The sequence below is a fragment of the Streptomyces sp. HUAS 15-9 genome (assembly GCF_025642155.1).
GTDB lineage: Bacteria > Actinomycetota > Actinomycetes > Streptomycetales > Streptomycetaceae > Streptomyces.
In genome coordinates this window covers 8,974,711-9,090,053 of record NZ_CP106798.1, presented here as the reverse complement: position 1 = coordinate 9,090,053, position 115,343 = coordinate 8,974,711, and the positions used below count along the sequence as shown (strand labels likewise).

Here is a 115,343-nt window from a genome sequence, read left to right as displayed (position 1 = left end):
CGCTTCAGGTGGCGGCGCGGGGGTCAGAGCCCGCTCCATACGGAGGTCAACGAGGCCTCACCACGTAGGACACCGGCTTAAAGGTGTGGGTTATGTCGGGGCGCCAACGCGGTCCGCGCCAGATCGCGTAGCCAGACGTGTGCGGGGTCGGTGTCGTAGCGCTGATGCCATGACAGGTACACCACGGCCGGCGGCAGTTCGAACGGCAGCGGGAGCAGGGTCAGACCGAGAACCGTGGCCGCTGAACGCGTCGTCGATTCGGGGGCTGTGACGAGGAGGTCGGAGCCGCGCACGAACTCGAACGCGGCCCCTTCGGTGGGCGCGGTCGCCACTACCCGTCGGGTGAGGCCGAGCCGCGTGAGAGCGTCGTCGAGGGCGTTGCCGAGCCTTCCGCGCCGCGAGACGGTGATGTGCTCGGCCGCGGCGTACCGCGCGGCGGTGACAGCCTTGACTCGGGTGAGCGGGTGCCCCCGCCGCACGACGATGACGTGCTGGGTCTCAGCCACCCGATCGGCGCGAAAGTCGGGCGCGGTCGGGCGGTTCGCGTTCGCCTCCAGGTCGACCTCGCCGCGACGCAGCTCGGGGGTGTCGATGCTCGATTCCGCGATGAAGCGCAAACGCACGCCCGGCGCCTGCTTGCATACGGCCGCGAGAAGCGCGGGGCCACTGAGGGCGACGAGTGAATCGTGCCAGCGGAGTGTGAAGGTGCGCTCGAGCGTCGTGAGGTCGAGTTCGCGGCTCGGTGCCAGCACGCCCTGGACCTGCTGCAGCAGCTCGTGCACCTGTTCCCGGACGGCGATCGCGTACGGCGTCGGGGTCATCGTGCGCCCGGTACGCACCAGGATCTGATCCCCCGTCGTGCGCCGGATCCGGCCGAGGCTTCGACTCATCGCGGGGGCGGTGACGTGCAGGCGCTCAGCAGCTCCGGCCACGCTGCCTTCCTCCAGGAGCGCATCGAGCGCGGCAAGCAGGTTCAAATCCAATTGCATGCGAGTAATCCTAGGCGTGCCTGACATGCATTTGAAGTTAATTACGGGGCTGCATACCGTTGAGGCGAAAGCGCAAGAAGTAACGCGCAGTTCGACCCTCGACCGGCCTCATCACCCCTTCTCAGACGGGAGCACCACCATGTACGAAACGCTTCAGACCACTGACGTCGCCGCCTCCGACGCCGACCTGCTCAGCCAGACTGCGAACGCCGTGCGCGCAGCCGGTTCGGCGCTGCGCGAGCGCTTCGGCGAGGTGGTCCGCTACCAGACCCGCGAAGAGCTGATGCGCGCGCTCGCCGCCAACGACGACACGGCCCTCGACATCCTGCGCCCCCGCCTCACGCGCCTGCGCCCGGACGCCGGCTGGGTGGAGGACGAACTGGACGGCGGGGCGCTGCCGCCCGGCGAATGGTGGGTCGTGGATCCGGCCGAGGGCAACGTCAACCATCTGCACGCCCTGCCGGAGTGGGCGGTGACCGCCACCCTCGTGCGTGAGAACCAGCCGGTGCTCACCGTGGTCCACCTGCCGTTGACCGGCGAGACCTACACCGCGCTCACCGGCGCGGGCGCCCACCTCGACGGCCGGCCGCTGCACGTCTCCCAGACCGCGGACCTCGGCCTGAGCATCGTGGCCACCAGCCAGGCCCGGCCGGACGAGGACGAGAAGGTCGTGCGGCGCGTCGGCTCCTCGATCACCGCGATGCTTTTCGACGCGCTCGTCGTCCGCACCGCCGTGCCCGCGACCCTGCACCTGCTGAACGTGGCCGCCGGCCGGATCGACGCCTTCTGGCAGTTCGCCGGCGCCCGCGCGGATCTGCTGCCCGGGGCGCTGCTCGTCACCGAGGCCGGCGGACAGATCTCCGACGCCGAGGGCCGCCCCTGGACCCCGCAGGGCGAGAGCTTCCTGGCCGCCGCGCCCGGCGTCCACGCCGAGGCCGTCGCCACGCTCTCACGCTGACCGCGCACCACAACCTGCACGCACGGAAGGACCAGATCAACATTGAACACGATCGCAGTTCTCGGAAACGGCCGCGTCGGCGGCAACCTGGCCACTGCCCTCATCCGGGCAGGGCATGAGGTGACCGTGGCGGACCGCGCGCCAGGCGCCGCCGCCGACGCTGCCCGGACAGCCCAGATCGTCATCAACGCCACCCCGGGTGCCGGCTCGCTGGACCGGCTCGTCGCCCTGCGCGAAGAACTCCGGGACAAGATCCTCGTCGACGTCTCCAACGCCACCACCGACGGACCGGACGGACTGCCCGCCGACCTGATCTACCCCGGCTCAAGCCTCGCCGAGCAACTCCAGGAAGCGCTCCCCGAAACGCGCGTCGTCAAGACACTCAACACCATGCTCTTCCCGGTGATGACCGCGCCAGCCGCTCTCACCCGGACGCCGACCGCGTTCCTCTCCGGCGAGGACCCGCAGGCCAAGCAGACCGTCCGTGAACTGCTCACCGACCTCGGCTGGCAAAAGGAGTGGATCACTGATCTCGGCGGGATCCAGACCGCCCGCGCCACGGAGGCCGCGATCCTGTTCGTACCGCACGTGATTCGGTCCAGCGGATTCGCGCCGTTCGCGATCTCAATCGCCCGCTGATCCGTACACAGTGCACCGCCCCCGGCGGGCCCACATCCAGAACGGATACGACAGCGCAGCCAGGGCCGGCGATTCAGCGCCGGGCGGCGACCCGTGGCCACCCTTCCCGGGGCTCTGGGCCTCGCACCGAGGAATCGGCCCATCTCGCGGCGGACACGCTTGCGCAGCTGGTCGCGAATCTGCCCGCCGATACCCGCAGCGGCCGCCGACACCAGCCTCACACTCGCCGATCCAAATGCGCGTGCGTGTGCATGGCTCCGGCGCTGGCGCTGGCGCTGGCGCCGGACGGCATCACCCTGCCGCTGAAGTAATGACCTTCATCGATGGTCAGGCTGCCTGGCCGTATCCGTCCGCGCCGGGGCCGTCGCCGCGCAGCGGGCTGAAGTCGACGTCCAGGTGCGGGTCGTGTCCGCAGGCCAGACGCGTGAGGAGATCCACTGAGCAGGTGTGGGGTCACCCTCGAGAAGGAGGTGGCCGCTTTCAAGGCTCTGTCCGCGGTTCCGTGATCGACCAGCTGAGGAGTTCTTGATTAGTCGAAGGCCACGACCAGTCGAACAGCGTCATCACCGAAACGATCCGCCAGAGCTTCCATTACGGCAAACACGTGTGGCCAGTGGGACCTGGGCCCCAGGATGGAACCAGCCGTCAACGACTCGTACCGGCAAAGCAGGTCTCCGCGGTTCCACTCGACGTAGTGGTCGCCTTCTTCCAGTTCGTGTGGGCGTGGACCCACCGCGGTAACCAGCTCCGGGGACCATTCAGCCGGAACAAGTTGCTGATGCAGAGTCGAGGGCTTCGCCAGGGATGACCAAGTGAGCCGGCCAATGTAGTGCTCCGGAGCAGTTGCTGGATCCAGTCCGGCGATCTCAGCCCAGCTGACCCAGGTGGCCCCTGTCAGGTGGCCGTCTGCCACCCAAGGCTGCAGGCGCTCGCGTAGCCCGCTCGACAAGTCGTCGGGCAAACCACGCTCCGCGGCCAGGGGCGGGTAGCCCGCGTGGTTGCGCACGCCGAAGAGGCATCCGAAGGACGCGTAGTCGGTCTCGTCGTACAAGGGCCAGAGATCCATTGCGCCGACCCACGGCTCGCCCTCGTAGTAGTCCGTGCCGACGCCCGGATGGCGAAACTCGATACCGCCGTGGATGTCCGTACTCACGGCGCCTGACAGTACAAGTGCTCGGAGCCACGGTCTTCTGCATTTCAGTGCCCACAGCTCGTCCGTTGCGTTCCGCAGACAGGGGCTGCCTCACTGCCTCACCATGCACTCTCGTCAGCCACTCAGCGAGAACGGCGCGCCGCGCCTGGCTCAGCAGCGGCAGGACCCCGTCGAAGTCCGCATGATCCTTGGGCCGTGCCGCCTTCGCCTTGAACAACAACACCAGCTCCGGCACCAGATAGGGGATGCCGTCTGCAGTCCGCTCGATGATCGCGTCGTACGGCAGCCGCAGGCTCTCGTCCCGCCGACAGATCCATGTCCCGCCGCCGTGAGCAGCATCCTTACAGCCGTTACGCCGTCCGGCGCGCTTCGCCGTCCGTCCATAAACCACTCCAGCAGGAGCAGGACTCCGACAACGACGAGCAACAACGGGAGAAGGACAATCCACAAGGTCGACACGCGGGCCATTGCACCGCAAGGCTCCCGCGGCACGAAAGCCCCCACCCGCGCCCCACGGCATAGTGGCCGAAGCGGGGGGCTCTTGAAAGAGCAGCCCTAGTAGGGCTTGGTCATCTTGCTATCGGTGCGGGTATGTCGCGGCGGCAGGTGGGGCAGGCGCCGGTCCAGAGGGCGAGGAGTGTCTGCAGTTCACGGACGATCTGGTAGAGACTCAGACCGCCGCTGTGTCTTTTGGGGCGCGAGCCATGCGCCTGAGGGTGCAGAAGGCATGGGCGGCGGAGACGAGGGTGACATGGTGGTGCCAGCCGCCCCAGGTGCGGCCTTCGAAGTGGGCAAGTCCCAGGGCCTGTTTCATCTCCCGGTAGTCGTGCTCGATGCGCCAGCGCAGCTTGGTCAGCCGCACCAGGGTGGCCAGTGGCATGCCGGAGGGCAGGCTGGACAGCCAGAACTGCACCGGCTCGCTCTCGGTGGCGGGCCATTCGGCCAGCAGCCAGCGTTCAGGCAGCTCGGGAGCGTCCGTGGTCTTGCGTAGGCCCCGTCCGGCGGGCCGGACCCTGAGGGCGACGAACCGCGAGTACATGCGCTTGAAGCCGTTTCGGCCCGTGCCCGGCCGGGAGCCTACCCGCCAGGAAACCGGCCGTGCAGCCGCCCGGCCTACCGCGATGACCAGGTCTTTCACCGTCTGCGCAGGGTCGGGGTACTGCGCTTTCGGTGGTAAGGCCGGTGCCCGCGTAGGGGGCTGGACGGGCCGGGCGTCGGCCGGATGGGCGGTGTGGCGGCAGGAGATCCCGACCGCATAGGGCAGGCTGCGTTCCTCCAGCCCCAGACGGAAGGCGGCGGCATCGCCGTATCCGGCATCCGCCACGACCAAGGGGACATCGACGCCCCACGACCGGGTTTCGTCGATCATGTCCAGGGCCAGCTGCCGCTTCTCCACATGCCCCACCTGGGCGGGGATGCCGCAACGGCCGCGGCGGGCGACCTTGGCCGCATCCGCCTGTCCAGAGGCCGGATCCCATGAAGCGGGCACGAACAGCCGCCAGTTCACTGCGGCCGAGGCCTGCTCACGGGCCAGGTGCAGCGACACTCCCACCTGGCAGTTGGTGACCTTGCCCGCGGTGCCGGTGTACTGCCGCGACACACACGCAGACGCGTCCCCGTCCTTGAGGAAGCCGGTGTCGTCAACGATCAGCGCCTCCGGACCGATCGCCTCGTGCATCCTCCAGGCCAGCCGGGCCCGCACATGCGCCGGATCCCACGGGCTGGAGGTGATGAAGTGCGCCAGCGCCTGCCGGTTGCCGTCCTCGCCGAGGCGGGCTGCCATCGGCTCCACCGACTTACGCCGCCCGTCCAGCAGCAGCCCTCGCACATACGCCTGTCCCCACCGCCGCTGGTCCGCACGGAAGAACCCGTCGAACAACTCCGCCGCGAACGCCTCCAGGTCCCCCCGGGCCTCGGTCATCTCCTCAGGTGTCACACCACGACAACGCCACCCACGAGGCAACAGACACGCCACTCAGGAGTGAAGATGACCAAGCCCTACTAGAGCGCTGCCGAGCAACCGGTGCCCGAAGGTGCGATGTGCGCCAGCGCTGACGAGGCAAGCGTCAGTACGGAACGGATGCGATGCAGTTCGGGCCAGCCATGGCCTCCAGCGGCGTGTCACCCATGAGCATCAGGCCACCGGGCCGGGATGGGCCGCGGCGGGCGGCTGCGGTGAGGCTCCGGGGGCGATGACCGTTCCCTCCTGAAGATCATCGGGGCGCTGATCCAGGTACCCCTCGGGACACCGACACCCGTGCTGGACCGAAGAAAGAAAAGGGGAGAGTGGATAGAAATGCAACAATATATTAATGTTTGTCCGATATCGCCGATCTGGCGGCCGCCAGGCGAAAGGCGAGAGGGCTAGACGCCTGCGGAGGCTTCGTCCTCCCTGCAGGCCAGTGAGGGCTTCGCATGGTTGACCCCATGGACGAGCATCAATCAGATTCCGGTGGCAGTGCCGGTGTGCACAGTCAGCCACTGGTCGGACACCCGGGGGTGTTTCGGGACCTCCTCCCCATGGCGGTTTGGGCCAACGATCAGGATGGGCGTGTGTGGCAGTGGGCGCTGGCTGCAGAGAATCTGCTGGGCTGGCAGGCCAAGGACATGCTCGGCCAGGACGGGTTTCCCCTGCTGGTTCCGGAACCCAACCGAGAACTGGCGCGCGAGCTGGTTGCACGGACCCGCGCCGGAGAGACGGTGGTGGGGGCGTATCCGGTGCGGCATCAGGACGGGCATCTGGTCGAGATGGAGATGTGGATTTCTCCGATCCCCAATCCCCATGGGGGGCCTGGCACGTTGGTGATCGCCGCCGAGACCTCTGCCGTGAAGCGGATGCGGGACTCGCTGGCCGCCCTCGAAGGCCTGTTCAGCCAGTCCCCGATCGGCCTGGCACTTTTTGACTGCGAGCTGCGTTACGTGCGGGTCAACAATGCGCTCGCCGCCATGAACGGCGTGCCCGCGACCGCGCATGTGGGCAAGCAGATCAGCGAGATAGTGCCCGGCATCGATCACGCGGCAGCGGAAGCCTCCATGCGGCAGGTGCTCACGACCGGACGCGCCGTGGTCGACCTCCGCACCGGCCGCACCGCGGCCAGCCCCGACCAGGACCGGATCTGGTCGTGTTCCTATGCCCCGTTGACCGACAGTGACGGCGAGCCACTGGGTGTGATTGCTTCGGTCATCGACATCACCAAGGGGCAGGCCGACCATGTGCGGGCCGAGCGGGCCCGCCAGAGGTTCGCGTTGTTGGCTGAAGCCGGCGAGCGCATCGGCACCACCCTGGATCTTCGGCAGGCGGCTGAAGGGCTGGCGCAGATGCTCGTGCCCCAGCTCGCCGACACCGCTGAGGTACTCCTGCTGGAGGGCGTGCTGGCCCCCGACGACGTCGGTGTGTCCACACACGGACTGCTGCACTGCCTGGCCGTGGCAGGGCTCGGTTCTGCCGCCCCGGCGCAACAGTCCGCACCGGAAGTCACCTACCGCGTCCCTCCCGATTCGGTGTACACATCCTCTCTCGCCAAGCGGCGCCCCCGCACAGTCCCTCTGCCCCTGCCGACGCTCAGGGCCGTGCCGGCCGACCCGCACTGTGGCCTGTTCGCCGCCAGCACGCCGGGCTGGGCGCGCGTCGTCCCCCTGGATGCCCGGGGAAAGGTGCTGGGCCTGGTGATCGTCACCCGCACCCGCAGTGAACCGTTCGACGAACAGGACACCGTGCTCATCGACGAGCTGGTCGACCGGGCCGCTTTGAACATCGACAACGCCCGCCTGTATGCCAGCCGCCGCGAAGCGGCCCTCACCCTGCAACGCAGTCTCATCAAGCCGCTGCCCACCGTGCCGGGGCTCGAGCTGGCCAGCGGCTACCTGCCTGCCAGCAGCGACAACGAAGTGGGCGGCGACTGGCTCGACGTACTCACACTTCCCGACGGCCGGACCGGCCTGATCATCGGTGACGTCATGGGCCATGGCATCAGAGCCGCAGCGGTCATGGGCCAACTGCGCGTCATGGCCCGCACTCTGGCCTGTCAGAACGTGCCACCGGACCGCCTGCTGCAGCACCTGGACAGCACCGTCGCCGACCTCGGCGACTACGAACTGGCGACATGCGCCTACGCCGTCTACGACCCCGCCACATCCAGCTGCCTGATCACCCGGGCAGGCCACCCTCCACCCGCCCTGGCCGACCCCCACGGCACGGTCAGGTTCCTCGACACCCCCTGCGGCGCCCCACTCGGCGCCTGCCCGGACGATCCCTACGACACCGAGCAGGTCCCCCTGCCGCCGGGCACCCTGCTCGCCCTCTACACCGACGGACTGATCGAGAGCCACGACACCGACCTGGAGCAGGGCCTCAACCAGCTCGCCCACGCTCTGTGCACACCAGACCGCACGCTGGAGAAGACCCGCGACCATCTCCTCGCCCACCTGCTCCCTACACCCGCACAAGACGACGTCGCCGTCCTCCTCGCACGGCCCCGCTAGCACGCCGAGGCAACTGCACGGGCGGGCAGACGTCCGGGGCGGGTAAGCGCTCTTGTGTAAGTCCTCGAGTTGCACCAGGCGCTGATCCGGTCTTCGAAGACGCCGTGGCCAGTGCCGCCACCGTCACCGATGGCTGCCGGTAGCGAGGCATCGGCCGACGGCCGACGGCACAAGCTGCCACGTGGCCAGTTCGTCCAGGGCGTCCAGCGCCAGCGGCCACTTCTCCCGGTGCCCGACGCCCTTCGGCACGCCGGTCCGCCGGCACCGGACAGCGTCATCCACCCGCTCCAGGGGCGGGAACAGCCGCGTGAGCCTCACGTCCCAGCACGGTGAGGGCGTGGCCGTCCTGGGTTTGGTTCACCAGACGCGCAACGATCAGCTCGACGAGGCGTTGGCGCAGCACGGTGGGGACATGTTGCCGCAGCGTCCACGGAGGGCGCGGAAGCACAGGGTGCCTTCGTGGAGTTCCCATACCACTCACAGGCTCCCACGCCGTCGGCCGGGACAGCACCAAGCCCAGGTATTTGGGGGCACTGCCTCCGCCTCCTGCGCGCCCCCTTTGGTCAGGTGCGCGTCAGTCGTCGCGCACGCCCGCCGCAGGACTCATGGCGGGTGCAATCGCGCAGGCCGTGGCCGCACGCGGACAACCGGGGGCGATGCGGATTGCGATGTCTGCGCCGAGCTGCAAGGGCCCTCGTGTCCCACGACAATGCCCGGTGACCCCGGCCGACCCGTTGCGTCCGGGCTGGTGCGTCGTGGACGGACCCGTCACCGCCTGCCCGCCCTGGCTGCCACCCGACCGGGCCACGGGCGAGCCGGTCCGCCGCCCCTGCCTTCGGACCGGGCACGACGCGCCTGACTCGACCGGCACGGCCGTCGCGCACCATCAGCGAGCGGCGTCCTCGGATTGAGGCACAAGCACGATTTTTCCCGTCGCCGCCGAGCGCTCGAGGAGCTCGTGCGCTCGGCGGGCGTCCGACAGCGGCAGGCGCTCGGCCACGACCGGGTGGATCTCGCCACGACGAAGCAGTTGGAGCAGCGCGTGGAAGTCCTCCCGGAACCAGTCCGGGTAGCGGGGTCCGCCACCCACGGGGAGCGCTCGGCGACGACCCACGGGAAGCTCCTCGCCGACACCGACGAGCTCGTAGCCAGGCGTGAACGGCGGCTTCGGGACACCGAGATACGAGCCGGCGCGCAGCAGGGCGTCGGTGAACGAGACACCGGCGGCCAGGACCCTGACGCACACCTCGCCCCGCCCCGGTCGGGGATCGTCGTCCTCCACGACCCTGAGTACCTCGGGGCCGCCAAAATGGTCGACGACGACACGTCTCACCCCTTCAGGCTAGGCGCGCCGCCCCGGCCGCACATCCGGTCAATCCGGCGGTCTCTCCACCTGCCTGGTCGGGGCTTCCGACACCGCAAGGTGCACAGGCCCCATGTCCCGGATGCGGACGGGCCGGTGCTCACCGTGCGGCGGTCAAGCACAGCAAGCGGATACCGCCACGGAGCGAATAGCCCATGCGTTTTCGCTCGCTGGGCGGCTCATCTCGGCGCAGGGGCGCGTGGGACACTCGGCCTGCTCGCGGCCTGGCAGGCCGAGCGGGTTCACAGTGGTACCGCTTGAGGTACATCGCGATCTTCTCAGGCCCGAAGCGGTAGTTCTCCCGCAGATAGATGATCTTCCCGACCACCTTCAACTGGGTGGCTGCCGTACGCAGCGCGGACGAAGGCCGGGACCGCTTCTACATCGCCGCCAGAGCCAGCCTGACCGTGGGGCGGGCAGCGGAGCACGCTTCAAGCCGGATCGGCGCAGCGGCTCCCGGCTATTGCGTGACCGCGTGGGTTCGCCCGGCCGGTGGCCATAGCGCTTGGATGCGCGGCACCGGAGCAGATCAAGCAACTCTCCGCCATCGGCATGCGCTCGACGTAGACGGACGGGCGGCCATCCCGGAGAGCTGTGACACCGTCAACCGTTGAACCGTCACCCAACTGGCCTTACTGGAACAGGTCTGGTCACGCCAGGGTACATGGAGTTTCAGTCACCTTCTTCGAGAGTGAGCTGTCGGTGGTGAAAGTCGAAGTGCTGGGTCGGATAGCGGTAGATGTCCGCGAGCGTCATGAAGTCACGGAAGAACGGATCCCACCGGACGGGATAGTGCATGCCACGGGCCAGGTCAGCCTCGGATTCCGCTGCGAGTCGGCGACTGAGGGAACGGACGACCCGGTCGAACATGGCAGCCATCCAGCGAGGCCCGCAGACCTTCACCGCTCCGACCGGACCCAGGTAGTTGATGAAGTGGAACGGCACGGTGGCGGCATCCAGCAGGCGAGCGAACGCCCTGCCAACGCCGCCGGGAAGCCATCCGAAGACGCGCACCAGGACCAGCAGTACGCGGACCAGCATGTAGCCGAAGAGCATGTGCCAGAGCAGCTGCTCGTTGGTCCACCGGGTTCCGCGAGTTGGTTTGCCCAGGTCCGCTTCACCGGCCGTCTCCAGCAGACGATGGAAGGTCTGCCGGGCGCGCTCGTAGTCCTCGTACACGGCGTGCCGGTCCATCGAATGCGCGCTCGCCATGGCCTGTTGCTCCCGCTCGACACTGTGAGGCTGTGATGATGCCCCCGCCACAGGGCCGGGACAACAGCCGAAGCTGTCGTCGAAGGATGCCAGCCACTTGTCCAGAACCTTGGGGTGTCGCGTTCAGGGGCGGTGGAGACGAAGACCGCGCTGGTCTTGTCCCGGACTTGCCTGGGTTGCTCGTGCCGTGCTGGCTCTGTACCGTCGCGCCGGCGTGAAGTCCGGCAGGCTGTGCAAAACGGGCGCAGGTCACGATCGACTCCCCCGGTCAACGGCTGTCGGCTCACCGCTTGAGGATTACTGGCTGTCGGCTGGTTCTCGCATCTCGACGAAGCGGCCGTGCCAGGTGTGGTACCAGACGTCCCCGGTCCGGTCGTTGACCGAGAGCATGCCGACGGTCTTCCCGTTGCGCTGGGTGTGCAGGGTGTAGTAGCCGGGGAAGTCCTCGGGCTCGGCAGCGCGCAGGCCCGGCCGGTGTTCTTCGAGCCAGCGGTTGGCGATCCCCGAGGCCTGCTCCGGGCCGATCGTCGCCGCCCTGCTGTCGGCGCGGGCCGACATCATGCCGTAGGCGGTGTTCCACATCATGGCGGGACCGAACTCCAGGTGGACGGTTCCGCTGCGGGGATCGATGAGCACCTCGGTGGCGCCTTTGCCGGAGGCGTCGAGGAGTTCGGCGTAGTAGCCGTTGGTGAACCGCATCACCTCACCGACGTGCAGGCCCCATCGGTCCCCGAAGCGGTCTGCCGCGCGGCCGGCGTCCGTCAGGCTGCGCACCGGACCGTCACGGGACGCGATTCCCGTCATCGGCCCGTGGCGGGACGGCCCGCCGGAGGGGCCCGAGACCCACACGAGGGAGGCGATGAGGGCGGCGAGCGCGGCGACCAGCACCGTCAGTGGCACCCAGCGCCCCCGCAGCCAGGTCACTGCGGCCTCGCACGGTGAGCGGCCAACTGCTGCCGCGCCTCGGCATAGGTGTCCGCGTCAATCTCGCCGGAGGCGAAGCGGCGGTCGAGGATCTCCTCCGGGGTCTCCCGCTGCGGCCACCTGTGCTCGGGGCCGTCCCCATGGCCGGCCGGATGGTGGGTGAGGCGTATGACCGCCCACACGACGAGACCGATCAGGACGATCCATAGAAGCGGCATGAACATCATCCAGGCCCAGCCGCCGTCCCAGTACATCATTCTCCCCACCTCCGAAGGGCTCGAACTCTGGGGAGTCCCGTATGTATCCACACTGATCCGGACCCTTTTGCGGCACAAGGGCCGTTCGGTCCCGCCTGTGGGTCGCTCGGGCCCGTCGGTCATCGTGTGCTGCGGGACTCAGCGCATGGTCAGGACTGTGTTGCGTACCGCCACCAGAAAGCCAGAAAGGCCGGAGGCGGCGGTGAGTTCGGCGAGGGCCCAGACCGCGGCTGAGACCGTAGGCGTCGACGACGGCTCCGGCGAGCAGCGCGCCGACGTGAGGCCGCGGTCGCTTAGACGAGAGGGGAGCATGAGCTTCACCGGGCGCGCGTCGGCGATCACGTCCCTTGATCAGTACCGCCCGCCGCCATCGCGGCGCGAGCGGCACGCCCTCGCCTCCGAACGGCCCGGCGGTGCCTGGCACGGCGATGGTCACCGCCGTGGTCCGCAGTCGGGAGCCGATTGCGATCAGACCCTCGGGCGGGGATGCGCGGCACGGGCATGCGGGTCGGCGATCGCCTGCTTGTAGAGGCTGTGGGCCCATACCTGCAGGCCGAGCGATGCCTCGATGTACTCACGTGCGGCGGCCACACCTTCACCGGCATGTTCTTTGAGGGCCATGGCGTGTACGAGCCTTGCATCCACCTGCTCACGGACTATCCCGCACAGCAGTTCGGTCAGCTCGTCCGCGGAGCCGGCATCGAGAGCGCGTTCGACAGCCGGGATCACCGGCCCGACGTCCATCCCGGCCGGTTTCAGTCCTGTAAAGGGCGCACCTTCCCCGGCACGGTGCACGCGGACAACCGTCTCGAAGAACCAGCGGTCGGCCACTTCCCCGGCCGTCGGGCCGAGCGCCCGCGCCTCGTCGGCGAGGCCGAATGCCTCGCGCACTTCCTGCTCTCCTTCCTCGGAGACGTAGGGCAGGATGTAGGTGACATCTCCCTTCTGCAAGGCCGCACGTGCAGCCTTCACAACGGGACCGTCGAGGGAGTCACAATGCGGTGGCATGACCGGTCACCTCTTCCGAGTCTCACCTCCAGCATCGCACCCGAGCCGGAGCCGGGCAGCGTGATCATGATGTGCCTACCGGTTCGCGCTGAGCTGTGCCGAGTATGTGCGTGGCGGCGGGCGAGGGCAGTCGGCTGTCGGGGAAGGAGAATTTCTCCATCTCGATGAGACGGAACCCGGCTGCGGCGATCGCGGACTGGGTGTCGCGGCCGACGTGGCAGCCGCCCACCAGCAGGGGCCAGACGGTCGCGTCCAGGACCCGCTGTACGCGCCGCATCGCCGGCGATTCGGCACGTACGTGCTCGAAGAAGCGGAGCTTTCCGCCTGGCCGCAGCACCCGGTGGAGTTCGGCGAGCGCGGCGCGCGGGTCGGCGACCGAGCACAGCGTCAGACAGACGACGGCCGCGTCGAACGAGGCGTCCTCGGCAGGAAGTTGCTCGGCCCGGCCGCCCACCACGTGAACGGTGACGGCAGCGGAGCGGGCGCGGTGGACGGCCAACTCGCGCAGGTGGGGCTCGGGTTCCACCGCAAGAAGCCGGGTCACTGTGCCGGGGTAGTGGGGGAAATTCAGGCCGTTGCCCGCACCGATCTCGATGACCTCGCCGGACAGGCCGGTCAGCAGGCGCTTGCGGTGTTCCGTGACGCCCGCCTTCGCCAGGGCTGGACCGGCGACCTTGGCGTAAAAGCGGGCGAAGACCGGGCGCGACCGGATGGGTGGCCTCATCTGCTGGGACATGACTTGTCACCGACTCGTCTCTACGGGGCTCACAGCGTCGTGGGCAGGGCCTGGGCTCGGCGCGTGGGCTGGCCACTTGGTGTCAGCCCACGGTGAGGGTGCCCTTCATGGTCGGGTGGATGGTGCAGATGTAGGAGTAGCTTCCGGGGGCGGACGGCGCGGTGAAGGTGGCGGTCACGTCGCCTGCGATGCTGCCGGTGTCGAACGCCTTGTCCCCGGTGGCGGTCACGGTGTGCGAGGCGGAGTCGCGGTTGACGACGGTGACCTTCGTTCCGGGGCGTACGTGAAGGTTCGCCGGGCTGAAGGCGAAGTTCTCGATCACGATGCGCGCCGCGGCAGGAGCGGCACTGGTCGCGGCGGGCGGGGTGCTGGTGGTGGCCGGGCCCTTGCCGTTACCACCATTCGAGCAGCTGACCAGGGCGAGCAGCGTGCAGGCAGAGGCTGTCCCCAGGGCGACGGCGGTGCGGGCCCGGTGCGGTCGGGGGAAGGTCATCGGGGGTGGCCTTTCGGACGGGGACCGGACGGTCGGGCTCGGCCGGTGTCCGGCGGTTGCATTCAGGTTCGCCGTCTGTGGCGGTGCTTGGGTGGCTCGTACCGCTGTCTGCCTCGCCTGCTCACCCGCAGGGGTGTGAGGTCGTGTGTCCGGCGGTAGGGGTTACCCGGGGGTGGTGGCCGGGCGCCGGAAGAGGATGGCCGCGGCGAGGGTGAGCCCGGTCAGCCAGGCGAGGGCGATGAGCAGGGAGCCGGTTTCGTCGAAGCCGGGGGTGAGGGCGGCGTCGATCAGGATGCGTCCGGAGCCGTATCCGGGCAGCGCGTGTGCCCAGTCGGCCGGGGACGAGCGAAGCATCGGGCTCTGCTCGATGCCCAGGTCCAGGAAGGGGACGAGGAAGGCGATCAGGACGCCGCCGACGCGTCCGAACAGCGGGCCGAGCAGAACGCCGATGAGGCCGTAGGTGAGGGCGATGAGGACACAGGCGGCGATGTAGCGCGGCCAGTTACGGGCGTCGAAGACGGTGGCCGTGACCGCGAGTGAGGCGGCGGTGGCAACCAACGCCCCCAAAGCGACGACGGCCAGCCGGGAGGCGAGCAGGACTGCGGGACGGAAACCCGCCAGGGACAGGCGCCGGTCGCCCGAGCGGGCGTCCAGGATGGTGAACAGGCCGGCCAGGGCGGCGAGAGAGCCGATGGCGATGGGAGCCATGGTGCCGCCGTGGATGTCGGGCAGCCACGCCTGCTGGGCGAACGTACGCCCGTTCTCGCGCACCGTCAGGGCGGTGTTCTCGTCCGGAGTGGTGGCCACCGCGAGCAGGACGAAGACGACAGGGACGGCGATCAGGAGCACCCACAGCACCCGGTTGCGTCCCGCCTCGCGCAGTCCCATCCGCACCCCGGCGGCCAACTGGTTCCTCAGCGAGCCGGGGCGGGCGCGGCGGTGTGCGTGACGTGTGCGGGTGGTGGCGGTGATCACTGTCCACGCCGCGGCCAGAGCGGCGGTGGTCCAGGTGAGGGCCCAGCCGAGATCGCCGAGGTGTCCGCCGTGGCCGGACGGCAGGTCCACCATCCACAGGGTCACGAAGTGGGTGGGCAGCACGCGGGTCAGGGGCCGGTCGGCGGCACCGAGGACGGGACCGAAGAAGACGTCCAGGATCCACACGAACAGCACCAGCACAGTGCCGTTGACCGGGTTCGCGGCCAGTGCGCCGATCAGTGCGCCGATCGCCAGGTAGATCACCGCGTACATCACCGTCCCGGCCACCGCCCGGGCCGGTTGGTCCCCGAGCCCCGTGCGCGCGGCGAGCGCCACCAGGGCCGCAGTGGCGGCCAGCAGCGCAAGAGTCAGGCCCGTGGCCATGCGAGCGGCAACCAGCCGGGCCGCTGCCAGACCGGCCAGGACTAGGCGCCGGTCGGCGGCTCGGGCGCCGCGCAGCTGGAAATACATGGCGATGGCGGCGATGAACCCGGCCGCCCAACCTGCAGTGGCGGTCTGCACCGCAGGTCCGCCGGGGCCACCGAGCAGGTCGGCGGTGTCGGCCAGAGGGCGGGAGGCGACTACGACGAACACCACCGGCACCAGTACGAGCACCAGCAGATTCACCGGGGTGCGTGCCGCATCCGTGAGGAAGCGCCGGGCGAGCAAGCCGGTCATTGTGGCACCGCCCGTCCGTCCCGCAGCTGGATGATGCGGTCGAAGCGTTCCTCATCGGTGACGAAGTGGCTGATGATCAGCACCGACCGGCCCGCCCGGCGGCGCTGGGCCACCAGGTCCCAGAACTTCAGATACGTGTCGAAGTCGAAGCCCGCGTACGGTTCGTCCAGCAGCAGCACCTCGGGGTCGGCCAGCAGCGCCAGGCCAAGGTTCAGCTTCGACAGCGTGCCGCCGGACAGCCGGTCGGCGCGGGCGGTGGCGTAGCGTTCGAAGCCCAGCTGGGTGTAGATGCGGGCGCGGGAGTCACGCTCGGTCTGCTCGTCCAGGCCGTAGGCGCGGCCGAACAGCTCGAAGTGTTCGTCGCAGGTGAGGCGTTCGTAGACGACGGGCTCCTGTGGGCAGTAGCCGATCCGCCCGCTGCGGGAGACGGTGCCGCTGTCGGCGGCCAGGTCCCCGACCAGGATCTTCATCAGGGTGCTCTTGCCGGAGCCGTTCTCGCCGACCAGGCCGACGACCTCACCCCCGGCCAGTTCCAGATCCACGCCGCGCAGCACCGGGGTGCGACGCCGGGTCGGCCACACGCCGCGCCCGTATGCCTTGGCCACCCCGGCGGCCGCCAGTACGACGCCCGGGGAGACTTCGGGAGCGGCTGCGCCAACAGCTGCGGAGATGGTCTGCGCCCGCAACGGCTGAGCTGCGTCGGGAGTCATGACATCCTCCGGGCCTTGCCCGCTGCCCGGTTGGGGATGTCGCGCAGGGTGTCGGCGACGGCCCAGGTCAGGGTGGCGGCGATAGTGATGGTGCCCCACAAGCCCCAGGCCGCCGTCGGCACGTCCTCGACCAGGAGCGCGGGCAGGGCGAGCACACCGGCGATCGGCAGGGCCAGGGTGGCACGCGGGGAAGGGCCGCCCTGGCGGTGCACCCGGGCGGCGCAGACGGCGACGGTCACGAGGCCGACGGCGATCAGGATCCAGGTCAGCGCCGTCATCACGCTCGCCTCCGTGTGGCGGGCTGCTTTGGTACGCGGACGTTTCCGGGAGCCCGGCCGTGCGGGGGTGTGCGGTGGCGCAGCTTCGGCCAGAACGCGGGGGTGCGCTCCGCGTAGGCGGTCCACTGTTCGCCGAACCGGGCAGCGACTTCGCGTTCTTCGTTGCGGGCGAGGTGCAGGTACACGTAGACCAGGACCGGGAACATGATCAGAGTCGGGATGGTCGGCCACTGCAGCAGGAACCCGATCATGATGAGGAGGAAGCCGTCGTACTGCGGGTGCCGCACCCACGCGTAGGGGCCGGTGGTGGCCAGTTCGTCGTGCTGGGCGGCTTCATGCAGGTGTTTCCAGGCGGCGGCGATCAGCCAGAACCCGGTGCCGATGGCGACGTAACTGGCCAGGTGGAAAGGGCTCAGGTGCGGATCGCCGGACCAGCCGGTCAGGTCGTTCCACAGGTGGCCGCCGGCGTGGGTGTCCTTCAGCAGTGGGAACCGGGAGCCGAGCCAGCTGCCCAGCAGGTAGACGGTCAGAGGGATGCCGTACATCTCGGTGAACAGGGCGACCAGGAAGGCGCTGTAGGCGCCCATCGCGCGCCAGTCCCGCTTCGTTTTCGGGTGGAAGAAGCTGGCGGCGAACACCACGAAGAGCAGGGTGTTGAGGACCACGAGAGGCCACAGGTCGTATGCCGCGTCAGCCATGACGTCCTCCCGCGGCGTTGGCCGGTCCGGTGATGGTGCGCCGCTGTCCACGTGCGAGGCGGCTCATGCGTCGCTGGTAGGTGGCCGCGCCGACGCGGTGATGAAGGCGCAGGCCCACCAGCCGCCGTTCGGCTTCCTCCAGCGCGGTGCGCCGTCCACGCAGGCGGGCCGGCGGCGGGCGGCGGGGTTCGTCGGGGGTGATCAGGCGGGCGATGTCGTAGGCGATGCCCGCCAGGATCAGCGCCCCGGCCGGCGATGCGATCACGGCGGCCATGGCACTCACCCTCTGCCCGGGCCGGGCAGGTCAGGCCCGCCCGGGCCCGGTGTGGTGGTCGTGCTTGTGCAGCGGGCCCTCGTGCCGGTCGTCACGGTGCTGATCGTGTCCGCTGTCCGTGCCCTGGCCGTGCATGCTGCGCATCATGAAGAACATCATCAGCGGGCAGGCAGCGACGAGGGCGAGCCAGACCAGGCTTTCCACGGACGCGCCGACGATCAGTGCGCCGACGACGACGATCGCGGCGGCGAGGGCGTACATGCCGTAGTTGCGCTTGTCGTTCATCACGCGCCTCCTTCAGCGGAGGGGCTGTGGGCCGCGACCGGGGCGGCCCGGTTTCAGTCTTGGTGAGAGGACCGTGTGCAGCGTGGTCAGGCGGCGCCGGTACTTCCTCGTCGATCTCCCCCGGGCCAGCCGCTCACGAAGGATGTCCTCGGGGGGCGGGGGTGCGGCAGAGGTGTGGGTGTGTTCGTGTGGGCTGTTGAGGGCGCAGGCGCAGGTACTTTCCTGTCTTCACCTGCATCGTCCCTCTGCGTGACGTGGCGGTCTGGGGCCGGACGGTCCAGGGCCGGTGGGCCGTTCAGCCCCTGCCTGGCAGGGGTAGCCGAGGAGCGGTTCGCAGAACGACCGACACCTTGCGCCGCACCCTGCGCCTGTGAAGGCTGCCGGACCAGTCAGAAATACCCCTGGGGGTGTGACTGCGACAGGTCGATGCGTGGCCGCACGCAGGACGGAGCCATCGTCTCCGGCGTGTCCTCCTGGGCAGTGGAATAGTGGGAGGGAAGAAGGGACCTGCTGAGGGAGGTCTTCGGTGCTGGTGCAACGGCTCGACACCGAGGCCGTGACGGCGCTCGTGAAGGACGCCACAGCCGCTCCGTCCATGTACAACGCGCAGCCGTGGCGGTTCCGGTTCCTTCGTGACGGCGGCGCGTTCCATCTGTGTGCGGATCTCACCCGTACGATGCCGCGCTCCGATCCGGACAACCGCGCACTGTGTCTGGGCTGTGGCGCTGCCCTGTTCAACCTGCGGGTCGCCGCCGTACACGCAGGTTGGGAGCCGGCCGTCGAACTGCTGCCGGATCCCGAAGATCCGTACCTGCTGGCAACGGTGCAGCTGACGGACCCGGTCCGCTCCGACCGTGGTCTGGCCGAGCTGTATCCCGCCGTCCACCGCCGGCACACCAGCCGTGAGCCGTTCACCGAGACGGAGGTACCCCCCGAGGTGCAGGCCGCTCTCCGCCACGGCGCGGAGCTGGAAGGAGCGCACCTGGTCTTCCCCGGGCCCTGGCATGTGCAGACGCTGCTGGAGCTGGTCCACGACGCCGAGGGGCACGATGCCGTCGATGCCGGACGCGCCGAGGAACTGGCCCGCTGGACCCGCATCGGAGCCGAGGACGCCGGTGCGGCCACGGACGGGATCCCGGAGTACGCGTTCGGGCCCCGCAAACGGGACGGCGAGGCTCCGGTACGCGATCTCGCAGGCCGCCGCCCCGTCTCCGGGCGCAGGATGGCCACATTCGAACGGACCCCTCAGCTGGCCCTGCTGGGCACGGCGGGCGACGGGATGGAGGACTGGCTGCGCGCGGGGCAGGCGATGGAACGCGTCCTGCTCCTGGCCACCGTGCACGGGCTGTCCACCTCTCTCACCTCCCACGCCCTGGAGTGGACCGATCTGCGCTGGCTCGCGCGCGACCCCACCACGGCCATCGGACATGTGCAGATGGTGCTGCGCCTCGGATACGGCCCCCCAGTCCGTGCGACCCCTCGCCGACCGGTGGAAGAAGTGCTCGACATCGCGTGAACGAGGACAGGTGACCACCCCGCGGTCCCCACGCGAAAGCCGTCACCGTCTGCCCGTCCGGCGCAGGCTCAGGAGGTCGTCTTCCCATCCCGGTGGCCGAGGCTGCGGCCGCCCTCCATGGGGGTGAACAAGCTGAGGGCGCGGCGGGTCAGTGACCGGGAATCCTCACGGGCCGTCCCATACTCGGCACGTGCTGGTCAAAGCGGTGCCACGTCCTCAGGAGCCATGGAGGGCGATCGCCGTGCGCAGGTACTCACCCGGCCCGCGGGTGCTGGTACGCGTCGCTGCCCGGACTCCTGCGGCGCTTCCGGTCGCGGCCCTCGTCCCGCTGCTCCTTCCGGGCGTGGCCCAAGCGCATGGCGGGGAGAGCGACGAGTCGGCGGTGCTGGTCGAGCAGGCCATCGCGCTGATCGCCAACGACGCCCACAAGGAGCAGGTGTCCGAGCGCATCGAAGACGCCCTGGAGGCCCCGCACAAGGAGGGCGTCGACCTGAACATCGTCCGCCAGGCCCTCGACGTGGTCGAGCGGCCGGGCCCCGAAGAAGCCTCCCTCCGGGAGGCCCACGGGCTGCTGCTGCGTTCACTGGACGGCAAGCTGCCGTCCGCTCCGAAAGCCGGGCACCTGGTCACGGGTACCGAGACCGGGACGAGCGTGGTGCTGGATGAATTCCGGCCGGCCCGCGGCATCGCCGATTCGGGCGATGCCGCCCTGTTCGCGCTGTCCCTCCTCGCCATCGCGGTCGGGCTGTGGCTGTCCGTCCGGCTGCGCCCCCGCTACAGCATCCGGGAACTGAAGCGCCGCACCGCCGCGGAAAAAGACGGGGAGGACAGGAAACGATGACGTCGGCCTCACCGACCCCGGCGCCCCGGGCCAGGGCGGCACCGGGCCACCGCGGGTGGTTCCATCGCGCCGTCGACGCGATCGACGAACGCATGGGCATCAAGGCGCTGACCTATCCGGTGCCCGAGCACGCGAACAACCTGGCGTGGAGCCTGGGCGGCATCACAGCGGTGGCCTTCGTGATCCTGCTGGTCACCGGAATCTACATCACGCAGTTCTACGCACCGATCCCGGAGGACGCGAACCAGTCCGTACGCGACCTGGTGACCGATGTGTGGCTGGGCGGCTTCACCCGTGGCCTGCACTTCTGGGCGGCGCAGGCGATGTTCGTCCTGGCCCTGCTCCACCTGCTGCGCGTGTTCTTCCACGCCTCGTACAAGAAACCCCGCGAGGGCAACTGGGTCGTCGGTGCGGCGATGTTCCTGCTCACGTTCCTCGCGGTGTTCACCGGCACGGTCCTGAAATGGGACCAGGAGGGGTACGAGGCCATGGTCCACAACCTTGAGGTGGCCGAACTCCTCGGCGGGGCCGGCATCTGGTTCACCGATGAACTGACCAGTCGGGTGTCCATCCTGCTGCGCCTGTTCAACGCCCATGTGGTGATCGTCCCCGGCCTGATCCTGCTGCTCTTCGTATGGCACGCCCTGCTGATCAAGCGGCACAGAATCTCCTCGCATCCCGAGATCCCGGCTTCCGCCCTCGAGCCGTCCGAGCCGTTCACCACCCACCTCAGGCGTGTGGCCGCCTTCGGGCTCGTCCTGCTCGGGGTGCTGTCGCTGCTGGGCGTGCTGCTGCCGCCCGTGGTCGGGCCCACCCCTGTCGAGGGTATCGAGATCACCCGCCCGCTGTGGATGTTCTGGTGGTTCTTCCCTATGGAGGAATGGTTCGGAGTCGCCTCCATCGCATGGGTCATCGCGGGCGTCTTCGGGCTGATCTTCCTCGTGCCGTTCCTGGACCGCAGCCCGAGACGGAGATGGCGCGAGCGCAAACTCGCCCTCGGAGCGGCCACCGTCCTGCTGCTGGCGCTCGCCGCGATCACCGTCAAGGTCTGGATCGCCAACCCGAAGGGCCACTGATGAGCGCCGCCGCCCCGAGGCGCGCCCGACGCTGGTTCTGGGCCCTCACCGCCACGGCGGTATGCGCGTCGGGCGTCCTGTACGAGGGGCTGCGCGCATCCCCGGGACCGGGCGCGGCTCTGCGCGTCCTGATCAGCGGACTCGTGCTGGCCGCATCCGCCGTCCAGGCGGCACGGATCTTTGCCGCGCTTGTCGGCCGCCCCCGCCCTTCACGATGACCTCGCACCCCGGGCAGCCACAGGGGAAGCGGGGGAGGAAAGCTGTGCCGCATACCGCGGACAACCGCGGATCACCACGGCCATGACCCCACGTCCGGCGAGCAGTGGCAATGCTGCACGGCGGCGAACCAGAGCAGAGTCAGGACCTCGCCTGCAGGACACTGATCACGCGCAGTTGGCCTCCCACTGGCCGGCGTCGACAGGATGGGCCCGAGGCAGTCACTTCCGATTCCCTGCGTCCACATCAACGTCCCAACTACCGCCCTCGCTCCTCGATCAGGCCGTCCGCTCCCCCGTTATGTTCTTCGCGGTCCTGCAAGAGGGCCGCTGGCCTCCGGGCCCGGCATGACTGTTCCCCCCTGTCGAACGGATGACCTGGGGGGTGGTGTCACCGGGCCCGAGGGGTGCCGTTGGAGACGCTGATGAGAGGTCCGACTACCGCCTGGCCTGGCGCAATGCCCGGCCGCTTGCAGGCGGCAGGTCTGCATAACGTGGATGCGCGCGTACGGCGCCGACTCCCCGGCCAGCACCGCACCGAAGCAGTTGGGAGCACGATGTTCGACATCGGCGATGTGGGCGTCTTCCTCGGCCTGGACGTCGGCAAGACCGCTCACCACGGCCACGGGCTCACCCCGGCCGACAAGAAGGTCTTCGACAAGCAGCTGCCCAACAGCGAGCCGAAGCTGCGGGCCGTCTTCGACAAACTGGCCGCCAAGTTCGGCACCGTGCTCGTCATCGTCGACCAGCCCGCCTCCATCGGCGCCCTCCCGCTCACCGTCGCCCGCGACGCCGCTGCAAGGTCGCCTACCTGCCCGGACTCGCGATGCGGCGGATCGCCGATCTCTACCCGGGCGAAGCGAAGACCGACGCGAAGGACGCCGCGGTCATCGCGGACGCCGCCCGCACCATGCCACACACCCTGCGCTCGCTCGAGCTCACCGACGAGATCACCGCCGAACTGACCGTGCTGGTCGGCTTCGACCAGGACCTCGCGGCTGAGGCCACCCGCACCAGTAACCGGATACGCGGCCTGCTCACCCAGTTCCACCCCTCGCTGGAACGCGTCCTCGGCCCCCGGCTGGACCACCCCGCCGCCACCTGGCTGCTGGAACGCTACGGATCCCCGGCTGCCCTGCGGAAAGCCGCCGCCGCAGGCTCATCGAAGTGATCCGGCCCAAGGCCCCTCGCATGGCCGCTCGCCTGATCGACGACATCTTCGACGCGCTCGACGAACAGACCGTCGTCGTTCCGGGGACCGGCACCCTCGACGTCGTCATCCCCTCCCTGGCCCGGTCCCTGGCCGCCGTCCACGAACAACGTCGGGCTCTGGAAGCCCAGATCAAAGCCCTGCTGGAGGACCACCCTCTTTCCCAGGTCCTGACCTAATGGGCAGCAGTTGGAGCCGGAGAAGCCTCGTCCTGACCCAGGTGGATGAACCCTGAAATCGAGAGTGGCTCGATGGTTCTGACTCCGATCGATGGCGGGAGGGACGGGTTGTACTCGTCGTGGGTTCCCGGGGCCAGGACCCCTTGAATGCAGAGTCGAGCCGCCGCTTCTCCCGCCGTCCCGGTCACGTTGCCGGACACCGGCGTCAGCACGATGCCCTCCGTTGATCCGGGCTTGAGCCCCTGAAAAAGACCGGCGGGTGCTGGCGCTCGTGGTCGGCAACGTGACCGATCACATGATCAGACCGTTGACGTTCATGGTCCGAGCCGCTCGCAGGGATCACCTCTGACCTGTTCAGGAGCCATCGAGCTCTTCTCAAGACTGAGGACCCTGCAGGTCGCTGGGGTCACGAACGGCTAATCGGATGACGGGCCATCGAGCCCTGCCATTAGGGAGACGCGTGCCCCGCACGGCTGTGACCAGCCAAAATACGCGACTCACCCGAGAGGACGTGAACCGTATTGAGCGTGTTCTGCGGCATCGACTGGGCCAGCGACCACCACGACGTCGTCCTGGTCGACAACGCCGGATCCTTACTGGACAAGGCCCGTATCGACGACAACGCCGACGGCCTGGCCCACCTCCTGCAGATGCTTACCGAGCACGGCGACAGCGCCGAAGCTCCCATTCCGGTGGCCATCGAGACCTCCCGCGGGCTGCTGGTCGCCTGCCTGCGCGCGACCGGCCGCCCCATCTACGCGATCAACCCGCTGGCCGCAGCACGCTACCGCGACCGGCATGCGGTCTCCCGCAAGAAGTCCGACCACCTCGACGCCGTGGTACTCGCGAACATCCTGCGCACCGACGCCGCCGCCCACCGCCAGCTGCCGGCCGACTCCGAGCTCGCCCAGGCAATCGCGGTCCTCGCCCGCGCTCAGCAGGACGCCGTGTGGGACCGCACCCAGGCCGCCAACAAGCTCACCTCGCACCTCCGCGCGTACTTCCCCGGCTTCCTCGCCTCCGTCGGCGTGCGCCGCGAGGGCGTCTGCCACCCCATCGCCCGCGTCCTGCTTGCGGCCGCCCCCACCCCGGCCAGGCCGCCCAGCTGACCCGCGCCCAGTTGCGGTCGTTGCTGAAGAAGGCCGGTCGCAAGAACACCATCGATGCAGAGGCAGAGCGTCTCCAGACCGCGCTGCGCGCCCCGCAGATGCGCCAGCTCCCGCTGGTCGAAGAGGCCATGGGCCGCCAGACCCTCGCCCTGCTGCGGCAGCTGGATGCCGCCTGCGCCAGCGCCGACGACCTCGCCGAGGCCGCGATGGAGTCTTTTAAGCAGCACCCGGACGCCGAGATCATCACCGGCTTCCCAGGGCTCAGCGCGCTCAGCGGCGCCCGGGTGTTCGCCGAGATCGGCGACGACCGATCCCGCTTCGCCGACGCGAAAAGCCTCAAGGCTTACGCCGGTTCGGCCCCGATCACCAGGGCCTCCGGCAAGAGCGTGGCCGTCCTTGCCCGCCGGGTCAAGAACCAGCGACTGGCCGGTGTCGGCTACGTGTGGGCCTTCGCCGCCATGGCCCACTCAGACGGCGCCAGAGCCCACTACGACCGCCGCCGCAAGGCCGGAGACCGCCACACCGCCGCTCAGCGCAACCTTTTCAACCGCATGCTCGGCTGCCTCCACCACTGCCTCACCCACCGCGTCCACTACAGCGAAACGGTGGCCTTCGCCGCCCCATCAGACACTCAACTAGCGGATGCCGCTTGACAGTTCTTCCGCATCGGATGTCTCGATGCCGGGGGTCGCGGTCAGGACCGCCGCAGTCCTGCTGGTCACCGTCGGCGACGGCACCAGCTTCCCCAGCGCCGCCCACCTCGCCTCCTACGCCGGACTCGCCCCCGCCACCAAATCGTCGGGAACCTCGATCCACGGCGAACACGCACCCAGAAGCGGAAACCGGCAGCTCAAACGGGCCATGTTCCTCTCGGCGTTCGCCGCCCTGCATGATCCCGCCTCCCGCACCTACTACGACAAATGCCGTGATCGGGGCAAGACCCACACCCAGGCCCTCCTCCGCCTCGCCCGCCACCGCATCAGCGTGCTCTTCGCGATGCTCCGCGACGGCACCTTCTACGAACCACGCAGCTCCGAAGCAGCCACCACATGACCACTCAGCCTTGACGAAGGACATAGAGGCACCCCCCGCCCCCCGTCACGCCCGGCCCCCTGCCCGGCCCCTGGGCGTCAGCTACCCGGTCGTGCACTCGGGCTCCGGGAGCTCTGGCTGAACCCCGGGACCCACGCTGCGCGCGAACCGGTCGACCGGATACCGTTTCGAGGTCGGTTCGGATGTCACCGCGACCCAGGCCCCGTCGGCATGACATTCACCATCACGTCGAAACAGCATCCGTAGCATGACTGAGCGCTTCAATTGGCGGGTTCACCATGCGCCGAGCTCACCTGGGTTCGGGGGCTGTCCCAATACTCCAGCTGTAGATCGCGACCTTCATGCCTGGGCCGCTTGGCGCTGATGGTGGATGGCCTGGGATCGAGCCTGGTTGCGACGTCGCCAATGGGACCAATCGATCCGGTGGGCCGTGCCGTGGACGGCCCAGCCTTCTCACCGGGCGGGGCAGGGTCAGTCAGCGGTCGAGGTCGATCGTGAAGCGCCTCGTGCCCGTACCGATCGTGTCGGCGTGGACCCAGCCACGGGCCCGGTCGAATGCCCCCGTGCCGCCGGTGATCGCGTTGTCGAACGAAGGGGGAGGGCCAGGGTTGAGAATACCGAAGACCATCCCCTGCACGGTGAGTTGGCCGCCCGGAAGGTTGTAGTTCACAACGCACTCCTCCGCTCCGCCGTTGTCGACCCGGGTGGTGGTGCAGGTGCCGCCGGTGTCGCCGACCTGGTTGCCGTGCTCGTCGAAGAGGTCCGAGCGGAAGACGGTCCGATCGCCCTGGGCGGGGCTGCCGCCGGGGTTGACGGGGAAGCGCGTCTGCTGCGCGAGATGGCCGATGAGTGTGATGACTCGGTCTCCGCCCTTGCCGGGGGCGAAATCGGTGTCCGTCGCGGCGGCCGCGACAGGGGCGCAGGCGAGAAGGGTGACCAGCGCGGTGGCCGTGCCGAGACAGGCTGCCCTGATGGGGCGCATCGTGTGGCTCCTGGGTTGATGTTCATGGATGGTCAGGTGCCGCATTCATAACCTCGGCTCTGCTGCCGCCCGGAACGTCCCGGCGCGACCCACCGTCAGATCCGACCAATCGGACCAACCCAGGACGAGAGACATCCGGCCGGCCGCGCACTACGAAGATCGCGATCTAAGGCCGGCAGCGGGGACAGCACGCCCACCACGACCCCGATGACGTGGAAGAGCAGCAGGATGAGCCTCGCCCAACCGCCGGACCGGGACGTGCACGACCACCTCGTCGGCCGAGGCACCGGTGACGCAGTACCGAAGAATGTCGAAGTGAAAGCCGTTGTCGGCCAGTAGAGTTGGCTGAGCTTCAACGATCGAGACACGGGGGTAGTGATGCTTGGTCAGTGGGAGACACTCGGCGAGGCAGGCGGCATCGAGGCGTACGTGCACCGCCCGGCGGGTGAGGTGCGGGGCGCCGTGGTGGTTTGCTCCGAGCTGTATGGAGTCAACGCCTACGTCCGCGGGACCTGCGCGGAGTTGGCGGCGGCCGGGTACGCTGCGCTGGCGCCCGACTACTACTGGCGCAATGCCCGCCGCACCGGACTCGGTTACTCCGCCGAGGAGCGCGAGGACGGCCTGGTGCTGATGCGCGCGCTGGACCGGGACGAGCTGGTGGCTGATGGATCCGCGGCGCTGGCGGCGGCGCGCGCCGAAGCCGGAAAGCGGGGCGTGGCGTTCCTCGGCCTGAGCATGGGCGGCCACATCGCGATGCGGACGGCGACAGAGCTGAGCTTCGAGTTGGCCGCGGTCTTCTACCCCGGGTGGCTGCTGAACAGCGGCTTCCCGCTGGTCGGTCCCGTGCCACCGCTGGAGACCAGCGAGCGGATCGCCGCCGGCGGCGCCTTCGTGCTGGGCTTTCGCGGCGAGCTGGACCACATCATTCCGGCCGAGGAGTGGGAACAGGCCGAACAGCAACTCACCAAGGCCCAGGTGCGGCACGAACTGGTGACCTACCCGGGTGCCCGCCACGGCTTCGCCTGCGCCGACCGCCCGGCCGACTACGACCCGCAGGCCGGCGCCGACGCCTGGCAGAAGGTGTACGCCGCGCTGGAGTCACACCTGTAGTCCCGCGCCATCACCAGGGGAACACTCCGGCTGGTGGTCACTCAAGGGCACAGTGCCACTGACACGGCTTTGTCACGCGGTTTCTCTCCCCCGGAACTGCGGACGCGATCATCGCTGGGCTCTGCCGAACACGTCAGTGGGGCAGACCCGCACCACCCACCAGGCGCTTACAGCCGGCGAACGAGATGTGGGCCGCCAACGAGTCAGGGCCCTCGGAGTGGACCTTGGACACGCTGGTCGCCGCGGCCCGGGACCTGGGCATCGAGGTAGCACCCGCCCCCGAGTACCCGCAACCGCCCCGCTACCAGCAGTTATACCCACCAAAAGCGGAATCCAGCACTAGTAGGGCTTGGTCATCTTCACTCCTGAGTGGCGTGTCTGTTGCCTCGTGGGTGGCGTTGTCGTGGTGTGACACCTGAGGAGATGACCGAGGCCCGGGGGGACCTGGAGGCGTTCGCGGCGGAGTTGTTCGACGGGTTCTTCCGTGCGGACCAGCGGCGGTGGGGACAGGCGTATGTGCGAGGGCTGCTGCTGGACGGGCGGCGTAAGTCGGTGGAGCCGATGGCAGCCCGCCTCGGCGAGGACGGCAACCGGCAGGCGCTGGCGCACTTCATCACCTCCAGCCCGTGGGATGCGGCCCATGTGCGGGCCCGGCTGGCCTGGAGGATGCACGAGGCGATCGGTCCGGAGGCGCTGATCGTTGACGACACCGGCTTCCTCAAGGACGGGGACGCGTCCGCGTGTGTGTCGCGGCAGTACACCGGCACCGCGGGCAAGGTCACCAACTGCCAGGTGGGAGTGTCGCTGCACCTGGCCCGTGAGCAGGCCTCGGCCGCAGTGAACTGGCGGCTGTTCGTGCCCGCTTCATGGGATCCGGCCTCTGGACAGGCGGATGCGGCCAAGGTCGCCCGCCGCGGCCGTTGCGGCATCCCCGCCCAGGTGGGGCATGTGGAGAAGTGGCAGCTGGCCCTGGACATGATCGACGAAACCCGGTCGTGGGGTATCGATGTCCCCTTGGTCGTGGCGGATGCCGGATACGGCGATGCCGCCGCCTTCCGTCTGGGGCTGGAGGAACGCAGCCTGCCCTATGCGGTCGGGATCTCCTGCCGCCACACCGCCCATCCGGCCGACGCCCGGCCCGTCCAGCCCCCCTACGCGGGCACGGGACGGCCGCCGAAAATGCGATACCCGGACCCGCCGCAGACCATGAAAGACCTGGTCATCGCGGCCGGCCGGGCGGCTGCACGGCCGGTTTCCTGGCGGGAAGGCTCCCGGCCGGGCACGGGCCGAACCGGCTTCAAGCGCATGTACTCGCGGTTCGTGGCCCTGCGCGTGCGACCCGCCGGACGCGGCGTCCGCACCGCGACCGACACTCCGGAGCTGCCCGAACGCTGGCTGCTGGCCGAATGGCCCGCCACCGAGAGCGAGCCGGTGCAGTTCTGGCTGTCCAGCCTGCCCTCCGGAATGCCACTGGCCACCCTGGTGCGGCTGACGAAGCTGCGCTGGCGCATCGAGCACGACTACCGGGAGATGAAACAGGCCCTGGGACTGGCCCACTTCGAGGGCCGCACCTGGGGCGGCTGGCACCACCATGTCACCCTCGTATCCGCCGCCCATGCCTTCTGCACCCTCAGGCGCATGGCTCGCGCCCCAAAAGACACAGCGGCGGCCTGAGCCTCTACCAGGTCGTCCGAGAACTGCAGACACTCCTCGCCCTCTGGGCCGGCGCCTGCCCCACCTGCCGCCGCGACATACCCACGCCGATAGCAAGATGACCAAGCCCTACTAGTCGGAGCCGTCCGAACCATCAGGACCGCCCGAGCCGTCGGGAGGCAGCGGCTGCTCGGTCCAGATGACCTTGCCGTCGGGTGTGTAGCGAGTACCCCATCGTTCCGCGAGCTGGGCCACGAGGAAGAGGCCGCGTCCGCCCTCGTCCGTCGTGCGGGCCCGCCGCAAGCGCGGGGATGTGCTGCTGCCGTCCGTCACCTCGCAGATCAGCGTGTGATCGCGGATCAGCCGCAGCCGGATGGGGGCACCGCCGTACCGGATGGCGTTGGTGACCAGCTCGCTGACGATCAGCTCGGTGGTGGGTGCCTGCTCGATGAGGTCCCACTTCTCCAGTTGCCCGGTGACCGCCGCGCGGACCCGCGGGACCTCGGCCGGGTCGGCCGACACGTCCCAGTGCGCCGTCCGTCCGGCGTCGAGAGCGCGCGTACGGGCGACGAGCAGCGCGATGTCATCGCTGGGACGGGCGGGGAGCAGGGCGTCCAGGACGGCCCGGCAGGTCTCCTCCGGAGAATCGGTGAACGGCCGGGGGGCGGCGAGCGTCCGGCGCAGCCGCCTGAGCCCGGTGTCGAGGTCCTGGCCGCGTTGCTCGATGAGTCCATCGGTGTAGAGCACGATCCGGCTGTCCTCGGGCACCTCGATCTCGTAGGGCTCGAAGGGCAGTCCGCCGAGACCCAGCGGCGGGCCGGTGGGTACGTCGACGAAGTCGACGGTGCCGTCGGGCAGCACGAGTGCGGGCGGGGGGTGGCCGGCGCAGGCGAACGTGCAGCGCCGGGACACCGGGTCGTACACCGCGTACAGGCAGGTGGCGCCGATGATCCCGTCGTTCCCGCCGCTGTCGGCGTCCAGGCGGCCGACCAGGTCGTCGAGGTGGGTGAGGAGTTCCTCGGGGGGCAGGTCGAGGGCGGAGAAGTTGTGTACGGCGATGCGAAGCCGACCCATGGTGGTGGCGGCATGGACGCCATGGCCGACGACGTCACCGACAACGAGAGCCACCCGGCTGCCGGACAGCGGGATGATGTCGAACCAGTCGCCGCCCACCGCGGCCTGCGCGGGCAGGTAGCGGTACGCGACCTCGACGGCGTTCTGAACGGGCAGACCCCGCGGGAGGAGGCTGTGCTGCACCGCCAGTGCCATGGTGTGCTCGCGGGTGAAGCGGCGGGCGTTGTCGATGCAGACCGCGGCCCGCGAGACCAGTTCGTCGGCCAGCCACAGGTCGTCGTCCTCGAAGGCGGCGAAGTTCTCGGCACGGTAGAAGCTGACCACACCGAGGGTGACTCCGCGGTCCCGCATCGGCACGGTGATCAGGGAATGGACTCCGGACGCGAGGACCTTCCGGCTGCGCCCCGGGTCGTTGGCCATCCAGTCGACGGCCCGGCTCAGATCCGGCTCCAGCACCGGATGCCCGGTCTCCAGGCAGCGCGCCTGCGGTGAGGCCGGGAGCCAGCTGACCTTCTCGCCGACGGCGTAGAGGCGCGAGCCCTCGCGTACCGCCCCGAGCGCCACCCGCCGCAGGCCCTCGCCGAGATCGGCGTGCTCCTCGCCACGCAGGACCGATTCGGGCAGGTCGACGGCGACGAAGTCGGCGAACCGCGGCACCACCGTCTCCACGAGCTCCTCTGCCGTACGGGTCACGTCGAGGGTCCGGCCGATGCTCACGCTGGCGTCGTACAGCAGTTCCAGCCGCTTGCGGGCGAGGAGGGCGAGCCGTCCGACTCCCGGCTCGCCCAGGAGCAACAGCCCCGCGTGTGTGTGGGGAACCGGCTCGCTCGGTGCGGCCGGAGCCGTGGGTGCGGCCGGGACTGTGGGGGCGGCGGCCGCGGCTCGCGCTCCGGTGGGATGAGGGGAAGCCGCGACCGCCGCCGACGGCGTCGGTGCCTCGGCCACCAGCGAGCCCGCGCCGGAACCCTCGGGTCCTGCGGGCATGGGTATACGGCACTGAGGGCCAGAGAGTACGGCGACTTCCACGGCGATCCCAGCCTCGCCGGAGGGCGCACACACCTCGCGGCACAGCAACACGGCGGTCCGGCCGCCGGACAGATTCACCTCGGTGGCCGTCTTGTACGGGGAGGCGATCAGCTCCTGCGCCTTCTCCCGAAGGACGGCCTGATCGATGGGGTCGATCAAGCCCGCGGCCGCCGGTCCCTCCGTAGGCCCACCGAGCGGTCCGGCGGGCGCTCCGGCGGCCCGCCGGGTGCGCAGGAACTCGGCCAGCAGTTCACGCTCACGCTGTGAGGCCTGTTCGAGCAGCCGCTGCTCGATCTCGCCGGCGGCCTGTTTCACGAGGGGCAGCAGCACGGGATCGGAATGCTTTCGGAAGCACGTGAGATCCAATACCCCTTCGACGCAGCCGCTGAGCGGATCACGGATGGGTGCGCCGGCACAGGCGAGCAGCCGCATACAGTCCGCAAAGTGCTCGCGGCCCAGAACATAGACCGGACGACGTTCGGCCAGCGCGGTACCGACGGCATTGGTGCCCGCGATGGACTCGGGGAAGCCGATGCCCTGGAAGATGTGCGCGGCGTCGAGGTACCTGTTCAGCTCCGCATCGCCGGCCCGGCGCGACAGCACATGCGCCTGGGCGTCCGTGAGGATCACGCTCACCGGTGGTCCGTCCAGCGCGACCGCCAGCCGGTCGAGGACCGGTGCCGCGGCGCTCAACAGCCGCCCGTCCGGGTCCATGTCCTGACGACGGCTGAGGAAGAGCCGGTCGGGGACGAGCCCCAGCGACCTGCACCGCTGCCAGGAGGCCAGGATCGGGGTCCTGACGGCTTCTCCCACGTCCTCGACCCGCTCACCCGCCAGAAACCGCTCGTAGGCGTCAAGGAGGCCGCGGCTCTCATCCCAGCCGACCGTCAACCGGATCACTCCTACCCGCATGTGGCATACGACATGTGGTCCAGTATGCAGGATTTTTCGAAATCAATAGATATAAGTAAATAAATTGTTTCATTCAACCTATTTTCTGCGCAGCCGTCGGGCGGGGCCACAGTTCCAGGACGGCGGAGTGTTCACTGATCTGCAGTGACGGTGACCATGGCGCATGATGGCGCCATTAGCGCAGGGCGACTCGGCCGCCGGACTACGGGACAGACGAGTTCCCGCTCGCCGATACGCTGCTGTCCGAATAGGCCCTGGTGGCGTCTGAAGACATCATGTCAAGGCTGGGGCAGCGCCACGGAGGCCTGCAGTCGCGCACCCCGCTGGTGAGCGGATGCCGACCGGCGAGCTCGGCCGGTCGCGGACCTCGCCGGGGCTGGCCCGATAGGCGGCCAGCAGCGCGCGGGCGTTCAGCTCGGGCCGGTTCCACGCCCCCCGGGCCCGCGCCATGTCGGTGCCCATGCTTGCCTTCCGCGCTCGACCCCGCGACCACGGCCCGCCTCATGCGCTCTCTGCGCACCGAGACCACCGAAACCCCGACATCGCCCCCGAACTCGCCGGCCTGTCCCCCCGCGAACGCGAAATCCTCGCCCTCATCGGCGACGGACTCACCAACCGCGGGATCGGCGAACAGCTCTACCTCTCGGAGAAGCCGTCAAGAAGCACATCTCCCGACTACTGGCCAAAGTCGGCGTCCAACGCCGCGTACAAGCCGCCGTACTCGCCACACACCTCGAACAACCCGAGAAGGGCGACCGACCCGCACGTCGACACACACCGCGCCGTGGGACCTCTTGCTGTTCTACCGTCCGCTCGGCCCCACGGCCCGACCGCGTAGGGCCGCATGCACGGCGCGCACGGCCAGCTCGGCGAGCAGCACCGTGGACGCGGTGCCCGGGTTCACTGGCCACTGCGTCGCATCGAGCGGCACGGTCCCGAAAACGCTGCGTGCCCAGGGCAGGTGGACGGCGGCGACCCGCACGGCCAGTACCCCGGCCAGGCACAGCCACAGCGTCCGGTTGCGCAGCTGGTCGCGTCCCAGCGGCGGGCCGTCGTCCGCGCGGGCGCCCAGCGAGTCGAACAGCTGGTACAGGACGAACATGGTGAACGCCATGGTCAGGGCGGTGTCCGCGCCGACACGCGGCCGGGCCAGGGCCAGCAGGGTGACGGTTCCTACGGCCATGACCGCGCCGGCCCGGCCGATGGCGGACAGCCTCCGGGCGTCCGCAATGCGCTCGCCCGGGTCGCGCGGCGGGTGCCGCAGGACGTCGTCGCGGGCGGGGTCGACGGCCAGGGCCATCGCGGGCGGACCATCCATGATGATGTTGATCCACAGCAGCTGGGCCGCCGTCAGCGGGGCGGGGAGCCCGGCGAGTGAGGCTCCCAACAGGGTGGGGATAGCACCAATGTTGGTGGCCAGCTGGAAGCGGACGAACTTGACGATGTTCGCGTAGACGGCACGGACGATCGTGGAGAAGTCGCCGTCGGTGAGGACCATGTCGGCGGCTTCCTTGGCCACGTCCGTGCCGGTGCGGCCCATGGCCACCCCGATGTGGGCGGCTCGCAGCGCCGCCGCGTCGTTCACGCCGTCGCCGGTCATGGCGACGATGTGCCCGCGGCTGTACAGCGCCCGCACGATCGCGACCTTGTCAGGGGGCCGTTCACGATGGTGCGCAGGGCCGAGCCGTCCGGGTCCCAGGGCGGCACGCCGGGCGGAACGTGCGCAGACGGCCACGCGAGGGCGTGCGCCAGCCGCAGTCCCGTTCCGCGTCGCTCGGCCTCAAGTGCCGTGGTATCCACCGCGACCAGCCTCGCCGCCGAACCGTCGACTCCCACCACAACCGGACCGTTGAGGGCAACCCTCCCGTCTGCGGCCTTCCGGGGTCCGGCCTCTCGGGCGAGGGCGGGCTCCGCTGCCCCCTCCGGCCCCGCTCCAACGGCCGCGGGTCCACGGCGACATCGCGCGGCGGGGACCGTGCCCGGCGCATCGGCCGGGCGGCCCCACCTCACCTTCGAAAGCCGGCGTGCGTCGGACGGCATCAGGCCGCAGTGGGCCATGCGGGCCTCAACTGCGCACCGTCAGGCCCTCCCCCGTTGGTCGTGCGACGTCCAGCCTGGAGGTGGGAGGCACTTGCGCGGCATCCGTCGCGCCGAGACCGGAGGTGCGCCATGGCCGGACCTGTCGTCGTCGGATTCGACGGCTCCCCCGCGAGCGTGACAGCAGCGTGGTGGGCGGCTGGCGAAGCCGTGCATCGCCACCTGCCCGTCCTCCTTCTGCATTCGTGGACCACCCAGCCGCTCGACGTGCCCATCGCGCAGGAAGCCTTCGGTAAGCAGTGCTATGGAGGACGGGTGCTGCAGCGGATGGAGGCCGAGCTGCTGCACCGTTACGGCGGACTCTCCCTGGTCACGGCAGTGGTCTCGGACCCCGCGTCGAAGGCCCTCGTGGACGCGGGTGACAGCGCGACGATGCTGGTGGTCGGTTCCCGTGGCCACGGGACGATGGCTGGCTTCCTGCTCGGCTCGGTCAGCCTGCACGTCCTGGGTCTGGCCCGGTGCCCCGCCGTGACCGTGCGGGCGGACGATCCCGCCGTGGAGGACGGCTGGGGTCACCCGGCAGCGGCCGACCGGCAGGAGATCGTCGTCGGCGTCCAGGAATCCGGGCCGGCCGCCGACCCGCTGCTTGAGTTCGCCTTCACCGCGGCCGACCTGCGCGGAGCCCGGGTGCGCGCGGTCCGGGCGCTGCCGCTGTCGTCGCTGGTGACGCATCCGCACGCCGGCCGTCCCAACGAGGGCTACGAGGCGGACGAACGCGCGCGGCTCACCGCCGCAGTCGCACCGTGGCAAGCGAAGTTCCCCGACGTCGACGTCGTGGACCACGTCGCCCGGGGTTCCGCGGCACAGATTCTCCTTGCGGCCTCCGCGCACAGCATGCTCACCATCGTGGGCCGACGCCGTCATCCCCCGCCGCTCACCGGGAAGCTCGGCTCCGTCGCGCACGCGGCCCTGCACCACGTGCCGTGCCCCGTCGCCGTCGTACCGCACGACTGAGCCGCACCGGCCGCCCGAGCGAGGCTTGTCATGAAACGTGTCACTGTCACCGCAGGGAAACAGCTGTGCCGGCTCTCCACGGCGCTGTTCGTGGCGCCGAGGCTCGAACCCGTCCTGCTGACCGTGACAGCGGCCGCACTCGTCGCGGGCGGCTCCGGCCTGCTCGCCGGCGCTCCGGGGCTCGCCGACCTGTGCTGGGATCTCGACACGGTCGCCGCCGTGGGCCCGACGGTCGGCAGGGTGCCGGCCGGCCTCCGGCGCTGCCACGCCGGCGTCGGCCTGATCGCGGTACTCGCGCTCGGCGGCACGCTGCTCGTGGGCGAGTACCTGGCCGGAGCACTCATCGCGCCGATGCTCGCCACCGGCCGCACCCTCGAGGCGGCAGCGCAGCGGCGCGCCTCCCGCGATCTGCGGGCCCTGCTGGAGCGCGCGCGCCGCACCGCACGGCTGCTCACCGACGCCGGGGTGCACACGGTGCCGTCGGCCGAATTCGCCGTCGGAGACCTCCTCGTCGCATGTCGGAGGAGCCCGGCGAGGGGTGCGGCCGGCACGGTGGCCGGGCGGCGGAGGCCCTCATCCACCGCTTCGCCGCGGAACACGACGGCCTGTGGGACGTCCTCGACGCCGTGCGCTACGCCGCAGACCGCCTGTCGGACGGAGCGGGTCCTCGGTCCCCCGCCGCGGTGGGCGAGGTGCACCGGCTGCTCACCGAGCGCCTGCTGCCGCACGAGTACGCCGAGGAACACCAGTGGTATCCCGCGCTCGCCCCGAGTCTCGGGGCCCCGAGGCGACCGCCACCATGAGCCGCACGCCCGCGGAGATCGAACGACTCGCCCGGCGCATCGCCACCCAGGTGACATTGGCCGGCCGCGACGGATCCCTGTCGCCGGAGCAGCTCGACGACCTGCGGGCCTGCCTGTACGGCCTGCACACCGTGTTGCGCCTGCACTTCACGCAGGAGGAGGAGAGCCACTTCTCCCTCGCACCCTGAGGGCCCCTGCGGACCACGCTCATCGAGGAGACGACATGACCGATCCCCCGCGAAACCCGGACACCGCACGGCCGGTCCTCGACTGCGCCCACCTCGTCCGGCGGTTCGGCGACCGCATCGCCGTCGACGACGTGAGCCTGCGGATCGCGCCGGGCGAGACGTACGGGCTACTCGGCCCCAACGGCGCCGGCAAGACGACCACGATCCGGATGGTCTGCGGGCTGTTGCACCCCGACGCCGGTACCGTGTGCGTGGCGGACCGTCCCGTGGGCACAGCGGCCGGGCCCGCCAAGCAGCTGATCGGCTTCGTCCCGCAGGACGTGGCGCTCTACCCGGACCTGAGCGTCCGCGAGAACCTCCGCTTCTTCGGCCGGCTGTACCGGCTGCCGCGCCGTCGGCTCGAGCGCCGCGTCGACGAGGTGCTGGACCTCATCGACCTGGTGGCCCGCGCGGGCGACCGCGTCGACTCGCTGTCGGGCGGCATGCGCCGACGCCTCAACATCGGTGCCGGCCTGGTGCACTCACCGACCCTGCTGGTGTTGGACGAGCCCACAGTGGGCGTCGACCCGCAGAGCCGGCACGCGATCCTCGAGAGCATCACCCGGTTCGGCGAGGAGGGCATGGCCGTTCTCTACACCACGCACTACATGGAGGAGGCCGAGCGCCTGTGCGACCGGGTCGGCATCATCGACCGCGGCCGCCTGGTCGCCGAGGGCAGCCCGCGCGAATTGGTACGGCTGGTGGCCGAGCGCGACCGGGTCCGGCTCACCGCCGTCGGGGGCCTGTCGGCGTACGCGGAGACCTGCCGTCGCCTCCCCCGTGTCGAGGGTGTCGCCCGCGGCGGTGACCACGGCGACGTGGTCGAGCTGGTCGTCAAGGACGCTCGGAGCCTGCTGCCGGACCTGCTCGACCTCGCCCACCAGCAGGCCGTCGACATCCGCAGCGTGGAGATCGACGAGCCCGACCTGGAGGCGGTCTTCCTCCACCTGACCGGCACCGCCCTGAGGGAGTGAGCCGTCGTGCGTGTCGTCCTCGCCATCGCCGCCAAGGACTTGCGGCAGCGGCTGCGCGACCGGTCCGCCTGGGTGATCGTGTTCCTGGCGCCGGTGCTGATCTCCGCTCTGATGGCCCTGGCGTTCAACAACAACGACGAGTTCCGCGCGAGCCTCGGCATCGTGGACCTGGACCGGGGTCCGGCCGCCGCCGGGCTCACCCAGGTGCTGAAGAGCCGGGAGCTTCGAGGCACGGTCCAGGTGCGGTCGTACGACGCCGAGGCCGCTGCCCGGCGGGCGGTGGACGCGGGCGACGTGCATGCCGCGATCGTCCTGCCGAAGGGGTTCACCGAGTCGCTGCACGGCGGCAGCGCCGCGCCGGTGCGGGTCCTGGACAGCGTCGACTACGGCCTGCAGGCGCAGCTCGCCCGGGCCGTCAGCGAGTCGTACGTCGCCCAGGTCAACGCCGACCGGCTGTCGGTCGTCACGGCCGTGTCCGCGGGCGCCCCGCAGAGCGGCATCCCTCGACTGGCCGCCAAGGCGGCCCTGTTGCGGCTGCCGGAACAGGTGCGGGCACAAGGGCTGCCCGACGACCCGCTGAAGGTGATCAGCTACTTCGGGCCCAGCATGGGCATGTTCTTCGTGCTGTTCACGGTCGGTTTCGGAGCGCGCGGCTACTTCATCGAACAGCAACAGGGCACCCTCGACCGGATCGCCGCGGCACCCGTGGGGCGGGGTGCGCTACTGATCGGCAAGTCGGTCTCGACGTTCGTCTACAGCCTGGCCGGTCTCGCCACCGTGACGCTGGTGTCGTGGCTCGCCTTCGACGCCACCTGGGCCGACCCGCTCGGGGTCGCGGCGCTCAGTGTGGCCATGGCGGTGTGCGTGGTGAGCCTGACCGCGCTGGTCATCGCGCTCGTGCGAACCGAACAGCAGGCCCAGGGGCTCTCCTCGATCCTGGTCTTCGCGCTCGTCCTGCTCGGCGGCAACTTCGTCTTCGCCTCCGGTACGACGCCGCTGATCCGCCGCCTCGCCCTGTTCACGCCCAACGGCTGGGCCCTGCGCGGGTTCACCGACCTGGGCACCGGCGTACGCGGCTGGGACGCCGTCGGCCCGCCGCTGCTCGGCATCGCCGCGTTCTCGGCGGCCGTGATCGCGGTGACGGCTCTGCTCCTTCGGCTGAGGAGGACGCCATGACCGCGCTGGCCGTGACGCGGGCCACCCTCGCGCGTGTGCTGCGCGACCGCACCGCGCTGTTCTTCATGGTGCTGCTCCCGGTCGCCATCATCGTCGTCATCGGCGTCACCGTCAGCGGCTTCGACGAGTTCCGGATCGGGCTCGTCCCGGCCTCTCAAGCGGGCCCGATCGCACGGGAGTTGACTGCGGACATCCAGGACGCGCCAGGGCTACGGACCCGCATCTACGACGCTGCGACCGACGCGCGCACCGCGCTGCGCCGGGCCGAGCTGGACGCGGTCGTCCTCGTTCCTTCCGGGCTCGACGCGGACGTACGGGCCGGACACTCCGTCACCGTGCGGATCCTGGTGGAGCCGTCGGGCAGTGCCGGGCACTCGGCCGTGACCTCGGTGTCGGCCGTGGTGGCCGAGCACGCGGCACGCCTGCAGGCCGCCCACTTCGCCCGAGACGAAACCGGCGGCTCCTTCGACGGCGCCCTCGCGCTCGCCCACAACGCGGAGCAAGCCTCGTCCCCCGTCGCCGTACGCGCCGAGACCGTCAACGGCCGGAGCGACTACCTGCCGCTGGGCTACGGCTACAGCACGCCGACCATGCTGGTGCTGTTCGTGTTCATCAACGCCCTGGCGGGCGGTGCGGCAATCGTGCAGACCCGCCGGACCGGTGTGTACACGCGGGCGCTCGCGGCACCGGTCGCCGCCCGCACCCTGGTGTTCGGGGAGACGGTCGCCTATCTGGCGCTGGCCGTCCTGCAGTCCCTGCTGATCATCGGCATCGGGGCGTTGGCCTTCGACGTCTCCTGGGGCGATCCGCTCGCCGCCGGGGTCCTGGTCGCCGTGTGGGCGCTGGTCGGTACCGGCGCCGGGGTGCTGGCCGGGGCCGTGTTCCGCACGCCGGAGCAGGTGCACGCGATCGGCCCGGCCCTCGGCATCGGGATGGGCATGCTGGGCGGCTGCATGTGGCCACTGGCCCTCGTTCCCGGCTGGCTGCGTGCGGCAGGTCACGCAGTGCCGCACGCCTGGGCCGTCGACGCGTGGACGACACTGCTGTCCCGGGACGGGGACCTGCCCTCGATCATGCGGGACCTGGCCGTCCTCGCAGGCTTCGCCGTGGTGCTCCTCACCTGCGCGTCGCTGGCCCTGCGGCACCGCCTGACCACCAGTCCCGGAGAGTGACCGACCGGCCCCCGCCTCGGGCCGGTCGGCCCGTGATGACGGCAACTTGCCTGCGGTGTACTGGAGTTGAGGACAAGTCTGCGCTGCTGCAGGAGAGGAGAACGACCATGATGACACCTCGTGCCGTCCGCCGTGTCGCGCTGGGCGGCGTGGTGCTGGCGCTCGCGGCGTCGGCGCCTGCGGCCGCGACCGGCGGCCGTACGGACGCCGGGGCCAGCGTCGCCGCGACGACCGCACCGGCCCGCAAGGGCAGTCCGCGCTCCGCCGTCGACCGGGTCGCCGATTTCTACGGCGCCTACGTCGACGTCCTGTACGACTCCGGTCGCAACGGGCTGGCCAACGCTCTGCGCGCCCATTACCTGACCGTCGGCCTGCGCGCGAACCTGGCGCGGTGGGAGAGCGCCCACCACAAGGACGGCGTACTGCGCGCCAAGGGCGCGCCGATCGCCTGGGAGGTCGTCTACAACGACAGCGGGACGGGGCACTGCTGGACCAGGGTCACGCTCACCTGGCAGGACTCCGGTGACCGGGTCCGGCGCACCCACCTGATGATCCAGTCCGACCTCGAGTCGCAGCTGATCTCCGGTATCCGCGCCGACGGTTGACACCGCGTCGGACGGGCCCGCCGAATCCTGTCGGCCACCGGAAGCACCGGCCGGCCCATCCCGAGTCGGGTGTGGTCGGTCCATGAGCGCGGTTGCCCCTCTACCCGGCGTTCAACGTGGTGACTGGCCCCAGCTCTTCGGATGATGCTCCGCTTCTCACGGTCCGGCCCGCTCCGCGCCCGCCCGCACGGCGTGGGCCGATCGGACCCGGAACCGTGCGCGACCCGGCTCGTGGTCCGGGGTCGATGTCCTCATGACGGCGCGTTCTGCCTCGGGCCGGGATTCATGGGTATCCGGGGTGCCGGACATCACCGGCATTCCGCGGATCAACCGGCAGGAGGCGGCGATCACGAGGCGGATACGGGAAACCCGTCGCCCCAGGACTCCGCGGCAGCCGGATCCCCCCGGGATCTGCGCACGCCTTCGGGCCGGCCCCACCAGAGCGGGTGCGTCGGTGGTCTCCAGGACGGCGCCTATGGGGCTGACGGCGGCTGTGGCGGGTGCGTCGCGGTGGGTGTCGACTCCTAAGACGCCGTCGATGTGTTCTGCGAGCATGGTCACGCGGTTGTTCTCCTCCGGGCGGAGGGGCCGTGGTCGGCGTCGGCCTGGGCGGAGTCACCACGTGGCGGAACTGTGATGAGTCACGCCGGAAGACGGACAAGCTGAACGGACGAGCGCCCGTTCTCCGGAGTCCACCGTCCGGCCGTGCCAGGGTTCCCGTCCGGGTGCGGCGTCCCTGTCTCCCGGATCCGGAGGACGATGGGACGGGAGCTGGGCGGTCTCACCGCCGTATCGGGGCGGTGTCCGCATGAGGAAACTGCCCGTGCGTTTCGAGGACCGTACGGATGCCGCGCGCCGGCCGGCCCGGCGTCTGGAGTACCTGCGCCGCCAGGACGTCGTGGCGCTCGGACAGCCGCGGGACGGGGTGCCCGTGGCCTTCGAGGTGGCGCGGGAGCTCCACGCCCCGCTGCACGTCCTGGTGGTGCGCAAGCTGGGCGTGCCCTGGCAGCCCGAGCCGGCTTTCGATGCCGTCGGGGGGAACGGGGTGCGCCTGCTCAAAGACGACGTGATCGAGCTGACCCGGCTGGGCCCGGCCCGACAGCGGACGGTGGAGCGGACGCAGCGGGCCGCCTTGGAACGCCTGGTGGCCCGCTACTGGCGCAACCGTTCACCCGTCCCCGTGGCCAGGCGGACCGGTCGTGGTGGTGGACGACGGGCTGGCCACCGGCGCCACCGCCGAGGCCGCGTGCCGGGTCGTGCGTGGTCAGGGCGTGGTCCGGACCGGGCTTGCCGTGCCGGTCGGACCGGAGCGGACGCTGATCCGTCTGCACCGGGCGGCCGACCGGCTGGTTTGTCTGCAGCACCACGCTTCTTCGGCTCGGTCGGCTCCTGGTACCACGACTTCGCGCAGGTCGGCGCCGCAGAGGTCACCGACCTGCTGGCTCGGGCCGCTCGCCCCGCACGGCCCTCTGCGTCACCGTCCGCCGCCGATCCCCCGCCCGCGAACCGGGAGATCGAGGTGCCCCCCCGGGGCGCGTTCGGCTGGCCGCACGGTTCTACTGCCCGACGCGGCACCGCCCGTCGTGGCGTTCGCGCACGGCAGCGGCAGCAGCAGCCACAGGCCCGCAACCGGGAGAGCACTTTCGGGCCGCACCGTCGTCGTGCCGGTCCGGATCGCCGACCGCGATGATCGCGATACGGGTGGAGAGAGTCATGGCTCCTCTCCCTCCACTGCGTGCGTCTCCACCCTCGACGGAACCGAGCGTTCCGGTCGCTGGGCCGAAGGGACTCGGAAAGAGCCCCCCGGCCCAGCAACCGGCCGGCCCGGGCATACGTGTGCGCGGCCGGCGTACCGGCCGCGCACACGGGGTGCGGCTGAGCGCCCACCCGCACTCAGCCGTACCGCACCGGGATGGTCTTCGTGCCCGTCTTCGTCTCGGGCACCGGGATCGTGACGGTCAGGACACCGTCCCTGTACTCGGCAGTGGCCTCGTCGCCCTTGGCCCCGGCCGGCAGCCGGACGGAGCGGGCGAAGGTCCCGTAGTGGAACTCCGTGCGGTGCTTCTGCGTCGTCTCCCCACTGCGCTCCGCCCGTAGGGTCAGAACGCTTTCCGTGACGGTGATTTCGACATCCTTGGCGGGGTCGATGCCCGGGAGCTCCGCCCGCAGCACGTAGTTCTCGTCCGCCAGGTGCTCTTCGATGCGGATGCCGTGCAGTCCGGGGACCGTATGCGCCCCGGGGAAGCCGGACTCGACCCAGCCGAACAGGTCGGGCAGGGTCGGCCAGCCCGGCAGCCGCTCGATCATGCCAGTCATGTCTCCCTCCTCCTCTTCTTCTTGGCCACTTCCAGCGTCCCCCGCCGACGCGGGACGCGCGTGGGCCGACCGGACCCGTACCGGGCCCGGTCGGCCCCTGGCACCCCAACGCCCCGTCGGTGCCTGCTGGTTGGGGCTCCGTCTCATGCCGCGCCGCCGACTGCCGATGGCGGCGCAGTCGTCTCGCCCTCCGGCAGGTCCGGGTCGGGGTCCGGACGCCGACGCGACCCCATGAGCGCGCAGTCCACGTCCACGACGCCCTCGACGGCACGCACCAGCCGTGCGGCGACGGGCACGAGGGGGGGCGGTGACCCTTCCGGTGAGCTTCACGACGCCTTCGCGCACCTCGACCCCGATCGGTTCGGCCGGGCGGGGAACAGGTGGGGGCGACGACGGTGCGGGTCGTCACATCGCTCACGATGTGCGGAGTGCCGTGCATGGCGTCCTCCCATGTGCTCGTGTCGCACGGCGTGCTCGTCTGGCGCGACACCTTCAGCGTCGGGCACGCGCCCGCCGTCGGCATAGGCCGAGCAGCCCGGTACAGGGTTCCGGTGGACTCTCATTGAGCTGCTGGTCCGACCCGGCGCGAGCAGCGACAGGGGGCCGTCCGGCCCGTTTCCCAGGCCACGCAGCCCCTGCCCGGGCGGGTGTCTTCGCCGAGACGCTGGTGGTGCAGAGGTCCGCCGAGAGATGGGCGGACATCGATCCGGGGAGGTGGTGGCCGTGCTTCGCCCCGTTGTCGTAGGTCTGGACGGTTCACGTGAGAGCCTCGCTGCCGCCGAGTGGGCGGCCGGGGAGGCATTGCTGCGCGGACTGCCGCTGCGTCTTGTGCACGCGTGGGAGGGCCTGCCTTCCGACGCGTCCCAGCTGCCCGAACTCGAAGCGCCGCACTACTGGGCGCGGCGGATCCTGCGCGGGGCCATGGACCAGCTCAACGAGCGCCACCCGCAGGTCTATCTCAGTGCCGAGCAGATCGCCCGCCCCGCGGCGGACGCACTCGTCGAGGCGGGTGCGGAGGCCGAGCTTCTGGTCCTGGGCAGCCGGGCGTTCAGCGGGCTCGGCGGCTTCATGGCCGGCTCGGTGGCGCTCGCGACGGTGGCTCGGGTGACCCGGCCCGTCGTGCTCGTACGGGCCGGCCGGACCGCCGAGGACGACCATCTGCCGAACGACGAGGGGCGACCGTCGGTGCACACTCCGTACCGCGACGTGGTCGTCGGTGTGGACACCGCCCATCCGTGCGGGGAGCTCATCGCATTCGCCTTCGAGAGCGCGTCGATGCGCTCCGCGCCGCTGCTGGTCGTGCACGCATGGCACGTTCCCTACGCTCCGGCCGCGGAGGCCGCCGCGATGAGCCTCGCCGCGCAGCGGACCGCCGAACAGGAGTTGGCCCGCGCTCTCCAGCCATGGCGGCAGAAGTACCCGACGGTGGAGGTCCGGACGCTGGTGGAGCACGAGCGCCCGGCACAGCAGTTGTTGCATGCCGCGCAGGACGCCGGCCTGCTGGTCGTCGGCCGCAGGAGCCGTCCTGCCAGGCTCGGCGCGCGCACCGGGCCGGTCGCGCACGCGGTGATGCACCACGTCCGCTGCCCGGTCGTGATCGTCCCGCACGACTGACCCACCGGAGACACCCCAGGGGGAAGGGATGGTGCCGTGTTCCAGGTTCGCATCCACGGCCGTGGCGGCCAGGGCGCGGTCACGGCCACGGAATTGTTGTCGGTGGCGCGTTCATGGAGGACCGCCACACGCAGGCGTTCCCGAGCTTCGGATCGGAACGGACGGGGGCACCGGTCGTGTCATTCTGCCGGATCGACGACTGGCCGATCCAGGTGCGCGAGCCCGTCACCCGGCCCGATGCGCTGCTGGTCCAGCATCCCACGCTGCTACACCAGGTGAACTCTTCGAAGGGTTGCGGCCCGGCGGCGGATCAGTGCTGATCAACTCGCCGCGCCCCGTGGGCGACCTGGGCCTCGCGGATCTCGCGAGCCATGCTCTCACGGTCCCGGCCACCGCACTCGCCATACGCCACTTCGGCCGACCCGTGCCGAACGCCGTCCTGCTGGGCGGCCTGGCCGCGCGGCTGCTCGACGGGCACACCGTGGTCGCCGGGCTCGGCGGGCCGGCGATCTCGAAGGAGTCGCTGCACCGGCTGTTCGACGACGCGATCGCCGGGCGGCTCGGGGAGCTGACCTTCCACAGCCCGGGTTCCCGGCCGCGGCCTCGGCCGCACCTGATGAACCACCCGCGCACGGCCCGCCGCGGCAACACGCTCTCCGCCGGCGCCGTGGCCGGGATCGCCGCCACGGTGTGGCGTCCGGTCGGTGACGACGTACCCGCAGACGACGTTCATCGCGCCGAACGCCATGGCCGCGAAAGCGAGGATGTGGCCGAGCCAGGTGTGCAGCTCGGCCGCGATCAGCTTCGCGCCGATGACGACGATGCCGGGCACGGAGTTCGAGCCGGACATCAGGGGTGTGTGCAGGGTCGCGGGGACCTTGCTGATGACCTCGACGCTCAGCACGAGACGGTGATCGCGGTGAGAGATCGAGGTTGTTCATGAGGAGGCTGCTCCCGTGGCGCGGCCGTGATCTCGTCGCCCGGGTCGAGGACGAGTTCGCCGTCCCGCACGGGGTGACGCAGGAGCGCAACGAGGTTGCGGGCGTAGGCCGTCGACGACGCGGTCGCCATCGCGGACGGCAGGCGTCCGGCGCCGATGACGGTGACGCCCCTGTCCAGGACGGTCGTCTTGTCAGGATCGGATCCCTCGACGGTGCCGCCGAGTTCGCTCGCGGCGAGGTCGACGACCACCGAGCCGGGCTTCATCCCCTCGACGACGGCGGCGGTGTCCAGCAACGGCGGCTTGCGGCCCGGAACTTGGGCCGCGGTGATCACGACGTCGGTGTACGGGTCTTCTCGCCCGAGCCGGGGCCCGTGAGCCCTTCGGTCTCCTCCGGCAGGAGCCTGGCTCCATGGCCACGACGAGCACGTCGTACGCCAGCCGGCCGCCGACGGCGAAGTGCACGGTCCGTTCGTCCAGGTCCACCCGGTCCATCCCTGCCCTCCGGTATTCGATCCCGTCGTGGAGCTGACGTGGCCGGGACCGGACCAGTGCGTGCGGTTGAGCCGGCCCGAAGGGCACGAACAGCGGCCCGGGCTGATAGACGTGGTCGTCGTCCTGGTCGACGACCGTGATCCAGCAGTCGGCCTCGTCGTACGTCTGGCGCGACCTGTTCGCCGTCAGGGTGCCATCGGTGCCGCTTCCCAGAATCACGATGTGGTTGCCCATGACCCCACTCTCGTACGGGAGACGAGGAGGGGTCAGGGGTCAGGTATCCCCCATCCGGTAGCGGGGTATATCTGGTGGCGGCCCGTCCGCGGGCGCGGAAGGCCGCACAAAGCCGGGGCACCGCCGCGTCGTTGCGGCGGTGCCCCGGTCCGGGACGCTGAGGTCACAGAAGCCAGCGGTTGCGGCTGACGAACGGCAGCCGCGCCCAGGCCCTGCCCAGCCCCCAGGTGGCACCGGCGCCCACGGCCGCCAGGGCGATCAGGACGACGGCGTAGACGAGGTGGTAGTCGGCGAACGGATTGGTCGACATGCTCAACGAGCCATCGGACAAGTGCTTGGCGGGCGGCCACTCGGCGATCCACATCAACGCCATCATGGCGCTACCGGCCACCGCCGCGAGCCGCAGCGCGATCCCGCTCACCAGCGCCAGGCCGATGCCGAGCAGACCGAGCATGAACAGCCAGTCCGCCCAGCCGGCACCCGCCCAGTCGTGGAACGTCGACTCCATCGGCCCGGCGGCGACCGAACTGAGGAAACCCTTGGTCGGCGAACCGCCGTCGATCCAGCCCTTACCGGACGGGGTCGCGTAACCGAAGCCGAACGTCTTGTCCAGGAACGCCCACAGGAAGACGAACCCGGTCAGCACACGCAGCCCGGCGAGGACGTGTGCGCTGGTGGCCGTGAGTGCGACGGCGTTGGTCTCGTCGGCGGGCCGCTGAGTTGTCGTCGGCCTGCGCATCGACGGGAGGTGGAACCGCACATGCCGGTGCGGTTGATCGTGGACTGCCATGGTGCTCATCCCTTTCCAGGGGCGACACGGGGGTTGTTGACGACTCTCGTTGCCTCTTCAATGTCTCGCTTCGACAGCCGGCGTCGGAGGGGCTGCGCGGCCCACGGTCCAGGGCCGAACGTCCCTGCGGCGAAGGCCTGTTCAGCTGCCGTGGTGATCCGGGTCAGCCGGTCGGCACGACGACCACCGGGCAGTGCGAACGGTGCAGCAGGGTGTGTGCGACGGGACCCAGGCGCGAGCCGAGGCGGTCCGCGCGGCGGTGGGCACCGACGACGACTCCGGCTTCACGGGTGGCCTCCAGCAGCGCATGCGCCGGCCCCGTGCGGACCGTGCGCGTGTCGACGCCGACCGCCGGGTGCTTCTCCCGCAGCTCGGCCAGGGTGAAGCGGGGCTCGGCCGCCTCGGTGGCGTCGCATCGGGCAAGTTCCCGCGGTCGGATCCGGTCGGGGTGGGCATGCCAGGGGCCCACCACTCATGTTCTGGCGAGCAGTTGAAGGTGGAATGGGGTCATCGGTCACGCCCCTGCCTGAGAGCGACCCCGGCTCACCGTGTGCGATCACATGGGGCCGCCCGTCACCCGTCACCCGTCACCCGTCACCCGTCCGCACAGGGACCGACCGGCCCTTCCGTCACGCCCGACACCCCGCTCTGCTCTGTCTATGGCCGAAACCCACACCAGGCCCACGACCTGCCACACGGAACACGTCGTCGGCGGCACGACTTTGGTGGTCGAGGTGCACGGCGAGATCGACATCCTCACGGCGTCGCCGCTTCCGGCGCGCCTCGACACCCTGAGCGTCGGCCCGTGCCCCGACCTGGTGCTCGACCTGCGCCCCGTGACCTTCATCGACTGCAGCAAACTACGGCTGCCGTGCCGGGCGAGGAACCGGGTGCTGGCCCGGCAGGGCAGGCTGCGGCTGGTCGCCGACACCAGCCGCAGCCTGCACGTACTGCCGAGCACCTGCCTGGCCGGCGTCTTCGAGATCCACCCCGGCCTGCCCCGGCTCTCTCCATTGCTCCCCACGAGGACGCCGTCTGCACGGGGACGAACTGACCGGAGCCGCCCGCCCCCCCGACGGGAACGGGCTATCGGTTCGGCCTCTCCGCGTCCAGTACCGCCTGCGGGGCGCGCCGCGGGGTGGCGGGGCCCTCCCGGCCGTAGCCGAGGCGGATCAGCATCTGCGCGTGACCGGTGTGGTCGGGTTCCGGGCTCAGGAAGCGGCGCAGGTCGGGCCATTCCATCGGCTGGTGCAGCAGGGACGCACGCAGTCCGAGGGCCGTGGCCACCAGCAGGACGTGCTCGAGTGCCTCTCCTGCGCGCAGCCAGTCCGTGCGACGGTCGTGCTCGGTCCTGAGCAGGGCGACGGCCGGGGCGGTCTCGAAGTCCTGGGCCGACAGCCGCCCGGGGTGCCGTGCGGCGGTGAAGTCCCGCATGGGAATGCGTTCGCGCGCGTCCTGCGGGCCGAGCGCCGTCTGCGGGAGGCCGGCGTCGAACGGATCGTCCGACTCCCGGTGCACCCAGCGGCGGCTCTCCGTGCCGCGGTCGGCGTCGGCGCGATTGCGGTGCTCGGCCTCCTCGGTCACGCGCAGCAGACGTACCGTCTCGGCGACCTCGGGGAAGGTCAGTGAGGCGCCTTCCGTGTGGGCGGCGTCGGCGAGTTCGGCGCGTGCCTGCGCCGGCAGTGGTGTGCCGGAGAACGGGAAGCGACTGCTGTGCCTGCGCCAGATCGCCGAGTAGAGATCGCCACGGCATTCGGCGGTGTGCAGGCTCTTTGATCCCGCGGGCCGGACGGTGGCGAGCAGGCCGGGCTCTTCGGGGCGGGGCAGCAGCCGCACGACGGGCGACCAGCCGAAGTGGGACACCGCGACGCGGAGATTGAAGACGGACGCGCCCACCGACAGATGGAGCGCCCGTCCGACCGGATCCGCATGACGCAGGCTCCGCTGCGGTGCCGCGCGCACCTCGAAGGCGGGGATATCGGGGTCCAGCCTGAAGCGCCAGGGCTGGGTGTTGAAGAACGAGGGCGCAGCCACGGCGGCCGCGATGCAGGCTTCCAGGGTCTCGGCGTCGAGAGGCACGGATCGCATGGTGCCCTCCTCCCACACGGGTTTCGGAACAGGTACCGACGTCCTACGAGAATGGGCGCACGACAGCGTCCGGGTGAGGGGCCGATGGTCCCTGGCGGGTGGCCGGTCAGGGACCGTCGATGACGGAAGTGGTGAGAACGGAGAGCACGCCGGTCCGCGGGCGGACACCTGCGGTGCCCCACGGGCTGCGACGGCCGGGGCTGAACGGCCCATCCCACTTCCGCACTTGGTTCCGGTCGGCCCCCACGGCTCCCCCTGTCCGGCCCATGCCGCGACGCGCGGGCGGCTGTCACCTTGCTCGAAACGACCACGACGAGGAGGTGCGGCCCGATGGGTACAGGCAGGCGAACGAAGAGGTTGCTTTGGCGGTGGCGGGCCAACCGGCTGCGCAGGCGCGCCGACGTTCTCGAGGCGTGGCTCGTGCTGGCCGTCTGGACGCTCATCGCGGTGGGCGGAACCCTCGCCGGTGTGCTGACAGCCCGGGCCGCGGACGACGTCTTCGCGCAGCAACGCGCCGAGCGCACCCCCGTACGGGCCGTACTCCTCACGGACGCGCCGAGAGCCGACGTGGAGAGCTATCGGGCGCTGGTGCAGGTCCGCTGGACCAGCGCGGGCGGGTCCACCCACACCGGCAGGACCCTGGTGGACGGCGGGCGCAAGGCCGGATCCACGGTGGTGCTCTGGACGAACACGCAGGGGAACCTCACCACCCGACCGCCGAGCCGCACGGATGCGGCCATCGAGGCGGGATTCCTGGGAGCCGCGTCCGCGCTCGCTGTTACCGGTGTGGCGTTCGGTGCCGGGGGCGCCGCACGCTTGTGGCTGGACCGGCGGCGTATCGACGAGTGGGGCAAGGAGTGGGATCTGGTCGGTCCGCAGTGGGGTCACAAGACGGGCTGACGGCTCGGCGGAGCCCTGCTCACCGCCGCCGCACACGTTCCTCCTGCGGGACGCGGGTGTCTCCCGCCGCGCCGGTGGCATGGAATCACCGCCCAGGCGCGAGCGGCTTCGTCGCTCTTGAGCTGCGAGGACCGGGCCTGTTTGCCGCCGGCGTGGACGAAGCAGTCCAGAAAACCGGTGTGCCGCTCCGTCTCCACCGGCAGCGAGGCGATCGGCACGTTCGGCAGCATCCGCTCCAGCTCGGCGTGCAGCTCCTCGGCCCCGGACGGGATGTCCTCCGTTGTCAGCGGGGAGATGACCGGCTCCCCGTCATCGTTCAGCCGGACCGGCCAGCGGCAGCGCCTCCGAGGCGTCGGGGCTCTTGCCTACCAGACGGCAGAACTCCACGCGGTGCGGCTCCCACCGGGCGGGAGTGAACAGGCAGGCGGCCGGGTTGTCGTGGCGCCATGAGCCCGGCGCAAACACGTCCCCGCTGCGCAAACCGTCGCGCAGGGCGAGCAGGGTCCGCAGCTCCCAGTAGTGCCGGTACGCGGTCGCATCCCCACTCGCCGCGGCCTCATCGAGGTAGCCCTGCCACCGGGACGGCACGAACACGGTGGGAGCACCGTCGGGGACGTTGCGGGCACCGGTGGCGTCCAGCTCCCGCAGAATCCCCAACACCTCGGTCAGCGGCTTCGCGTCCGTGCCGCCCGCGAACCGCACCGCCTCCAGGACTTTCGGCGCGAACTGGACTAGAACGATGCCGTGGTTGCCCCCGCACGCCACCCGGTGGCGGCGGTGATTGGGGGTTCAGCACGGGGAAGGCGTGGTTGACGATTCCCTACGGTGATCTGCGTGGCGCACAGGGCGGTCAGAACGGCGTGGGCTGCAACCAGTCCCCCGTCCCGGTCACGGCCCCGCTGGAGTGGAGGTCGGTCATCGGCGTGTCACCAGCAGCCGGTTCCTTCGCGCCGGTGTCGGCCTCGGCGGGGCTGGCGCAGCAGGTGCTGCCATGCCGCTTGGTCGTGTGTCGGCGTGGGTCGTGACGACGTACGCCTCCCAGGGTTCATGTCGAACCGTGGACCCAGACCTTGTCCCGGAGGATGTAGCAGCAGTCGGTGCTTTTTGCACCAGAGTGCGTTTTGTCCCGGGAATCAAGATTGATGGTGATTCAGAGGACAATCATGCTTGGGCTGTTGGGGACAGGATGCCGGCCGAGGGACGAGTGACGGCAGGTGTCTTGCGCGAATCCGTGGGCCGTTCGGCCCCTGCAGATCGCACCGCCGTCCGTGCACTGTATGAGGTATGAGGACCCACGGACGAATCGTCGTCATCGGTGTCGGCAACGACTTCCGGCACGACGACGGCGTGGGCTGGGCCGTGCTGGCACAGCTGCGGGAGCGGGTCCGTGAACGGCCGCTGCCGCCCGGCACCGTGCTCGCGACCTGCGACGGTGACCCCGCGCGGTTGATCGGCCTGTGGGAGGGAGCCGCCCTCGCCGTGGTCGTGGATGCCGCCCACGCACATCCCGGCACCCCCGGGCGCGTGCACCGCCTCGCGCTCGACGCCGGGACCGTCACCCGTCCGTCAAGCACCAGTTCGCACGGGCTGGGGCTGGGCGAGGCCGTTGAACTCGCCCGTGTACTGGGCCTGTTGCCCGATCAGCTCGTCGTGTACGCCGTGGAAGGCGCCGAGACCTCGTTCGGTCGCGGTCTCTCCCCCGCAGTCGCCGCGGCCGTGGACACGCTCGCCGACACCGTCGAGACCGAGGTCGCACGGCACTGGGACACCATGGTCGGGAGGCCCGCATGACCACCCGGCACTTCCACGTCGACGGCGTCGTCCAAGGCGTAGGCTTCCGGCCGTTCGTGTACCGCACGGCGGCGGAGCTGGGTCTGGACGGCTGGGTGGCCAACGTCAACGGACATGTCGAGGGCGAGGTGTGTGGACCGCCCCGGGCGATCGAGGAGTTCGCGGCCCGGCTGCGCACCGACGCCCCGACGCTGGCCCGGGTGCGCCGGGTGCTGCTGGCCGAGAGCAACCGATCTGCGTACAGGCGCGGTTTCGAGGTCCGCCACAGCGCACCCGACGACGCGGGCACGGCGGTGCGCGAGGTGCCGCCGGACGCGGCGATCTGCGACGCCTGCCTGCACGAACTGAACGATCCACGCGACCGGCGGCACCGCTACCCGTTCATCAACTGCACGGACTGCGGCCCGCGCGCCACGATCATCGAGGACCTGCCGTACGACCGGGTCCGCACGACGATGCGCCGCTTCCCGTTGTGCACCGCCTGCGCCGCCGAGTACGCCGACCCCGGCAACCGGCGCTTTCACGCCGAGCCCGTCGCCTGTCCAGCCTGTGGGCCGCGGCTCGCCTGGGAGGACCTGCGCGGCGAGGAGGCACTGCAAGCGGCGGTCGAGGCAGTCGGCGCGGGCCGGATCGTCGCGGTCAAAGGGCTCGGCGGCTACCAACTGGTGTGCGATGCCACGGATGCGCGGGCGGTGGCCGAGCTGCGGCTCCGCAAGCACCGTCTGGCGAAACCGTTCGCCGTGATGGTCCGCGACGTCGCGGCGGCGATGCGGCTGGCCCGTGTCGGGGCCACGGAGCTGGACGCCCTGGCCTCCCCCGAGCGGCCCGTGGTGCTGCTGGCGCGCCGGCCATCGCGGGCTGCCCCACCACTCGCTCCCGAGGTGCACCCCGGGCTGCGGCGCGTCGGGCTGTTCCTGCCCACCACGGGCCTGCATCACCTCCTGCTCGACGCCTTGGCCCGGCCGCTGGTGGTTACCAGCGGCAACCTCAGCGACGAGCCGATCGCCGTGCACGACTCCGACGCCCGCGCGACTCTGGCCGGTGTCGCGGACGGCTTCCTCACCCACGACCGTCCGATCCGCTCCCGCTACGACGACTCGGTGGTGCAGTTCGCCGGCCGGATCCGCATCACTGTCCGCCGGGCCCGCGGGCTGGCCCCCGCCGCGCTGCCGCTCGCCGCCCACCGGCCGCTCGCCGGCGTCGGCGCCCACCTCAAGCACACCGTGACCCTGGCCGCCGACGGCCGCGCCCACCTCGGACCGCACACGGGCGACCTGGCCGACCTGGCGACTCACGATGCGTTCCTGGCGTCGTACGACCATCTCAGGCACCTGACCGGGATCGAACCGCAGGTCCTGGCCCACGATCTGCATCCCGGCTACCTGTCGACGCAGTGGGCCCGCGCGCAGCCGCTGCCCCGCATCCCGGTGCAGCACCACCACGCGCACGTGGCCGCCTGCGCGGCCGAGCACGGGGTGCGTGGCCCTTTCCTCGGCATCGCCTACGACGGGCTGGGGCTGGGTGACGACGGCACCCTGTGGGGCGGGGAACTCCTTGTCGCCACGCTGACCGGGTACCGCCGCGTGGGCAGGTTCGCGACCGCCCCCCTGCCCGGCGGCGACGCAGCAGTGCGCCATCCTTCCCGCACGGCACTCGGCCATCTGCTGGGCACCGAGGCGCTCGGCTCACCACGCCCGTCCCCGTCCCTCGCCCGGGCCTTCACGGAACGGCTCGATCCGGGCGAGACGGCCGCCGTGCGCGCGATGGTCGCCCGGAACGTCAACTGCCCGCGCGCCTCCAGCGCCGGACGGCTCTTCGACGCTGCCGCCTCGCTGCTCGGCCTGACGGACCGGGTGAGTTACGAGGGTGAGGCGGCCGTCCTGCTGGAGGCGGCGGCCGGTGACGAGCACGCGGTTCCACTCGCCCACCGCGTGGTGCGCGTGGACGGAGTATGGGTGTACGACTCCGCGCCGACCCTGACGGACCTGCTTCGCCGACGGCTCGACGGCGAGCCCGTTGCCCGGCTGGCCGCGGCCTTTCATCTGACGCTGGCGGTCGTCACCGCCGATCTCGCCGCCCGGGCCGTGACCGACGGCGCGCCGCGCACGGTGTGCCTGGGCGGCGGCTGCTTCGTCAACCGGCGGCTGCTGACGGAGGTGAAGCGGCGATTGCAGGCCCAGGGTCTCAGGGTGCTGGTCGGCGGTCAGGTACCCGTCGGGGACGGCGGGATCAGCTACGGGCAGGCGGCGGTCGCCGCCGCACGTCTGGCCGGGGAGGAGTGAGTGCACATGTGCCTGGGCATCCCGGGACGCATCCTGGAGATCCACGACGACGCCGGGCTGCGGATGGCCACTGCCGACTTCGGCGGCGTACGGCGCGAGGTCTGCCTGAGCTGCACGCCCGAGGCGGATGTCGGGTCGTACGTCATCGTGCACGTCGGCTTCGCGATCACGCAGATCGACGAGGAGGAGGCCGGGCGGACCCTGCAGGTGCTGCGGGCGATGGCGGACGCGGTCGAGGGCGAGCTGGGCGAACCGCTGCCCTGAAGGTGCCGCGGATCCCGCCGGCCTCGCGGCAGGGTCCTTCAGCCCCTGCCATGCACACCCCGCACCAACCGAACCTGGCGGTGGAGGAGTACGCAGCCGCCCCGAACGAGGAGGATGTCATGACCGCCACCGCAGCCCCGGCCGTGCTCGACCGGGACGGCCTGGACGCCCTGGTCTCGGCCCTGGCGGCGCAGGGACGGACCGTCGTCGCACCGACCGTACGCGACGGCGCGATCGTGCTGGCCGAGCTGGACTCGGCGGATCTGCTGCCCTTCGGCTGGGGTGCCGAGCTGGACGCCGGACGCTACCGGCTGGTGCGCCGACAGGACGGGGCCGCCTTCGCACACAGTGCGGGCCCACAGTCATGGAAGACCTGGCTGCACCCGCAGCGGGAACGGTTGTGGAGCGCCGATCGAACCTCGGAGGGCGGCCTCGAGTTCACCCCCGGCATCCGCGAGGCGCCGTCGTACGCTTTCCTCGGGGTGCGCCCCTGCGACTTGCGGGCCATCGCGATCCAGGACCGCGTCCTGACCGCGGGACGGTACACGGACGGCGGCTACGGTGCGCGCCGCGAGCGTGCGCTGCTGATCGCCGCGGAGTGCACCGAGCCGGGCGCGACCTGCTTCTGCGTGTCCACCGGGGGCGGGCCCGCCGCCGACCCGGGCTACGACCTGGCGCTGACCGAGGTGATCGACGCCGACGGCCACCGCTTCCTGGTGCGGGTCGGCAGCGAGGAGGGCGCCCGGCTGCTTCAGCAGGTGCCGCACCGCGTGGCCGACCCGGTGACACAGGATGCCGCGCGCTCCTCGGTGAACGCCGCCCGCGACCGCATGGGCCGTTCGCTGCCGCCGGTCGACGTGCGCACGCTGCTGGGCGCAAGCCCGGAGGCGGTCCGCTGGGACGATGTCGCCGAGCGATGTCTGACCTGCGGCAACTGCACCATGGTGTGTCCCACCTGCTTCTGCACCACCACGGAGGAGGTCACCGATCTCACCGGTGACCACACCGAGCGCTGGCAGCGCTGGGACTCCTGCTTCGACCTGGACTTCTCCTACCTGCACGGCGGCCCGGTCCGCACCTCGGGCCGCAGCCGCTACCGGCAGTGGCTCACCCACAAACTCTCCACCTGGCACGACCAGTTCGGCACGTCCGGGTGCGTCGGCTGCGGCCGCTGCATCGCCTGGTGCCCGGCCGGCATCGACATCACCGAGGAAGTGGCCGCGCTGAACGACGAACACCGCGCCCACCACGGAACGGATGAGGAGCGATGACCCCCTCGATCGCCCTGCGCGTCAACCACGCCCTGCCCGCCGAGCATCGCGACCGCCTGCTGCATGTCGGCCGAGAGGCCGCGCTCCCGCAAGACACCCGCCTCTTCGAGGAGGGCGGCCGGGCCGACCGCTTCTGGATCGTCCGGGACGGCACCGTCGCCCTCGACCTGCATGTCCCCGGGCGCCGCGCCCCGATCGTGGAGACGCTGGGCACCGGCGACCTCGTCGGATGGTCCTGGCTGTTCGAGCCGTACATCTGGCAGTTCGGCGCACGGGCCCTGACGCCGGTGCGCGCCTACGAGTTCGACGCCGTCGCCGTGCGGCTGATGTGGGAGGACGACGCCGAGCTCGGCCGCGCGCTCGGTCACTGGGTCGGCCGGGTCCTGGCCCATCGGCTGCACGCTTCGCGCACCCGGCTGCTCGACCTGTACGGGCCCCACGGCGGCGGGGGTGCGCGATGACAGACGTCCCGGTGCCGCACCGGGTCGTCGCCCGCCGGCGCGAGACCGCGGACACCGTCACGCTGCACATCGAGCCGGTCGGCGCGGCGCTGGGCGACTTCGCACCGGGGCAGTTCGCGATGGTGCACTGCTTCGGCCGCGGCGAGATCCCCGTGTCGGTCAGTTCCGTGCAGTCCACCGGAGGCGTCGCGCACACGATCCGGGCGGTGGGCGCCGTCTCCGCCGGCCTGTGCGAGGCGCGGGTCGGCGACGTGCTCGGGGTGCGCGGACCGTACGGCACCGGCTGGGAGCTGCCGCGGGCGGGCGGGAAGGACGTGGTGGTGATCGCGGGCGGCATCGGGCTCGCGCCCCTGCGGCCGCTGATCCTGCGCGCGCTGGCCGAACCGGCGGCGTACCGCAGGGTCAACGTGTTGGTCGGGGCACGCACCCCGGACGATCTGATCGCCCGCCAGGAGACGCAGGGCTGGGCAACGGCGTTCACCGGCGTCACCGTCGACCGTCCCGACGAGGAGTGGCAGGGGGACGTGGGTCTGGTCACCGAACTGCTGGACCGGGCGTCCTTCGACCCCCCGGACACCTGGGCGTTCGTCTGCGGGCCCGAGCCGATGATCCGGGCCACGGCCCGTGACCTCGCCTTCCGCGGGGTGTCCCGGGAGCGGATCCGGGTCTCGCTGGAACGGAACATGCGGTGCGCGACCGGGCGCTGCGGACACTGCCAGCTGGGTCCGGTACTGCTGTGCCGGTCCGGGCCGGTCATCGACTGGGCCGCAGCCGAACCCCTGCTCTCGGTAAGGGAGTTGTGATATGACACCGAAGCTCGCGGTGTTCAAGCTGGCCTCTTGCGACGGCTGCCAGCTGACCCTGCTGGACTGCGAGGACGAGCTGCTGGCGCTGGCGGGCCGGGTGGAGATCTCGCACTTCCTGGAGGCATCCAGCGACGTGGCGCCCGGCCCGTACGACCTGACGCTCGTCGAGGGCTCGGTCACCACGGCCGAGGACGCCGAACGCGTCCGCGCGATCCGCGCCGCCTCCCGCCACCTGGTGACGATCGGCGCCTGTGCGACCGCCGGCGGCATCCAGGCCCTGCGGAACTTCGCGGACATCGACGAGTACCGTCGCACGGTCTACGCCCATCCCGAATACATCTCGACGCTCGCCGCCTCCACACCCGTGTCGACGCATGTGGACGTCGACTTCGAGCTGCGCGGCTGCCCGATCGACCGGCGGCAGCTGCTGGAAGTGATCACGGCGTTCCTGGCGGGCCGCAAGCCGGACGTACCGAACCACAGCGTCTGCTTCGAGTGCAAGCGGCGCGGCACGGTGTGCGTGACCGTCACCCACGGCACGCCCTGTCTGGGTCCGGTCACGCATGCCGGGTGCGGGGCGCTGTGCCCGGCCTACAGCCGCGGCTGCTTCGGCTGCTTCGGCCCGTCCGGGTCGGCGAATCTGCCCGCGTTGATCCCCCTGCTGCGCCGCGACGGCCTCGACGAGGACGCCGTCGGCCGCTTCCTGCACACCTTCAACGCCGCCGCTTTCGAAGAGGAGTTGCACCCGTGACCCACCGTGGATCCCGTGTGCTGCACGTCGGCTCGCTCTCCCGGGTCGAGGGCGAGGGCGCGCTGCGCCTGCACGTGCACGACGGCACGGTCACCGAGGCCCGGCTGGAGATCTACGAGCCTCCGCGCTTCTTCGAGGCGTTCCTGCGCGGCCGCTCGTACACCGAGCCGCCGGACATCACGGCCCGGGTGTGCGGGATCTGCCCGGTGGCATACCAGATGAGCGCCTGCGCGGCGATCGAGGACGCCTGCGGGGTGACGGTCGATCCGGTGATCCGGGACCTGCGCAGGCTGCTGTACTGCGGCGAGTGGATCGAGAGCCAGACCCTGCACATCCACCTGCTGCACGCGCCGGACTTCCTGGGCCGGTCGAGCGCGATCGACCTCGCGCGCACGCACCGGAACGAGGTCGAGCGCGGCCTACGGCTGAAGAAGGCCGGCAATGCGCTGATGGAGCTGATCGGCGGACGGGCCGTGCACCCGGTCAACGTGCGCCTGGGCGGCTTCCACCGGGCGCCTACGCGCGAGGAACTACGGCCGCTGGCGGAGGAGCTGAAGCGGGCGCTGGACGATGCGTGGGCGACCGTACGGTGGGTGGCCGGCTTCGAGTTCCCCGACGCCCGCACCGACGCCGACCTGCTGGCGCTCGCCGCCCCGCACTCCTACGCGATCGAGAGCGGCACCCCGACTGTGCTGCGCGCCGACGGCAGCACGGACTCCTTCCCGGTGCGGGACTTCACCCACCACGTCACCGAGACCCAGGTGGCTCACTCGACCGCGCTGCACTCCCGGCTCGACGGGCGGCTGCACCTCACCGGCTCCCTCGCCCGGTTCGCGATCGGCGGGCGCCGGCTCACGCCGGTGGCCCGGCAGGCCGCCGTCGAGGCCGGGCTGGGCGATCCCCGCGACGGTGCCGTGTGCCGCAACCCGTACCGGTCCATCCTGGTGCGGGCGGTGGAGACGGTGTACGCCGTCGACGAGGCGCTGCGGATCATCGGCTCCTACGAGCCGCCCGCCCGCCCGTACTCCGAGGTGCCGCCCCTCGCGGGAGTGGGCCACGGTGCCACCGAGGCGCCGCGTGGGATGCTCTACCACCGCTACGCGCTCGACGCCGAGGGCCTGGTCACCGACGCGCTGCTGGTGCCGCCCACCGCTCAGAACCAGGGAGCGATCGAGGACGATCTGCGGCGCCTGGCCCAGCAGGCCATCCATGACCACGACCCGGACGACGGCGAGTTGACGGCGCTGTGCGAACGGGCGATCCGCAACCACGACCCGTGCATCTCCTGCTCCACCCACTTCCTCGACCTGACGGTCGTCCGTACCTCAGGGGGTTGCGATGCCTGAAACTCCCTACACGGTCAGCGACGTGATGACGCAGAACGTCGTCGCCGTCGACAGCGAAGCGCCGTTCAAGGAGATCGTCGAGCTGCTCGACCGGTGGAAGGTCAGCGCCCTGCCGGTGCTGGCCGACGAGGGACTGCTCGTCGGGCTGGTATCCGAGGCGGACCTGCTGCCCAAGGAAGAGTTCCGCGACACCGGCGGTCCCGGCGACCCTGGCGATCCGCGGGACCCGGCGGACCGGGCCAAGGCGGGCGCGGTCACCGTCGGCGGACCGATGAGCTCGCCGGCCGTGACCGTGCACGCCGACGCCTCGCTCGCCGAGACGGCCCGCATCATGGCCCGCCGCCACGTCAAGCGGCTTCCCGTGGTGGACGCGGTCGGCCTGCTGCAGGGGATGGTCAGCCGCAGCGATCTACTGAAGGGCTTCCTGCACACCGACGGGGAGATCACCGCGGACGTCCCTGACCCAGCTGCCCGTCACCGTGCCCCTCTCCGTGTCCGCGGCCGAGGGTGTGGTCACGCTGAGCAGCTCGCTGCCCGACCGCACCCTGGTGCCCGTGATCGCGCGGGCGGTGCGGGCGACAGAGGGTGTCGTGGACGTCCGGCTCGAGCTCACCCACCGATGAAGGACCCTGCCGATGAACCACTTGGACGGCCGATGAGATACCTGGAAGGCCGATGAGATACCTGGACGAGTACCGCGACCCCGTGCTCGCCCGTCGCCTGCTGGACGAGCTGGAGCAGACCGCCACGCGCCCCTGGCGGATCATGGAGGTGTGCGGCGGGCAGACCCACACGCTCGTCCGCCAGGGCATCGACGAGCTGCTGCCCGCCGGCATGCGGATGATCCACGGCCCGGGCTGCCCGGTCTGCGTGACCCCGTTGGAGACCCTGGACCGGGCCATGGCCATCGCCGCCCGACCCGGCGTGATCTTCACCAGCTTCGGCGACATGCTGCGGGTGCCCGGCACGGACACCGACCTGCTGTCGCTGCGTGCACGCGGCGCGGACGTGCGTGTCGTCTACGCCCCGATGGACGCCGTGCGCCTGGCCGCCGAGCACCCAGAACGCCAAGTGGTTTTCCTGGCCGTCGGATTCGAGACGACCGCGCCGGCGAACGCCATGGCCGTGATGCACGCGGAGCGGCTCGGGCTGGCCAACTTCTCGATGCTGGTGAGCCATGTCCTGGTGCCGCCGGCCATGACTGCGCTGCTCGACGACCCGGACTGCGAGGTGCAGGCGTTCCTGGCGGCCGGGCACGTGTGCGCGGTGATGGGGTGGCGGGAGTACGAGCCGATTGCCGCCCGCTACCAGGTGCCCATCGTGGTGACCGGGTTCGAGCCTCTGGACCTGCTGGAGGGCATCCTGATGGCCGTACGGCAGCTGGAGAGCGGCCGGCACGAGGTGGCGAACCAGTACGTGCGCGCCGTTCGCCGCGTCGGCAACACCGACGCCCAGGAGACGGTGCGCCGCGTCTTCCGGGTCACCGACCGCGCCTGGCGGGGCATCGGCGCGCTGCCGGGGAGCGGTCTGGAACTCGCCCCGCTCTACCGCCGGTTCGACGCGGCCCGCCGCTTCGACGTGAGCGGTCTGGCCCCCGCCGAGGATGCGGAGTGCGTCGCCGGGGTGATCCTCACCGGGGCGAGACTGCCCACCGACTGCGCCGCCTACGGCACCCGCTGTACGCCCCGCCACCCCCTCGGCGCCCCCATGGTGTCGTCCGAGGGGACCTGTGCCGCCTTCCACGCGGCCGGACGCACCCCGACGAGGAGCACGGCATGACCATCGACTGCCCGAGCCCGAACCACGAGGACGAGGTCGTGCTCCTCGGCCACGGCGCCGGCGGCCGCCTCACCGCGGAACTGCTGGATGGGCTGGTGCTGCCCGCCCTGGGTGGCACGCCGGGCCCGCTGGAGGACGCGGCAACGCTGCCGGGCCGTCCGGAGCTGGTGATGAGCACCGACGGCTTCGTCGTCAGTCCGCTGTTCTTCCCCGGCGGGGACATCGGGTCCCTCGCCGTGCACGGCACGGTCAACGATCTGGCGATGCGGGGTGCGTGGCCGCTGGCCCTGTCGGTGTCCCTGATCGTCGAGGAGGGGCTGCCGCTCGCCGAACTGCGGACCGTGATGGAGTCGTTGGGGAAGGCAGCCGAGGACGTGGGGGTGCCCGTGGTCACCGGGGACACCAAGGTCGTAGGGCGCGGTGCGGTCGACCGGCTGTTCATCACCACCACGGGGATCGGGCAGCGGCACGCGTCGCTGTCCCCCTCCGCCGCGTCGGCTCGCCCCGGGGACGCGGTGCTGCTGTCCGGTCCGATCGGGCTGCACGGCACTACCGTGCTCAGCACCCGGGAGGGCCTGGGCTTCGACATTGACATCGCCTCCGACTCGAAGCCACTGCATCGGCTGGTGCGGGCGCTGGTGCCGCTGGGCGGTGCCGTCCACGTGCTGCGCGACCCGACCCGGGGCGGGCTGGCCGCCTCTCTCAACGAGATCGCCCGCGACTCGTCGGTCGCCATCGAGATCGATGAGCGGGCGGTCCCGGTGCCTGGAGCGGTGTCCGCCGCGTGCGACCTGCTGGGACTGGATCCGCTGGCGGTCGCCAACGAGGGCTGCCTGGTCGCGTTCGTCGACGCCGCCGCGGCCGAGGAGACCCTCGCGGCGCTGCGCTCCCTGCCCGAGGGCGCGCAGGCGGCGCGGATCGGCGCGGTGCTCCCAGAGGGTCCGCAAGGACGGGTGACTCTGCGGACGCTGGTCGGGGCCCGGCGCATCGTGGACATGCCTCTGGGAGAGCAACTGCCACGCATCTGCTAGGGCTCGACGGACGTCACCTCCTCGCGGCACGGCACCACAACGGGAGCCGGGTTCACAGGCCCCATGTCTTCGTCATGGTCTCGACCGCCCCGGCGGCTCCTGTGTAGGAGTGGATACGGTCACCGAGCCGCTCGGCTGCCGCCTTGGACGGCTGCTGTTCCTTCTACTCCGGGCTCGCCTCGGCGAAGAGCCGGGCCGCACGGCAGGCCGCCGACGAGGCCCTGGCCCACGAGGTCACCGTCATCCACGTCGCTTCCCGCAAAACCTACGGCGTCCCGCGCGTCCACGCCGAACTGCGGCACCTGGGCCGGTGTGTGAACCGCAAGCGTCGCCCGCATCATGCGCGAGCGTGACATCCAGGGCGTCGCCGGGCCTCCCGAGATTCAAGTATGGCTTGTTCACGGCACGTTGACGCCTTCCTGAGGCGTAGCCCCCGGCGATCTCGCGCGCTTGGTCTTCGGCGGAGCCAGTGATCGGCAGCCTTGGCCTTGGATCGGCGGGAGGCAGCCTTGCGCGTCACCTGGCGTTGAGGACGTACTGGGCCCGCGTCCGTAAGGCGTCAACCGGCAGAAAGCAGTGCGGAGGCGTCCCCGAGCTCGTTCGCATGCCGTGGCGCACCACGCGGGAACGAGCGAAAGCAGGGCCTGGGCTCCCCGCGGGCGGTACCAGGTCTGCCGAGGAGGAGTCACTCGACGAACGTCGGCGCGACGACATGCGGTCGGCATGCCACAGCTCGGCGGGGTTCCTCGCGATGTTGTTCGCCATCGACGCGTGCGTCCGCAGCCTGAGCAGCGCGCGGGTCGTCCTGCGGTACGGGCCGGTTTCACTACTGCTCCTCATACTGGCGCCACCCGCGCGACAGCGGAGCACGCGGATGGCTGAAATCCCGCTGGCTGTGGCGAGATCGTCTTGTGTGGTCGGACCCCTTCGTTTCTGTGCACTGGTCCGAGGGCGCTGTGCTACGACTGGTTCTCCGTGACACGTCCCGCCCTGTGGCTCCTGGTGGATGAGGGCGCGCGAGTCCGTGTCGGCACACCGATCGCCAAGCACCTGCCGCATCCAGTGCGGTGGTGCCCATAACGATCGCATGCGAGAAACCGAGCATCGAGACGAATCCGGCAACCAGGAGCGAGAGCAGCCCGTGGTCAACGAAACGGCCATCGACGCCGTCCGGGCCGACGGCGTCATCGACGCCCAGAATCTCGACGAGGCCCGCAACCAGCTCCTGCTCGGCGCGGGCTCCGGGGCCGCTACGAAGTAGTCTCGTGCACCGTGTCGTCCCGGTCGAAGCCGAGCCGATTGACCACGTCCACCACTCCGTCGACACCTTCGCACAGCCGCACAGTGACCGGAACCAGGCTCCTGCGCTCCACGCTGCCGCTCAGCGTGACCCTGCCGTCGGTGACCTCGACCACCAGCGCGGAGGGAGTCAGCCCGAGTGTCCGTACGACGACGTCCTCGAGGATCTCCTCCTCGATCGCACGGTCCCTGCGGAGGAAGAGCTGCACCAGGTCACTTTGGCTGATCACCCCGATGAGCCGGCCGTCGTCGTCCACCACGGGCAGCCGTTTGACCTTGCGCCTGTCCATCGTTCGCGCGGCACGCACCGCGTTCCACCCCGGCTCCGCGACCACGGCGGGACTCGTCATCAGGTCCCGGGCTGTGCTCCCGACACCGGCGGACGTCTCCTTGCGGAGCAGGTCCGTCCCAGACACGACCCCGACCGGCCTGCCCTCGTCGTCGACCACCGGAACGGCCGTGATGCCGTACTCGTCAAGAAGGTGCGCAATCTCCTCGAAGGGCGTGCCCAGCTGCGCGCACACGACGGTGGGCGTCATCAGATCACCCACACTGCGGTGTCTCATCGCTCAGCCCTCCTCGACATCACTGTCCGGGCCGCAAGGCTTCGCCTGCGGGTACGAGCTCACGCACCATGCTTGATCTCGGTGTGCTTGGCCTCGGCTCTTTCCCGTCCGGATCCCACGCTGATGGTGAGCATGTCGATATAGTCGCATCGTCCTCATCAGCCTCCATGAACCGCAGTGCCCTGATTGTGCGCATCCCGAATCGCGCCGTGAATGACCTCACCCAGGAATCTCCCGGAACGGGTACCCGCGCCGGCGTGAGAGTGTCGCCATCGTCGTAACTTGCCGGTGGTGGCCGAGCAGCGCCTCATCGGCATGATCTCCTTCGACGACCCGTTCCGGCAGCTCACGCAAGAACTGGCGGACCTGGCGGCCCTGGTCGATGCCGCCCGGAAGGTCCCCCGAGACATTGCACGGATTGGAGCAGTCGCCGTTGCTCGACGGCTGACAACGTCCGCGGTGGAAGACGTACGCCGAACGACGGCCGCGCAGGCATCTCCGCTCTCATGGGGTGACGCTGGGACGGTCCTGCCAGGTCACGGGCGAGGAATCGGCGGCACTTGCCAAACTACGGACCGGCCTTTCTGGTCACGGCCTCGCACGCCGGGGCAGGGCCACCTCCACGCAGACGCCGTCAGGTCCGCGGGTGGCGACCCACGGCGTCGACCAGAATGTACGTGTGCCCCTCACGCCCCCATTCGCCGTACACGGGCCCGAGACCGGCGTCCATCGCCCGTAGGGACGGGCGGCCGATGTGCGCGTAGACCAGGCGTCCGATCCGGTGCTGGGCCGCCTCACGGGCGATCTCCCGCACCGGGGCGTGGCCGCCCACGCCGCCGCGGAAGCGGATGGGGCGGTTCCAGCCGGATGCCTCCGCGAACATCAGATCGGAATTCGCGGCCCACATCGGGAACGCCCAGAACTCCGGTGCCCACACCGCCACCACCCCTGCCTCGATCCTGTATCCGCAGGTCGGATGGGAGGTGTGCACAACCGGAAACGCGCGGATACGCAGGTCCCTGAGGTCCGCGTCCGCCATGCGCGGCACCAGCCCTCGCTCGGCTGCGAGCCGTCGCAGGGCCGAGCGCAGCTCGGCATGCTCGTCGGTCACCAGCCAGGCTTCCAGAGATACACCTGGCGGCGGCTCCGCCCCCGGTCCCCCGTCGAACACGACGCGTCGACCGCCGTACGCCAGCAGCAGACCGGCGGGTGCGAAACGCGGCGACGCCATGGCGCCGATGCCCAGCAGCGTGAGCCGGAGCCGAGGTGACATGACCGCCACCTCCCGACATGTGCGCGACGGCAGCCTCATGTGGAACGTGCAACCCTCATCATGGCAGTCCGGTCGTCACAGCCGAAACCGCCGGGTGACGGCCTGATCTGTACGACCCCGGTGCAGGGGGCGAGCCGGAACGGGACGGCCCGTGCCGACCCTCGGGAAAGAGGCTGGCATGCCCCGGTGCACCAATCGCGTGTCGCGAGGCCGGGCATCCGGCGTTGTACTGGAGACGGAAGCACCGCCGAACGAGGGGAATGGCCGTGCCGTCGTCCGACATCCCTCTCCCGGACAAGCCACCCAAGGTCTTCGACCGGGACGCCGAGTGGCAGGCACTCGTCACTTTTGCCTGTGACAGCCGGCCCGAAGCTCGCCTCGGGCTCGTCAGCGGGCGGCTTCGACAAGGCAAGACCTACCTGCTGAAGGCCCTTACCAGGTCCCTGGGAGGCTTCTACTTCGGGGCTCAGCAAGGCACGCAGAGCGAGTCACTGAGCCAGCTCGCCGGCGAGTTCGCCCGCTACACGAACGCATCTCCCCCACCTCACTGGCACGGCTGGGAGGACGCCATCGACGACCTCCTGGCACTCGGAGACCAGCGTCCGACGCCCATCGTCATCGACGAATTCCCCGACCTGGTGCGGCAGAGCCCCTCGCTTCCCTCCATCCTGCACAGCGCCTACCGGCGCCACGACGGCGGACGCCCCGGCCGGGCCCGTCTCCTGCTCAGCGGCAGCTCCCTGCCCCTCATGCACCGGCTCTTCAGCACAGCGTCCCCGCTGCACGAACTGAGCGATCTGCACCTCACCGTGGGCCCGCTCGACTACCGGCAAGCGGCACGGTTCTGGGGCTCCGACGACCCCGGCCTCGCCGTGCTCGTCCACGCCGTCGTCGGCGGCACCCCCGCCTACCGGCGCGACTACGTCCAGGACGACGCACCCGCCGGGCGGGAGGACTTCGACGCCTGGGTGTGCAGGAGCGTGCTCAACCCCGGAAAGCCCCTGTTCCGCGAGGCGTACCACCTGCTGCAGGAGGAGATCGACCACAAGGACCGCGCCCTGTGCCACTCCGCCCTCTCCGCCGTGGCCACCGGGTGCTCGACCCAGGGGCAGGTCGCGGACTGCCTCGGCGCGCCTCTGACCGACACCGCGCGTTGTCTCGGACTGCTGCGGGAGCACAGGCTGCTGCACGGCGCCGCCGACGCATTCCGGCCCAGCCTCGTCAGGCTCCGCGTCGCCGAGCCACTGCTGGCCTTCGAACACGCGGCCGTGCGACCCCATCGGTCTGCCCTGGCACAGCAGGACGCCGTCACGGTCTGGAAGCACGCCCGTCCGGGCTTCGATTCCATGGTGGCCCGGTCCCACTTCGCTCAGATCTGCCGTGACTGGGCCCTCCACTTCGCCGACCCGGACGCCTTCAGCGCGCGTCCCAGGTCGGTGGCCCACGGGTCCGTGGCCGACCCCGCGCACCCCGGCGGCACGGACCTGGCGGCGGAAGTGGTCGTTCGCGGCCACGGCGGCATGCGCAACGGCTCTCTGCTGTCGGTGGGCCTGGCCCGGTGGGACGAGGTCATGGACCTGGACCATGTGGAACGCCTCCGGAGGCTCCTCGACCTCCTCTCCGACCGCGGCGAGGACGTCTCCCGCACCCGGCCGGCTTGCTTCAGCGGCGCCGGCTTCAGCCCGGCCCTACGCGCCGCCGAAGCGCAGGGGCAGGTAGTACTCGTTGACCTCGACCGGCTGTATGGACGGGCCTGACCCCGCCCTGCACCTGCCCCACGGCGCTCGTTCTCGGGATTGGGAATCCCCGTCCGCTGCGGGGCCGAAGGCCTTTGTAGGCGGCTCGGGCGAGCATCCACCGAGCCCGGCTGAGATCTCCACTCCCTTCACCATCGACGAGGTCTCAGCGCCCTCACGCCCTCGGACTGGCTGACAACTGCCGGGCCGGGTGAACAAAGAGAACGCGGTCGCGGAGATCTTGGCATCTTGCCATCATGGGATGGCAGGGATAGCTCCTATATGAGTCGAATCTGATGGCGGGGGTGGCCCCGGATGTGCGGGTGTGTCGGCTTCTCCGCCCGTCTCCGTAGTCGGCCGGCCTCCACATCGCACCGACGTCGAGAAAGGATCCCCATGCTTGAGAGAGCCCGAGACGTGCCCTCGGGGGTCGACGTGGTCAAGGCGATCGGCACGGTGTCGAAGAACGATTACAAAGCGGTGATCGAGCCGCTCGTCGACGAAGCCCGCAGAGCAGGCCGCCGCATCCGGATCCTGTCGGAGATCGGCCCGGAATTCCGGTCGTTCACCCCGGCGGCCGGATGGGAGGACCTCAAGATCGGGATCGGCGCCATGCACCTGTTCGAGGGATGCGCGGTCGTCAGCGACATCAGCTGGATCCAAGAGTCGACCCGCCTCGCAAGCTTCCTGATGCCTTGTCCGGTACGCGTCTTCGGCCTTCAGGATCGCGAAGAGGCGCTGCGCTGGCTCGCCTCACTGCCCGAAGGGCCCGGCGTGTCCCACGAGCTCCTGCCCGAGTCCAACGTGCTCGTGGTCGAGGTCGAACAGCCCCTGCGCGCACAGGACTTCGACGCACTGGCACAGACCGCCGACAGCTGGCTCGAAACCCACGACGCACTGGCCGGTGTCGTGGTACACGCTCGCGCCTTCCCGGGATGGGAGAACATCGGAAGCCTGCTCCGGCATGTACGTTTCGTCCGCGACCACCATCGCAAGGTCAGGAGGATCGCCCTGGCCGCCGACAGCAAGCTCGCCGAACTCGTCCCTCATTTCGCGAACCACTTCGTCCAGGCCGAAGTACGGCAGTTCACATACGCCCAACTCGACGACGCAGTCGCCTGGGCCGCGAATCCGCCCGACCGTAACCCTCCGGACGCGGGTTGACGTGGCAGCCACCCTGGGCCGCACGGCCCGCCGGATGCCCCGTCCGCATCGGTGAGGCGATGCCGGTCTGAGACACACCGAGACGCCCGGGCCGGCATCGGCGGGCCGCGCCCGGCGCCCAGGGGCATTGTGTCCTGGGCGCCGGTGCCGGGCGTCCGGCCACGCCCCCGTCAGGCGACGGTGACACTCTCGTCGAGGTAGACGTCCTGGACGGCGTGCAGGAGCTCGATGCCCTCGGCGGTGGGGCGCTGGAAGGCTTTGCGGCCGGTGATGAGGCCGGTGCCGCCGGCCCGCTTGTTGATCACCGCGGTCCGTACCGCCTGGGCCAGGTCTCCCTGGCCGGCCGAGGCGCCGCCGCTGTTGATCAGGCCGACGCGGCCCATGTAGCAGTTGGCGACCTGCCAGCGCGTGAGGTCGATCGGGTGGTCGGTGGTGAGCCTGTCGTACAGCAGCGGGTGGGTCTTGCCGAAGCCCAGCGCGCGGTAGCCACCGTTGTTCTCCGCCTGTTTCTGTTTGACGATGTCGGCCTCGATCGTCACGCCGAGATGATTGGCCTGGCCGGTGAGGTCGGCGGACACCGCGTAGTCCACGCCGTCCTTCTTGAACGCCGAGTTGCGCAGATAGCACCACAGCACCGTGAACATGCCCAGTTCATGGGCCCGGGCGAAGACCTCGCTGGCCTCCCGCAGTTGGCGGTCCGACTGTTCCGAGCCGAAGTAGACCGTGGCGCCGACGCCTGCCGCGCCGAGGTCGAAGCACTGCTGGACATCGCCGAACAGGATCTGGTCGTAGTGGTTCGGGTAGGTGAGCAGCTCGTTGTGGTTGAGCTTGACGATGAAGGGGATTCGGTGCGCGTAGCGCCGCGACACGGCGCCGAGCACACCGAGTGTGCTGGCCACCGCGTTGCAGCCGCCATCGACGGCGAGTTCGACGATGTTCGCGGGGTCGAGGTAGCGGGGGTTCGGGGCGAACGCCGACGCCGCGGAGTGCTCGATTCCCTGGTCGACCGGCAGGATCGACAGGTATCCGGTGCCGGCCAGTCGGCCGTGGTCGAAGAGTGACTGCAGGTTGCGCAGCACCCGGGGCGAGCGGTCGGTGCCGGCCACGACCCGGTCGACGAAGTCGGGGCCGGGTAGCACCAGATCCTCCCCCGGGATCCCCTGGGCGGAGTGCGTCAGCAGGTCCTTGGCCTCGTCGCCCAGCAACTCTTGGATGTCGGTCATGGTCTCCGCCTCTCCTGTCCTGTGGAATGCCGATGGAGGCGGCCGCACACATGCGGGGCGGCAGGACGTGCCACAGTCCGTGCGGCCGCGTCGCGGGTTCCCTGTCCATCATCCGTGTGGAGCTGCCACCCTGCAGAGCCGGTCGGGTCCTTCGTCGAGGCCGAACGGCCCACGAGCGGGCGAACGTCTCGTCTGCCGTTTCGCGAGCCCGCGCTGGAACAGCGGGAGGGGGCCCGGCGGGCGAGGAGGAAACGATGATTCACCCCGTGCTGGCGGGCGTCGACGGATCCGAGCACAGCCTCGCCGCGGCCGAGTGGGCGGCACGGGAGGCGATGCTGCGACGTGTTCCTCTGCGTGTCGTGCACGCCGCTCCACCGCTTCCGGGCGATGCGGTTCTTCACCAGGCCGGGAAACGCTGCGCCGCGTGGAGCGCATCGTCCAGGGGGTGATCGTCTCGGTGCCACGCTACCCGAATCTGCGGGTGCGCGGCGAGCTGAGCGCCCAAGCCCCGGCCGAGACCCTCCTGTCCGCGGCGCGCGATGCCGGGCTGCTCTTGGTCGGGGTCGGGGCACGGTGCACGGGGCTCGGGCGGGCGGCTTCGACGGCCTCGCGGTCGGCTCGGTGACCTTCGGGCGGCGGCTGCGGCCGACTGCCCTGTCGTAGTGGTGCCCCGACGGTGACCCGGGGGTTTCGGCAACGGCACGCGCCCGGCGGGCACCGTCCCTCGGGTCGTGGTCGGTTTCGACGCCCATCGCTCGGTCGACGAGATGGCGGACTTCGCGTTCGGGGCGGCCCGTACGCGCGAAGCGGTGCTCCGAGTGGTGCAGGCATGGCTTTCCCGCCGAGGCCGTGTCGCCCTCGACTCTGTTCGTGACCGAGGAGGACCGCGCCACCTGGGGGACCAGGAGGTCCTGCGGTTGTCCGACGCCCTGCGCACCCGGCAGGAGAGTACCGGAGGTCACGGTCCGCGCGGATGTCGTCCTGCTCCAGCCGGCGGAGGCGCTCCTGCACACGTCCCGGGGAGCCGACCTGCTGGTCGTGGGCCGCCGCGCCGACCGGGGCGGCATCGAGGGCCGGCTGGGACCGGTCACGCACGCCGTCCTGCAACACGCCGACTGCTCGGTGACGGTCGTACCGCACGCTGGCTGACACCACGCAGGGACCGGTCGAGGAACACCTCGAACTCGTCGTAACGACGGATCGACCGCCTTGGTCCTCGCCTCGGCGTCGGGGATCGGGACCCGTACGATCCGGGTGCCGCTCAGGGCGACCACGGCCCCGAAGGCGCCGTCCTTGACCGCGTCGACGGCGTGCGGTCCGCGCGTGGCCAGCCACCGGTCGAAGGGGCTCGGTGTGCACCGCACTGGACGTGACCGAGCACCGTCGTGCGGGCGTCCGGGGCGGTGCGCTGCGAAATCTCCCGGGCCGGCCACTCGCCGATCCCGGACAGCCGCACATGGCCGTACTCGTCCAGGGACTGGTCATTGAGGACCATCTGCCCCTCCTTGTGCACGGCTCCCTCGGCGGTGACGACGAGCGGCGCGTAGTTGAACTCGAAGCGGTTCTTCACCCACGCACAGACCTGATCGATGTCCAACGGCCGTTCCGAGATGAGGTTCAGGTTGGCACCGCCCGCGACCCCAGCTGCAGGGCGATCCATCCAAAGTGCCGCCCCATCACCTCCACCACCAGGGTGCGCATGTGCGACTCGGCGATGATGTGCAGGCGGTCGATGGCCTCGGTCGCGATGCCCACAGCCGTGTCGAAGCCGAAGTTGTGGTCGGTGCCGGGTACGTCGTTTCCGATCGTCTTCGGCACACCGACGATCGAGTTCACCTGGCGGAACAGCTCGGCTGGCAAGCCCAACGTGTCCGCCGATTCACGACGAGGGCGTCGATGCCGTGCGCGGGGAGGGTGTCCTGGATGCGGCGCATGCCGTCCCCGTGCTTGAACCGTTGGACGCCCTTCGTTGCGGCGCGCCTGCACGACGTCCCTGGACCGGCCTGCAGTCCCCCGGGCAGTTGGGTCAGCTCGTAGTCAGTAGGCGTTGGATCAGGAGCGGGCCGGACATTTCTCGGGCACGGCGACAACGCCCAGGAACCCTGGCGGCCACGGCAACGGCGCGGGCCCCGCATGTCACGCGGCGTCACGCTCGTGGAACGCACCCCGCAGTGGCATGCGGCCCGAGGGGCCTCGCGCGCCGCATCGCCCACTCACGACAGGCCCGCAGGACACTACATCCCCTTTCGACTCAAGGCCCCCTATGCCGATGGACCGTTCGACCTCACAGGAGGAGCCGAACCCCATGGACCGCGCTGCACGTCCTGATCCTCCCGGGCATCACCGCGTTTCGCTGCGGTCTCCGGGTGCGTCGACACGGCGATCCGGGCATTCCGACGCCGGCGCTGGTCGGCGGAGTCAGGACCTGCGCCATGGACGTCCTGAACGCTGTCGCACTGGCCTTCGGCTGCTGAGGCGCGCTCCCGTACTTGGGTGCCGTGCCGGTGCGAGGTCGCCGACCGGGCAGACGTCGCTCATGATGGAGAGGGAGGGAGTCACATGGCTCTTCGAGTTCACATCCGCGGAGGTGAGCCGCATGACTCTGCCCGTACGACACAGGCACGGCCGCCTGCTGGAGCGGGCCTACCCCTGGCCTGAGCCGATAGCCGCCGAGTTCGACGAACTCTTCGAGCGGATGAACCGGTTCCTGGAGTCCGCCGCACCGTCCTGGACCGAGCCCCTGACATGGGCGCCGCTGGCCGATCTGAGCGAGACCGACGAGGTATACAAGGTCGAGTGCGAAGTGCCCGGCATCAAGCGCGAGGACATCGACGTCGAGGTCAGCGGACGGGAACTGCACATCACCGGGGAGTTGAAGGAACGCGAACGCGAAGGAGTTTTGCGCCGCACCACCCGCCGTACCGGCCACTTCGAGTACCGGGCGCTGCTGCCCACCGACGTGAAGGCCGAGGATGTCCACGCCGCCCTCGCCGACGGCATCCTCACCGTCACCGTCCCCAAGGCTCACGCAGCCAAGCCCCACCACGTCGAGATCGAGGGCTGAACCACCGCTCCTACAGCGGCACGATCAACGGGTGCGGACGGCTGACGCCGATCCGCACCCGGGCGAGCACGTGAGGTCATCAGCGGAAGGTGGCACGAGGACGTGATACGACACCTGCCGCACACTCCTGCCCAATGCGACAAGGACGCTCTACCGTGATCGGCCATGGCAAGGCGCGTGTTCGTGGCCGGCTCTCGGGACAAGGTCTCGCACCATGACCGATCAATGGCCCGAGCAGTCGCCGCGCGGTCATCGGAGTCTTCCGCACACCGGTGATCTGCGTGTCGAGGCGTGGGCACCGACGCGCGAGGAATGCATCGTGGAGGCGGTGCGGGGCATGGTCGGCAGTTTTGCCGAACTGCCTGAGTGTGCTTTCGGCGCTACCCGGGAGTGCGTGGTGTCAGCCGAGGACGATGACCGGCTCCTGGCCACTGTGCTCGAGGAAGTCATCTACCGCATGGACGCCGGGGACGAGCTCCCTGTGGACGTCGTGGTGATGCAGGAGCCGGGCGGGGTGCGCGTGCGATTCACGATGGCCGACAGCTCGACCGCCACGCAGACCGGGGCCGTGCCGAAGGCCGTCGCATTGCATGGACTGCGGCTGGCCCGGGATTCGCAGGGGTGGGCCTGCCGGGTGACTCTGGATGTGTGATGCCTGTCCCGACGTTCCGCGCCGGGACGGCTCGCCGAGGAGGCCGAATCGACATGGACATCCGGCTGCTGGCGGAGGGACCCTGGCGGTTCCGCATCGAACGGACCGGCGCCATGCGCGTACCCGGAGTCGTCCTCGCGCCACGGGAGCTACTGCCCGACGAGCCCGGAGACCAGGCCCTTCAACAGGTGGCCAACGTGGCAACGCTCCCGGGCATCGTGCGCGCCTCGTATGCCATGCCCGACATCCACTGGGGCTATGGCTTCCCGATCGGCGGCGTGGCCGCGACCGATGTCGACCAAAGCGGGGTCATCTCGCCCGGAGGGGTGGGCTTCGACATCTCGTGCGGGGTACGCCTGCTCACCGCGCATGTGGACCGCGCTGCCCTGCTGCAGAAGCTGCCCGTGCTGATGGACCGGCTGGACGGGCTGATCCCGCGCGGGCTGGGGCGCGGGGGCCTGTGGCACCTCGGGGGCCGGGCACAGTTGCACGAGATCCTGCGCGGCGGCGCCCGGTACGCGGTCGAACAGGGCCACGGGATGCCGCGTGACCTGGAGCGGTGCGAGGACGGCGGAGCTGTCGGCGACGCCGATGTCACCCAGGTCGGCGACCGCGCACTGGACCGCGGCGCCGGGCAGGTCGGCAGCCTGGGGTCGGCCAATCACTTCCTGGAGGTCCAGGCGGTCGACGCGGTCTACGACGAGACGTGCGCACGGGCGTTCGGCCTGCGCCCCGGCCTGGTGTGCGTCATGATCCACTGCGGCTCGCGCGGCCTGGGCCACCAGATCTGCGCCGACCACGTGCGGGCCATGGACGCCGTGATGCGCCGGTACGGCATCGACGTACCCGACCCGCAATTGGCATGCGCGCCCGTCGACTCGCCCGCCGGCCGCGCCTACCTGGGGGCGATGGCCGCGGCCGCGAACTACGCCCGCGCGAACCGCCAGTTGCTGGCCGACGCCGCCCGTGGCGTCTTCCTCGAGGCCACCGGCGCGGGGCTGGACCTGCTCTATGACGTCTCGCACAACCTCGCCAAACTGGAACGCCACACCGGCGACGGCACGGCCCGGCCGCTGCTGTGCGTCCACCGCAAAGGCGCCACCCGGGCCCTGCCGCCGGGCCACCCCGACCTGCCGGACGCCCTGCGCCCGTTCGGCCAGCCGGTGTTCGTGCCCGGCACGATGGGAACCGCCTCGTACGTCATGACCGGCAGTACCGGGAACCGCGCCTTCGACTCCTGCTGCCACGGCGCGGGCCGCGTCTGGAGCCGGCACCGCGCCCACCGCGAAATGTCCATCCCGCAGTTGCGCCAAGAACTGGTCGGCGCCGGGGTCGCGGTGCGCCCCGCCTCCTGGCACAGCGTCACCGAGGAGGCGCCCGAGGCGTACAAGGACGTCGACGCCGTCGTCCGGGCAAGCGAACACAACAACCTGGGCCGCCTGGTCGCCCGCCTGGTACCGCTGGGCGTCCTCAAGGGCTAGAAGCGGTCCCTTCATATGAAGCCGCAGTCGGTGCGGCCGTTGGACCATGAGGGTGTCCATGATGAGCAGGCGCCGGACGGGACGGCGGCCGAGTCTGTCTTGCACGGGTCCCACCAGGAGGCCGTGGGTTGCGGCCACGGTGTGTCGGGAGCAGCCCCGCGGTCGAGCAGGACCGGTACAGCCGCTTCCGCAGTCCTGCCTGTGCTGATCATGTCGTCCACGATGGCCGCAGGCCGTCCGACGACGTCCTCGGCCGAGTTCGTCGGTTTGCTCGCTCGTACCCGACAAGCGGGTCCTGCCCACCACGGCAACGGGCCACCGTAGGCGTCTGGCGCGCAGGGCTCGGCCAGTTGGGCCGTCCCCGCGGCGGATCTCCCGGCTGTCGTGCTCCAAGGTCTCCAGGCGTGATGGCGACCCCACCCGGCTTCACAGCCTTCGGCACGCCTGCCGGATACGTCCATATATTTGACATTAAGGTTCAAATAACCGCAAGCGGGAAACGGATGTTCCCGCGCCGAGCTACCGCAGGCGCGAACCAGCAGAGGGAAGATCATGCCCATTGACGGAGAGTGGTACAACGAGTTCGGTTCACAGGTGCGCCTCGAGTTGGATCAGGAAGGGACCGTCAGCGGAGAGTACGTCACCGCCGTAGGACACGCGCCGGGGACGTATCTCCTCATCGGAAGGCACGACGGGCCGACGAGCCCGGGGAGCGGCATCGCCCTGGGCTGGACGATCGCCTGGCGCAACGAGCACGGCAACCTGGGCTCCGTCACGAGTTGGAGCGGCCAATTCATGACAGACCCGGAACGCATCCTCACCACCTGGCTGCTCACCCGCTCCTCAGCCATGGCGGAGTCGTGGGAGTCCACTGTGGTCGGGCAGGATGTGTTCACCCGACAAAAGCCCACCAGCGAGGACGTCGATCGCGCTCTTCGCAGCGGCCGACCGGTTTCGCATCCGATGCCGTCCTGAAGGTCGGTGCGTCGGTGCCCGCGAGTACGCCCGGCAACCACGTCCCGCGCTGCCCGTCGGCGAGGGGCCACTGCCCGGGGCGACACTCATCAGCAAGGTCACCGTGCGGCTGACGTCCGACAGCGACAGGATCCCGAGGAGTTTGTTCTCGTCCATCACCAAACACAGTGCCCGGCACCGGGCTCCATGCGGGGCAGCAGACACGGGTGGGCCGGAGCCTGCGAGGCAGTCCGGCTCGTAGACGAGGAAGGGGCGTCTGGGGAGTGCTCGTCGACGCCGAATCCGGCGACCGTCAGCGGCATCCTGGACTGCTGCCTCGCAAGCACGGCCCGTCGACGCAGCAGCCGGCGTAGCGTGCGTGGGTGAGGGCGGCGGTGCCCAGCAGGGCCTGCAGGGCGGGGTGTAGACGAAGACGGCGGCGAGGGCGAATTCAAAGCCGATGCCCCACAGCAGCAGAGGGTTGCTGACCACACCGATGGAGCGCAGCGAGGCGTGCTCTGTGGGCGCGGCGAACGCAGTACCGATCTGACAGCGCCATGAGAGCCCAATCAGGCGAGCAGCACGAACACTTCCCCCGATGAGCGGTCGTCGGGCCCGATGGGCCGACATGCCGCGCATGGCGTAATGATCCGCCCGGGCGTGCTTCCCAGGTCACGTTGTGCACAGGCGGCGACCGGAGTCGTAGAAGAAAGAGGTGGCGAACCGGGCCATGGGCGAGGAGAGCGTGAACCGGTCGGAGGGCTTCGGCGAGAGGCTGCTCGGCGCGCTGCTGGATCAGGCGCGGCTGATGCCGCCGCAGCTGATCGCCCCGCTGATCGCACAGGAGGTGGCCAGGATCGGCGGTCGTGACGTCTCCATCCTGCTCCAGGACTACGCGCAGGAGCTACTGGTGCCGCTGCCGGGCAGGAAGCTGTACGTCGGCCAGCCCGAGCCGATGGCCAACTCCCCCGCCGGCCGGGCCTTCCTGCGCGTGGAGATCGTCGAGGTGCCCAAGGCCCACGGCGTGCGGATGTACTTGCCTCTGCTGGACGGGAGCGACCAGGTGGGGGTGATGGCCCTGACGCTGGACGTTGTGAGCGACGACGAACGGCGCCTGCTGGGCAGGCTCGCCAGCCTTGTCGCCGACGTTCTGGTCACCAAGAACGCCTACACGGACCAGTTCTTTCTGGCCCGGCGCCGGGAGCCGATGAGCGTGTCCGCGGAGATCCAGTGGAGCCTGCTGCCGCCGCTGACGATGTCCGTTCCGCAGGTCGAGGTGGCCGGCGTCCTGGAGCCCGCCTACCGCGTCGCCGGCGACAGCTTCGACTACGCCCTCAACGACAACATCCTGCATGTGGCCGTGATCGACGCGATGGGCCACGGCCTGGACGCCGCCGCGATGGCGACCATCGCCATCGGCGCCTACCGCCACGCCCGGCGCGTGTTCATCAGCCTGGCCGAGAAGTACGCGTTCATGGACAACGCCATCTCCCGGCAGTTCGGGCCCGACCACTTCGTCACAGCGCAGCTGATGCACCTGAACATCGCCGACGGTGAGATGGAGCTGGTCAACGCGGGTCACCCCGCGCCGCTGCTGATCCGCGAGGGCAGGGTAGTGAAGCAGCTGGAGAGCGCGACGACGCTGCCCGTCGGCTTCGGCGGTGAGGCGCCCCGAATCAGACAGCACATGCTCCAGCGGGGCGACCGGGTGCTGTGCTACACCGACGGCATCATCGAGGAGCATGTCGCCGGCGGGGAGCCGTTCGGTGAGGAACGCCTCATCCGCTGCGTCAACCGCCTGGGTGAGGAGCCGTCAGAGGGAGTGCGAGCGGACCTGCGCCGACTATCTCACGCACTGAAGAGGCAACGAGGGGGGCGCACCAGCGACGACGCCACCCTCTTCATGATCGAGTGGCACGGAGGCCCTGCCGACCACCTCGCCGCTCTTGACTGAGCGCCTCGACCTCAGCCGAGTCCGAATGAACAGCCCGCCCACGTGGACAACTGCCCTCTCCGCTTGGCCAGCTGGTCTCCCGAGGGGAAGGTTCTCAGGTGTCGCGCCACTCTCCGAACCGCAGAGTTCGGAGTTCGGACCGCTTCCGACCGACGTCATCTCCGCAGACGACGCCGGAGGCACCCACGGCAGGACGTTCCAGCTCTGATCATGACCAAACGGGCGTACCCGCAGCACTCGAGCGACATCAAACGGGCCGGCTCGGCGTCGATGAACCAACCGGCGGACCTCGCTGTGCACGGATGGCAGCCTGATGGTCGTCGACGCCGTCGGATCAGGTGTAGGGCAGTCGGAGGGTTGACAGGTCACCCGTGCCCAGCGCGCCGGGGGCGTTGCCCAGGGCGTTCCAGACCTTGATCTGTACGGTTCCGTTCTTCAGGTCGCAGGGCGTGCCGGTTGCGGAGGCCAGTCCGGCCTCGTCGGCGTAGTGCTCCCAGCCGGGCAGCGGGTCGGTGGCGAAGTACCGGTAGGTTTCGACGTGGTCCCATGTGCCGTCGCCGAGGCAGTCGTACGACACCTGCATCTGGACTGCGTTGCCGATGGACTGCTCGGCGTCGACGGCCAGATCGAACTGGGTGCTCCCTCCGGCGAACTTCAGGTCGAGCCCGGAGGCGGTGAAGATCAGCGGCTTGTACGGGCTGCCGTCGTGGTTGACGCCGTCGGCCGACGTCACCGTCACACTGTCCGCGGTTCCGGCGTTCGCCGACAGCGTTCCGTCACCGCTCAGGTACAGCGTGGGCGACGAACCCGTGCCGCCGGGCGGCGTGGGCGTCGGAGTCGGGGTCGGGGTGGGTCCTGTGCTGCCGGGCCCACTGCCGCCGCTCCAGGTGTGAGCGCCGGCGGTGACCGTCTTCCCGGCAGGTCCCTGCATGGTGGTTCCGTCGGAGAAGTGCACGGTGGTATCGGTGGCGGTGGTGTTGGAGGCGACGTAGGTGCGTTCGCCGTTCTTGGTGAAGACCGCGGCCAGCGGGCTGTCGGCGGTGACGGTGGTGTCCACGGTGCCGAGGGCGGCGAGGTTGCGGATCCAGTGGAAGGTGTGGGCCTTGCTTTCGCCTTCCTCGGAGGCGAAGGAGTTGTTGGCGCGGAAGTCGGCCAGGGCTGCTTCGCCGTCGCCGAGGGCCAGGTATTCGTACCAAATATCGGGCCAGATGCCGGGCTGGGTCTTGGCGGCCTGGTCGAGCATCTCCTGGTAATTGGCCTTGACGTGGGCCGGGTCGTCGCCGAGGTAGAGGTGCCCACCGGTCACCGGCAGCAGGTTGATGCCCTGGATCTGTTCGGGGGCGCTGGAGAACCAGGTGGAGTAGGCGCCTCCGTTGCTCCAGACCATGCCCACCTCCTTGTGCGGGAAGTCGCTCGGGTAGATCTGGTGGTGGGTGTCGAACCAGTAGTCCTCGATGGCGGCGGCCTGGGTGGTGTACATGTAGATACCGGCGTCCCGGACGGCCTTGTTCCCGGTGGCGATGCCCCACTGAATGAGCGCGTTGTCGAAGTTCATCCCCTCGGAGGAAGACTCCTGGTTGTTGCCCGCGGCGAACGAGCCGTGGCCGGAGGCCCAGTCGTGGCCGGCGTAGACGTCGAAGTCCCGCAGGTAGGGGAAGCGCTTGTCGGCGCGGTCGTAGTTGTCGGCGTCCCGGATGAGCAGGTCGACCATGCCCCCGTAGTGGTCGGCGTCGGCCCAGGTGGGGTCGAACCTGGCCAGTGTCGCGGCCGCGGCGATGTAGTAGCCGTAGTGGAAGTGATGGTCGTTCAGCTCCTGATCGGAACCGTAGGAGGCCGGATATCCGATCAGGGTGCCCCAGTTGCTGTCGTAGTAGAACAAGTGGCCCGTCTTGCCCGGCGACGCGGTGAACCAGTCCGTGAGCTTGGACTTGATCGCGGACAGGGCGGCATCGCGGACGCCGGTGTTGCCGGTCTGGTCGGCGATTTCCACCAGGCGTGCGGCACGCCCGAGGCCCTTGCCGGTCCAGTAGGTGTCGTCGCTCCGCTGGCGGGTCGGGTCGGCCTTCTCCGCGTTGAGGTAGTCCTGCAGTGTCGTGGCGTCCGCGCCGGAACTGTCGGCGACGGCCGGCAACTCGGGCAGCACCCCGTGGAAGACCATCGACGTCGTGAAGGACGTGATGCCGGTGAGCACCTTCAGCGGGCCGCGCGAGGAGATGTACGTCTGCGGCAGCGGGCTGCCGTCGGCCAGGTGGCGCCACTGGTGCGGCAGCAGAGCCGAGACCGTCCCAGTTGCCGACCCCTCGAGCGCCGTGGTGGTGAAGCGGTACGTGGTCGTGATGGTGCTGTCCGCCTCGTCGTACCGGTAGGACACGGCCGTGCCGGTGACGTGGTTATAGGCGTACTTGGCGTACTCGCTCGCGAGTGCGGCCCGGTCGTTGGTCGAGGTGGACGGTGTGGTGGGCAGCACGGCGACGGAGAAGTAGTCCTTGCCCGCGAGCGAGGAGCTGAAGGTGGACCCGCTGACCGACCAGGTGGCGCCGGTGGGGGCGAAGGCGACGTAGTCGTGCCCGTTGACCGTGTAGCCGATCGTCGAACCGGAGTTGGACCATACGTCCACGGTTGCGTCGGAGGCGGCCTTGATCTGTGCGTCGCCGCCCGTTGCGCGGAAGTAGACGAACGGCAGGCCGGAGCCGATGGTCGCCCGCAGGGTGTGCGTGCCGTCGCTGAGGCAGGGGCTGACGGTCCAGTCGCTCCAGTCGTCGACCTTCACCTCAGGAGCGGCCAGACCGGAGACGGCCGCGACGAAGTCCTCCCGGTAGTCGAAGTGGTACTCGCCCACGCCCTTGCCGCTGCCGGAGATCGTCGGCCTGGTGCTGTAGGAGACCCCCAGTCCACCCGACTGGGCCCGGAAACCGAGCGGTTGAGCGAACAGCGGCTCACCGTATGCACAGTTGGTGCGCTTCCACAGGATCGACGACCACCAGTCATTGGTGGGGACGGCACCCGACGGAGCGTTGGCCGTCACCCAGTGACGCGGGTTGGTGGCCAGGTCCGCGCACCCGGAGGGCAGCGCACCGGGTGCCGTGGTGGTGTAACTGCCCGCACCCACCGTGGCGGCACCGGCCGACGCGGAGTTGAGCACCGTGAGGACTGCGCCGAGCAGGGCAGCGACGGCCGCGAACACCGCCACCCGCCGCCAGAACGCGGACCACAGCGCCGCTCTTAATGGCTGAACACCGTCTCTTGGCATGGGGACACCTTTCAGCGGGAGGCGAAGCGTACGAACGACCGCACCAACGGGTTCGCTGGATCGCGTGAGCGAATGACGCATGTCGACTTGCACATCCCAGGCCACGGCGAATTACACCCGTGAATCCTTTGATTGAGAGCGCTCTCAACCTGGGGAGGTTAGAACTGCCCTACCGAGCCGTCAATACAAAATGGGCTGATCGTTCAATTGACCGTCACTGAGCGATTTCATGGACGCCGTCACAATCTGGCCGACGACGCGCCCACTCAGCCTGCACAGCCGGGAGTGGGAACGGGCCACGGCCGACTCTGAGCCACTTTCCGCGTCCCGGTACCGAAACCCCGGTCTCCGACGGCAGGTTCCGGCACGGAGACATATCGAGAGGCAGCACGGCGGCAGCCGCGTCCCGGTCGCCGCGGAGTGTGTGCGGGAGTCGCGTGCTGCGACCTTCACACGCCGCCGCAACGCGGCTGGACGCATGCCGCGGGGACGGGGCCGGGCACGGCAGGAGGTCGCGCGCTTCCATCGCCGCGGGCGTCCTCACCTTTCACTGTGACGCCGTCTGCCACCTGCCGAACGAGCGCGCACCCAGCAGCACCAGCGCCCACCGCTCGTCCGCTCCATGACGACGAAGACCTCCTGAAGAGGTCCCCATCCGCGGGCGGTCGCGGCTCGCCCAGGGGCCTCACGTGAGTCGTCGGTCGTCCCGGTCAGGCTGACGGCGAAGCCGTCATCCTGCCGGCTCCCGTGCGGTGCTCGACCGGCCCCGGGACGCTACGCGTACGGGTTCCTCACCATCGGCCGGGCGTCGTGCCCGCCGGACGAGCTGCTCATGGCCGTCGTCACACTGGTTGACCGAGGCAGAGGTGGCGAGCCGGGAAGCAGGTCCCGGGGACAGGGCCCGAATGGCCCCTTGGGGCGTGAGCGGACAAGGGCAGAAAGTGGAACTGTGACGTCAGCTCATGCGCGGCCGTGCCCGTGCCCCCGCCCGGTGGTCAGGGTCAGGTGCTTCTCCGGCTCTGCGCCGACGCGATCCGCCGTGTGGGTGGGCAGGCGCCCGGAAGGGGATCGGCGATGGTGACGGCCATTGTGCCGGCAAGGCCGGTGGCCGCGGGCCGCGCCGCCTCTGCGGCCGCCCGAACCACCGCAGAGGTGCTGGGCGATCTCGAGGTGAACGGCGGCGGCCTGTCGTCGGAGGAAGCGGAACGACGGCTGAAGCGCTGGGGCCCCAACGCGGTCCACTCGCATCGCGCCCGGGCGTGGCTCGTCCTGTGGCATCAGCTGCGGTCCCCGCTGCTGGGTCTGCTGGTGGCCGCAGCCGTGGTCTCGTACTTCGTCGGTCAGCACAGCGACGCGGTGATCATCGGGGTGATCGTGGCGCTCTCCGTCGGTCTGGGCTTCGCCAATGAATACCGGGCGGAGAGGACCGCCCAGGCGTTGCACGCGAAGATCCGGCACCGTGCGGTCGTGCTGCGCGACGGGCGGCCGCAGGAAGTGGAGGTCACCGGCCTGGTGCCGGGCGATGTGGTGGAGCTGCGGCTGGGCGACATCGTGCCCGCGGACCTGCGGCTGCTGCAGGCCACCGGGCTGGAGTGCAGCGAGTCCGTGCTGACCGGTGAGTCGTTGCCGGTCGCGAAGGACACCGCCCCCGTGCCGGCCGGCACAGCGCTGGCGGACCTGGCCGCATGTGCCCTGATGGGCACCGTGGTGCACTCGGGAAGCGGCCGGGGCGTAGTGGTCGCCACCGGCGCGGAGGCCGAGTTCGGGAAGATCGCCGCCGGGCTGAACGGGCACCAGCTGGAGACCGAGTTCCAGGTGGGGCTGCGCCGGTTCTCGATGCTCCTGGTCTACGTCGCCGGGGCACTGACCGCATCGATCCTCATCATCAACGTGGCCCTGCACAAGCCGCTGATCGACGCGCTGCTGTTCTCACTGGCCATCGCGGTCGGCATCACTCCGCAGCTGCTGCCCGCCGTGGTCTCCACCAGCCTGGCCGCCGGCTCCCGGCGGATGAGCCGGCGCAAGGTACTGGTCAAGCGGCTGGTGTGCATCGAGGACCTCGGCGACGTCGATGTGCTGTTCACCGACAAGACCGGAACCCTGACCCAGGGCCGCATCGACTTCATGCGCGCCGTACCCGTCGGCGGTACGTCGGCGGAGGAGGTGCTGCGTCTCGGGCTGCTGTGCACCGAGACGGACGTGGACGACCAGGGCCGGCCCGTGGGCGGAAACCCGCTCGACGAGGCCCTGTGGGACTCCCCTGCCTCCGCTTCCCAGCGCCCGGCGCTCAGGGGCTGGAAACGGGTAGCAGTCCTGCCCTTCGACCATGAACGGCGGATGGTCTCCGTCACCGTCACCGATGCCGCCGGCGTCACCATGCTGATCACGAAAGGCGCTCCCGAGACGGTACTGGAACGCTGCGCAGAGGTGACTGAGCCCGTCCGCCGGGCGCTGGAGGCCGAGTTCGCCGCCGGAAACCGCGTCGTTGCCGTGGCGAACCGTCCCGCCCGTGCGGACACCACCCTCGCAGCCGCCGACGAACGTGACCTGCGCCTGGCGGGTCTGCTGGTCTTCCTCGATCCGCCGAAACCCCAAGTGGCCGAGGCACTGGGGCGACTGGACGCGCTGGGCATCACGGTGAAGATCGTCACCGGGGACAACCCGGCGGTGGCCGCCAAGATCTGCCACGATCTCGGGCTGGCCGATGTCGGCGTGCTGACCGGGACCGACCTGGACGCCCTGGACGACGAACGGCTCACCGCCGCGATCCGGCACACCACGGTCTTCGCCCGGGTCAGCCCCGAGCACAAGGCCCGTATCGTCCGCACTCAGCGACGCACCGGCGGCGATGTCGCCTTCCTCGGCGACGGCGTCAACGACGCCCTCGCACTGCACGCCGCCGACGTGGGCATCTCGGTCGATTCGGCCACCGACGTGGCCAAGGACGCAGCCGACGTGATCCTGCTGGAGAAGGACCTCGGTGTCCTGGCCGACGGGGTCACCGAAGGACGGCGGATCTTCGCCAACACCATCAAGTACGTACTGATGGGTACCTCGAGCAACTTCGGCAATATGTTCAGCGCGGCCGGCGCCTCACTGTTCCTGCCCTTCCTGCCGATGCTGCCTTCCCAGATCCTGCTCAACAACCTTCTGTACGACAGCAGCCAGCTCGCCATCCCCACCGACGAGGTCGACGAGGAGCAGGTGCGCCGCCCCGCGCACTGGGACATCGCGTTCATCCGGCGCTTCATGGTCTGCTTCGGACCGATCAGCTCGCTGTTCGACTTCGTCACCTTCGCGGTCATGCTGTGGGTCTTCCACGCCGACGCGGCCCAGTTCCACACCGGCTGGTTCGTGGAGTCCCTCGCCACACAGACGCTGGTGATCTTCGCCATCCGCACCCGCCGCACCCCGTTCTGGCGCAGCCGCCCCAGCCTCCCCCTGACACTGACAGCACTGGGCGTCGTCGCCCTCGGCGCCGCCCTGCCGGCCACCCCACTGGCCCACGTCCTCGGCTTCCAACTCCTGCCGCCCGGCTTCTTTGCCGCAGTAGCCGCCATGGTCGTTGTCTACCTTCTCCTCGTCGAGACCGGGAAACGGATCTTCTACCGAACCGCGTATGCACCGGCTCGCCCCCAACCGGCCTTCGGCCACCGGCATTTGCGACGCCGCGCGGCACGGTTCAGCACCGTCACCCGACTACCGCGACCGAGAGCCACCCGCCGTCCGTTGGCGAACAGACCGCACCCGGGGGACGCCACCGAGTCCCGCACGTCATCAGTCCCTCGGACCCCAACTCGGTGATCCGCCGAACACCCCTGTGTCCGAGCCGCCACGGGCGTCTGCCTGGCCTTCAAAAGCCGCCTCGACCGGCTCCTTCTCCCTCACCGAGCGCACCCCCGCCGCCTGATGGCCAAGGACCCCATGTGCGGGACGGTCAGGGCCGGCTCTGCCGGTGCGGTCAGCTCCGGCATCTGCGGTGTCGGCGTACACCTGACGTCCCCACCCACGTACGGGCGAATGCGGCCAGTTCCTGATGCGTCGAGGAGGGCCGGTCGGCACTCTGCTGCGTAGTCGGTGTGCTGCGGCAGGGGGTGGTCGGCGGTGGTCCTGGATCCGCGCCGGTGGTCTGAACTGCGACGCTTTCGGGTGTTGCTGGAGTCCGGAGCGATGAGCCTGTCGGAGATCGCCCGGGAGACGGGACTGGATCGCAAGACGGTCCGGAAGTACCTCGCGGGACCGGCTCCTCAACGCGGTGGCGGCGCGCGCCGGGCACATCGCCGCACTGCTGGACGGCGACATGCCCACCGAGCTGGTCAAGGACGCGCTGAAGGCCGGTGTACGGCCGCTCCCGTCTGCCAACGACCTGGAGCCGTCCTGCTCCTGCCCCGGCTGGGGCTACCCGTGCAAGCACGCCGCCGCGCTGTGCTAGCAGGCCGCACGCCTGCAGGACGAAGACCCCTTCGTCCTGCTGCTGATGCGCGGCCGCGGCGAACAGCAGCTGCTGGACGAGCTCGCCCGCCGCAACACAGCCCGCGCGGCATCGCAGGCGGCAGCCTCGGCATCAGCGTCGGTTCCGTCCCCGCGCACTCTGAGATGTGGGGCTGCTTTGGGCGTTGGTGAAGCAGCCGGTTCACCCCGCCCGTATCCCCAGGTTGAGCAGGTGCGGGGGACAGCTTCCCGCGCACTGGCGCATCGCCGACGTGATCCGGCACGCCGAGCAGTGCGCTGCGCCCCACCCCGGCGCCGTCTGCCCGGACGACGGGCCGACGTTCACCGTCAAGAGCAGGTGCGAGCGGCGCTGGAGAAGGGGCCCCGCAACGAACCCGAACTGGCCCGCAATCGCTCCCATGCCTCAACTGGGTCGATCCGCATCTCCATGCTGGGACGCTACTCGAAAGACGCAGCGCAGCGTGCGGAAACATGGGAGCAGCATCACTTGGTGGGGGACTCATGTATGCGGCAGGGCGCGGTAGAGAGCCTGCGCCTGAGGCGGGCAACGGACAGAAGCGAAACCCCCATGTCGCGGTGGTCCTGCCGTAGGCATCGTGACCATCAGGTGGCGGTGACAACCAGTGCGGCCCGGTCGTCCAGGATGGCATCGCCTGCGAAGGCGGTGACTGCGGCGGTGATGGACTCGATGAGGGCGGCGGCGGTGGGCGGCGCGGTCCGGACAGCGGCGAGTGCGTCCGCCAAGCGGTCCTCGCCGAAGAATTCGCCGTTGGCGGAACGAGCCTCGGTGATGCCGTCGGTGACCAGGACCAGGCTGTCGCCGGGGAACAGGTCGATGCCGCACGGGCGGAAGCCGGGGTCGGGACCGATGCCCAACAGCAGGCCGGGTTGCGTGAGTTCTTCGACCGTGCCGTCGGCGCGACGCACCAGAGGCGGTACATGCCCTGCGCGAATCAGGTTGAGCGTCAGGTGGGACGCGGTGTGCCGCAGCTCGCCGTAAATGAGTGAAACGAACTGGTCTTCACCGACGGTGCTCTCCGCCAACGCGTCGTTGATGGCGGCGACCACCGCCGCTGGGTTGTTCAGGAGGCGGGCGGCGGCGCGTGCGGTGTGCCGGACCATTCCGGTGGTGGTGGCCGCCAGCGCGCCGCGTCCGGACACATCACCGATCATGAGCGCCCAGTGATCGGCGGGCAGCGGGAAGACGTCGTAGAAGTCGCCGCCGACGTCGAGTCCTTCACCGGCCGGCTGGTACCACGCCGCCAGAGCAGCACCGGGAATCCTGGGCAACTCGGGAGGCAGCAGCCCTGCTTGTAGGTCGCGCGCCAGCCGGACGCGGTCGGTGAACTGGTGGGCGTTGTCGGCACTCGAAGCGGCCCGGCGGGCGAGCTCCTGGGCCAAGGCGATCGTGTGGCCGTCCAGGGGCATGTCGGTGGCCAGGAGAGTCAGCACGCCGAAGGTGCAGCTCCGGGTGGTCAGCGGCACGCACACGTAACCCGTGACGCCGAGCTGCGCGCAGAGGCCGCCCGCGTGGGCGGTTTCGGTGGTGCCGGAAGTCAGCACGCGAGCGACGGCGGCGTCCACCGCGTCACACAGTGCGGGAGAAGTGAGGAGCATTTCTCCCGCACGGGTCTCTGCGGCGACGGCGATGCGCTGGGTCTGACCGTGCTCGAGCACATGGACGGCACACAGCGGCGCCAGGGCCGGAACAGTCAGTCGGGCCATGCGCTGAAGGCTGTCGGAATAGTGTGTCTCGCCCGTGATGGCGGTGCTGGCTTCCAGCAGGAAGGCCAGATCCTCACGCGCTGCCTTTTCGCGCTCCTGGGCGGCACGTCTCGCCTCCACCGCGGAGTGGCGCTCGATGGCCAACGCGGCTGTGCGGGCGAACGCGGCGCTGAGCGCCACGTCCTTGTCCTCCGGAGCCCTGGGGGTCCGGTGGTACATCGCGAAGGTGCCCAGCAGCAGACCTTCCGCGTCCTGGATCGGCGTGGACCAGCACGCCGCGAGCCCGGCCCGCAGCGCCACGTCTCGGTAGTCCTTCCACAGGGGGTCGGTGGCGATGTCCGTGACGATCACCGGCTCGCGCCGGAAGGCGGCCGTACCGCACGAGCCGATGCCCTCGCCAATGGGGATCCTGTCGATCGCCTCGTTGTAGAAGTCGGGCAGGCGTGGGCCGGTGCCGTGCCGCAGGCACTCTCCTTCGCCATCGACGAGCAGTACCGAGACGATCATGTCCGGGGAGAGATCCTGGATCGCCGTGGCCATGCCGCAGAGGATCTCGTCCAGCGGGGCGTCGCGTGCGATCTGCTCCAGCAGTGTGCGCTGCTCGGCGGCCAGGAGATGCGCGTGGTGGTACGCGGTGGTCTCGACGGCGATCACCACGACCCCATCGATCCGGCCGACCGCGTCCCAGCGGGGCTCGTAGGTGAAGTCGAAGAACCTCTCCCGCTGCCTGTCCGGCCCGCCCAACAGAAGTCGCCCGTCTCGGGCCCGGTACGCCACGCCGGTGCGGTAGACCGCGTCGAGCCGGTCGAGGACGCCCTGCGGAGCCAGTTCCGCAATCACTTCGCCGACCGGCTCGCCGATGTGCCCGCTGTCGCACCCGAGGGTCTCGAAGAATACTGAATTCGCCGCTTCCAGCAGGTGCCTCGGGCCACTGAGCGCTGCGAAGATCACCGGGGCCTGCCCGAACAGGTCCGCGTACTCCTCGCCCCGCCTGTCGACGGGGACGTGCGCCGTGGCCGAACGCTGGGGATCGAAATATATGGACATGACAGGCCACCTTCTCCTGTCTCCCCCGCCGAACGCGCCGACGTGTTGCCGCCCCTCCACTTTGACACACGTCTCCGCTGTTCCAGGCGGCTGCCGGGTCGAGCACGGCGGTGCACCACCGGAGTCGACGGGGTCACCCAACCCGGTCTCATAGTGTGCCTGACCTGCAATTTCCCTCCCGCGCGCACCTGACCACGGAGGTCTGCTCCGTCCTCATCGTCTCCAGCTCCCTCACCTCGCGCAACCACCGCGGTGGCACGGCACCCAGCGCGGTCGCCGTCGAGCTCGCGGAGGCCAAGGCGGAATGGCGGCGCACCACGCATGGGCCCCGCTCAAGCAGTCCTGACGGCCGCTCCGCAACAGTCAGAAGGGCCCAGACATCGCGTACGGGCCCTTGGTGCTGCCCGGACGACTTGATAACGGACGGGATTCGGCCACCGGCCGAAACCTTGACTCGCACCTACCCGGAGGTAAATATTCCTTTTACCTGGGTAGGCCAGGACTTGTCCGGGCGATCATGTGCGCAGCCGGAGGACCAGGGCCGCCGCGGTGGCAGTGCCGAGGAAGACATAGCCGAGCTTGTCATAACGGGTGGCCACCGCCGCCCGGACCTACTGCAGCTTGTTGATCACCCGCTCGACGGTTTGCGTTTTCTCGTACCGCTCCTCGTCGAAGCCAGGTGGCCGTCCGCCGCGTGAGCCCTTGCGCAGGCGGGCGGCTTGGCCGGCTGTCTTCTCCGGAATCGTGTTCCGGATACCCCTGAGCCGCAGGACTTGCGGCACGGGCCGTGGCCGTAGGCCTTGTCGGCGGCAAGACTGCCGGGCTTCTTGCGGGGTCTGCCCGGACCGGGTCTGGGCACGCGGATCTTCTCCAGCACCGCCGTGAACTGGGTGCCGTCCGCCCGCTGGCCCGGCGTGACGACCGGGGACAGCGGACGGCAGCGGCCGACCGCGCTCAGGTGGAGCTTGCTGGTGAACCCGCCTCACGAGCGACCCCGGCTCTCACTCCTGGGAGTTGTCGTCAAGTGTCACGCCCACATCAGGAGCGATGCGAGGGTGACGGCTGTCTGGTAGGACTCGGCGGGTGGCGATGCCGCGCTGCTCAAGGCGGTTGAAGCAGCGTTCCACGGCGTTGCGTCACTTGTAGAGGTGCTTGTCGAAGGCCGTCGGACGCCCGCCACGACTGCCGCACTTCAGCCTGTTGCGGACCTGATCGGCCCGCTCGGGGATCGTGTGGGCGATGCCGCGCTGCCAGCTGGTGTGCAGCGTGACCCAGGGCCCGTACCGATCGGGCACATCCCACCAGGCCGTCCCGGTGCGGACCTTCCACACGATCCCGTTGAGGATCCTTCGGTCGTCCAACCGCTTCCGCCCCCGCAAGGACGACGGCAGCAGCGGCCGGACGAACTCCCATTCCGCATCGGACCGTTCATGGCGACGCATCACCCAACCGTGATCCACTACTCGAGATCAGAAGACACGGCAGTCGGCAGTAGGACTCCGCTGGGTCTATCTCGATCTTGGTGTCGTGACCGCGTGGGGCGCCGCAGTGCCGCTCGTCCTGCTCCTGCTGCCGTTCTCGGCGCTGAACACCCCCGTGCTGCTGGACGGACCCGTCAACTCCCCAGGATCCCTTCAGCTGTTCGCGCTCTGCCTGCTCTTCGCGGGGCTCGCGCTCAGCTACGACCTGATGTTCGGCCGTACCGGACTGCTCTCCTTCGGGCATGGCCTCTACGTGGCAGGCGGCGCGTACGGCACCCAGCTGGCCGACCCACTTCGGTCTGGCGCTGCTGCCCGCCGCGCCGCCGCTCTGGCCGCTGGGACCGCGCTCGCCGTCCTCATCGGCGCCGTCTCGCGCGCTCCGTCGCCCTCGGACCGATCGGGTTCGCCTGGTCACGTCGGCCTTCGCGCAGGCTGGAGCGATCTGGGTGGAGCGCACCCCGGACGGCCTGACCGGCGGCGAGGAGGGCCTGACGCCGAGCACCGAGGGCGTGCCCGCGGCGCTGGTCGGCGTGCAGAACAGGGTCAACATCTACTGGCTCGCCCTCAGCTGCCTCGCCCTGGTCGCCGCCGTCGCGTGGACGGCCACGGCGCGGCCGATCGGCCGGACCTGGCAGGGCATCAGGGACAACGAGCAGCGGGTCGCGGTCCTCGGCCGCAGCCTCTTCGCGTACAAGCTCGCCGCCTTCACCCTGGCCAGGGCACCGGCCGTGCCCGGCGGTGCCTGCACCTGCTCGTCACCGAGGGCGCCACACCCCGCGCCAGAACACCCGACTTCACCGTCACGCTCCTGGTGATGGTGGTGCTCGGCGGCAGCGGCACACGCTGGGGGCCGGTCGTCGGCGGTGTGCTCTTCACCTATCTCGACCAACGGCTGCCGGGCTGGAACCTGGGCCTACAACCCATGCTCGTTCTCGGCACACTGTTCGTGGTGGCCGTCTACGTGGCCCCGGGCGGCCTGGCCGCGCCGGACAGAAGGAGGAAGTCCGCATGACCTCGCGTACTGTGCAGGAACTCGCCGTCCCGGTGCAAGGAGGCGACCTCGCCGTGACCCGGTGGCCCGGCGAGGGGCCCGCGGTCATCGCGCTGCACGGCATCACCGCCAACGGCCTGGCCTTCGTCGCCGCCGCCGAGCAGCTCGGCGACGTCGACCTGTACGCCCCGGACCTACGCGGCCGGGCCCACAGCGCCGGACTGCCGGGGCCGTACGGCATTCCCGCCCACGTCGAGGACATCCTCGCCCTGCTCGACCACCTGGGCCTGCGACAGGCGCTGCTCGTCGGCCACTCGCTCGGGGCCTTCATCGCCGCGGTGGCCGCCGCGCGGCACCCGGACCGCTTCCCCCGCGTGGTCCTCGTCGACGGCGGCCTCGGCTTCCCCATCCCGGGAGGCGCGGACATCGACGAGGTCATCGAGTCCGTCATCGGACCCGCGATGCGCCGGCTCAAGGAGACCTTCCCGAACCGCGAGGCATACCACACACACTTCCGCGAGCACCCGTCCCTCACCGCCCACTGGGGCCCGCACGTCCAGGCATACGTGGACCGCGACCTGACCGGCGAGCCCCCCGAGATGCGCAGCAGCTGCGTCCTGGACGCGATCCGGGCCGACGGCGCGGGCCCCCTGGGCGACACTGAGACGCTGGCCGCCATCCACCAGCCCCAGGTGCGCGGCACCCTGCTGTGGGCACGGCGCGGAGTGATGAACGAACCCCAGGGCCTGTACGACGAGGGACGTCTCGCCGCTGGCGACCTCGACCCGGACCGGATCACCACCCGCCGGATCGACGACACCAACCACTACACGATCCTGTTTGCGGAGAACGCGACGGCAGCCATCGCGGAGGCGGTGCACGCGGAGCTGAAGCAGATGTAGCACGACCTCCGCCCCGGGTTACCGAGTGGGCCTTCCGCGCCGAGCCGTAGGCGCGACAGCGCCCCCCCCCACTCCCCCGAGGCGGCAGCAGGATGCGCTCAGGGACGGACCCTGACCGGCGGCCAGTGTCCGGCTGCGAGCCGACCGCACACATCTCGCCCTGTCAGGCGGGGACACTCCAGCAGGGCGTCACCATGCCCGTCTCGGCGACGGCTCGACACGGGCTCACTGACGGCGTATCAATCGCACGGTTGTGGCGGTGGTGTTGGCGGCGGCGGTGGTGCGTTTGCCATACTGTCACCCGGATGGCCACCGCGGGGAATGCGCAGTGCCAGCCCGAATCCGATCAGGGCCAGCGCGCCCATGCCGGTGGCCGCGACGGTCAGCGCCTCGCCCCTGGCCCGGGCGTTGATCCGCACGAGCTCGTCGGCCACCGCGCCCGTGATGCCCCGCGATGCCAGCTTTGTGCGGACGGCGCCGTCGGTCGCGGCGGTGATCTGGATCTGGTGGTCGAGTGTCTGCTTGACGAGTTGCTTCTGGTCGGAGGACAAGACGTCGCTGGCATCCGCCGCTGCCTCGAACGCGAAGAGCAGGGCCGTGGTCATGAATGCGCCGGCGAGCGCGACTCCGAACGAACTTCCGAGATAACCGGCGGTGCGGGACAATCCCGTCACGTCGCTCACTTCCTCCGGCGGAGGCGCTGACTGGATGAGGTCGGTGACCGTCGTGGCCAGGCCCCGGCCGAGCCCGATGAGGAGGAGACCCGGTGCGAGTGCCAGGCCTATGGCCGACACTTCCCGCTGACGCGGGTCGAACATCACGGCGATCGCGACGCAGCCGGCGGCCATGCAGAGGAACGCCCCCATCTGCGCTGTGCGGTGGGTCATCCGCCCGCTTGCGATGAGCCTGGCGGCCGTCGAGGCCGCCACCGTCAGCCCCAACGGCACCGCGATCAGTGTGACTCCGCTCCGCAGCGCGTCGAAGCCCACAGTCGTCTGCAGGAAGACCGGCACCAGGAAGAGCATGCCGGTGGGGACCAGGATCTGCATCACCAGGGTCAGGGTCCCGACCCGGATCGTGCGGTTGCGCAGCACCGACAAACGCACCAACGGGTCCCTGCCGCGCCTGATCAGGTGACGCTCCCATCCGGCGAACACGCCCAGGACCGCCAGTCCGATGCCAGCGAGCAGTGGCACGGGTGACACCTGGCCGCGGTGGAGCAGGGTATTGCCGAAGACCTCGAAGTCCTTCCGGTCCCTGAGCAGGCCGTACCGCCCCGCCAGCAGGGTCGCGACGACGAGCAGCCCGAATCCCGCGGCCGACAGCAGCGCACCGAGGACATCGAAGCGCTGTCCGGGGCGCACACGGGGTCGCCCGGGATCGGCCGTCCGCCACATGAGCAGCACCACGGCCGACGTGACGACGGTTTCCAGGAGGAACGACACTCGCCAACTGAGGTAGTGGGTGATCAGGCCACCCACCACGGGGCCGGCCGCCGCCCCGATTCCCGCGGTCACTCCGAGCGCGGACAAGACCTTTGTCCGGGTGGCCCCGGTGAAGGCCGCGGTGAGCATGGCCACCACCGCCGGAAGCATCAGCGCCACGCCGACCCCCTGCAGCACGGACCAGCCGACCAGCATGAACGGCAGACTCGGGCCGAGGGCGGTGATCAGTGCGCCCACGCCGAAGACCTCGCCGCCGAGGACGAAGGTCCGCGGGTACCCGCGGCGTGCGCCGAGTTTGCTTCCGGTGATCAGACATGCGGCAACCACCAGCGCGTACAGCGAGATCGCCGACTGCACGCCGGTCAGCGAGGTGTGCAGGTCCCTGACGATCGCCGACAGCGCCACGTTCATGGCGGTGGAGGTGTAGTTGATCAGGACGTTCTCGATGGAGAGAAGGACGAACAAGGTTCTGAGGGCCTGGGGCGCGTCCCTGACCGGACCTCTGATCCGCCATGTTCTGTGTTGCCGTTCCACGGTCCCGTCCTGCCGCCCGATCGCTCTTCCGTCGGCCCCGTCCCGGTCCACGGTCCAGAGTGCCCGTCCGGCACACCACAGCCCCGCGGGACGCGCGCCCGCCGTCCGCTCCCACTCCACCTCGCGGACAACTCCCCCGTACGGCCCAACTGCACCGGGCGCGGTCAACGACCGGGGACATCATCGGAAGGAACGCCGAGGCGCGAGCCGGGACTGACCGGCGATCGAGCGCCAGAGAGGGGCCCATGCCGGCGTCATCGGCCTGGGATGCATGGGCCTGAGCGCGGGCATGAGCTTCGGTTACGACAGGAGGAGCCCACGGGACGAGGCAACGTCGATCATGGTGTTCCGCCAGGCACTCGACCTGGGCGCGGCGCTGATCGACACCGCGGATGTGTACGGCCCGTACACCGACGAGGGGACGGTGGGCAGGGGGCTGGCGGGCGTCCGGCGCGGGCATGCGGTGCTGGCCACCAAGGTCGGTCGGCCTGGCCCTCACCGGCCCCGAGCGCGGTTCCGGCAACTGCCCCGGTGGCGTCGGTGCAGTCCGAGCTGTCGTTTTGGACGCAGGACCAGCTCGTCGAGATGGTGCCGTACTGCGAGCAGCAAAGCATCGCCTTCCTGCCGTTCGCGCCCCTCGGGCGAGGTTTCCTCGCCGGGAGGTTCTCGTCCTTCGACGACCTGCCCGAGGACGACCTGCGGCGTCGGCTGCCGCGCTTCCAGCGCGACGCGCTGCGTGCCGACCTGGCCATCGTCGGCCGGATACGGGAGGTCGCCGAACGGGTGGGGACCACGCCGGCACAGGTGGCACTGGCCCGGCTGCCGACCCAGGGCCAGTACGTGGTGCCCGACCCGGGGACCAGGACCCCGGCGCACCTGCGGGGCAACGCCGACGCGGCTGGCGTCAGGCTCGGCGCGGCGGACCTCGCCGACCTCGACGCCTTGCCGGCCCCGCACGGCGGGCGTTACTGATCCGAGTGCGCGTCAGGCCGGTCCGGAGCCGATCGTCGGCCGTGTCACCGAAGTGCGCCCGTCGACGAGATGTGCTGGGCTGGAGAGAGCGCCGTTCTCCGTGAAGGCGACACCTTTCCTGAAGCGACACCACGCATGAGCGAGAGTTTTCGGTCGAGCCCGTCGCGGGCACCCATCAGCCCCTTGCCGGGAGAGCACCGCCCCACGCTGACAGTGGGGACCTTCCTGCCGCCCGCCGCCTGCGAATCGACTCCGCCTGCGCCGCCTGTGCGCGCGCAGGCGGAGGTCGGCAAGATTCCGCCCGAGGACCACGCGCTGCTGATGAGACTGCTGGCGGATCTCACCGACGTCGAGTTCCTGCACGACCTGGACATCCGTCGCACCTGGGTCCGCGACGGCAAGGTGCACTGCGGTGAGGTCTGCCTCAACGACCTCGACCTCTTCGTCTGGCATGCCAACTTGCCCCGGGACCCGGGCAGCTACGCCCTGGAAGCCCTGCGCACGCTCAGCCTGGACATACCCGTTGTCCCGGACCCCGCACGCTTCTCGACCGGCCTCGACAAGTACCGGGCTCACCTGCGGCTGTCCCGGGCCGGCCTCCCGGTGCCCGACACGGTCCTGCTCGATCGCCGCGACACGGCCGCCGCCGCATCCGTACTCGCGGAATGGGGCCGCGCCCTGCTGAAACCCAGGCTCGGCTCCTTCGGACAGGGGGTCCTGCTGATCGAGGACTTCGCGATCCTGCGGGACCTGGCGGACTACCTGGACAGCACGCTCGCCCGGACGACGGAGCACACCTTCCTCCTTGAGCGCTTCTATCCCAACAGCCCTGCCGACTGGATCGGTACGACCCTCATCAACGGCACCCTGATGTACGGCTATCGCAAGCGCGGCCACCGCTTCACCCGTTTGTCCGCCGATGCATGGAAGGTGTACGACCCTGAGGGGATCGGCGGCGATGTCGACGGCTGCCACGTCCCCCCGGCGCACGCCGGGCTCGTCCAGCGGGCCCAGCTGGCCCTGGGCCTGCCGCTGGTCGGCTTCGACCTGATTCTGTACGAGGGCCGACCCATCATCGTGGACGAGAACACCTACCCTGGGCTCTACCCCGATCTCTTCGCTGCCGCGGGGCGCTCGCTCGGCCGCGAACTCTTCGCATTCGTCCGCGACTTGACCAGGCACCGTTCCGGTGTCCTCACACCTGCCCGCCGGGGCCGGACCGCTGTCCGTGACGCGGACGGATTCACCGGCGGCGTCTGGGGTCCCGAAGCGAGGCGCCGCAGCGAGCGGTTCACGGGCCCCTTCCGCGGGGCGGTCAACAGCAGTGGCGGTATTTGGGGTGGTGTAAACGCTTCGCGTCCGGATGGGTCTTGAGGTCATTGTCGCAGACGCCGTCAACACGGCTCCTGGCGACCACAAGCACGTCGGCCGACAGCTCGAGGGATCTCTGCACCGCGGCGTAATCGGTCGCAGGGGCTGCTGCGTGCCCCCGGTCAGCACGACGATCCGGCGTCGCCGAAGGTGCCGGTCCGCACGCAGGCGAGTCAACAGCTCAACGATGATCTCCAGCGCGATGGCTCTCATGACCCGCACGTCCCGCTCACTGCGTGCGGTGAGCGCACCGCACGGCATCAGGCACTCATCACCGTCCCGAGCATGCCGATGTCATCTGCCTCGGGCCGCCCGATGCCCCCGTTCCCCGCCTCCGTCCTCGGAGAAAATTGCCGCCCCGACGACCACTGCGAACTGGACGCCGAGATCGTGAACTGAGGCGGCCTCGTCCGCCCATTGGGCCGGACGGTTTCGTCCTTGGCTCGGCGGCCTCGGCGAGCACCTCGCCCTTGATCTTGACGACGGCACGCAGCCGTGAGGCCGAGCGCGGTTGCCGGGCCCCGGCTGCGGTGATCTACTCGAGTTGGTAGGTCCTGCCGCATGAAGCAACTTGCCCGATACTCGACGTGGCACGGCGAACGATGCAGCCTGTCGGCCCACAACGAGGAGCCGGGATCGTCTGCGACGGTGGTCGGTTGCCCAGCCTTTGTTGTGGCAGGCCGTGCTGGAGAGGAGCGCAGTGATGGCCTCTGCATCCACGAGCGCCCGTCCCGTGCAGCGACTGAGCCACCAACTCACGGAAGTGGCGTCGGGCATCGGCCAGGCGGCGATGGCGACAGGCAGGGCCACGGCGGACGCCGTGCGCCACCCACGAGCAACGGTCGGACGCGCACGCGAGGCATCGCAGGCGCTGCCTCTGATGTGGGAGTCGGTGAAGCCGGTGCTGACCGGCCACGTCAGCGACTGGCGCCGAGAATACGCCTACACGCTCGGGGAACAGGCCTTTGTCTATGGCTTCCCGTACATCTACAACGCCGGGCTCCGCCACCGGTGGGTGACCCAGAAACCCGACACCGATGCGACACCGTATGCCGCCGTCAACCACTTCTGGCACGCCGGCAGGCTCTTCGACGCCTCCGACCGGGAGGGCCTGAGCCCCAACAACGACACGTTGTACTCGTTCGCCTGGGTCGACCTGAGCGAGGAACCCATCATCCTCTCGCACCCGGACATGGGCGACCGCTACTTCACCTTCGAACTGGTCGGCGTCACCTCCGACAACTACGGCTACGTGGGACAGCGTGCCACCGGACCGCATGCCGGAGACTTCGCCCTCGTCGGGCCAGGATGGACGGGAGACCTCCCCAAAGGGGTCCACCGCACGGAGACCGCACCCAGTCCCTGGATCGTCATCGTGGGCCGGACCCTCGTCGCAGGCGAGCGCGACCTCTCGCACGTGCATGCGCTTCAGCGCCGGTACCGGCTGACCCCGCTCCACCTTTTCGGCAAGGAGGGAGCGCACCTTCCGCAACGCCGCGACGTGCTGGAACCGATCGACGTCGCACAGGATCGGCTCGGGCCGTGGAAGACCCTGAACGCGATGCTGGCCGAGAATCCGCCACCCCGGCACCACGACGTCCTGCTCAAGCAGTTCGCCGAGATCGGCATCGGGCCCGGTCTCGATGTCGAAGCCCAGCCCGAATCCGTCAAGCAGAGCCTGATCCGGGCCGCGGCCACCGCCGCACCGATGCTCGAACAGCAACTGCTCAGTGGCGAATGGGCCCATGTCATCAACGGCTGGCTCTACCCGCCACCCCAGTTGGGAAGGTTCGGGGACGATTTCCTGAGGCGAGCCGCGGAACAGTCCCTGGTCGGTGTCGCCGCCAACGATCCCCAGGAAGCGGTGTACCTTGCCGCCTTCCACGACTCCGACGGCGGCAAGCTGTCCACGGGCCGCTACGAACTGCGCTTCGAACCGGGGGATCTGCCTCCTGTCGACGCGTTCTGGTCCCTGACCGTCTACGGGGAGGACAGGAACCTGGTCCCCAACCCGATCGGCCGCTACTCGATCGGCGACCGTACCCCGGGACTGGTCACGGACGCGGATGGAAGCCTGACCCTCCATCTACAGCCCGAGTCCCCGGGTCCCGCCCGGGAGCCCAACTGGCTGCCCACACCGGAACAGGGCATCTGGTTCATCGCCTTGCGTATGTACCTGCCACGCCCCGAAGTCATCGACGCACGATGGGAGTGCCCGCCGATCCGCCACCTCGTCTGACGACACCGCGGAATCCCATGGCGCCGTCCTGAGTGCTGCCCAGTGCCCGAGTCGGCGTACTCGATGAGCAAGGGTGCGGTCTACTGTGCTCCGCCCCCGAAGTCCCCACGTTTCCAAGCGGCTTGCCTGTCTGCGGAGCCGGCCCCGCCCGCGCGAATCCGGCATTGAGCGGCTCTGCGCCAAGACCGACATCAGCTCACCGCGGCCCGGGCTGAGCCCTACGCCCGGGACTCCTTGCGGCGAGGCATCAGCAAGAAGGCCACCGTCGCCACCATGAGGGGCAGGATGCTGACCGCCAGCATGGTGAGCCGCAGTCCGTCGGCGAAGTCCAGTCCGAGTTTCAGTCCTGAAGCCTGTCGGAGCAAGTTCGGGTCGTATCCGACGCCACCCGGGCTCTGCGCCATCCCGCTGCGCACGGCATCCACGGCCTGTTCGGCCTTTCTCACCGACAGGTCGCGTGACTTTGCGTCCGCCAGCCACTCCCGCTGGAAGAAGAAGTTGAAGAGCAGAAGGTAGACGGTGGGTCCGAGCGCGGAGCCGGTCATCGCGAAAGCCATCTGAACGGAGGCCACCGTGCCGGAATGCCCGGGCGGTGCTTGGGAGAGCACCGTCTCGGACACTGATGTGGAGGTGACCAGAGACCCGAGGTTGCACAGCCATGTGGTCGGCACGAGCAGCCACACAGCCATCGTGGGGCCCGCCGTGCCCGCCATCACCAGCCCGCTTGCCGCCATCACCAGCAGGCCGGTGACCATCACCGGCCGCGGGGTGTACTTGCCCACCAGGCTCCCGGCCAGGATCAGGGCACCGGCGATCAGTAGTGTGCCGGGAAGGTACAGCAAGCCGATGGCCTCGGGGGACAGCGACAGCACGACGCTTCCGAACTGCCCCAGGACGATGCTGAGTCCGGCGGCGAGGAAGTTCAGCGTGAGGGTCGCCGCCAGGGCCACGTTGAACGGTGCGCTGCGGAACAGCGCCAGGTCGAGGGCAGGTTCAGGAGTCTGACGTTCGTGGAGCACGAAGAACACGGCGACGACTGTGCTGACCGCGAACGGCACCAAGGCCTCGGGCCGGGAGATGCCGTTCTGCGCCGCCGCGAGGCCGACGACGAGGACCAGCAGGGCGGTGCCGATCAGGGTCACACCCACCACGTCGAGGCGACGGCCCTGCTGGACGGGTGACTCGGGGACGTACCGGGCCGTCAACCAGAGCGAGACCAGGCACAGCAGGGGGGCGATCAGGAACAGGAACCGCCAGCCGACGGCCACCACCGCCCAGCCCGTGAACGTGGGGATCACTCCGCACAAGATCGTTGTGACGGCCATCAGGACGCCGATGCCCAGTGGCCGCTTCTCTGGCGGTACCGACACTTTCAGCAGGGCCAGCGGCACTGCCAGCAGCGCGGTCATCCCCAGCCCGTCCAGAAAACGCATCGCCAGCAGGAAGCCGTAGCCGGGGGAAAACATGGAGAGCAGGTCGACGACCGTGACGACGACCAGTCCCAGCATCAGCAGCCGCTTGAGCCCGAAGATGTCCCCGAGACCGCCCGCGGCGAGGACGGCGGAGGCCATCACCAGCGTCGCCGCTCCGCCCAGCAGTCCGAGTGCCTGCGCCGGGACATGAAGGGCCCGGCTCACCTGCGGCAGATTCAGGCTGAGCACCAACGGGTCGACGACCGTGACCGTGAAAGCGAGGGAAAGGCCGAGGATGATGGGCAGGGTTGTCGCGTTGGTGCGTGACGGAACCGTCGGCACCGCAATACCTCCCGTACTCCCACGTCGCATGTCGGTCGACGCTAACCCGTGCCACCGCGCACCCGCCGGGCTCTGACGGGCCGACACGCGCGGGAGCCCAGCGTTCGGGTCAGCCGAGGCCCGGCGCACGCCGTCCAGGCTCGTCACCAGCCTGGTCACGAACACGGCCGGGGCTGCCAGCCGGCGGACGGACTGCGCCGCACCTACGTCGCGGTGAGTGGATCCCCTCGGTGGTACGCCCGCACCGATCGCGCGTCTGTGGTGTGCCCCGTCTCCCGGTGCCGGAAGACGTAGCTCCGCTCCTGGACTTGGCGCCATGCGCCGAAGCCGTCCTCATACCCGAGTCGGTCGTCCTGACCACCGGCAGATCGATCGTGTCTTCCAGCGCTCTGACGGATTGGTCGCTGACGAGCGTGACATCATCCGAGGCATGAGCGACCTTGCACAAGCAGTGATATTCGACTTGGACGGCACTCTGGTGGACAGCGAACCGCTGTACTACGAGTCGGCGCGCCGTCTCTTCATCGATCATGGCGTCAGGGACTACACCTGGTCGGACCACGAGGAGTTCGTCGGCGTCGGCACCAAGGAGACGCTCGAGGTGCTGCGGGAGCGGTACGGCATCGTGACCGCCGTCGAGGAGTTGCTGAGGCAGCAGAACCGGTGCTACCTGGAGCTGGCCGGCCGGTCGATGCACGTCTTTCCGCAGATGCGCAGGTTGGTCGGTCTGCTGCGAGGAGCCGGGCTGCCGATGGCGATTGCATCGGGATCTTCCCGGGCCGCCATCATGTCCGTGCTCCGCTCAGCCGGCCTGGACGACATGATCTCCGTGGTGGTGTCGGCCGAGGAGGTCGGCCGCGGTAAACCCGCCCCAGACGTGTTCCTGGAGGCCGCGCAGCGGCTGGGGGCTGCGCCGGGCCGCTGTGTCGTCATCGAGGACGCCGTACCAGGGGTGGAGGCGGCGTACCGGGCAGGGATGAGCTGCATCGCCGTCCCGGCCGGCGGGACGGATGTCGCGTCGTTCGCCACCGCCGGCCTGGTCTTCGCGGAGGGCCGGAGCGCCTTTGTGGCCGAGACGGCCTACGTGTGGATCTGCGGTGGGTCCGCCCGCCGCCGGGACACGCGGCGCTAGCTATTGGATCGATCTAACACCGGTGGCTCGGATCGCCGCCAGTGGCAGGCGCCGGACCCTCGGCGCCGCACGCGGCAGGATCCCCCGCGCTGCCTGCCGGCCGACTGCCGGTCACGTTGGCGTCCTCGCATCGGCTGCCCGGCCGGATCAACGTGTTCTCGCAGGTCAAAACCCACTCATCGGTACGGGCCGGCGCCCGGGCGCGGGCCGGACGCCCTATGCTGTACGGCTTGCCCGGCTCTTCCGGCTCGACCGTCGGAAGGGGCTCGGCGCCGTGCGCGTAGAGTTTTTCGTGCAGCCCCCCTTGACGGGTCGGGAGCTCGGCATTTAGATCGCTCCAACGCAGATTTAGATCGGTCTAAAGAGCCGGTCGTGAAGGAGTGAACGTCATGGTCGACCGCTTCACCTACGTGGTCGTGGGCGCCGGGGCCGCCGGGTGCGTGGTGGCGAACCGGCTCAGCGCGAACCCGGATCACCAGGTACTTCTCCTGGAGGCCGGACCGGCGGACCGGTCTCCGTTGATCCACATGCCGGTCGGCTTCACCAAGCTCACCAGCCCGAAGGTCAACTGGCGCTTCGAGACGGTCCCCCAGCGCCATCTCGACGGCCGCCCGATGTACTACCCGCAGGGGAGAACGCTGGGCGGCAGCACCTCGATCAACGCCATGATCTACATCCGGGGCCACCGGCTGGACTACGACGAGTGGCGGGACCTGGGCAACAAGGGCTGGGGGTACCAGGACGTCCTGCCGTACTTCAGGAAGTCGGAGTCCAACGAGCGGCTCGCGGACGAGTTCCACGGCACCTCGGGGCCGATGAGCGTCGTCGAGCAGCTCATGCACAATCCCCTGACCAAGGCGTTCGTGCGAGCGGGCCAGGAGATCGGCCTCTCTTACAGCCACGATTTCAACGGCGCCGAACAGGACGGTGTCGGCTACTACGACGTCACCCAGCGCAACGCCCGGCGGGAGAGCACCGCCACCGCCTTCCTGCGACCGGCGCGGCGGCGCCCCAACCTCACCGTCGTCACGGAGGCGACGGCCACCCGGGTGCTGGTGGAGCGCGGCCGGGCGGTGGGCGTGACGTACCTGCGGGGCGGGAAGGAATACGCCGCCTACGCCGACGGCGAGGTGATCCTCAGCGGTGGTGCCGTCAACTCGCCTCGGCTGCTCCTGCTGTCCGGTATCGGGCCGGGCGAGGAACTGAGCCGACTCGGCATCCCCGTGGTCCACGACCTCAAGGGCGTGGGGAAGAACCTGCAGGACCACATGGATGTCTACATCACGGCTGAGACGGCCCCGGTCAGCTACAACCAGGAGGACCGCTGGGACCGCGCCCTGCGGCACGGGCTGCAGTACCTGCTGTTCCGCACCGGCCCGGTCACGGCGTGCGTGGCGGAGGCGGGCGCGTTCCTTCGCAGCAGCGAGGAGGTCCGCTCGCCCGACATCCAGATCCACTGTCTGCCGGCGTACGTCGTCGACCACGGCCGGCAGCGCATCAAGGGCCACGGGGTCACGATCAACACCTGTAATCTCCGCCCGCGCAGCATCGGAGAGGTGACGCTGCGCTCGGCCGACCCCCTCGTCCCGCCCGCCATCGACCCCAACTTCCTCGCAGACCCGTACGACTGGGACGTCTCGATGACGGCTTTCGAGAAGGGCCGCGAACTGCTGGCCACGTCCGCCTTCGCGCCGCTGATCAAGCGCGAGCACATGCCCGGAGCCCAGGTGCGCACCAAGCAGGAGATTCGCGCCTACATCAAGCAGTGGTCCAAGACCGACTACCACCCCGTGGGCACCTGCAAGATGGGCGGCGACGACATGGCCGTGGTCGACACGGACCTGCGCGTGCACGGGCTCGAGGGGCTGCGTGTGACAGACGCCTCCATCATGCCGACACTGATCAGCGGCAACACCCAGGCGCCGTCCATCATGATCGGCGAGAAGGGTGCCGCGCACATCCTGGGTGAGGCATGAAGGTGAGGGCCGGCGAAGTGGACGAAAGGCGGCGGGGGAATGGGCAAGGCTAGGGTCACGCTGGCGGACGTGGCGGCGGACGCGAAGGTCTCACGTGCGACCGTGTCGCTCGTGCTGAGGGAGAGCCCGCTGGTCGCGGACTCGACCCGGGCGCGCGTGCGTGCGTCGATGGACCGGCTCGGGTACGTCTACCACCGCGGTGCCGCAAGCCTGCGCAGCCGCCGCTCGCACACCGTGGGACTGCTCGTCACCGATGTCTCCAACCCCTTCTTCGCCGAACTGACGGTCGGTGTGGAGGCGGCCCTCGCGGACGCGGGCATCGTCGTCCTGCTCGGCCACAACTACGAGTCCACGGCCAAGCAGGCCGACCTGACCCGGGTGATGCAGGAGTACGGAGCGGACGGCCTGCTGATCACCCCGGCGCACGACACCACCGCCGCGGATCTGCGTCCCCTGGTGACGGCCCGGGTTCCGCATCTGCTGGTCGTCCGCTACGTCGACGGCCACCCCGCCCCGTACGTGGGGGCCGACAATGTGGTGGGCGCCCGTGCCGCCACCGAGCACCTGCTGGAACACGGGGCGCGCAAGGTCGCCTTCCTCGGCGGGCCCGAGCGCTCCTCGGCACGGTACGACCGCCAGCGCGGCGTGGAGGAGGCGCTGGCCGCCAGACGGCGCACGCTCCCGGCGAGCAGGTCGGTGCCCAGCCCCGCGACCCGGCAGGGTGGATACGAGGCGGCACTCGACATGCTGCGCCGCAAGGACCGCCCCGACGCCATCGTGTGCTACAGCGACGTCGTCGCCTTCGGTGTCCTCCTCGCCTGCGAGGAACTCGGGATCCGCGTCGGCGAGGACGTGCGGGTCACGGGCTTCGACGACATCGCGGAGTCGGCCATGCAGCACCCGGCGCTGACCACCGTGGCCATCAGGCCTCGTGAACTGGGTGAACGTGCCGCCCAGTTGCTCATCAGGCGCATAGAGCGTCCGGACGGCCCTCCGGAGAGCGACGTCAGTGTGCCCCAGCTGGTGGTGCGCGCCTCCTGTGGCTGCCGCCCCGAAGAACACAGTGAGAAGGAGACGGTATGAACAGGCCCTTGCGGTGGGTCCTGGTCGGAGCGAGCGACATCGCCGCCACGCGGATGATTCCCGCGATGCGGGCGCTCGGCCAGGAGCCGGTGGCCGTCCTCAGCGGCAGTCCCGAGCGCGGCCGGCGATTCGCCGAGCGTCATCAGGTGCCGGTAGCTGCGGGCACGCTCGAGGAGGCCCTGTCGGTGCCGGCGGACGCGGTGTACATCAGCACCACCAACGAACTGCACCGAGACCAGGCCGTTGACGCCGCGGCGGCGGGTCGGCACGTGCTGTGCGAGAAGCCGCTGGCGATGACCCTGGACGACGCCGCCGACATCGTCCGCGCCGCACGCGCCGCTGGGGTGGTGCTCGGCACCAACCACCACCTGCGCGCCTCGCCCGTTATTAGATCGATCCAAAAGCTGGTGGCGGACGGTGGCATCGGCCGGCCCCTGGCGGTCCGGGTCCACCACGCCGTCGAGCTCCCCGAGCGGTTGCGCGGCTGGCGGCTGAAGAACCCCACCGCCGGCGGTGGAGTCGTCTTCGACATCACCGTCCACGATGCCGACGCCCTGCGCTTCGTGCTCGGCCGGGAGGTGCTCGACGTGACCGCGACCGCCGTCAACCAGGGGCTGGCCGCACCCGGTGTCGAGGACGCCGCCATGGCGGTACTGCGTCTTGAGGACGACGTCCTCGCCTGCGCCCACGACGCGTTCACCGTCCCGCACGCCGGGACGGCCCTGGAGGTGCACGGCACCGACGGCTCGGTGTTCGCCACCGACGCGATGACCCAGGACCCCGACGGCGAGGTGGTGCTCCGCCGGGGCGGCACCAGCACGCCCGTCGACGTCGGCCCCCGCGACGACCTCTACATCACCGGCCTGCGGGCCTTCGCCGACGCCGTCCACGGCGACGGCACGCCTCTGGCCACGGGCACCGACGGATTCGCGTCCCTCGCCGTCGCCCTCGCCGTCCGTGACGCGCTGCGCACCGGCACCCGCACCCCCGTGACACCCATCAGCACCCTGGAGGACGAGGCGTTGTGACACGCAAACCAGTGATCAGCCCAGCGGAGGCGGCCGCTCTCGTGCCGGACGGCGCGGTGGTGTCGGTCAGTTCCTCCAGCGGGCTCGGCTGTCCCGACGCCGTCCTGCGTGCCCTCGGCGAGCGGTTCGGCGCGACCGGCGCGCCACGGGGGCTGACCACCTTGCACCCCATCGCCGCCGGCGACATGTACGGCATCAAGGGCATCGACCACCTCGCCCAACCCGGCCTGCTGGACCGGGTGTTCGCCGGCTCCTATCCGAGCGGGCCGTCGTCCGCGGAGCCACCGCTGATCCGCAAACTGATCGAGGCCGGAGAGGTGCAGGCGTACAACCTGCCGTCCGGCGTGCTGTTCCAGATGCACCGCAGCGCCGCGACCGGCCAGCCGGGCGTCCTGACGACCGTCGGCCTGGACACCTTCGTCGACCCGCGCCGAGAGGGCGGGCGCATGAACGCGGCCACCCCGCAGTTCGTGCGGGTGGAGCAGTTCGACGGACGCGAGTGGCTGTTCTATCCGGCCATCGGTGTGGACGTGGCCATCATCCGGGCGACCACCGCGGACGAGCACGGCAACCTCACCATGGAGGACGAGGGTTCACCCCTCGGTGCTCTCGACCAGGCGCTGGCCGCGCGGGCGCATGGCGGCCTGGTCATCGCCCAGGTCAAGCGCATAGCCGAGGCCGGCACACTACCGGCGCAGCAGGTGCGCGTCCCCGGCGTCCTCGTCGACCGCATCGTCGTCGACACCGAGCAGATGCAGACCACCCAGACCCCGTTCGACCCGGCCCTGGCCGGTGCGCTGCGCCGCCCGCTGACGGAGGTGGGGCCCGCCGCGTTCGGGCTGGAGAAGGTGATCGCGCGGCGCGCCGCCATGGAACTCGTCCGAGACGCCGTCGTGAACCTCGGCTTCGGCATATCGGCCCTCGTGCCGCGAGTACTGCTGGAGGAGGGCTGCCACACCGATGTCACCTGGGTCATCGAGCAGGGCGCGGTCGGCGGTTTCCCGCTCACCGGATTCGCCTTCGGGTGCGCGCTGAACCCCGAGGCGATCCTCGCGTCCGCGGACCAGTTCACGTATCTGCAGAGCGGGGCGTTCGACACCTCGATGCTGTCGTTCCTGGAGATCGACGCCGAAGGCAACGTCAACGTCTCGGCGCTGCCCGGCCGTTCCCACATCACCGCCGGTGTGGGCGGCTTCGCCGACATCACCGCCAACGCCCGCCACCTGGTCTTCAGCGGATACTTCACCGCGGGCCGCAGCGACCTCGCGATCGAGGACGGCGCACTGCGCATCCGCCGGGACGGTGCGGCGGCGAAGTTCGTCGACGCCGTCCAGCAGGTCACCTTCAGCGGCAGACGGGCACTGGCCGAGGGCCGGCGCATCACCGTCGTGACCGAGCGGTGTGTGATGAGGCTCCTGCCCGAAGGGCTGACGGTCACCGAGATCGCCCCCGGGGCCGACGTCCAACGGGACGTGGTGGAACGCGCGGGCTTCCCGCTGCGGGTCAGCGACCGGCTCACCGTCATGGACGCCCGGCTGTTCCGCCCCGAGCCGATCGCGCTCGACCTGGCCGCGGGAGGCCACCATGAGTGACACCCGTTCGACCCCGCCCGCAGGCGCCGTCCGGCTGGAGCGTCACGGCGACACGGCCGTGATCCGTCTGGCACGGCCCGAGAAACTCAACGCGCTGACCCCGGCGATGCTGGAGCAGTTGGCCGGGCACACCGAAGCCGTCCACGCCGACGAAACGATTCGCGTCGTCCTGGTCGCCGCAGAGGGAGACCGCGCCTTCTGTGCCGGAGCCGACCTCGGGGCCTTCGCGGACCACGACGCGCTGGCCGTGTGGCGGCACTGGGTCCACACCGGTCACGAGGCATTCCGCCAGCTGGCGTGCCTGCGGCAGCCGACCATCGCGGTGCTCCAGGCGGGTGCCTTCGGCGGCGGCCTGGAACTGGCCCTGGCTTGCGACCTGCGTGTCGCCGCGGACACCGCAACGCTGGGCCTGCCGGAGGTGGGCATCGGCACCCTGCCCGGTTGGGGAGGCACCGCCCGCCTCATGGCCCTTGTCGGTCCGGCCCGGGCCAAGCGGCTGATCCTCACCGGTGACCTCGTCGACGCGCCCACGGCCCTGCAGTGGGGCCTGGTCGACGAGGTCGCGCCCGCCGACGAGGTGCAGGAGACCGCCGAGCGCCTCGCCGCCGCCGTCGCCCGCCGCGGCCCCGTGGCGGTGCAACTGGCCAAGCAGGTGCTCAACCATGCGACACCGTCCAGCGCCGAGGCGTTCGAAGCCCTCGCCGGGGCGCTGTCCGCCGCCACCGACGACCGCGCCGAGGGGCTGGCCGCCTTCCGCGAACGGCGCACGCCCCACTTCCGCGGCCGATGAACCACTGGAGATCCCTGCCATGACCACCACCGAAACCACCGAGCCGCGCCGCTATCCCCTGCTCATCGGCGGCGAGCACATCCACGCGCCCGAGCAGCGGCGGTTCGCCCGTACCAGCCCCGCCCACGACCGCGTCGTCGGCGAATACGCCGAGGCGACCCCGCAGGAGGTCGACCTGGCCGTGGATACCGCCCGCAAGGCGTTCGACGACGGCCGCTGGCGTGACCTGCCCGGTATGGAGCGCGCCCGCCTCCTGAGGCGCGTCGCCGCACTCGTGGAGGAACACGCCGAGGAACTGGCCCGCGTGGAGGCATTGGAGAGCGGCAAGCCCATCGCACAGGCACGCGGCGAGGTCGCCACCACCGCCGAGCTGTGGTACTACGCGGCCACCCTGGCCCAGCACGCCTACGGCGACTCCCACAACGCCCTCGGCGGCGACTACCTGGGCCTGGCCCTGCGCGAACCGGTCGGCGTCGTCGGCATCATCACCCCCTGGAACTTCCCCCTGCTCATCGTCAGCCAGAAGCTGCCCTTCGCGCTCGCCGTCGGCTGCACAGCGGTGGTCAAGCCGAGCCAGCTGACCCCGGGGACCACCGTCATCCTCGGTGACCTGGTGACCGAGGCCGGTATCCCGGCCGGCGTGGTCAACATCGTCACCGGCAAGGGGGGCGTCGGTTCCCGGCTGAGCGAGCATCCGCTGGTGGACATGGTCTCCTTCACCGGCTCCACCGAGGTCGGCAAGAAGGTCATGACCGCCGCCGCCCAGACCCTCAAGAGGGTCGAGCTGGAACTCGGCGGCAAGAACCCACAGGTCGTCTTCCCCGACGCCGATCTCGACGCCGCCGTCGACGCCGTGGTCTTCGGAGTGCTGTTCAACCAGGGAGAGTGCTGCAACTCCGGAAGCAGGCTGCTGGTGCACCACGACATCGCCGACGAATTCGTCGAGCGCGTGGTGCAGCACGCCCGGCGGGTGGTGGTCGGAGACCCCCTCGACGAGACCACGAAGGTCGGCGCCATTGCCAGCGACGAACAGTTGGAGGTCATCGAACAGCTCGTCGGCGAAGGCACCGAGGCCGGCGCCCAACTGCTGCTCGGCGGGCACCGCCTCGACACCCCCACGGGCCGGTTCTACGCCCCGACCGTCTTCGACCACGTCACCGCGGACATGCCGATCGCGACGACGGAGATCTTCGGACCGGTGTTGTCGGTGCTGCGCTTCGGTTCCCTCGACGAAGCCGTCTCGATCACCAACTCCACCCCCTACGGCCTGTCGTCGGCGGTGTGGACCCGGGACGTCGACACCGCCCTCGCCTACGCACGTCGCAGCCGGGCCGGAACGGTCTGGGTCAACTGCTTCATGGACGGCTTCCCCGAGATCAGCTTCGGGGGCTACGGCGAGAGCGGGATCGGTCGCGAACTCGGACGGCACGCCGTCGACGCCTTCACCGAGCTGAAGAGCGTGGTGGTGCACACCGGCCCACGACGCACGCCGTGGGTCCCCGCGGAAGGAACGCACTGACCATGACACAGACCGTCGCAGCCGCCGCACAGGGCCTCAATCCGCCCGCCTCGCTGCGCGCCGCCGCCGAACGCGCGCTCGGTGTCGCCCAGGAGAAGGTGGACCGGCTGGTCACCTCGCACGGCGACTACTTCCCCCTCTACACCGAGGGCGGCCGCTGGCAGCACGGCAAGGAGGCCTGGACCAACTGGTGCGAGGGCTTCCTCGGCGGCCAGATGTGGATCTTCGCCGAGGTCACCGGTGATCCCCTGTGGCGGCGCCGGGCCGAGCACTACTCCCTGCTGGTGGAGGACCGCAAGCACGACCGGAACGTGCACGACCTCGGGTTCGTCTTCTGGCCCACCTGGAAGCGGTGGTACGACCTGACCGGCGACGCAGCCAAGAACGATGTCGTGGTGACCGCCGGACGCACCATGGGCCTGCGCTACAACGCTGCGGGCCGGTACCTGCGGTCCTTCCTCGCCCCCGACAGCCTGTTCATCGACATCATGATGAACGTCGGCATCGTCTTCCACGCCGCACAGCACAGCGGAGACGACGCCCTGCTGGACATCGCCCACCAGCACTGCCGCACCACCCGGCGTCATCTGGTCCGTGGCGACGGAAGCACCGCACACGAGGGCATATTCGACCTGTCGACCGGTGAGTTCCTGCGCCAGAGCACCCAGCAGGGCTGGCGCCCCGACTCCAGTTGGGCCCGCGGCCAGACCTGGGCCCTGTACGGATTCGGCACCTGCTACGCCCTCACCGGCGAGCGCGACTACCTGGACACCGCGATCGCCTGTGCCGACCACTACCTCGCGCGCACCGGCGACCGGCTGGTCCCGCCCAACGACTGGGACGAGCCCGACCCCCGTCTGCCGTACGAGAGTTCCGCCGCCGCGATCGCGGTCAGCGGTCTGCTCCAGCTCGCGGACCTGGTGGACGGCGAGCGGGCGGCACGCTACCGCGGCCATGCGTTCGCCGCACTGGACCGGTTGTGCCAGGAGGACTTCCTGGCATCGCACGATCCGTCCTGGGAGGGCGTACTGAAGCGCGCCTCTTACCACGAGTCCAAGGGGCTCGGTGTCGATGAAAGCGTCATGTGGGGCGACTACTTCTTCACCGAAGCGCTCCACAAGATCCTCGGTGGCCCCTTGACCGCCGCGGCCGTCGCCCGGCCGACCGCCTGATCGTTTCCTCGCAGGGCCGCGGGCGCCGGCCGCCCACCGCCGCATTTCGCGGTGGCCCGTCCGCTCCTCTTCCCCTCTTTTCCCTTACCCGGGTCCTCCCCCCACGCGCCCAGACGCCCGCTGCCGCGGCGTGCCCCCGCGCGCCCCAGCCGGTGAAACCCCCGTACCTGCCCGCACGCGCAAGGAGCTCGATGACATGAGAAGAACACCCCTCTGGCTCGCGGCACTGACCGCCGTGACCGCCCTGACCGCCACCGCCTGCGGCGGTGGATCAGCCGCCGGCGGCCAGAAGACCGACAAGGTGGAGGTCTTCTCCTGGTGGACCTCCGGATCGGAGGCCGCCGCCCTCAACGCCCTGATCGACAACTTCAAGAAGGCCAACCCCGGTGTGACGGTGCGCAACGCGGCGGTCTCCGGCGGCGGCGGATCCAACGCCCAGCAGGTCCTTCAGACCCGGCTGGTCGGCGGCAACCCGCCCGACACCTGGCAGACCCACCCGGGCAAGGCGATGGGCGAGGTCGTCGACAACGGCCTGGCCCTCGACCTCACCGACGTCTACACCGTGAACAAGTGGAACTCCGCCATGCCGAAGCCGCTCATCGACGCGATGAGCCGGAACGGCAAGGTCTACGGTGTCCTCACCGGCGTCCACCGCGGCAACGTCCTGTGGTTCAACAAGAAGGTCCTCGCCGGGGCCGGGATCAGAGTCGGCGACCACCTCAGCCGACAGGAGTTCGACCGCGCACTCGACAAGCTCCGCGCCAAGGGCAAGACCCCGCTGTGCCTGGGCGACAAGGACATCTTCGCCTCCGCCGAGGTCCTGGAGAACGTCCTCGTCGGCCGCCTGGGCGCCGCGGGATGGGAACGGCTGGTCGAAGGCAGGACGCACTGGTCCGACCCGGACGTCCGTGCCGCGGTGAAGGAGTACACGGGGCTGCTCGACCGGGTCAACAGCGACCACTCCGCCCTGACCTGGGACCAGGCCGTGAAGCGGATGGCCGACGGCGGCTGCGGCTTCAACACCATGGGCGACTGGGCGTACGGCGAGCTGCTCAAGGACGGCAAGCGCGACGGCAAGGACTTCGGGTACGTGCCTTTCCCGGGCTCGGAGAACGTCTTCGTCACCGTCGGCGACGTCTTCGTGGCCTCGGCGAGCAGCGACAACCCCGATCTGGTGAAGAAGTGGATCGCCTCGGTCGGCAGCAAGGAGAGCCAGCTGGCCTTCAACAAGGCGAAGGGCTCCACCCCCGTACGCACCGATGTCGACGTGTCGTCACTGGGGTCCTACCAGCAGGCGGCCGCCCAGGACTTCCGGCACAAGACGCTGGTCAGCACGCTGGTCCACGGTGAAGCCACGTCGCCGGGCTTCCAGCAGGCCTTCTTCGACGCCGTCAACCAGCTCAACTCGAACAAGGACATCGACGCCTTCGTCAAGGCTCTCGACGGCGCCGCGCGGAAGTGACGCAGCGTTGGAGCAGCGGGGTGTCCTCGGCCCACCCGGCCGGGGACGCCCGACCACCGAACCACCAGCGACAGAAGAGTCCACCATGACCCACACGAGCACGGTCCCGGCACGACAGCCTGCCCGCACCAGCCGCCTCAGGAGCCACGGGCGCTGGGCCCGGCTGCGCCGCACCTGGCTCGGCCCCGCGCTCGTCGCGCCGAGCTTCATCCTGCTGGCCGTCTTCGTCTACGGCTTCATCGGCTTCACCGTTTTCATCTCCCTGACCCAGCGGTGGAACCCCTTCAACCGCGACACCACCCTGCGCGGTGACGCCCTGGGCAACTACGCGGACCTGTTCTCCACCCCACGCTTCCAGGCGGACCTGCGCAACACCATCGTCTTCACGCTGCTGTTCCTCGTCGCCTCGGTCGCCATCGGGCTCGTCCTGGCCATCCTGGTGCACCACGTCGTCATCGGCCGGGCCTTCTTCCGCAGCGTCTTCCTCTTCCCCTACGCCCTGTCGTTCATCGTCACCGGCGTGGTCTGGCGGTGGATCTTCACCCCGCAGACCGGGGCCAACCTGCTGCTCAAGGCCACCGGCGTCTCCGGCGCCTACGCCTCCATGACCGGCAAGCCACTGCAGCCCGACTGGATCACCGACCACCGCGTCGCCGGGGAGCTCAACGGCGTACTGGAGCCGATCATCCCGGGCGGCACCTTTCTGCACACCCAGGTGGGCATCCCCCTGGCCCTCATCCCCGTCGTGATCGCCGCCGCATGGCAACTCGGCGGGTTCGCGATGGCCATGTACCTCGCGGGCCTGGCCGCCATCCCCGACGAGGTCAGGGAGGCAGCCCTGATGGACGGTGCCGGACCCCTCCAGACCTACCGCAAGGTGATCCTTCCGATGCTGCGGCCGGTCACGCTGACCACCGTGGTCATCCTCGGGCACGTCAGCCTGAAGATCTTCGACCTGGTGTACGCGATGGCGGGCAGTGGAGTCGGATTCAGCACCGACGTCCCCGGCATCTTCGTCTACGAGCAGATGTTCCGTGCGCTGCACTACAACGCCGGCGCCGCGGCGAGCGTCGTGATGCTGCTGCTGGTCTGCGCGGTCGTCGTGCCCTACCTCGCCCGCACCTATGCCCGAGAGGACTCCTGACATGGGCGCCGTCACCCAACTCCCGGCCCCCGTCGCAGCCGGACCGTCCGGCACCTCGACCTCTGCGGCGCCCGGCGCCCCGACACGGTCCCGGCGCCTGCCCCGTACCCGCGGCCAGTGGGCCGCGGTCGCGGCCCTGACCGTGTGCACTCTGATGTTCCTGCTGCCCGTCTACGTGATGGTCTCCGCCGGCCTGAAATCCCCCGCGCAGGCCGACGTCTCCACCATGTGGCACCTGCCGTCCCCGCTCAGCCTCGACGGCTACCGCGAGGCCTGGTCGCGGCTGTCCGGCAACTTCGCCAACAGCCTGCTGATGGTGGTGCCCGCGACCGTCATCTCCTCGTTGGTCGGCGCCCTCAACGGGTTCGTCCTGTCCAAGGTGCGCTTCCCGAAGGCCAACCTGGTCTTCACCATCATGCTCCTGGGCATGTTCATCCCGTACCAGGCCGTGCTCATCCCGCTGGTGACGTTCCTGCAGAAGACCGGTCTCTACGGCACCATCCCCGGGCTCGTGCTCGTCCACGTCGTCTACGGCATCCCCATCGCCACCCTCATCTTCCGCAACTACTACGCCGCGGTGCCACAGGCCATCGTCGAGGCGGCAGCCATCGACGGGGCCGGCGTGCTGCAGACGTTCTGGCGGGTGATGCTGCCGCTGTCGCTGCCCGGGTTCGTCGTCGCCGGAATCTTCCAGTTCACCAACATCTGGAACGACTTCGTCTTCGGCATCGTCGTCGTTCCCGACCCGGGAAGCCAGCCGGTCACCGTCGCGCTGAACAACCTCTCCGGCACCCAGTCCGTGAACTGGAACGTCGTCATGGCCGGCGCGGTCATCGCAGCCGTCCCGACCGCGCTGATCTACCTGCTGCTCGGCAAGTACTTCATCCGCGGCCTGACGGCCGGATCGGTCAAATGAGCACCGGCGGCCTGTGGTCCCCTTCCTCCCCCTCGGTGGTCACCGCCGATGTGGGACCGGTGGTGGACTGCGACGTACTGATCATCGGCACCGGTATGGGCGGTGCCACCCTCGCCCGCGCCCTGGCGGGAACCGGGTCCCGCATCCTCCTCGTCGAACAGGGCGACTTCCTGCCCCGGGAACCGGAGAACTGGTCCCCCTCTCACGTCTTCGAGCAGCGGCGCTACAAGAACGCCCCGCTGTGGGAGGAGGGAACGGGGCGCACCTTCACCCCCGGTGTCCACCAGTACGTGGGCGGCAGCACCAAGGTGTACGGAGCCAGCCTGCCCCGCTTCCGCGAGGAGGACTTCACCGCCGTCGAACACTGGGAGGGCACGTCACCGGCCTGGCCGTTCTCGTACAAGGAACTCGAACCCCACTACGCGGTCGCCGAACAGTGGTACCGGGTGCACGGCTCACCCGGACAGGACCCCACCGAGCCTCACCGCTCGAGCCCCTATCCCTTCCCGGCCCTCTGTCACGAGCCCTACGTCGCCGATCTCGCCGACCGGCTCACACGCCAGGGCCTGCACCCCTACGCGCTGGCAATGGGCGTCGACCGGCGCGAGGGCGGCGCCTGTGTGCGCTGCCGCACCTGCGACGGCTTCCCCTGCCTGGTCGGCGCCAAGAGCGACGCGGAGACCTGCGGCGTGCGCCCGGCCCTCGCCGGAGGCCGAGTACGGCTGCTGACCGGGACACGCGTGATACGTCTGGACACCGATCCGGCCGGGCGCACCGTGGTGGCGGCACAGGCCCAACGTGGCGGCGCCACCCTCGAACTGCGCGCAGGTACCTTCGTGCTCGGCGCGGGCGCCGTGGAGTCCGCCGCACTGCTGCTGCGCTCGCAGTCCGCGCTTCACCCCCACGGCCTTGGCAACTCCTCCGGTCTGGTCGGCCGCGGCTACATGCAGCACAACAACACCGCCCTGCTGGCCGTGGACATGTGCCGTCCCAATCCCGCCTGGTTCCAGAAGACACTCGCGGTCAACGACTACTACCGCCCCGGAAAGGGCGGCCCTTACCCGCTGGGCAACATCCAGCTGCTGGGCAAACTGCAGGCGGCCATGCTCAAGGCCGCCCGGCCGCGGCTGCCCCGCCCGCTCCTGCACACCATGACCGCACACAGCGTGGAGTGGTGGGTGATGTCCGAGGACCTGCCCGACGACGACAACCGGGTGGTACTCGGCTCCTCGGGGCGCATCCGGGTCCACTGGAGTCCGACCAACACCCGTGCGCACCGCGAACTGGTTGCCCGCGCACGGCACATGATGCGGCAGGCCGGATACCAGTTCGTCGCCGCGCAGACCTTCGGCGTGGAGACCAACTCCCACCAGTGCGGAACGCTCCGCGCCGGCGAAAACCCCGCCCGCTCGGTCCTGGATCCGTACTGCCGCAGCCATGACGTGCGCAACCTGTTCGTGGTCGACGCCTCGTTCTTCCCGTCCTCCGCAGCCATGAACCCCGCCCTGACCATCGCCGCGCAGGCGATCCGCGTGGCCCGTGAAGGAGAGGTACTGCCGTGAGCGAGATCCTGGACGAGGTGGCCCGCCGCCGCATCGTGGCCGTGCTGCGCGCCGCCGACGCGAGCCGCTTCCCGGCCACCGCGCGCGCCCTGGCGGCCGGCGGCATCACCTGCGTCGAGGTGACGATGACCTCCCGGGGCGCCCTGGAGAGCGTGGCCGCCCTGCGTGAACAGGGACTCATCGTGGGCGTCGGCAGCATCACCTCACCCGCCCAGGCGGCAGAGGCCTGCGCGGCGGGCGCCGCGTTCGTCGTCACCCCCGCACGGATAGAGGGTGTCGTCGGCCGCTGCGCCCGGCGCGACGTCCCCGTGGTGATGGGCAGCCTGACCCCCTCGGAGATACTCGCGGCCGTGCGCGAGGGCGCGGCGGCCGTCAAGGTGTTCCCGGCCGCTGCCTTCGGTCCGGGCTATCTGCGGCACATACGGGCACCGCTGCCGCACCTGCGGCTGATGCCGACCGGCGGCATAACCGTCGCCACGGCCGCCGATTATCTGCAGGCGGGTGCCTTCGCCATCGGGCTCGGCACCCCGCTCGTCGGCGCCGCCGACACCCCTCTCGACGAGATCACCCGGCGGGCCGAAGCGCTCGTCGGCTCGTGCACCCGGCCGTCGCACCCTACGTTCGCGGGCCGGCCCGGCCATCCGGAAGAAGGAAGAAGACACCCATGAGCAACCGTCCCCTGGTCACCCTGGGCGAGACGATGGGGCTGCTCACCACGACCGGTGAGGGCCCCCTGCGCCACCAGAGAACCCTGGAACTGGGAACCGGCGGAGCCGAGTCGAACGTCGCCATAGGGGCGGCACGGCTGGGCGTCCCGGCCGTGTGGATCGGCCGCGTGGGCGACGACGAGATCGGCAGGCTCGTCCTGGCGAGCCTGCGGGCGGAAGGCGTCGACACCAGCGCCGTCCGCATGGACGCCGGGGCCCCCACCGGCCTGATGCTGAAGACCCGCAGGACCCTCGTCGACCGGCGCGTCACCTACTACCGACGCGGCAGCGCCGGATCGCGCCTCGCACCCGAGGACGTGCCCGAGTCCCTCGTCCTCGGTGCCGCCCTGCTGCACGTCACCGGCATCACCCCGGCCCTCTCGGCCTCGGCACGAAAGGCCGTCGAGCACGCGGTCCGGCTCGCCCGCGAGAACGGCGTACCCGTCTCACTCGACGTCAACTACCGCGCCACCCTGTGGCCCCGGCACGAGGCCCG

The 115,343-nt window shown here is 70.1% G+C and carries 96 protein-coding genes and 16 pseudogenes (1 of these 112 running past the window's edge); 71 read left to right on the top strand and 41 right to left on the bottom strand.

What is annotated here, in order from left to right; all coding sequences use genetic code 11:
- Positions 1-77: 77 nt before the first annotated feature.
- The gene (locus tag N8I87_RS41375) at positions 78-989 is read right to left on the bottom strand and encodes a LysR family transcriptional regulator (protein WP_263216070.1); all 912 of its coding nucleotides are present in this window, start codon (positions 987-989) and stop codon (positions 78-80) included.
- A 139-nt stretch (positions 990-1,128) separates the two neighbouring features.
- Between N8I87_RS41375 and N8I87_RS41370 the strand changes: the two genes are divergently transcribed.
- Both N8I87_RS41370 and N8I87_RS41365 read left to right on the top strand, forming a co-directional pair.
- Positions 1,129-1,947: a 3'(2'),5'-bisphosphate nucleotidase CysQ gene (locus N8I87_RS41370; RefSeq protein ID WP_263216069.1), complete on the top strand. Its 819-nt coding sequence runs from the start codon at positions 1,129-1,131 to the stop codon at positions 1,945-1,947.
- A 42-nt stretch (positions 1,948-1,989) separates the two neighbouring features.
- Positions 1,990-2,586: an NADPH-dependent F420 reductase gene (locus N8I87_RS41365; protein WP_263216068.1), complete on the top strand. Its 597-nt coding sequence runs from the start codon at positions 1,990-1,992 to the stop codon at positions 2,584-2,586.
- Positions 2,587-3,115: 529 nt separating this feature from the next.
- Here the strand turns inward: N8I87_RS41365 and N8I87_RS41360 are convergent.
- The 3 genes and pseudogenes from N8I87_RS41360 to N8I87_RS41350 all read right to left on the bottom strand — a co-directional run bounded on the left by N8I87_RS41360 (position 3,116) and on the right by N8I87_RS41350 (position 5,660).
- Positions 3,116-3,739 carry a hypothetical protein gene (locus tag N8I87_RS41360; protein ID WP_263217005.1) on the bottom strand — a complete coding sequence of 208 codons (624 nt, stop codon included), beginning with the start codon at positions 3,737-3,739 and terminating at the stop codon, positions 3,116-3,118.
- Between the two features lie 103 nt (positions 3,740-3,842).
- A pseudogene (locus N8I87_RS41355) lies at positions 3,843-4,070 on the bottom strand (hypothetical protein); the annotation flags it as partial.
- A 339-nt stretch (positions 4,071-4,409) separates the two neighbouring features.
- Positions 4,410-5,660 carry an IS701 family transposase gene (locus N8I87_RS41350; RefSeq protein WP_263216066.1) on the bottom strand — a complete coding sequence of 417 codons (1,251 nt, stop codon included), beginning with the start codon at positions 5,658-5,660 and terminating at the stop codon, positions 4,410-4,412.
- Positions 5,661-6,166: 506 nt separating this feature from the next.
- Between N8I87_RS41350 and N8I87_RS41345 the strand changes: the two genes are divergently transcribed.
- Positions 6,167-8,221, top strand: coding sequence for a SpoIIE family protein phosphatase (locus N8I87_RS41345; protein ID WP_263216065.1), 2,055 nt, complete (start codon positions 6,167-6,169; stop codon positions 8,219-8,221).
- 156 nt (positions 8,222-8,377) lie between these two features.
- Here N8I87_RS41345 and N8I87_RS41340 read toward each other — a convergent pair.
- The 15 genes and pseudogenes from N8I87_RS41340 to N8I87_RS41275 all read right to left on the bottom strand — a co-directional run.
- Positions 8,378-8,527: pseudogene (locus N8I87_RS41340) on the bottom strand (transposase); the annotation flags it as partial.
- Between the two features lie 580 nt (positions 8,528-9,107).
- A complete protein-coding gene (locus N8I87_RS41335; RefSeq protein ID WP_263216064.1) occupies positions 9,108-9,554 on the bottom strand; it encodes a zinc-binding dehydrogenase in 447 nt (148 codons plus the stop codon).
- A 277-nt stretch (positions 9,555-9,831) separates the two neighbouring features.
- Positions 9,832-9,927: pseudogene (locus N8I87_RS44825) on the bottom strand (IS481 family transposase); the annotation flags it as partial.
- Positions 9,928-10,256: 329 nt separating this feature from the next.
- Positions 10,257-10,796: a DinB family protein gene (locus tag N8I87_RS41330; protein WP_263216063.1), complete on the bottom strand. Its 540-nt coding sequence runs from the start codon at positions 10,794-10,796 to the stop codon at positions 10,257-10,259.
- A gap of 297 nt (positions 10,797-11,093) precedes the next feature.
- A complete protein-coding gene (locus tag N8I87_RS41325; RefSeq protein ID WP_263216062.1) occupies positions 11,094-11,720 on the bottom strand; it encodes a hypothetical protein in 627 nt (208 codons plus the stop codon).
- Positions 11,717-11,977 (bottom strand): SHOCT domain-containing protein, encoded by a 261-nt coding sequence (locus N8I87_RS41320; RefSeq protein WP_263216061.1) that lies wholly within the window; start codon positions 11,975-11,977, stop codon positions 11,717-11,719. The genes N8I87_RS41325 and N8I87_RS41320 overlap by 4 nt, the downstream gene beginning before the upstream one ends.
- A 468-nt stretch (positions 11,978-12,445) precedes the next feature.
- Positions 12,446-12,949, bottom strand: coding sequence for a DUF6448 family protein (locus tag N8I87_RS41315; RefSeq protein WP_263216059.1), 504 nt, complete (start codon positions 12,947-12,949; stop codon positions 12,446-12,448).
- Positions 12,950-13,049: 100 nt separating this feature from the next.
- Positions 13,050-13,721 (bottom strand): class I SAM-dependent methyltransferase, encoded by a 672-nt coding sequence (locus N8I87_RS41310; protein ID WP_263216058.1) that lies wholly within the window; start codon positions 13,719-13,721, stop codon positions 13,050-13,052.
- An 82-nt stretch (positions 13,722-13,803) separates the two neighbouring features.
- On the bottom strand, positions 13,804-14,214 hold the full coding sequence (locus tag N8I87_RS41305; RefSeq protein WP_263216057.1) for a cupredoxin domain-containing protein: 411 nt from the start codon (positions 14,212-14,214) through the stop codon (positions 13,804-13,806).
- Between the two features lie 162 nt (positions 14,215-14,376).
- Positions 14,377-15,867: an ABC transporter permease gene (locus N8I87_RS41300; RefSeq protein WP_263216056.1), complete on the bottom strand. Its 1,491-nt coding sequence runs from the start codon at positions 15,865-15,867 to the stop codon at positions 14,377-14,379.
- Positions 15,864-16,577, bottom strand: coding sequence for an ABC transporter ATP-binding protein (locus N8I87_RS41295; protein WP_263216055.1), 714 nt, complete (start codon positions 16,575-16,577; stop codon positions 15,864-15,866). The genes N8I87_RS41300 and N8I87_RS41295 overlap by 4 nt, the downstream gene beginning before the upstream one ends.
- Positions 16,574-16,855, bottom strand: a complete 282-nt coding sequence (locus N8I87_RS41290; RefSeq protein ID WP_263216053.1) for a hypothetical protein — start codon at positions 16,853-16,855, stop codon at positions 16,574-16,576. Before N8I87_RS41290 ends, N8I87_RS41295 begins: the two co-directional genes overlap by 4 nt.
- Positions 16,855-17,553 (bottom strand): methyltransferase family protein, encoded by a 699-nt coding sequence (locus N8I87_RS41285; RefSeq protein WP_263216052.1) that lies wholly within the window; start codon positions 17,551-17,553, stop codon positions 16,855-16,857. Before N8I87_RS41285 ends, N8I87_RS41290 begins: the two co-directional genes overlap by 1 nt.
- Complete coding sequence (locus N8I87_RS41280; protein WP_263216051.1) at positions 17,546-17,827, bottom strand: hypothetical protein; 282 nt, start codon at positions 17,825-17,827, stop codon at positions 17,546-17,548. The genes N8I87_RS41285 and N8I87_RS41280 overlap by 8 nt, the downstream gene beginning before the upstream one ends.
- A gap of 30 nt (positions 17,828-17,857) precedes the next feature.
- Entirely contained in the window at positions 17,858-18,112 is a 255-nt protein-coding gene (locus N8I87_RS41275; RefSeq protein WP_263216050.1) for a DUF2933 domain-containing protein, read from the bottom strand.
- A gap of 526 nt (positions 18,113-18,638) precedes the next feature.
- On the opposite strand from N8I87_RS41275, the gene N8I87_RS41270 reads away from it, so the two are divergent.
- The 7 genes and pseudogenes from N8I87_RS41270 to N8I87_RS41240 form a co-directional block, all read left to right on the top strand.
- Positions 18,639-19,628, top strand: coding sequence for an Acg family FMN-binding oxidoreductase (locus N8I87_RS41270; protein WP_263216049.1), 990 nt, complete (start codon positions 18,639-18,641; stop codon positions 19,626-19,628).
- A 241-nt stretch (positions 19,629-19,869) separates the two neighbouring features.
- Positions 19,870-20,469 carry a hypothetical protein gene (locus N8I87_RS41265; RefSeq protein ID WP_263216048.1) on the top strand — a complete coding sequence of 200 codons (600 nt, stop codon included), beginning with the start codon at positions 19,870-19,872 and terminating at the stop codon, positions 20,467-20,469.
- On the top strand, positions 20,466-21,545 hold the full coding sequence (locus N8I87_RS41260; RefSeq protein ID WP_263216047.1) for a cytochrome b N-terminal domain-containing protein: 1,080 nt from the start codon (positions 20,466-20,468) through the stop codon (positions 21,543-21,545). Before N8I87_RS41265 ends, N8I87_RS41260 begins: the two co-directional genes overlap by 4 nt.
- Positions 21,545-21,763, top strand: a complete 219-nt coding sequence (locus N8I87_RS41255; protein WP_263216046.1) for a hypothetical protein — start codon at positions 21,545-21,547, stop codon at positions 21,761-21,763. The genes N8I87_RS41260 and N8I87_RS41255 overlap by 1 nt, the downstream gene beginning before the upstream one ends.
- Positions 21,764-22,317: 554 nt before the next feature.
- Positions 22,318-23,146: pseudogene (locus N8I87_RS41250) on the top strand (IS110 family transposase); the annotation flags it as partial.
- A gap of 524 nt (positions 23,147-23,670) precedes the next feature.
- Positions 23,671-24,911: pseudogene (locus N8I87_RS41245) on the top strand (IS110 family RNA-guided transposase).
- A 22-nt stretch (positions 24,912-24,933) separates the two neighbouring features.
- Positions 24,934-25,311: pseudogene (locus N8I87_RS41240) on the top strand (transposase); the annotation flags it as partial.
- A 475-nt stretch (positions 25,312-25,786) separates the two neighbouring features.
- Here the strand turns inward: N8I87_RS41240 and N8I87_RS41235 are convergent.
- Positions 25,787-26,293 (bottom strand): allene oxide cyclase barrel-like domain-containing protein, encoded by a 507-nt coding sequence (locus N8I87_RS41235; RefSeq protein WP_263216045.1) that lies wholly within the window; start codon positions 26,291-26,293, stop codon positions 25,787-25,789.
- Positions 26,294-26,671: 378 nt separating this feature from the next.
- Between N8I87_RS41235 and N8I87_RS41230 the strand changes: the two genes are divergently transcribed.
- A complete protein-coding gene (locus N8I87_RS41230; RefSeq protein WP_263216044.1) occupies positions 26,672-27,403 on the top strand; it encodes a dienelactone hydrolase family protein in 732 nt (243 codons plus the stop codon).
- A 423-nt stretch (positions 27,404-27,826) separates the two neighbouring features.
- The gene (locus N8I87_RS41225) at positions 27,827-29,077 is read left to right on the top strand and encodes an IS701 family transposase (RefSeq protein ID WP_263216043.1); all 1,251 of its coding nucleotides are present in this window, start codon (positions 27,827-27,829) and stop codon (positions 29,075-29,077) included.
- 111 nt (positions 29,078-29,188) lie between these two features.
- On the opposite strand, the gene N8I87_RS41220 is transcribed toward N8I87_RS41225, so the two are convergent.
- The gene (locus N8I87_RS41220) at positions 29,189-32,068 is read right to left on the bottom strand and encodes a SpoIIE family protein phosphatase (RefSeq protein WP_263216042.1); all 2,880 of its coding nucleotides are present in this window, start codon (positions 32,066-32,068) and stop codon (positions 29,189-29,191) included.
- Between the two features lie 470 nt (positions 32,069-32,538).
- Here N8I87_RS41220 and N8I87_RS41210 point away from each other — a divergent pair.
- A pseudogene (locus N8I87_RS41210) lies at positions 32,539-32,827 on the top strand (helix-turn-helix domain-containing protein); the annotation flags it as partial.
- Positions 32,828-32,870: 43 nt separating this feature from the next.
- Here the strand turns inward: N8I87_RS41210 and N8I87_RS41205 are convergent.
- The gene (locus N8I87_RS41205) at positions 32,871-33,803 is read right to left on the bottom strand and encodes an HAD-IC family P-type ATPase (protein ID WP_263216041.1); all 933 of its coding nucleotides are present in this window, start codon (positions 33,801-33,803) and stop codon (positions 32,871-32,873) included.
- A 434-nt stretch (positions 33,804-34,237) separates the two neighbouring features.
- On the opposite strand from N8I87_RS41205, the gene N8I87_RS41200 reads away from it, so the two are divergent.
- The 6 genes and pseudogenes from N8I87_RS41200 to N8I87_RS41175 all read left to right on the top strand — a co-directional run bounded on the left by N8I87_RS41200 (position 34,238) and on the right by N8I87_RS41175 (position 40,076).
- Entirely contained in the window at positions 34,238-35,119 is an 882-nt protein-coding gene (locus N8I87_RS41200) for a universal stress protein (RefSeq protein ID WP_263216040.1), read from the top strand.
- A gap of 560 nt (positions 35,120-35,679) precedes the next feature.
- Positions 35,680-36,110, top strand: a pseudogene (locus N8I87_RS41195) (hemerythrin domain-containing protein); the annotation flags it as partial.
- Between the two features lie 35 nt (positions 36,111-36,145).
- Entirely contained in the window at positions 36,146-37,123 is a 978-nt protein-coding gene (locus N8I87_RS41190; RefSeq protein WP_263216039.1) for an ABC transporter ATP-binding protein, read from the top strand.
- 6 nt (positions 37,124-37,129) lie between these two features.
- Positions 37,130-38,299 (top strand): ABC transporter permease, encoded by a 1,170-nt coding sequence (locus tag N8I87_RS41185; RefSeq protein ID WP_263216038.1) that lies wholly within the window; start codon positions 37,130-37,132, stop codon positions 38,297-38,299.
- Positions 38,296-39,471: an ABC transporter permease gene (locus N8I87_RS41180; protein ID WP_263216036.1), complete on the top strand. Its 1,176-nt coding sequence runs from the start codon at positions 38,296-38,298 to the stop codon at positions 39,469-39,471. The genes N8I87_RS41185 and N8I87_RS41180 overlap by 4 nt, the downstream gene beginning before the upstream one ends.
- A 107-nt stretch (positions 39,472-39,578) precedes the next feature.
- Entirely contained in the window at positions 39,579-40,076 is a 498-nt protein-coding gene (locus N8I87_RS41175; protein WP_263216035.1) for a hypothetical protein, read from the top strand.
- A gap of 156 nt (positions 40,077-40,232) precedes the next feature.
- Here N8I87_RS41175 and N8I87_RS41170 read toward each other — a convergent pair whose 3' ends face one another.
- A complete protein-coding gene (locus N8I87_RS41170; protein ID WP_263216034.1) occupies positions 40,233-40,637 on the bottom strand; it encodes a hypothetical protein in 405 nt (134 codons plus the stop codon).
- Positions 40,638-40,899: 262 nt separating this feature from the next.
- On the opposite strand from N8I87_RS41170, the gene N8I87_RS44605 reads away from it, so the two are divergent.
- On the top strand, positions 40,900-41,766 hold the full coding sequence (locus N8I87_RS44605) for a phosphoribosyltransferase (RefSeq protein WP_411577351.1): 867 nt from the start codon (positions 40,900-40,902) through the stop codon (positions 41,764-41,766).
- 203 nt (positions 41,767-41,969) lie between these two features.
- On the opposite strand, the gene N8I87_RS41160 is transcribed toward N8I87_RS44605, so the two are convergent.
- Positions 41,970-42,392 carry an Hsp20/alpha crystallin family protein gene (locus N8I87_RS41160; protein WP_263216033.1) on the bottom strand — a complete coding sequence of 141 codons (423 nt, stop codon included), beginning with the start codon at positions 42,390-42,392 and terminating at the stop codon, positions 41,970-41,972.
- A gap of 143 nt (positions 42,393-42,535) precedes the next feature.
- Positions 42,536-42,688, bottom strand: a complete 153-nt coding sequence (locus N8I87_RS41155; protein WP_317633542.1) for a hypothetical protein — start codon at positions 42,686-42,688, stop codon at positions 42,536-42,538.
- 427 nt (positions 42,689-43,115) lie between these two features.
- Between N8I87_RS41155 and N8I87_RS41150 the strand changes: the two genes are divergently transcribed.
- Positions 43,116-44,006 (top strand): universal stress protein, encoded by an 891-nt coding sequence (locus tag N8I87_RS41150; protein ID WP_263216032.1) that lies wholly within the window; start codon positions 43,116-43,118, stop codon positions 44,004-44,006.
- A gap of 113 nt (positions 44,007-44,119) precedes the next feature.
- A complete protein-coding gene (locus N8I87_RS41145; RefSeq protein ID WP_263216031.1) occupies positions 44,120-44,326 on the top strand; it encodes a 2-oxoacid:acceptor oxidoreductase family protein in 207 nt (68 codons plus the stop codon).
- Here N8I87_RS41145 and N8I87_RS41140 read toward each other — a convergent pair.
- The 4 genes and pseudogenes from N8I87_RS41140 to N8I87_RS41125 all read right to left on the bottom strand — a co-directional run.
- On the bottom strand, positions 44,317-44,910 hold the full coding sequence (locus N8I87_RS41140) for an NAD(P) transhydrogenase subunit alpha (RefSeq protein WP_263216030.1): 594 nt from the start codon (positions 44,908-44,910) through the stop codon (positions 44,317-44,319). The genes N8I87_RS41145 and N8I87_RS41140 overlap by 10 nt on opposite strands.
- Positions 44,904-45,281: a Rossmann-fold NAD(P)-binding domain-containing protein gene (locus N8I87_RS41135; protein WP_263216029.1), complete on the bottom strand. Its 378-nt coding sequence runs from the start codon at positions 45,279-45,281 to the stop codon at positions 44,904-44,906. The genes N8I87_RS41140 and N8I87_RS41135 overlap by 7 nt, the downstream gene beginning before the upstream one ends.
- Before the next feature lie 557 nt (positions 45,282-45,838).
- Complete coding sequence (locus N8I87_RS41130; protein ID WP_263216027.1) at positions 45,839-46,465, bottom strand: hypothetical protein; 627 nt, start codon at positions 46,463-46,465, stop codon at positions 45,839-45,841.
- A 163-nt stretch (positions 46,466-46,628) separates the two neighbouring features.
- Positions 46,629-46,889: pseudogene (locus N8I87_RS41125) on the bottom strand (universal stress protein); the annotation flags it as partial.
- Between the two features lie 136 nt (positions 46,890-47,025).
- On the opposite strand from N8I87_RS41125, the pseudogene N8I87_RS44600 reads away from it, so the two are divergent.
- Positions 47,026-47,442, top strand: a pseudogene (locus tag N8I87_RS44600) (STAS domain-containing protein); the annotation flags it as partial.
- Positions 47,443-47,551: 109 nt separating this feature from the next.
- On the opposite strand, the gene N8I87_RS41120 reads toward N8I87_RS44600, so the two are convergent.
- Complete coding sequence (locus N8I87_RS41120) at positions 47,552-48,553, bottom strand: Acg family FMN-binding oxidoreductase (protein WP_263216025.1); 1,002 nt, start codon at positions 48,551-48,553, stop codon at positions 47,552-47,554.
- Positions 48,554-48,883: 330 nt separating this feature from the next.
- On the opposite strand from N8I87_RS41120, the gene N8I87_RS41115 reads away from it, so the two are divergent.
- Positions 48,884-49,453: an Rv1733c family protein gene (locus N8I87_RS41115; protein ID WP_263216024.1), complete on the top strand. Its 570-nt coding sequence runs from the start codon at positions 48,884-48,886 to the stop codon at positions 49,451-49,453.
- Positions 49,454-49,762: 309 nt separating this feature from the next.
- On the opposite strand, the gene N8I87_RS41110 is transcribed toward N8I87_RS41115, so the two are convergent.
- A complete protein-coding gene (locus tag N8I87_RS41110) occupies positions 49,763-50,155 on the bottom strand; it encodes a hypothetical protein (protein ID WP_263216023.1) in 393 nt (130 codons plus the stop codon).
- A 582-nt stretch (positions 50,156-50,737) separates the two neighbouring features.
- Between N8I87_RS41110 and N8I87_RS41105 the strand changes: the two genes are divergently transcribed.
- The 13 genes and pseudogenes from N8I87_RS41105 (at position 50,738) to N8I87_RS41045 (ending at position 62,496) form a co-directional block, all read left to right on the top strand.
- A complete protein-coding gene (locus N8I87_RS41105; RefSeq protein ID WP_263216022.1) occupies positions 50,738-51,244 on the top strand; it encodes a hydrogenase maturation protease in 507 nt (168 codons plus the stop codon).
- Positions 51,241-53,526: a carbamoyltransferase HypF gene (gene hypF / locus N8I87_RS41100; RefSeq protein WP_263216021.1), complete on the top strand. Its 2,286-nt coding sequence runs from the start codon at positions 51,241-51,243 to the stop codon at positions 53,524-53,526. The genes N8I87_RS41105 and hypF overlap by 4 nt, the downstream gene beginning before the upstream one ends.
- A 6-nt stretch (positions 53,527-53,532) precedes the next feature.
- The gene (locus N8I87_RS41095) at positions 53,533-53,790 is read left to right on the top strand and encodes a HypC/HybG/HupF family hydrogenase formation chaperone (RefSeq protein WP_263216020.1); all 258 of its coding nucleotides are present in this window, start codon (positions 53,533-53,535) and stop codon (positions 53,788-53,790) included.
- 119 nt (positions 53,791-53,909) lie between these two features.
- A complete protein-coding gene (locus N8I87_RS41090) occupies positions 53,910-55,061 on the top strand; it encodes a 4Fe-4S dicluster domain-containing protein (RefSeq protein ID WP_263216019.1) in 1,152 nt (383 codons plus the stop codon).
- Entirely contained in the window at positions 55,058-55,522 is a 465-nt protein-coding gene (locus N8I87_RS41085; RefSeq protein WP_263216018.1) for a cyclic nucleotide-binding domain-containing protein, read from the top strand. The genes N8I87_RS41090 and N8I87_RS41085 overlap by 4 nt, the downstream gene beginning before the upstream one ends.
- Positions 55,519-56,325, top strand: a complete 807-nt coding sequence (locus N8I87_RS41080; protein ID WP_263216017.1) for an FAD/NAD(P)-binding protein — start codon at positions 55,519-55,521, stop codon at positions 56,323-56,325. The genes N8I87_RS41085 and N8I87_RS41080 overlap by 4 nt, the downstream gene beginning before the upstream one ends.
- Position 56,326: 1 nt before the next feature.
- Positions 56,327-57,079 carry an NADH-quinone oxidoreductase subunit B family protein gene (locus N8I87_RS41075; RefSeq protein ID WP_263216016.1) on the top strand — a complete coding sequence of 251 codons (753 nt, stop codon included), beginning with the start codon at positions 56,327-56,329 and terminating at the stop codon, positions 57,077-57,079.
- Complete coding sequence (locus tag N8I87_RS41070; RefSeq protein ID WP_263216015.1) at positions 57,076-58,425, top strand: Ni/Fe hydrogenase subunit alpha; 1,350 nt, start codon at positions 57,076-57,078, stop codon at positions 58,423-58,425. The genes N8I87_RS41075 and N8I87_RS41070 overlap by 4 nt, the downstream gene beginning before the upstream one ends.
- Positions 58,418-59,048, top strand: a pseudogene (locus N8I87_RS41065) (CBS domain-containing protein). The gene N8I87_RS41070 and the pseudogene N8I87_RS41065 overlap by 8 nt, the downstream one beginning before the upstream one ends.
- 52 nt (positions 59,049-59,100) lie before the next feature.
- Positions 59,101-60,204: a hydrogenase formation protein HypD gene (hypD, locus tag N8I87_RS41060; RefSeq protein ID WP_263216014.1), complete on the top strand. Its 1,104-nt coding sequence runs from the start codon at positions 59,101-59,103 to the stop codon at positions 60,202-60,204.
- Entirely contained in the window at positions 60,201-61,235 is a 1,035-nt protein-coding gene (gene hypE / locus N8I87_RS41055; protein ID WP_263216013.1) for a hydrogenase expression/formation protein HypE, read from the top strand. The genes hypD and hypE overlap by 4 nt, the downstream gene beginning before the upstream one ends.
- Before the next feature lie 143 nt (positions 61,236-61,378).
- A complete protein-coding gene (locus N8I87_RS41050) occupies positions 61,379-61,588 on the top strand; it encodes an IS3 family transposase (RefSeq protein ID WP_263216012.1) in 210 nt (69 codons plus the stop codon).
- Positions 61,589-62,322: 734 nt separating this feature from the next.
- Positions 62,323-62,496 (top strand): hypothetical protein, encoded by a 174-nt coding sequence (locus N8I87_RS41045; RefSeq protein WP_263217003.1) that lies wholly within the window; start codon positions 62,323-62,325, stop codon positions 62,494-62,496.
- Here N8I87_RS41045 and N8I87_RS41040 read toward each other — a convergent pair.
- Both N8I87_RS41040 and N8I87_RS41035 read right to left on the bottom strand, forming a co-directional pair.
- Positions 62,486-63,100, bottom strand: a complete 615-nt coding sequence (locus tag N8I87_RS41040; RefSeq protein WP_263216010.1) for a CBS domain-containing protein — start codon at positions 63,098-63,100, stop codon at positions 62,486-62,488. The two genes, N8I87_RS41045 and N8I87_RS41040, sit on opposite strands and share 11 nt — an antisense overlap.
- A 634-nt stretch (positions 63,101-63,734) precedes the next feature.
- Positions 63,735-64,373 carry an MBL fold metallo-hydrolase gene (locus tag N8I87_RS41035; protein ID WP_263216009.1) on the bottom strand — a complete coding sequence of 213 codons (639 nt, stop codon included), beginning with the start codon at positions 64,371-64,373 and terminating at the stop codon, positions 63,735-63,737.
- A gap of 260 nt (positions 64,374-64,633) precedes the next feature.
- Between N8I87_RS41035 and N8I87_RS41030 the strand changes: the two genes are divergently transcribed.
- Positions 64,634-66,130, top strand: coding sequence for an AAA family ATPase (locus N8I87_RS41030; RefSeq protein WP_263216008.1), 1,497 nt, complete (start codon positions 64,634-64,636; stop codon positions 66,128-66,130).
- 375 nt (positions 66,131-66,505) lie between these two features.
- A complete protein-coding gene (locus N8I87_RS41025; protein ID WP_263216007.1) occupies positions 66,506-67,273 on the top strand; it encodes a SpoIIAA family protein in 768 nt (255 codons plus the stop codon).
- A gap of 170 nt (positions 67,274-67,443) precedes the next feature.
- On the opposite strand, the gene N8I87_RS41020 is transcribed toward N8I87_RS41025, so the two are convergent.
- Positions 67,444-68,496 (bottom strand): class I fructose-bisphosphate aldolase, encoded by a 1,053-nt coding sequence (locus N8I87_RS41020; RefSeq protein ID WP_263216006.1) that lies wholly within the window; start codon positions 68,494-68,496, stop codon positions 67,444-67,446.
- Between the two features lie 26 nt (positions 68,497-68,522).
- Between N8I87_RS41020 and N8I87_RS44180 the strand changes: the two genes are divergently transcribed.
- From N8I87_RS44180 to N8I87_RS44170, 3 genes are all read left to right on the top strand, one after another.
- Positions 68,523-68,945, top strand: coding sequence for a universal stress protein (locus N8I87_RS44180; protein ID WP_317633541.1), 423 nt, complete (start codon positions 68,523-68,525; stop codon positions 68,943-68,945).
- On the top strand, positions 68,921-69,121 hold the full coding sequence (locus tag N8I87_RS44175; protein WP_317633540.1) for a hypothetical protein: 201 nt from the start codon (positions 68,921-68,923) through the stop codon (positions 69,119-69,121). The genes N8I87_RS44180 and N8I87_RS44175 overlap by 25 nt, the downstream gene beginning before the upstream one ends.
- Before the next feature lie 245 nt (positions 69,122-69,366).
- Positions 69,367-69,645, top strand: coding sequence for a universal stress protein (locus N8I87_RS44170; RefSeq protein WP_317633539.1), 279 nt, complete (start codon positions 69,367-69,369; stop codon positions 69,643-69,645).
- A gap of 23 nt (positions 69,646-69,668) precedes the next feature.
- Here the strand turns inward: N8I87_RS44170 and N8I87_RS41010 are convergent.
- Positions 69,669-70,436 (bottom strand): annotated as a pseudogene (locus N8I87_RS41010) (6-phosphofructokinase); the annotation flags it as partial.
- Between the two features lie 656 nt (positions 70,437-71,092).
- Here N8I87_RS41010 and N8I87_RS41005 point away from each other — a divergent pair.
- From N8I87_RS41005 to N8I87_RS40985, 5 genes are all read left to right on the top strand, one after another.
- Positions 71,093-71,560 (top strand): Hsp20/alpha crystallin family protein, encoded by a 468-nt coding sequence (locus tag N8I87_RS41005; RefSeq protein ID WP_263216005.1) that lies wholly within the window; start codon positions 71,093-71,095, stop codon positions 71,558-71,560.
- Positions 71,561-71,774: 214 nt separating this feature from the next.
- Positions 71,775-72,212 carry an archease gene (locus N8I87_RS41000; RefSeq protein ID WP_263216003.1) on the top strand — a complete coding sequence of 146 codons (438 nt, stop codon included), beginning with the start codon at positions 71,775-71,777 and terminating at the stop codon, positions 72,210-72,212.
- Positions 72,213-72,265: 53 nt separating this feature from the next.
- Entirely contained in the window at positions 72,266-73,693 is a 1,428-nt protein-coding gene (locus N8I87_RS40995) for an RtcB family protein (protein WP_317633538.1), read from the top strand.
- Positions 73,694-74,245: 552 nt separating this feature from the next.
- Positions 74,246-74,668 (top strand): avidin/streptavidin family protein, encoded by a 423-nt coding sequence (locus N8I87_RS40990; protein ID WP_263216002.1) that lies wholly within the window; start codon positions 74,246-74,248, stop codon positions 74,666-74,668.
- 709 nt (positions 74,669-75,377) lie between these two features.
- Positions 75,378-76,601, top strand: coding sequence for a PP2C family protein-serine/threonine phosphatase (locus N8I87_RS40985; RefSeq protein ID WP_263216000.1), 1,224 nt, complete (start codon positions 75,378-75,380; stop codon positions 76,599-76,601).
- 334 nt (positions 76,602-76,935) lie between these two features.
- On the opposite strand, the gene N8I87_RS40980 is transcribed toward N8I87_RS40985, so the two are convergent.
- Entirely contained in the window at positions 76,936-79,851 is a 2,916-nt protein-coding gene (locus N8I87_RS40980) for a glycosyl hydrolase (RefSeq protein ID WP_263215999.1), read from the bottom strand.
- 1,074 nt (positions 79,852-80,925) lie between these two features.
- On the opposite strand from N8I87_RS40980, the gene mgtA reads away from it, so the two are divergent.
- Both mgtA and N8I87_RS44595 read left to right on the top strand, forming a co-directional pair.
- On the top strand, positions 80,926-83,655 hold the full coding sequence (mgtA, locus tag N8I87_RS40975; protein WP_263215998.1) for a magnesium-translocating P-type ATPase: 2,730 nt from the start codon (positions 80,926-80,928) through the stop codon (positions 83,653-83,655).
- 451 nt (positions 83,656-84,106) lie between these two features.
- Positions 84,107-84,283: an SWIM zinc finger family protein gene (locus N8I87_RS44595; protein WP_411577350.1), complete on the top strand. Its 177-nt coding sequence runs from the start codon at positions 84,107-84,109 to the stop codon at positions 84,281-84,283.
- Between the two features lie 623 nt (positions 84,284-84,906).
- Here N8I87_RS44595 and N8I87_RS40960 read toward each other — a convergent pair.
- Complete coding sequence (locus N8I87_RS40960) at positions 84,907-87,135, bottom strand: SpoIIE family protein phosphatase (RefSeq protein ID WP_263215997.1); 2,229 nt, start codon at positions 87,133-87,135, stop codon at positions 84,907-84,909.
- A gap of 122 nt (positions 87,136-87,257) precedes the next feature.
- On the opposite strand from N8I87_RS40960, the pseudogene N8I87_RS40955 reads away from it, so the two are divergent.
- Positions 87,258-87,421 (top strand): annotated as a pseudogene (locus N8I87_RS40955) (argininosuccinate lyase); the annotation flags it as partial.
- Between the two features lie 681 nt (positions 87,422-88,102).
- On the opposite strand, the pseudogene N8I87_RS44590 reads toward N8I87_RS40955, so the two are convergent.
- Positions 88,103-88,325, bottom strand: a pseudogene (locus N8I87_RS44590) (IS5/IS1182 family transposase); the annotation flags it as partial.
- A gap of 54 nt (positions 88,326-88,379) precedes the next feature.
- Positions 88,380-88,517: pseudogene (locus N8I87_RS44585) on the bottom strand (transposase); the annotation flags it as partial.
- A 485-nt stretch (positions 88,518-89,002) separates the two neighbouring features.
- Here N8I87_RS44585 and N8I87_RS40945 point away from each other — a divergent pair.
- Genes N8I87_RS40945 through N8I87_RS40935 form a run of 3 tightly spaced genes read left to right on the top strand, consistent with a single transcriptional unit; the run spans position 89,003 to position 90,449 of the window.
- Positions 89,003-89,371 (top strand): ABC transporter permease, encoded by a 369-nt coding sequence (locus tag N8I87_RS40945; RefSeq protein ID WP_263215995.1) that lies wholly within the window; start codon positions 89,003-89,005, stop codon positions 89,369-89,371.
- A complete protein-coding gene (locus N8I87_RS40940; protein WP_263215994.1) occupies positions 89,371-89,568 on the top strand; it encodes an ABC transporter permease in 198 nt (65 codons plus the stop codon). Before N8I87_RS40945 ends, N8I87_RS40940 begins: the two co-directional genes overlap by 1 nt.
- Positions 89,565-90,449: an alpha/beta fold hydrolase gene (locus tag N8I87_RS40935; RefSeq protein ID WP_263215993.1), complete on the top strand. Its 885-nt coding sequence runs from the start codon at positions 89,565-89,567 to the stop codon at positions 90,447-90,449. Before N8I87_RS40940 ends, N8I87_RS40935 begins: the two co-directional genes overlap by 4 nt.
- Before the next feature lie 239 nt (positions 90,450-90,688).
- On the opposite strand, the gene N8I87_RS40930 is transcribed toward N8I87_RS40935, so the two are convergent.
- Positions 90,689-92,359 (bottom strand): MFS transporter, encoded by a 1,671-nt coding sequence (locus N8I87_RS40930; RefSeq protein ID WP_263215992.1) that lies wholly within the window; start codon positions 92,357-92,359, stop codon positions 90,689-90,691.
- Between the two features lie 340 nt (positions 92,360-92,699).
- On the opposite strand from N8I87_RS40930, the pseudogene N8I87_RS40925 reads away from it, so the two are divergent.
- The 4 genes and pseudogenes from N8I87_RS40925 to N8I87_RS40910 all read left to right on the top strand — a co-directional run.
- Positions 92,700-92,876, top strand: a pseudogene (locus tag N8I87_RS40925) (aldo/keto reductase); the annotation flags it as partial.
- A gap of 92 nt (positions 92,877-92,968) precedes the next feature.
- Complete coding sequence (locus tag N8I87_RS40920; protein WP_263215991.1) at positions 92,969-93,400, top strand: aldo/keto reductase; 432 nt, start codon at positions 92,969-92,971, stop codon at positions 93,398-93,400.
- 267 nt (positions 93,401-93,667) lie between these two features.
- The gene (locus tag N8I87_RS40915; RefSeq protein ID WP_263215990.1) at positions 93,668-94,774 is read left to right on the top strand and encodes an ATP-grasp domain-containing protein; all 1,107 of its coding nucleotides are present in this window, start codon (positions 93,668-93,670) and stop codon (positions 94,772-94,774) included.
- Between the two features lie 700 nt (positions 94,775-95,474).
- Positions 95,475-97,010 (top strand): DUF1254 domain-containing protein, encoded by a 1,536-nt coding sequence (locus tag N8I87_RS40910; protein WP_263215989.1) that lies wholly within the window; start codon positions 95,475-95,477, stop codon positions 97,008-97,010.
- A 218-nt stretch (positions 97,011-97,228) separates the two neighbouring features.
- Here the strand turns inward: N8I87_RS40910 and N8I87_RS40905 are convergent, their stop codons facing one another.
- A complete protein-coding gene (locus N8I87_RS40905; protein ID WP_263215988.1) occupies positions 97,229-98,764 on the bottom strand; it encodes an MFS transporter in 1,536 nt (511 codons plus the stop codon).
- 430 nt (positions 98,765-99,194) lie between these two features.
- Between N8I87_RS40905 and N8I87_RS40900 the strand changes: the two genes are divergently transcribed.
- The 14 genes from N8I87_RS40900 to N8I87_RS40835 all read left to right on the top strand — a co-directional run.
- Positions 99,195-99,896: an HAD family hydrolase gene (locus N8I87_RS40900; protein ID WP_263215987.1), complete on the top strand. Its 702-nt coding sequence runs from the start codon at positions 99,195-99,197 to the stop codon at positions 99,894-99,896.
- A gap of 389 nt (positions 99,897-100,285) precedes the next feature.
- Positions 100,286-101,872 carry a GMC family oxidoreductase gene (locus N8I87_RS40895; protein ID WP_263215986.1) on the top strand — a complete coding sequence of 529 codons (1,587 nt, stop codon included), beginning with the start codon at positions 100,286-100,288 and terminating at the stop codon, positions 101,870-101,872.
- A 39-nt stretch (positions 101,873-101,911) separates the two neighbouring features.
- On the top strand, positions 101,912-102,955 hold the full coding sequence (locus N8I87_RS40890; RefSeq protein ID WP_263215985.1) for a LacI family DNA-binding transcriptional regulator: 1,044 nt from the start codon (positions 101,912-101,914) through the stop codon (positions 102,953-102,955).
- Entirely contained in the window at positions 102,952-103,983 is a 1,032-nt protein-coding gene (locus tag N8I87_RS40885) for a Gfo/Idh/MocA family protein (protein WP_263215984.1), read from the top strand. Before N8I87_RS40890 ends, N8I87_RS40885 begins: the two co-directional genes overlap by 4 nt.
- Positions 103,980-105,575, top strand: a complete 1,596-nt coding sequence (locus tag N8I87_RS40880) for an acyl CoA:acetate/3-ketoacid CoA transferase (protein ID WP_263215983.1) — start codon at positions 103,980-103,982, stop codon at positions 105,573-105,575. The genes N8I87_RS40885 and N8I87_RS40880 overlap by 4 nt, the downstream gene beginning before the upstream one ends.
- Positions 105,568-106,365 carry an enoyl-CoA hydratase/isomerase family protein gene (locus tag N8I87_RS40875; RefSeq protein WP_263215982.1) on the top strand — a complete coding sequence of 266 codons (798 nt, stop codon included), beginning with the start codon at positions 105,568-105,570 and terminating at the stop codon, positions 106,363-106,365. Before N8I87_RS40880 ends, N8I87_RS40875 begins: the two co-directional genes overlap by 8 nt.
- Positions 106,366-106,384: 19 nt before the next feature.
- On the top strand, positions 106,385-107,884 hold the full coding sequence (locus N8I87_RS40870) for an aldehyde dehydrogenase family protein (protein WP_263215981.1): 1,500 nt from the start codon (positions 106,385-106,387) through the stop codon (positions 107,882-107,884).
- A 2-nt stretch (positions 107,885-107,886) separates the two neighbouring features.
- Positions 107,887-109,056, top strand: coding sequence for a glycoside hydrolase family 88 protein (locus N8I87_RS40865; protein ID WP_263215980.1), 1,170 nt, complete (start codon positions 107,887-107,889; stop codon positions 109,054-109,056).
- 196 nt (positions 109,057-109,252) lie between these two features.
- The gene (locus N8I87_RS40860; RefSeq protein WP_263215979.1) at positions 109,253-110,518 is read left to right on the top strand and encodes an ABC transporter substrate-binding protein; all 1,266 of its coding nucleotides are present in this window, start codon (positions 109,253-109,255) and stop codon (positions 110,516-110,518) included.
- A gap of 85 nt (positions 110,519-110,603) precedes the next feature.
- Complete coding sequence (locus N8I87_RS40855; protein ID WP_263215978.1) at positions 110,604-111,662, top strand: carbohydrate ABC transporter permease; 1,059 nt, start codon at positions 110,604-110,606, stop codon at positions 111,660-111,662.
- A gap of 1 nt (position 111,663) precedes the next feature.
- Positions 111,664-112,578, top strand: a complete 915-nt coding sequence (locus tag N8I87_RS40850) for a carbohydrate ABC transporter permease (RefSeq protein ID WP_263215977.1) — start codon at positions 111,664-111,666, stop codon at positions 112,576-112,578.
- Positions 112,575-114,140, top strand: a complete 1,566-nt coding sequence (locus tag N8I87_RS40845) for a GMC oxidoreductase (protein ID WP_263215976.1) — start codon at positions 112,575-112,577, stop codon at positions 114,138-114,140. Before N8I87_RS40850 ends, N8I87_RS40845 begins: the two co-directional genes overlap by 4 nt.
- Positions 114,137-114,808 (top strand): bifunctional 4-hydroxy-2-oxoglutarate aldolase/2-dehydro-3-deoxy-phosphogluconate aldolase, encoded by a 672-nt coding sequence (locus tag N8I87_RS40840; RefSeq protein ID WP_263215975.1) that lies wholly within the window; start codon positions 114,137-114,139, stop codon positions 114,806-114,808. The genes N8I87_RS40845 and N8I87_RS40840 overlap by 4 nt, the downstream gene beginning before the upstream one ends.
- On the top strand, positions 114,805-115,343 hold the 5' portion of the coding sequence (locus N8I87_RS40835) for a sugar kinase (protein ID WP_263215974.1). It continues 415 nt past the right edge of the window; 539 of the gene's 954 nt are visible here — the first part of the coding sequence; its start codon is at positions 114,805-114,807; the stop codon falls past the right edge of the window. Before N8I87_RS40840 ends, N8I87_RS40835 begins: the two co-directional genes overlap by 4 nt.

Bases quoted from the DNA above. Each gene is read 5' to 3' on its own strand.
- N8I87_RS41375 (WP_263216070.1), bottom strand. From the start codon at position 989: ATGCAATTGGATTTGAACCTGCTTGCCGCGCTCGATGCGCTCCTGGAG.
- N8I87_RS41370 (WP_263216069.1), top strand. From the start codon at position 1,129: ATGTACGAAACGCTTCAGACCACTGACGTCGCCGCCTCCGACGCCGAC.
- N8I87_RS41350 (WP_263216066.1), bottom strand. From the start codon at position 5,660: ATGACCGAGGCCCGGGGGGACCTGGAGGCGTTCGCGGCGGAGTTGTTC.
- N8I87_RS41345 (WP_263216065.1), top strand. From the start codon at position 6,167: ATGGACGAGCATCAATCAGATTCCGGTGGCAGTGCCGGTGTGCACAGT.
- N8I87_RS41330 (WP_263216063.1), bottom strand. From the start codon at position 10,796: ATGGCGAGCGCGCATTCGATGGACCGGCACGCCGTGTACGAGGACTAC.
- N8I87_RS41320 (WP_263216061.1), bottom strand. From the start codon at position 11,977: ATGATGTACTGGGACGGCGGCTGGGCCTGGATGATGTTCATGCCGCTT.
- N8I87_RS41310 (WP_263216058.1), bottom strand. From the start codon at position 13,721: ATGTCCCAGCAGATGAGGCCACCCATCCGGTCGCGCCCGGTCTTCGCC.
- N8I87_RS41305 (WP_263216057.1), bottom strand. From the start codon at position 14,214: ATGACCTTCCCCCGACCGCACCGGGCCCGCACCGCCGTCGCCCTGGGG.
- N8I87_RS41300 (WP_263216056.1), bottom strand. From the start codon at position 15,867: ATGACCGGCTTGCTCGCCCGGCGCTTCCTCACGGATGCGGCACGCACC.
- N8I87_RS41295 (WP_263216055.1), bottom strand. From the start codon at position 16,577: ATGACTCCCGACGCAGCTCAGCCGTTGCGGGCGCAGACCATCTCCGCA.
- N8I87_RS41290 (WP_263216053.1), bottom strand. From the start codon at position 16,855: ATGACGGCGCTGACCTGGATCCTGATCGCCGTCGGCCTCGTGACCGTC.
- N8I87_RS41285 (WP_263216052.1), bottom strand. From the start codon at position 17,553: ATGGCTGACGCGGCATACGACCTGTGGCCTCTCGTGGTCCTCAACACC.
- N8I87_RS41280 (WP_263216051.1), bottom strand. From the start codon at position 17,827: ATGGCCGCCGTGATCGCATCGCCGGCCGGGGCGCTGATCCTGGCGGGC.
- N8I87_RS41275 (WP_263216050.1), bottom strand. From the start codon at position 18,112: ATGAACGACAAGCGCAACTACGGCATGTACGCCCTCGCCGCCGCGATC.
- N8I87_RS41260 (WP_263216047.1), top strand. From the start codon at position 20,466: ATGACGTCGGCCTCACCGACCCCGGCGCCCCGGGCCAGGGCGGCACCG.
- N8I87_RS41255 (WP_263216046.1), top strand. From the start codon at position 21,545: ATGAGCGCCGCCGCCCCGAGGCGCGCCCGACGCTGGTTCTGGGCCCTC.
- N8I87_RS41235 (WP_263216045.1), bottom strand. From the start codon at position 26,293: ATGCGCCCCATCAGGGCAGCCTGTCTCGGCACGGCCACCGCGCTGGTC.
- N8I87_RS41230 (WP_263216044.1), top strand. From the start codon at position 26,672: ATGCTTGGTCAGTGGGAGACACTCGGCGAGGCAGGCGGCATCGAGGCG.
- N8I87_RS41225 (WP_263216043.1), top strand. From the start codon at position 27,827: ATGACCGAGGCCCGGGGGGACCTGGAGGCGTTCGCGGCGGAGTTGTTC.
- N8I87_RS41220 (WP_263216042.1), bottom strand. From the start codon at position 32,068: ATGCGGGTAGGAGTGATCCGGTTGACGGTCGGCTGGGATGAGAGCCGC.
- N8I87_RS41200 (WP_263216040.1), top strand. From the start codon at position 34,238: ATGGCCGGACCTGTCGTCGTCGGATTCGACGGCTCCCCCGCGAGCGTG.
- N8I87_RS41190 (WP_263216039.1), top strand. From the start codon at position 36,146: ATGACCGATCCCCCGCGAAACCCGGACACCGCACGGCCGGTCCTCGAC.
- N8I87_RS41180 (WP_263216036.1), top strand. From the start codon at position 38,296: ATGACCGCGCTGGCCGTGACGCGGGCCACCCTCGCGCGTGTGCTGCGC.
- N8I87_RS41175 (WP_263216035.1), top strand. From the start codon at position 39,579: ATGATGACACCTCGTGCCGTCCGCCGTGTCGCGCTGGGCGGCGTGGTG.
- N8I87_RS41160 (WP_263216033.1), bottom strand. From the start codon at position 42,392: ATGACTGGCATGATCGAGCGGCTGCCGGGCTGGCCGACCCTGCCCGAC.
- N8I87_RS41145 (WP_263216031.1), top strand. From the start codon at position 44,120: ATGGAGGACCGCCACACGCAGGCGTTCCCGAGCTTCGGATCGGAACGG.
- N8I87_RS41130 (WP_263216027.1), bottom strand. From the start codon at position 46,465: ATGGCAGTCCACGATCAACCGCACCGGCATGTGCGGTTCCACCTCCCG.
- N8I87_RS41120 (WP_263216025.1), bottom strand. From the start codon at position 48,553: ATGCGATCCGTGCCTCTCGACGCCGAGACCCTGGAAGCCTGCATCGCG.
- N8I87_RS41115 (WP_263216024.1), top strand. From the start codon at position 48,884: ATGGGTACAGGCAGGCGAACGAAGAGGTTGCTTTGGCGGTGGCGGGCC.
- N8I87_RS41105 (WP_263216022.1), top strand. From the start codon at position 50,738: ATGAGGACCCACGGACGAATCGTCGTCATCGGTGTCGGCAACGACTTC.
- hypF (WP_263216021.1), top strand. From the start codon at position 51,241: ATGACCACCCGGCACTTCCACGTCGACGGCGTCGTCCAAGGCGTAGGC.
- N8I87_RS41095 (WP_263216020.1), top strand. From the start codon at position 53,533: ATGTGCCTGGGCATCCCGGGACGCATCCTGGAGATCCACGACGACGCC.
- N8I87_RS41090 (WP_263216019.1), top strand. From the start codon at position 53,910: ATGACCGCCACCGCAGCCCCGGCCGTGCTCGACCGGGACGGCCTGGAC.
- N8I87_RS41085 (WP_263216018.1), top strand. From the start codon at position 55,058: ATGACCCCCTCGATCGCCCTGCGCGTCAACCACGCCCTGCCCGCCGAG.
- N8I87_RS41080 (WP_263216017.1), top strand. From the start codon at position 55,519: ATGACAGACGTCCCGGTGCCGCACCGGGTCGTCGCCCGCCGGCGCGAG.
- N8I87_RS41075 (WP_263216016.1), top strand. From the start codon at position 56,327: ATGACACCGAAGCTCGCGGTGTTCAAGCTGGCCTCTTGCGACGGCTGC.
- hypD (WP_263216014.1), top strand. From the start codon at position 59,101: ATGAGATACCTGGACGAGTACCGCGACCCCGTGCTCGCCCGTCGCCTG.
- hypE (WP_263216013.1), top strand. From the start codon at position 60,201: ATGACCATCGACTGCCCGAGCCCGAACCACGAGGACGAGGTCGTGCTC.
- N8I87_RS41045 (WP_263217003.1), top strand. From the start codon at position 62,323: ATGCGAGAAACCGAGCATCGAGACGAATCCGGCAACCAGGAGCGAGAG.
- N8I87_RS41040 (WP_263216010.1), bottom strand. From the start codon at position 63,100: ATGAGACACCGCAGTGTGGGTGATCTGATGACGCCCACCGTCGTGTGC.
- N8I87_RS41035 (WP_263216009.1), bottom strand. From the start codon at position 64,373: ATGTCACCTCGGCTCCGGCTCACGCTGCTGGGCATCGGCGCCATGGCG.
- N8I87_RS41030 (WP_263216008.1), top strand. From the start codon at position 64,634: ATGGCCGTGCCGTCGTCCGACATCCCTCTCCCGGACAAGCCACCCAAG.
- N8I87_RS41025 (WP_263216007.1), top strand. From the start codon at position 66,506: ATGCTTGAGAGAGCCCGAGACGTGCCCTCGGGGGTCGACGTGGTCAAG.
- N8I87_RS41020 (WP_263216006.1), bottom strand. From the start codon at position 68,496: ATGACCGACATCCAAGAGTTGCTGGGCGACGAGGCCAAGGACCTGCTG.
- N8I87_RS44180 (WP_317633541.1), top strand. From the start codon at position 68,523: ATGCCGATGGAGGCGGCCGCACACATGCGGGGCGGCAGGACGTGCCAC.
- N8I87_RS41005 (WP_263216005.1), top strand. From the start codon at position 71,093: ATGACTCTGCCCGTACGACACAGGCACGGCCGCCTGCTGGAGCGGGCC.
- N8I87_RS41000 (WP_263216003.1), top strand. From the start codon at position 71,775: ATGACCGATCAATGGCCCGAGCAGTCGCCGCGCGGTCATCGGAGTCTT.
- N8I87_RS40995 (WP_317633538.1), top strand. From the start codon at position 72,266: ATGGACATCCGGCTGCTGGCGGAGGGACCCTGGCGGTTCCGCATCGAA.
- N8I87_RS40990 (WP_263216002.1), top strand. From the start codon at position 74,246: ATGCCCATTGACGGAGAGTGGTACAACGAGTTCGGTTCACAGGTGCGC.
- N8I87_RS40985 (WP_263216000.1), top strand. From the start codon at position 75,378: ATGGGCGAGGAGAGCGTGAACCGGTCGGAGGGCTTCGGCGAGAGGCTG.
- N8I87_RS40980 (WP_263215999.1), bottom strand. From the start codon at position 79,851: ATGCCAAGAGACGGTGTTCAGCCATTAAGAGCGGCGCTGTGGTCCGCG.
- mgtA (WP_263215998.1), top strand. From the start codon at position 80,926: ATGGTGACGGCCATTGTGCCGGCAAGGCCGGTGGCCGCGGGCCGCGCC.
- N8I87_RS40940 (WP_263215994.1), top strand. From the start codon at position 89,371: ATGGTGGTGCTCGGCGGCAGCGGCACACGCTGGGGGCCGGTCGTCGGC.
- N8I87_RS40935 (WP_263215993.1), top strand. From the start codon at position 89,565: ATGACCTCGCGTACTGTGCAGGAACTCGCCGTCCCGGTGCAAGGAGGC.
- N8I87_RS40910 (WP_263215989.1), top strand. From the start codon at position 95,475: ATGGCCTCTGCATCCACGAGCGCCCGTCCCGTGCAGCGACTGAGCCAC.
- N8I87_RS40900 (WP_263215987.1), top strand. From the start codon at position 99,195: ATGAGCGACCTTGCACAAGCAGTGATATTCGACTTGGACGGCACTCTG.
- N8I87_RS40895 (WP_263215986.1), top strand. From the start codon at position 100,286: ATGGTCGACCGCTTCACCTACGTGGTCGTGGGCGCCGGGGCCGCCGGG.
- N8I87_RS40890 (WP_263215985.1), top strand. From the start codon at position 101,912: ATGGGCAAGGCTAGGGTCACGCTGGCGGACGTGGCGGCGGACGCGAAG.
- N8I87_RS40885 (WP_263215984.1), top strand. From the start codon at position 102,952: ATGAACAGGCCCTTGCGGTGGGTCCTGGTCGGAGCGAGCGACATCGCC.
- N8I87_RS40875 (WP_263215982.1), top strand. From the start codon at position 105,568: ATGAGTGACACCCGTTCGACCCCGCCCGCAGGCGCCGTCCGGCTGGAG.
- N8I87_RS40870 (WP_263215981.1), top strand. From the start codon at position 106,385: ATGACCACCACCGAAACCACCGAGCCGCGCCGCTATCCCCTGCTCATC.
- N8I87_RS40865 (WP_263215980.1), top strand. From the start codon at position 107,887: ATGACACAGACCGTCGCAGCCGCCGCACAGGGCCTCAATCCGCCCGCC.
- N8I87_RS40860 (WP_263215979.1), top strand. From the start codon at position 109,253: ATGAGAAGAACACCCCTCTGGCTCGCGGCACTGACCGCCGTGACCGCC.
- N8I87_RS40855 (WP_263215978.1), top strand. From the start codon at position 110,604: ATGACCCACACGAGCACGGTCCCGGCACGACAGCCTGCCCGCACCAGC.
- N8I87_RS40850 (WP_263215977.1), top strand. From the start codon at position 111,664: ATGGGCGCCGTCACCCAACTCCCGGCCCCCGTCGCAGCCGGACCGTCC.
- N8I87_RS40845 (WP_263215976.1), top strand. From the start codon at position 112,575: ATGAGCACCGGCGGCCTGTGGTCCCCTTCCTCCCCCTCGGTGGTCACC.